General features: G+C 57.1%; 76 protein-coding genes, 1 tRNA gene and 1 other RNA gene. 44 read left to right on the top strand and 34 right to left on the bottom strand.

What is annotated here, in order from left to right; translation table 11 throughout:
- Positions 1-145: 145 nt before the first annotated feature.
- The 5 genes from SIK97_RS11080 to SIK97_RS11060 all read right to left on the bottom strand — a co-directional run bounded on the left by SIK97_RS11080 (position 146) and on the right by SIK97_RS11060 (position 4,597).
- Positions 146-277, bottom strand: a non-coding RNA gene (locus SIK97_RS11080) — RtT sRNA.
- 33 nt (positions 278-310) lie between these two features.
- Positions 311-387 (bottom strand) — tRNA-Pro (locus SIK97_RS11075).
- Positions 388-476: 89 nt separating this feature from the next.
- Positions 477-2,165, bottom strand: coding sequence for a kdo(2)-lipid A phosphoethanolamine 7''-transferase (eptB, locus tag SIK97_RS11070; protein ID WP_032751647.1), 1,689 nt, complete (start codon positions 2,163-2,165; stop codon positions 477-479).
- A gap of 241 nt (positions 2,166-2,406) precedes the next feature.
- Positions 2,407-3,609, bottom strand: coding sequence for an MFS transporter (locus SIK97_RS11065; protein ID WP_014227191.1), 1,203 nt, complete (start codon positions 3,607-3,609; stop codon positions 2,407-2,409).
- A 343-nt stretch (positions 3,610-3,952) separates the two neighbouring features.
- Positions 3,953-4,597: a lipase gene (locus tag SIK97_RS11060; protein ID WP_014227192.1), complete on the bottom strand. Its 645-nt coding sequence runs from the start codon at positions 4,595-4,597 to the stop codon at positions 3,953-3,955.
- A gap of 160 nt (positions 4,598-4,757) precedes the next feature.
- Between SIK97_RS11060 and tag the strand changes: the two genes are divergently transcribed.
- Positions 4,758-5,327: a DNA-3-methyladenine glycosylase I gene (tag, locus tag SIK97_RS11055; RefSeq protein ID WP_025106795.1), complete on the top strand. Its 570-nt coding sequence runs from the start codon at positions 4,758-4,760 to the stop codon at positions 5,325-5,327.
- On the top strand, positions 5,317-5,763 hold the full coding sequence (locus tag SIK97_RS11050; protein ID WP_057173465.1) for an N-acetyltransferase: 447 nt from the start codon (positions 5,317-5,319) through the stop codon (positions 5,761-5,763). The genes tag and SIK97_RS11050 overlap by 11 nt, the downstream gene beginning before the upstream one ends.
- Here SIK97_RS11050 and SIK97_RS11045 read toward each other — a convergent pair.
- Positions 5,726-8,056 (bottom strand): molybdopterin guanine dinucleotide-containing S/N-oxide reductase, encoded by a 2,331-nt coding sequence (locus SIK97_RS11045; RefSeq protein ID WP_057173466.1) that lies wholly within the window; start codon positions 8,054-8,056, stop codon positions 5,726-5,728. The two genes, SIK97_RS11050 and SIK97_RS11045, sit on opposite strands and share 38 nt — an antisense overlap.
- A gap of 167 nt (positions 8,057-8,223) precedes the next feature.
- Here SIK97_RS11045 and SIK97_RS11040 point away from each other — a divergent pair, with 167 nt between their 5' ends.
- The 6 genes from SIK97_RS11040 (at position 8,224) to ghrB (ending at position 14,174) form a co-directional block, all read left to right on the top strand.
- On the top strand, positions 8,224-8,886 hold the full coding sequence (locus SIK97_RS11040; RefSeq protein WP_057173467.1) for an OmpA family lipoprotein: 663 nt from the start codon (positions 8,224-8,226) through the stop codon (positions 8,884-8,886).
- A gap of 93 nt (positions 8,887-8,979) precedes the next feature.
- Positions 8,980-9,996 (top strand): LacI family DNA-binding transcriptional regulator, encoded by a 1,017-nt coding sequence (locus SIK97_RS11035; RefSeq protein ID WP_004855337.1) that lies wholly within the window; start codon positions 8,980-8,982, stop codon positions 9,994-9,996.
- 108 nt (positions 9,997-10,104) lie between these two features.
- Complete coding sequence (locus tag SIK97_RS11030) at positions 10,105-10,854, top strand: sugar phosphate isomerase/epimerase family protein (protein WP_047722829.1); 750 nt, start codon at positions 10,105-10,107, stop codon at positions 10,852-10,854.
- Positions 10,855-10,857: 3 nt separating this feature from the next.
- Positions 10,858-11,796, top strand: a complete 939-nt coding sequence (locus SIK97_RS11025) for a sugar kinase (RefSeq protein WP_004855344.1) — start codon at positions 10,858-10,860, stop codon at positions 11,794-11,796.
- A gap of 101 nt (positions 11,797-11,897) precedes the next feature.
- Positions 11,898-13,178 (top strand): MFS transporter, encoded by a 1,281-nt coding sequence (locus tag SIK97_RS11020; protein ID WP_004855346.1) that lies wholly within the window; start codon positions 11,898-11,900, stop codon positions 13,176-13,178.
- 24 nt (positions 13,179-13,202) lie between these two features.
- On the top strand, positions 13,203-14,174 hold the full coding sequence (gene ghrB / locus SIK97_RS11015; RefSeq protein ID WP_009652700.1) for a glyoxylate/hydroxypyruvate reductase GhrB: 972 nt from the start codon (positions 13,203-13,205) through the stop codon (positions 14,172-14,174).
- Positions 14,175-14,231: 57 nt separating this feature from the next.
- Here ghrB and SIK97_RS11010 read toward each other — a convergent pair whose 3' ends face one another.
- Complete coding sequence (locus SIK97_RS11010) at positions 14,232-14,942, bottom strand: DUF3053 domain-containing protein (RefSeq protein ID WP_057173468.1); 711 nt, start codon at positions 14,940-14,942, stop codon at positions 14,232-14,234.
- A gap of 441 nt (positions 14,943-15,383) precedes the next feature.
- Between SIK97_RS11010 and SIK97_RS11005 the strand changes: the two genes are divergently transcribed.
- From SIK97_RS11005 to cspA, 3 genes are all read left to right on the top strand, one after another.
- Positions 15,384-16,742, top strand: coding sequence for an MFS transporter (locus SIK97_RS11005; RefSeq protein WP_057173469.1), 1,359 nt, complete (start codon positions 15,384-15,386; stop codon positions 16,740-16,742).
- Between the two features lie 236 nt (positions 16,743-16,978).
- Complete coding sequence (locus SIK97_RS11000) at positions 16,979-17,272, top strand: HTH-type transcriptional regulator (protein ID WP_004106774.1); 294 nt, start codon at positions 16,979-16,981, stop codon at positions 17,270-17,272.
- 260 nt (positions 17,273-17,532) lie between these two features.
- Positions 17,533-17,745 (top strand): RNA chaperone/antiterminator CspA, encoded by a 213-nt coding sequence (cspA, locus tag SIK97_RS10995; RefSeq protein WP_004126446.1) that lies wholly within the window; start codon positions 17,533-17,535, stop codon positions 17,743-17,745.
- Positions 17,746-17,844: 99 nt separating this feature from the next.
- Here cspA and SIK97_RS10990 read toward each other — a convergent pair whose 3' ends face one another.
- The 5 genes from SIK97_RS10990 to SIK97_RS10970 form a co-directional block, all read right to left on the bottom strand.
- A complete protein-coding gene (locus SIK97_RS10990; protein ID WP_057173470.1) occupies positions 17,845-19,464 on the bottom strand; it encodes an ATP-binding cassette domain-containing protein in 1,620 nt (539 codons plus the stop codon).
- A gap of 302 nt (positions 19,465-19,766) precedes the next feature.
- Complete coding sequence (gene hokA / locus SIK97_RS10985) at positions 19,767-19,919, bottom strand: type I toxin-antitoxin system toxin HokA (protein ID WP_004106778.1); 153 nt, start codon at positions 19,917-19,919, stop codon at positions 19,767-19,769.
- 327 nt (positions 19,920-20,246) lie between these two features.
- A complete protein-coding gene (gene glyS / locus SIK97_RS10980; protein WP_057173471.1) occupies positions 20,247-22,316 on the bottom strand; it encodes a glycine--tRNA ligase subunit beta in 2,070 nt (689 codons plus the stop codon).
- A 9-nt stretch (positions 22,317-22,325) separates the two neighbouring features.
- Positions 22,326-23,237 carry a glycine--tRNA ligase subunit alpha gene (gene glyQ, locus SIK97_RS10975; protein ID WP_004126458.1) on the bottom strand — a complete coding sequence of 304 codons (912 nt, stop codon included), beginning with the start codon at positions 23,235-23,237 and terminating at the stop codon, positions 22,326-22,328.
- A gap of 127 nt (positions 23,238-23,364) precedes the next feature.
- Positions 23,365-23,670 (bottom strand): YsaB family lipoprotein, encoded by a 306-nt coding sequence (locus SIK97_RS10970; RefSeq protein ID WP_032751660.1) that lies wholly within the window; start codon positions 23,668-23,670, stop codon positions 23,365-23,367.
- 180 nt (positions 23,671-23,850) lie between these two features.
- On the opposite strand from SIK97_RS10970, the gene SIK97_RS10965 reads away from it, so the two are divergent.
- Positions 23,851-24,846 (top strand): acyltransferase, encoded by a 996-nt coding sequence (locus SIK97_RS10965; protein WP_025106787.1) that lies wholly within the window; start codon positions 23,851-23,853, stop codon positions 24,844-24,846.
- 35 nt (positions 24,847-24,881) lie between these two features.
- On the opposite strand, the gene yiaA is transcribed toward SIK97_RS10965, so the two are convergent.
- From yiaA to xylA, 4 genes are all read right to left on the bottom strand, one after another.
- A complete protein-coding gene (yiaA, locus tag SIK97_RS10960; RefSeq protein WP_032751661.1) occupies positions 24,882-25,322 on the bottom strand; it encodes an inner membrane protein YiaA in 441 nt (146 codons plus the stop codon).
- 34 nt (positions 25,323-25,356) lie between these two features.
- Entirely contained in the window at positions 25,357-25,731 is a 375-nt protein-coding gene (gene yiaB, locus SIK97_RS10955) for an inner membrane protein YiaB (protein ID WP_057173472.1), read from the bottom strand.
- 168 nt (positions 25,732-25,899) lie between these two features.
- Positions 25,900-27,354 carry a xylulokinase gene (gene xylB / locus SIK97_RS10950; RefSeq protein ID WP_014227203.1) on the bottom strand — a complete coding sequence of 485 codons (1,455 nt, stop codon included), beginning with the start codon at positions 27,352-27,354 and terminating at the stop codon, positions 25,900-25,902.
- A gap of 96 nt (positions 27,355-27,450) precedes the next feature.
- Positions 27,451-28,773 (bottom strand): xylose isomerase, encoded by a 1,323-nt coding sequence (gene xylA, locus SIK97_RS10945; protein ID WP_025106783.1) that lies wholly within the window; start codon positions 28,771-28,773, stop codon positions 27,451-27,453.
- Positions 28,774-29,147: 374 nt separating this feature from the next.
- Here xylA and xylF point away from each other — a divergent pair, with 374 nt between their 5' ends.
- From xylF to xylR, 4 genes are all read left to right on the top strand, one after another.
- Positions 29,148-30,140 carry a D-xylose ABC transporter substrate-binding protein gene (xylF, locus tag SIK97_RS10940; RefSeq protein WP_014227205.1) on the top strand — a complete coding sequence of 331 codons (993 nt, stop codon included), beginning with the start codon at positions 29,148-29,150 and terminating at the stop codon, positions 30,138-30,140.
- A 64-nt stretch (positions 30,141-30,204) separates the two neighbouring features.
- The gene (locus tag SIK97_RS10935; protein WP_057173473.1) at positions 30,205-31,746 is read left to right on the top strand and encodes a xylose ABC transporter ATP-binding protein; all 1,542 of its coding nucleotides are present in this window, start codon (positions 30,205-30,207) and stop codon (positions 31,744-31,746) included.
- Positions 31,724-32,905 carry a xylose ABC transporter permease XylH gene (gene xylH / locus SIK97_RS10930; protein ID WP_241183269.1) on the top strand — a complete coding sequence of 394 codons (1,182 nt, stop codon included), beginning with the start codon at positions 31,724-31,726 and terminating at the stop codon, positions 32,903-32,905. The genes SIK97_RS10935 and xylH overlap by 23 nt, the downstream gene beginning before the upstream one ends.
- Positions 32,906-33,027: 122 nt before the next feature.
- Positions 33,028-34,206 (top strand): D-xylose utilization transcriptional activator XylR, encoded by a 1,179-nt coding sequence (gene xylR, locus SIK97_RS10925; protein ID WP_004126484.1) that lies wholly within the window; start codon positions 33,028-33,030, stop codon positions 34,204-34,206.
- A gap of 60 nt (positions 34,207-34,266) precedes the next feature.
- Here xylR and SIK97_RS10920 read toward each other — a convergent pair whose 3' ends face one another.
- On the bottom strand, positions 34,267-35,094 hold the full coding sequence (locus tag SIK97_RS10920; RefSeq protein WP_071881704.1) for a protein bax: 828 nt from the start codon (positions 35,092-35,094) through the stop codon (positions 34,267-34,269).
- A 315-nt stretch (positions 35,095-35,409) separates the two neighbouring features.
- On the opposite strand from SIK97_RS10920, the gene SIK97_RS10915 reads away from it, so the two are divergent.
- Positions 35,410-37,440 (top strand): alpha-amylase, encoded by a 2,031-nt coding sequence (locus SIK97_RS10915; protein ID WP_057173475.1) that lies wholly within the window; start codon positions 35,410-35,412, stop codon positions 37,438-37,440.
- 174 nt (positions 37,441-37,614) lie between these two features.
- A complete protein-coding gene (gene avtA, locus SIK97_RS10910) occupies positions 37,615-38,871 on the top strand; it encodes a valine--pyruvate transaminase (protein WP_049079170.1) in 1,257 nt (418 codons plus the stop codon).
- Positions 38,872-39,021: 150 nt separating this feature from the next.
- Here avtA and SIK97_RS10905 read toward each other — a convergent pair whose 3' ends face one another.
- Complete coding sequence (locus SIK97_RS10905; RefSeq protein WP_057173476.1) at positions 39,022-39,510, bottom strand: 4Fe-4S dicluster domain-containing protein; 489 nt, start codon at positions 39,508-39,510, stop codon at positions 39,022-39,024.
- Positions 39,511-39,628: 118 nt separating this feature from the next.
- The gene (yiaJ, locus tag SIK97_RS10900) at positions 39,629-40,447 is read right to left on the bottom strand and encodes an IclR family transcriptional regulator YiaJ (RefSeq protein ID WP_032751671.1); all 819 of its coding nucleotides are present in this window, start codon (positions 40,445-40,447) and stop codon (positions 39,629-39,631) included.
- Positions 40,448-40,665: 218 nt separating this feature from the next.
- Here yiaJ and yiaK point away from each other — a divergent pair, with 218 nt between their 5' ends.
- From yiaK to araD, 8 genes are all read left to right on the top strand, one after another.
- Complete coding sequence (gene yiaK / locus SIK97_RS10895) at positions 40,666-41,664, top strand: 3-dehydro-L-gulonate 2-dehydrogenase (protein WP_057173477.1); 999 nt, start codon at positions 40,666-40,668, stop codon at positions 41,662-41,664.
- Between the two features lie 11 nt (positions 41,665-41,675).
- Entirely contained in the window at positions 41,676-42,140 is a 465-nt protein-coding gene (locus SIK97_RS10890) for a YhcH/YjgK/YiaL family protein (RefSeq protein ID WP_032718798.1), read from the top strand.
- 13 nt (positions 42,141-42,153) lie between these two features.
- The gene (locus SIK97_RS10885; RefSeq protein ID WP_057173478.1) at positions 42,154-43,083 is read left to right on the top strand and encodes a DUF4862 family protein; all 930 of its coding nucleotides are present in this window, start codon (positions 42,154-42,156) and stop codon (positions 43,081-43,083) included.
- A 52-nt stretch (positions 43,084-43,135) separates the two neighbouring features.
- Positions 43,136-44,455, top strand: coding sequence for an MFS transporter (locus SIK97_RS10880; protein ID WP_032692963.1), 1,320 nt, complete (start codon positions 43,136-43,138; stop codon positions 44,453-44,455).
- A 77-nt stretch (positions 44,456-44,532) separates the two neighbouring features.
- Positions 44,533-46,038, top strand: coding sequence for an FGGY-family carbohydrate kinase (locus SIK97_RS10875; protein WP_014227218.1), 1,506 nt, complete (start codon positions 44,533-44,535; stop codon positions 46,036-46,038).
- Complete coding sequence (gene ulaD / locus SIK97_RS10870; protein ID WP_025106775.1) at positions 46,035-46,697, top strand: 3-keto-L-gulonate-6-phosphate decarboxylase UlaD; 663 nt, start codon at positions 46,035-46,037, stop codon at positions 46,695-46,697. The genes SIK97_RS10875 and ulaD overlap by 4 nt, the downstream gene beginning before the upstream one ends.
- On the top strand, positions 46,690-47,550 hold the full coding sequence (locus tag SIK97_RS10865) for an L-ribulose-5-phosphate 3-epimerase (RefSeq protein WP_009653713.1): 861 nt from the start codon (positions 46,690-46,692) through the stop codon (positions 47,548-47,550). The genes ulaD and SIK97_RS10865 overlap by 8 nt, the downstream gene beginning before the upstream one ends.
- Positions 47,544-48,242 carry an L-ribulose-5-phosphate 4-epimerase gene (gene araD, locus SIK97_RS10860; protein ID WP_049069633.1) on the top strand — a complete coding sequence of 233 codons (699 nt, stop codon included), beginning with the start codon at positions 47,544-47,546 and terminating at the stop codon, positions 48,240-48,242. Before SIK97_RS10865 ends, araD begins: the two co-directional genes overlap by 7 nt.
- Positions 48,243-48,428: 186 nt before the next feature.
- Here the strand turns inward: araD and SIK97_RS10855 are convergent, their stop codons facing one another.
- A complete protein-coding gene (locus SIK97_RS10855; protein ID WP_014227222.1) occupies positions 48,429-49,244 on the bottom strand; it encodes a helix-turn-helix domain-containing protein in 816 nt (271 codons plus the stop codon).
- 252 nt (positions 49,245-49,496) lie between these two features.
- Between SIK97_RS10855 and SIK97_RS10850 the strand changes: the two genes are divergently transcribed.
- Positions 49,497-50,897, top strand: coding sequence for an MFS transporter (locus SIK97_RS10850; protein ID WP_057173479.1), 1,401 nt, complete (start codon positions 49,497-49,499; stop codon positions 50,895-50,897).
- Positions 50,898-50,907: 10 nt separating this feature from the next.
- Positions 50,908-52,869: a glycoside hydrolase family 127 protein gene (locus SIK97_RS10845; RefSeq protein WP_057173480.1), complete on the top strand. Its 1,962-nt coding sequence runs from the start codon at positions 50,908-50,910 to the stop codon at positions 52,867-52,869.
- 107 nt (positions 52,870-52,976) lie between these two features.
- Here SIK97_RS10845 and selB read toward each other — a convergent pair whose 3' ends face one another.
- The 5 genes from selB to SIK97_RS10820 all read right to left on the bottom strand — a co-directional run bounded on the left by selB (position 52,977) and on the right by SIK97_RS10820 (position 58,510).
- Positions 52,977-54,818 carry a selenocysteine-specific translation elongation factor gene (selB, locus tag SIK97_RS10840; RefSeq protein WP_057173481.1) on the bottom strand — a complete coding sequence of 614 codons (1,842 nt, stop codon included), beginning with the start codon at positions 54,816-54,818 and terminating at the stop codon, positions 52,977-52,979.
- The gene (gene selA / locus SIK97_RS10835) at positions 54,815-56,203 is read right to left on the bottom strand and encodes an L-seryl-tRNA(Sec) selenium transferase (protein WP_057173482.1); all 1,389 of its coding nucleotides are present in this window, start codon (positions 56,201-56,203) and stop codon (positions 54,815-54,817) included. The genes selB and selA overlap by 4 nt, the downstream gene beginning before the upstream one ends.
- Before the next feature lie 95 nt (positions 56,204-56,298).
- Positions 56,299-56,907 carry a glutathione S-transferase gene (locus SIK97_RS10830; protein WP_014227226.1) on the bottom strand — a complete coding sequence of 203 codons (609 nt, stop codon included), beginning with the start codon at positions 56,905-56,907 and terminating at the stop codon, positions 56,299-56,301.
- Positions 56,908-56,998: 91 nt separating this feature from the next.
- A complete protein-coding gene (locus SIK97_RS10825; RefSeq protein WP_032692969.1) occupies positions 56,999-58,135 on the bottom strand; it encodes an HlyD family secretion protein in 1,137 nt (378 codons plus the stop codon).
- 3 nt (positions 58,136-58,138) lie between these two features.
- Positions 58,139-58,510: a DUF3302 domain-containing protein gene (locus SIK97_RS10820; RefSeq protein WP_057173483.1), complete on the bottom strand. Its 372-nt coding sequence runs from the start codon at positions 58,508-58,510 to the stop codon at positions 58,139-58,141.
- A gap of 536 nt (positions 58,511-59,046) precedes the next feature.
- On the opposite strand from SIK97_RS10820, the gene mtlA reads away from it, so the two are divergent.
- From mtlA to mtlR, 3 genes are all read left to right on the top strand, one after another.
- Positions 59,047-60,957 carry a PTS mannitol transporter subunit IICBA gene (gene mtlA, locus SIK97_RS10815; protein ID WP_004855446.1) on the top strand — a complete coding sequence of 637 codons (1,911 nt, stop codon included), beginning with the start codon at positions 59,047-59,049 and terminating at the stop codon, positions 60,955-60,957.
- 127 nt (positions 60,958-61,084) lie between these two features.
- Positions 61,085-62,233, top strand: coding sequence for a mannitol-1-phosphate 5-dehydrogenase (gene mtlD, locus SIK97_RS10810; RefSeq protein WP_032751687.1), 1,149 nt, complete (start codon positions 61,085-61,087; stop codon positions 62,231-62,233).
- Positions 62,230-62,826: a mannitol operon repressor MtlR gene (gene mtlR, locus SIK97_RS10805; protein ID WP_014227228.1), complete on the top strand. Its 597-nt coding sequence runs from the start codon at positions 62,230-62,232 to the stop codon at positions 62,824-62,826. Before mtlD ends, mtlR begins: the two co-directional genes overlap by 4 nt.
- On the opposite strand, the gene SIK97_RS10800 is transcribed toward mtlR, so the two are convergent.
- On the bottom strand, positions 62,815-63,039 hold the full coding sequence (locus SIK97_RS10800; protein WP_004855451.1) for a hypothetical protein: 225 nt from the start codon (positions 63,037-63,039) through the stop codon (positions 62,815-62,817). The two genes, mtlR and SIK97_RS10800, sit on opposite strands and share 12 nt — an antisense overlap.
- A gap of 275 nt (positions 63,040-63,314) precedes the next feature.
- Between SIK97_RS10800 and SIK97_RS10795 the strand changes: the two genes are divergently transcribed.
- The 5 genes from SIK97_RS10795 (at position 63,315) to trmL (ending at position 68,522) form a co-directional block, all read left to right on the top strand.
- The gene (locus SIK97_RS10795; protein ID WP_014227229.1) at positions 63,315-63,677 is read left to right on the top strand and encodes a YibL family ribosome-associated protein; all 363 of its coding nucleotides are present in this window, start codon (positions 63,315-63,317) and stop codon (positions 63,675-63,677) included.
- 584 nt (positions 63,678-64,261) lie between these two features.
- The gene (gene lldP / locus SIK97_RS10790) at positions 64,262-65,917 is read left to right on the top strand and encodes an L-lactate permease (RefSeq protein WP_025106768.1); all 1,656 of its coding nucleotides are present in this window, start codon (positions 64,262-64,264) and stop codon (positions 65,915-65,917) included.
- On the top strand, positions 65,914-66,687 hold the full coding sequence (gene lldR / locus SIK97_RS10785) for a transcriptional regulator LldR (RefSeq protein ID WP_032751690.1): 774 nt from the start codon (positions 65,914-65,916) through the stop codon (positions 66,685-66,687). Before lldP ends, lldR begins: the two co-directional genes overlap by 4 nt.
- Positions 66,687-67,922 (top strand): FMN-dependent L-lactate dehydrogenase LldD, encoded by a 1,236-nt coding sequence (gene lldD / locus SIK97_RS10780; RefSeq protein ID WP_025106767.1) that lies wholly within the window; start codon positions 66,687-66,689, stop codon positions 67,920-67,922. The genes lldR and lldD overlap by 1 nt, the downstream gene beginning before the upstream one ends.
- 126 nt (positions 67,923-68,048) lie before the next feature.
- Positions 68,049-68,522: a tRNA (uridine(34)/cytosine(34)/5-carboxymethylaminomethyluridine(34)-2'-O)-methyltransferase TrmL gene (gene trmL / locus SIK97_RS10775; protein ID WP_014227233.1), complete on the top strand. Its 474-nt coding sequence runs from the start codon at positions 68,049-68,051 to the stop codon at positions 68,520-68,522.
- Between the two features lie 104 nt (positions 68,523-68,626).
- Here the strand turns inward: trmL and cysE are convergent, their stop codons facing one another.
- The 5 genes from cysE to SIK97_RS10750 all read right to left on the bottom strand — a co-directional run bounded on the left by cysE (position 68,627) and on the right by SIK97_RS10750 (position 71,866).
- A complete protein-coding gene (gene cysE, locus SIK97_RS10770) occupies positions 68,627-69,448 on the bottom strand; it encodes a serine O-acetyltransferase (protein WP_004106845.1) in 822 nt (273 codons plus the stop codon).
- Positions 69,449-69,528: 80 nt separating this feature from the next.
- Positions 69,529-70,545, bottom strand: coding sequence for an NAD(P)H-dependent glycerol-3-phosphate dehydrogenase (gene gpsA / locus SIK97_RS10765; protein WP_004855462.1), 1,017 nt, complete (start codon positions 70,543-70,545; stop codon positions 69,529-69,531).
- The gene (secB, locus tag SIK97_RS10760; RefSeq protein ID WP_004106849.1) at positions 70,545-71,012 is read right to left on the bottom strand and encodes a protein-export chaperone SecB; all 468 of its coding nucleotides are present in this window, start codon (positions 71,010-71,012) and stop codon (positions 70,545-70,547) included. Before secB ends, gpsA begins: the two co-directional genes overlap by 1 nt.
- A 59-nt stretch (positions 71,013-71,071) precedes the next feature.
- Positions 71,072-71,323, bottom strand: coding sequence for a glutaredoxin 3 (gene grxC / locus SIK97_RS10755; RefSeq protein WP_004106850.1), 252 nt, complete (start codon positions 71,321-71,323; stop codon positions 71,072-71,074).
- A 111-nt stretch (positions 71,324-71,434) separates the two neighbouring features.
- On the bottom strand, positions 71,435-71,866 hold the full coding sequence (locus tag SIK97_RS10750) for a rhodanese-like domain-containing protein (RefSeq protein ID WP_004126582.1): 432 nt from the start codon (positions 71,864-71,866) through the stop codon (positions 71,435-71,437).
- A 245-nt stretch (positions 71,867-72,111) separates the two neighbouring features.
- Here SIK97_RS10750 and gpmM point away from each other — a divergent pair, with 245 nt between their 5' ends.
- From gpmM to SIK97_RS10735, 3 genes are read left to right on the top strand one after another with little or no spacing between them, the layout of a single operon-like run.
- Positions 72,112-73,656, top strand: coding sequence for a 2,3-bisphosphoglycerate-independent phosphoglycerate mutase (gpmM, locus tag SIK97_RS10745; RefSeq protein WP_014227235.1), 1,545 nt, complete (start codon positions 72,112-72,114; stop codon positions 73,654-73,656).
- Positions 73,657-73,665: 9 nt separating this feature from the next.
- Positions 73,666-74,937 (top strand): murein hydrolase activator EnvC, encoded by a 1,272-nt coding sequence (envC, locus tag SIK97_RS10740; protein WP_025107808.1) that lies wholly within the window; start codon positions 73,666-73,668, stop codon positions 74,935-74,937.
- A gap of 3 nt (positions 74,938-74,940) precedes the next feature.
- Positions 74,941-75,876 (top strand): divergent polysaccharide deacetylase family protein, encoded by a 936-nt coding sequence (locus tag SIK97_RS10735; RefSeq protein WP_025107809.1) that lies wholly within the window; start codon positions 74,941-74,943, stop codon positions 75,874-75,876.
- Here SIK97_RS10735 and SIK97_RS10730 read toward each other — a convergent pair.
- The 3 genes from SIK97_RS10730 to kbl all read right to left on the bottom strand — a co-directional run bounded on the left by SIK97_RS10730 (position 75,873) and on the right by kbl (position 79,060).
- Positions 75,873-76,670 (bottom strand): glycosyltransferase family 2 protein, encoded by a 798-nt coding sequence (locus tag SIK97_RS10730; protein ID WP_032751692.1) that lies wholly within the window; start codon positions 76,668-76,670, stop codon positions 75,873-75,875. The genes SIK97_RS10735 and SIK97_RS10730 overlap by 4 nt on opposite strands.
- Before the next feature lie 161 nt (positions 76,671-76,831).
- Positions 76,832-77,857, bottom strand: a complete 1,026-nt coding sequence (gene tdh, locus SIK97_RS10725) for an L-threonine 3-dehydrogenase (RefSeq protein WP_049078758.1) — start codon at positions 77,855-77,857, stop codon at positions 76,832-76,834.
- A gap of 9 nt (positions 77,858-77,866) precedes the next feature.
- Positions 77,867-79,060 (bottom strand): glycine C-acetyltransferase, encoded by a 1,194-nt coding sequence (gene kbl / locus SIK97_RS10720; protein ID WP_057174146.1) that lies wholly within the window; start codon positions 79,058-79,060, stop codon positions 77,867-77,869.
- 214 nt (positions 79,061-79,274) lie between these two features.
- On the opposite strand from kbl, the gene rfaD reads away from it, so the two are divergent.
- The 5 genes from rfaD to SIK97_RS10695 all read left to right on the top strand — a co-directional run bounded on the left by rfaD (position 79,275) and on the right by SIK97_RS10695 (position 84,420).
- Entirely contained in the window at positions 79,275-80,219 is a 945-nt protein-coding gene (gene rfaD / locus SIK97_RS10715; RefSeq protein WP_014227239.1) for an ADP-glyceromanno-heptose 6-epimerase, read from the top strand.
- A gap of 115 nt (positions 80,220-80,334) precedes the next feature.
- Complete coding sequence (gene rfaF, locus SIK97_RS10710; protein ID WP_014227240.1) at positions 80,335-81,393, top strand: ADP-heptose--LPS heptosyltransferase RfaF; 1,059 nt, start codon at positions 80,335-80,337, stop codon at positions 81,391-81,393.
- A 3-nt stretch (positions 81,394-81,396) separates the two neighbouring features.
- Complete coding sequence (gene rfaC / locus SIK97_RS10705) at positions 81,397-82,368, top strand: lipopolysaccharide heptosyltransferase RfaC (protein ID WP_025107811.1); 972 nt, start codon at positions 81,397-81,399, stop codon at positions 82,366-82,368.
- A complete protein-coding gene (locus SIK97_RS10700) occupies positions 82,368-83,276 on the top strand; it encodes a hypothetical protein (RefSeq protein ID WP_057174147.1) in 909 nt (302 codons plus the stop codon). The genes rfaC and SIK97_RS10700 overlap by 1 nt, the downstream gene beginning before the upstream one ends.
- Entirely contained in the window at positions 83,254-84,420 is a 1,167-nt protein-coding gene (locus SIK97_RS10695) for an O-antigen ligase family protein (RefSeq protein WP_014839788.1), read from the top strand. Before SIK97_RS10700 ends, SIK97_RS10695 begins: the two co-directional genes overlap by 23 nt.
- Positions 84,421-84,497: the final 77 nt, after the last annotated feature.

Genomic DNA, 84,497 nt, shown 5'->3' with positions numbered 1-84,497 from the left:
CGCTGAACCCGTAGCCCGGGCAAGGCGCTTTGCGCCGCCCCCGGGAGCGGTGTGCGGTGCGGCTGGATTTCCCGGAAACGATGCTGCCCATCTGTAAGGACGACAGATGCAAAAAAGCCTGCTCGTTGAGCAGGCTTTTCGAATTTGGTCGGTGATAGAGGATAACTCGCCACTACGTGACTCGCCCTGCGGGCCGTTGCTGTCGCAACGTTCTCTCGCTCCGCTCGAGTCGAACCTCTACCCCCGGAGGTTCTCATCCTCACAAACCTCAGATGCAAAAAGCCTGCTCGTTGAGCAGGCTTTTCGAATTTGGTCGGTGATAGAGGATTCGAACCTCCGACCCCTTCGTCCCGAACGAAGTGCGCTACCAGGCTGCGCCAATCACCGAATGCGGGCGCATCTTACTGCTGCGATACACACCCGTCAATGCCTTATTATGAAAAAGTCGCTCAAGCGGCGAGAAACTCGCCACTCTGCTACTCCTTCTTCGCCGCAGCGTCAGGAACGTGGCACCAGTTGTTATATTGGTTAATCCCGCCGTCCGGCGAAGTATAGCCAAGGCAGCCCATAATGGTGTCATACAGCTCTACGTGACGACGCGGTACCTTCATGGCCGCCTGCTGCTTCAGGTGCGCAAAAGAAGCTGCGTGGTCGGGCGACGCCAGATACTTATCCGACATCCACACCAGCATCGGCACGCGGAACTGCTCCGGCGGCGCCATCTTGCGCGGCGTACCGTGCAGGTGTTCGCGCTCGTTGATGGACTCGCCGTGGTCGGCCGCATAGAAAACAATCGCCTTCTTGTCCCGCAGCTGATCCAGCACGCTGACGATAAAGTGATCGACGTAGGTCACGCTGTTATCGTACGAGTTAATCAGCTCAGCCTTCGAGCATTTATTATCGACGCCGACGCACTCCGGCTTCCACTGCGCAAAGCTGCGCGGATAGCGCTGGGTATAGTTAAAGTGCGATCCTTTGGTATGCAGAATAATCAGGTGCTTACCATTGGGATTCTTCGCCAGACCGCGCTTCATTTCATCCACCAGCAGCATGTCGTCAACGCTCTTGCCGCGGTTACTCGGCTCAGCGCCAATCTGCTCGCGATAGGCGATATTGTTCGCCATCGTGTTGCTGTAGAACCACATCTCGCTCTGCATGGCGTACAGGTTGCCGGTAAAGCCGAGCTGGTGCAGGACGGCAAAGACGTTCTGTTCTTTCAGCGTCCGCTGCGGGTTATCATCCGCCCCGCCCTGACGAACGAACATACAGCGCAGCGACAGCTTCGTGGCGGTATCGCAGGAGTATCCGCGGAAAGCGACCAGGTTTTTTTCCTGCGCCAGCTTAGGCGTGGTATTGCGGCTATAGCCCAGGATGCCCATATGGTCCCAGCGGGTGGTTTCGCCGATGATAAACACCACGTAAGTATCATCCAGCCCTTGCGGCTCAACGTAGGTGAATTTTTTCGCCGGATTGATCAGGGATTTATTATCGGAAGACTCGTCCACCTGCGCCCACGCGTAAAGCCCCAGCGCTGATAGCCAGTTAGACGGCAGATAGGAGTTAGCCACCACCCCGCCATAGCTTGGCAGATCGACTTCGGAACTGCGCTCAAAGTTCTTCTGACGAACCTCCAGCAAGCGAATAGGGCCCCAGACCATCAGGCCAGCCAGCAGCACGATAGTAATATTCTTCATCCGCTGGCCGGGCGTACGAATTTGACGCAGCAGGGTGAAGCGACAGCGGTTGCTCCAGATAAGCACCAGCGGCAGCGCGCTCATCAGCACCAGCCAGAGAATCAGGTGCCAGCCGATAACCTCTCTGGACAAGTCGATGTCAGTGGTCATCACCGAGGCAATAATCCCGTAGCCGATCACCACGTTCAGGAAGGTCATGTAATAGCTGGCGGCGGCGGAGAAGAGTACGACGATGGTCGCGAGAATACGCCAGACCCGGCGGCCAAACAGCGACAAAATACGCAGCAGAAAGAAGGTGACCAGAAAGGTCCCTATCAGCTCAACTGCACCTGAGAGTCCTTTCCAGATGGTAAACTCCTGAGCGTACCCCTCGAAGCGGCGGAAGAATACGGCAGCGTTCATAAACCAGCCGATGTACAGCGCCAGCCAGATACTGAGCTTCAGCTGCGTCATCGTTTTAATGTATTTCATGCAAAAAACCTGGAAAACGAAGAGATAAAACCGCCCGACTTAAGCGATATAAGTAAGCAGGTTAATAAAGTGCGTTTAGCTTGGTTATAAGAAACCTCTACAAAGCGCGATAAGTAGACCACAGCGGAAGGAAAAAGTATCAGGAGGGAATGTGATCCAACCAAACATTTACAAAACATTTGGTTGGATTGGCACTATTAGCTTAGGTAATTAATCATCGGGGCCGGGATAACACCCGGTTTCAGGCGTGAGCCTGGTGGTAAATTTCACTTTTCGGCTGACGAATCGTTGTCGAAAGCGCCAGAGAGAGAATCAGCAGCGCAAAGATGACGCAGAAGGTCACGTAGAAACCGCCGAACAGGGAAGCAATCAGCGAACCGCAGATGCTGCCGATACCAAAGCCGAGATAAATCACGCCGTAGTTTTTCGCCAGGTTATTGAGGCCAAAGAACTCGCTGACCAGCGACGGGAAGACGGTAATCGTACCGCCGAAGTTAAAGGCCACGCAGGCGATAGCGGCGAAGAACGTCATGGCGTTCAGCGGAGCGAACAGCAGCGCCGCCATACCGATAAGCGAGACAACCTGTCCGATGGTAATCACCCGGATGCGGGACATTTTATCGGACAGAATGCCCAGAACCAGGCGCCCGCTCAGGTTAGCGATAGAGATCACCGTCACCGCGTTGGCGGCCGTCGCAACATCGAGGTGCACCATCCCCTGGGCGATGTCTTTCGCCACGCCAATCACGTACAGGCCGCTCATGCAGGCGGTCAGGAACATCACCGCCAGCATCCAGTACTGAGGTTTACGCATCGATTCGGCGAGGGTGAAGTCATTTTCGACGACGCCGTTGTTGGCGGTAGCGGTGTGGTTCGGGGCGTCTGTCATCAGCGTCGCGCCAAAAACGATCATCACCAGCACGATAGCGCCCCAGATAATAAAGGTTTTTTCCAGGCCGACCGTCGCCAGCAGATGGGAGTCAATAAATTTAAAACCCAGGCTGCCAAGCCCATAAGCACCGATGGAAAAAGCCGAAATCAGTCCCTTACGTTCCGGGAACCATTTGACGCAGTTCGACAGCGTCAGCAAATAGCCAGCACCGTCGGCCAGCCCAACCAGCAGACCCGCGCTCAGCCACAGCATCATCAGGCTGTTTGAATGCGCGGTAAGGAAGAATCCGAGGCCCAGCAGGACGCCGGAAGCCATGGTGACGCGTTTAACGCCGAAACGTTCCTGTAATTTACCTGCCACGGATGAAGAGAGCGCCAGACCGAGGCTTAACAGGCCGAATGAAAACGCCACCTGGCTTACCGGTTCGTCCAGCTTGGCGGAAAGCGAACTATTGAACAAACTCCATGTATAAACCGATCCCAGCGCAAATTGCGTAATGATAGTGCCGAGCAGCGTAAGCCAGCGGGTGTATTGACGGTTTGCAGCGTTCATAGCAGTTGTCCTGAATAATTAACTGCCGCCACCATAACGAAGTCCCCTGTAAGTCTGGGGAAAAAAGGCATGAGCTGCCGCTACCGCGGAATGAAATGCATTAAAGGCGGAATGAATGACATTGCAAAACATTCACGCCTTAACGATTTATCGGAAAGTTAGTGCCCGCTACCGCTGGAAGATGCGTCATTACTGTAATGATAAAGTAAATTAAACGTATCAACTATGCTACATATTTAGCCTGAATAACTCGAGTGGCAGAATGGCGGCATGCCGCAGCCCCATCCGGGTGAGGCTCAGGGATGAGCCGAATCACAAGCGCCGCCAGCGTATCCGCAATAAATTAAAAATTGGCGCTCACGCCCATTAAATAGAGATAGTTTGCCCCGGTGGGTAAATTGTCCGCCTGGGACAGCGCCGCCCAGGCGGCAAGATGGGAGTTGAGCGACATATCTGCGCCCAGCGTCACGTCCCGCCAGGCCCCGTCCTGAGCGCGGTTCGCCCCGCCGAAATCCGTCGTCAACTCCTGGTTATAGCTCACCTGAGCCCACGGATGTACGCCCCATAGCTTCTGATAATCGACCCGCCAGCCCAGCGTATTCACATAGCCGGTTCCGGCCGCATTGCGGGTAAGCGGCGGCGACGTCAGATCGGAATGTAAACTGGCGACCGGGCCGGACGTCATCCCCTCGGTCAGAGAGAAATTCCAGCCGACGCTCATACCGCGTGCGCTATCCACCGGAGAGACCGCCTGATTAAACGCCAGTCCGGAAGGATCGTCGGACGCATTTATCCGCTCCGCGAGAATATCTTCATAGCGCGGTTGGTGATCGCTGTCCCATGTATAGCGTTCCGCAGTATTACTTTTTGTATCGATAGCGATATATTCCTGTTGCCAGGCATTCGCCCCGGCAACACACGACGCCCAGACGGATACGCACGCCGGGACCAGGAATACCCGGAGGCCATTGCATTTCTTTATTATCATTAATGCGACTCCAAAAAGAGCCGAAACGGCAAGGTTGCTGTGTTTTTTTTATGGGTGTCCTATCCCTGCTTGGGGAATAATAACCCTGTATTAACTATTATCTTTATCTTTCAGCCGTCAAGTTGAACGACTGAGTTTTTATCACAAAAGGGAGAGACAGATGCAACGTTGCGGATGGGTCAGTCAGGATCCTTTATACATTGAGTACCACGATAAGGAGTGGGGCGTTGCTGAAAAGAATCCCCGCAAGCTGTTTGAGATGATTTGTCTCGAAGGCCAGCAGGCCGGACTGTCGTGGATCACCGTGCTGAAAAAGCGTGAAAACTACCGCCGCGCTTTTCACCAGTTTGATCCGGTTCGCGTCGCGGCAATGGACGAAGAAGACATTGAACGTCTGGTTCTCGACGCCGGTATTATTCGCCATCGCGGTAAAATTCAGGCCATCATCGGCAACGCCCGCGCCTTCCTGGCGATGGAAAAAAATGGCGAACCTTTCGCAGATTTCGTCTGGTCATTCGTCGATAATCACCCCCAGGTGACGGCCGCCGCCACGCTGGCGGAGATCCCGACAACCACCCCGGCTTCTGACGCATTGTCGAAAGCGCTGAAAAAACGGGGCTTTAAGTTTGTCGGCTCCACTATCTGCTACTCCTTTATGCAGGCCTGCGGTCTGGTCAACGACCACGTCATCGACTGTTTCTGTCGCTCAGGAGGCCAGGATGATTCGTAACTGGGACGCTAACGAAACCGGCCCACTGCTCGAGCTGTGGCTTGAGAGTACGATCCACGCGCATCCGTTTATCGCCGAAAGCTACTGGCATGACAGCCTGGCGGTAGTGCGCGACGTTTACCTGCCCTCCGCGCAAACCTGGGTATGGGAGCAGGACGGCGTGCTGAAGGGTTTTATCAGCGTGATGGAGTCACGCTTCATCGGCGCGCTGTTCGTCGCGCCGGATGCCGCCAGGCAGGGTATCGGCAGCGCGCTGATCGGCGAAGTCAAAAAACACTACGGTTGGCTAACCCTTGAGGTATACCAGAAAAACGTTCAGGCGGTGAATTTCTACCATGCGCAGGGCTTCCGCATTGAAGACTGCGCATGGCAGGATGAAACCCAGCATCCGACCTGGATTATGCATTGGTCGGCGGATCAAATGCCGTCAGCGTAAGCTCGGGCCCGGTATACTTTTCCAGCCAGGCCAGCGCCATATTTCCGGCGCAGCCGTTACCCAGCCGCGATGTCGGAATATCTTTGGTCAGCACGTTCACCGCACCGTTTTTGCAGATCCCCGCCTGAGGGTCGAGATCGGGCCATGCTCCTTCGTGCAAGCAGATAACCCCGGGACGAATGCCGTCGGTCACTACCGCGCCGGCCAGCACCTGGCCGCGTGAATTCCATACCCGCACCAGATCGCCATCGGCGATATTGCGCGCCTGCGCATCGCGCGGATGAAGGGTTAACGGTTCACGACCCGCCACCGCGTACTGTTCGCGCAGCGACGTATGGTTGAGCTGGCTGTGGAGGCGGTGCGCCGGATGCGCTGACAGCACCTGGAGCTGGCCTTCCTGCGCATTGCCGTGCCATTCGTCCGGCTCCAGCCACATAGGGTGCGGCGGGCAATCCGGATAAGCAAACCCGGCGATGGTCGGCGAGTGAATTTCAATTTTACCGCTGGCGGTTTTCAGCGGATTCGCCTGCGGATCGGCCCTGAAGGCGGCAAAGCGGGCGAAGCGCGCGTTTTCAGGGTTCTCCGGCATTTCAATCAGCTGATTATCCTGCCAGAACTGGGCGAACGGCGGCAGCGTAACCTGCTGCGCCGCCCCGCGCTGGGCGGCAATCTGGTAAAACGTCTCCAGCCACTGCAGATCGTTTTTACCCTCGGTGAAGCGCTCCCGACCGCCCGCTTCCCAGCGCTCGCTGAGGTCGGCGAAGACCTCGAAATCATCGCGCGCTTCATCGCGCGGCGCGACCACCCGCTTCATCGGCACCAGATGCTGGTTGCTGTAGTCGCCGGTCATGGTCATATCGTTGCGTTCAAATGAGGTCGTCGCGGGCAGCACGATATCGGCATGGCGCGCCGCGGCGGTCCAGAAGCATTCGGAAATGACGATAAGCTCCGGTTTTTGCCAGGCGCGGATCAGCCGGTTGGTATCCTGATGGTGGGTAAAGTTGGCGCCGCCCGCCCACCAGATAAAGCGGATATCCGGGAAGCGGCGTTCCATACCGTTATGTTGATAAGACGCTCCGGGGTTTTCCAGCGCTTCAACGATACGCGCGACCGGGATTTTTTCCACTGCATCGGTCCCGCCCGCCACGCTGCCCTGCATTGAGGCCAGCACCGCCGCGCGGCGCGTAGGGTTGCCGCCGTTGGCAAAGTGATAGGAAAGGCCAAAGCCCCCGCCCCGGGTGCCTATCTGGCCGAGCATGGCGGCAAGGGTCACCAGCATCCAGTGTTTTTGTTCGCCAAACTGCTGGCGCTGCATTCCCCAGCCGGACATCAACATGGTGGTGTTTTCGTGGAATAGTTGTGCCAGTTCGCGAATTTTCTCCGCGCTAATGCCGCAGATCGCCGCCGCCCATTCCGCCGTTTTTGCCGTTCCGTCGCTCTCCCCGGTCAGATAGCGGGCGAAAACGTCATAGCCGCTGGTGCAGCGGGCCAAAAACGCGTCATCCTGCCAGCCGTTTTCCACCAGCGTATGGGCGATACCGAGCATCAGCGCCACGTCGGTGCCCATATGCGGGGCGATCCACTCCGCCGCGTCGCCAAAGAATTCCGCCGTTTCCGATCGCATGGGATCGATGCAGATCACCCGCTTCCCGCTCTGACGCAGACGATCGAACCACGGGATGCCCTGCTCATCGGAAGCGTTCCAGGCAATTTTTAGCGTATTTAATGGGTTAGCGCTCCACAGCACCACGACATCGCTATGTTCCAACACCATTGGCCAGCTGGTCTGCTGCTGATAAACCTCATTACCGCCAACCACGTATGGCATGATCGCCTGGGCCGCGCCGGTGGAATAATCGCCCAGATGCCCGGTATAGCCGCCCGCCAGGCTCATATAGCGCTGGAGCAGCGTCGCCGCTTTGTGCAGCACGCCATTTGAGCGCCAGCCGTAGGAGCCCGCAAAAATCGACGCCGGGCCGTAGCTTTCGCGAATGCGCCGGTGCTGGGCGTGAATCAGATCCAGCGCCTGCTCCCAGCTCACCCGCACAAACTCATCCTGCCCGCGCACGCCTTGTGGGCTTTCTGGCGAGGCGAGAAATCCCTTACGCACCATCGGATAACGTACGCGGGTTTTGCTATGCACCTGATCGCGCACTGCGGTTTGCAGCGAGTTGGGGAAAGGGGTATCAAGCGCCCCGCGCGAAGAGATGACGTTCTCGCCATCGGTTTCGACCAGCATTGGCCCCCAATGGGCTGCGGTCAGGATAGTTTTGGTAGCAGATGAGGTTGGCAATGCGGGCTCCTGGTCAGCGATAGCAGGTGTGGTGACGGCACGTTATTCAGCCGTTCAATGTTATTTACAAATTGAGATGCTCTCTGCGGAATTTTCTCCGGTTTCGGGCGTCATAATCAACCGTCACGGTCGCTGTGGCAAAGAATAAAAAGGATTAAGGAAATAAGATGAAAAAACGCGTACTCATGATTGCGGCTGTCGTTAGCTGCGCACTGGCCATTTCTGGCTGTACCACCAATCCCTATACCGGGGAGCGCGAAGCGGGTAAATCCGGGATCGGCGCGGGCATTGGTTCGTTAGTCGGCGCAGGCGTTGGGGCGCTCTCCTCTTCCAAACATGACCGCGGCAAAGGCGCGCTGATCGGCGCAGCGGCCGGCGCGGCGCTGGGCGGCGGTATCGGTTACTATATGGACGTGCAGGAAGCGAAGCTGCGCGAGAAAATGCAGGGAACCGGCGTAAGCGTGACGCGAAACGGCGACAATATCGTGCTGAACATGCCGAACAATGTGACCTTCGACAGCAGCAGCGCCAACCTGAAACCCGCGGGCGCCAATACCCTCACCGGCGTGGCGATGGTGCTGAAAGAGTATGAGAAAACCGCCGTTAACGTAGTGGGTTATACCGACAGCACCGGCAGCCAGGATCTGAACATGCGCCTCTCTCAGCAGCGCGCGGAGAGCGTCGCCAGCGCGCTTATTACCCAGGGCGTGGCGGCTAATCGCATCCGCACAACCGGTATGGGCCCGGCGAACCCGATCGCCAGCAACAGCACGGCGGAAGGCAAAGCGCAGAACCGCCGCGTTGAAATTACCCTCAGCCCGCTGCAGTAATGCCCTCTTTGCCCGGCGACTCGCCGGGCAAAATGCTTGATATAGCGAATTTTCGCGCTAAGGTGTGTGCAGATTTCAGCAAAGGAAGCCACCATGGCGAAAGCGGCGCGAGCAACCATTAGCGATGTGGCGAAAGCCGCAAAGACCGGTAAAACCAGCATTTCACGCTATCTGAACGGCGAGAAGCATCTGCTTTCCGACGATCTGCTGGGGCGCATTGAAAAAGCCATTGCCGAGCTCGACTATCGTCCCAGCCTGATGGCCCGCGGCCTGAAGCATGGCCGCACCCGGCTGATCGGCCTGATCATCGCCGATATCACCAACCCCTACTCCGTCAACGTGCTCAGCGGCATTGAAGCCGCCTGTCGCGAAAAAGGATTTACCCTTCTGGTATGTAATACCAACAATGAGCTGGACCAGGAGCTGCACTATCTCGACCTGCTGCGCAGCTATCAGGTGGAGGGGATCGTGGTCAACGCGGTCGGGATGCGCGAGGACGGCCTCAACCGCCTGCAGCAGTCGGCGCTGCCGATGGTGCTTATCGACCGCAAAATTCCGGAATTCGCCTGCGATGTCGTCGGCCTCGATAATACCCAGGCCGCCACCACCGCCACCGAACACCTGGTAGAAAAAGGCTTCGAAGCCCTGCTGTTCCTTAGCGAACCCCTCGGCTCGGTCAATACCCGCCGCGAGCGCCTGAGCGCGTTTCGCCAGACCCTCCTGCGCCATACCGGTATTGTCGCGGAAAACGCCGAAGTACCGTTGAACGATGGCGCGATGCTGGATAACGTCCTGCGTCACTTCCACTCCCACCATCGCGGCATGCGCAAGGCGGTGATTTCCGCCAACGGCGCGCTGACCCTGCAAGTGGCACGCTCCCTTAAACGCGTTGGCCTGATTTGGGGCAGCGATATCGGCCTGCTGGGCTTCGATGAACTGGAGTGGGCCGAACTGGCGGGCGTGGGGATCACCACGCTCAAACAGCCGACCTGGCAGATTGGCTTCGCCGCCGTCGAGCAGGTGGTGCGTCGGATTGAAGGCAGCAACGACCCGGTCTGCGAACGGGTGTTTTCCGGCGAGCTGATCGTCAGAGGCTCCACCTCCCGCTAACGATCCTTCGTGATGGCGATCATAAATTAGACATCCTGGCCTTTGCTTTGGAACCGATACCATCTAGCGTAATAAACAACGCATCAGATTATCGTCGGGAGTATTGGGATGGCCAGAAAGATTATTGTCGTTACCGCCGCGTACGGGAATGACCGTGTTAAAGCGCTGGGCGGGCAGTCCGCCGTCCTGCCATTTATCGCCGGCTCCGGCGCCGACGGCGTAGAGATCCGCCGGGAACTGTTCAGCGCGGATGAGCTGAACCACCTGCCGGAACTGGCCGCCGATATTGAGCGCCGCGGCCTGCTGGTTTGCTATTCCGCGCCGGAAGCCCTGTTTACCGCTGACGGCTCGCTCAACCCGCGCCTCGCCGACTTTTTGCAGGAAGCGCAAACCCTTAACGCGCTGTGGCTGAAGCTCTCACTGGGCCGCTTTACCCACCAAAACGATCTGGACACCCTGCGCGATATCCTGCGCGAGAGCGGCATGGCGCTGGTGGTGGAAAACGATCAAACCGACTGCGGCCAGCTGGCGCCGATGCAGCGCTTCAAGGCCGCCTGTCGGGTTAACCAGCTGCCGATCACCCTCACCTTTGATATGGGCAACTGGCTGTGGGTTGGCGACTCGCCGGAAGAGGCCGCGCGCCACCTGGCGCCTGCCGTCAGCTATATTCATGTAAAGGCGGCTGAGCCGCACCATTCGCAGTTTCGCGCCGTACCGCCGGATGAAGCGTCCGGGCGCTGGCTGGCGCTGCTCGACAATCTGCCCGCAGACGCCCCGCGCGGGATCGAATTTCCGCTGACTGGCCATGACCTGACGGCCGTGACCCGCCGCTACGTCAACCTGTTACGCGAGGATTAAGTTATGCAAAAAGCGTTAGATGTCATCACGATAGGCGAAGCCATGGCGATGTTTGTCGCCACCGAAACCGGCGAACTGGCTGAAGTAGAACATTTTATGAAGCGCGTGGCGGGCGCGGAACTGAACGTCGCGACCGGGCTGGCCCGCCTCGGCTTAAGCGTCGGCTGGGTAAGCCGCGTCGGCGCGGACAGCTTTGGCCGCTTCGTCCTCACCGCGCTGGCGAAAGAGGGGATCGACGCCCGCGGCGTGAGCACCGATGGCCGCTACGCTACCGGCTTTCAGCTGAAATCTAAAGTCGAAAATGGAACCGATCCCATCGTGGAATATTTTCGCAAAGGCTCTGCCGCCAGCCATCTGTCGCCGGATGATTTTAACGAATCATACTTCGCCAGCGCCCGTCACCTGCACTTAAGCGGCGTGGCCGCCGCGCTGTCGGAAAGCTCATACGCCCTGCTGGACCGCGCGGCGCGCACCATGAAAGCGCAGGGAAAAACGATTTCGTTCGACCCCAACCTGCGGCCCACGCTCTGGAAAAGCGAAGCCGAGATGGTCGAGAAGCTTAACCGCCTTGCGTTTCAGGCCGACTGGGTTCTGCCGGGGTTGAAAGAAGGCATGATTCTGACCGGCCAGCAAACGCCGGAAGCCATTGCGGACTTTTATCTCAGCCACGGCGTTCGCGCGGTCATCATAAAAACCGGCTCCGACGGCGCCTGGTATAAAACCGCCGATGGCGAACAGGGGGCCGTTGCGGCGATAAAAGTGGATAACGTCGTCGATACCGTTGGCGCCGGCGATGGCTTTGCCGTCGGGGTGATTAGCGCCCTGCTGGAAGGAAAACCGCTGCCGCAGGCGGTGAAACGCGGAAACAAAATCGGCTCACTGGCCATTCAGGTCCAGGGCGATAGCGAAGGCTTACCCACGCGTGAGGCGCTGGGCGAGTAAGCAGATTCAGCACAACGTCAGGCCGTTCTGTACCCTACATGCAGCGCGGCGTAACGGATCTTTTCTATGATGAGCGTCACCTCACTCACAGAGGCAAACCTATGAATAGTTCGACGAATGCAACAAAACGCTGGTGGTACATCATGCCTATCGTGTTTATCACGTATAGCCTGGCATATCTCGACCGCGCTAACTTCAGCTTCGCTTCGGCGGCCGGTATTACTGAAGATCTGGGGATCACCAAAGGTATCTCCTCCCTGCTGGGGGCGCTGTTCTTCCTCGGCTACTTCTTCTTTCAGATCCCCGGCGCGATTTACGCCGAACGCCGCAGCGTACGCAAACTCATTTTTATCTGCCTGATCCTGTGGGGCGCCTGCGCCTCGCTGACCGGGATGGTGCACAATATTCCCGCGCTGGCGGCGATTCGCTTTATTCTCGGCGTCGTCGAGGCCGCGGTCATGCCGGCGATGCTGATTTACATCAGCAACTGGTTTACTAAATCTGAACGCTCTCGCGCCAATACCTTCCTGATCCTCGGCAACCCTGTGACGGTGCTGTGGATGTCGGTGGTGTCCGGTTACCTGATTCAGGCCTTCGGCTGGCGGGAAATGTTTATTATCGAAGGCGTTCCGGCGGTGATTTGGGCCTTCTGCTGGTGGGTGCTGGTAAAAGACAAACCTTCGCAGGTCAACTGGCTGGCGGAAAGCGAAAAAGCCGCGTTGCAGGAGCAGCTGGAGCGTGAACAGCAGGGAATCAAACCGGTGCGCAACTACGGCGAAGCCTTCCGCTCGCGCAACGTTGTCCTGCTGTGCATGCAGTATTTCGCCTGGAGCATCGGGGTTTACGGTTTCGTTCTGTGGCTGCCGTCAATTATCCGCAGCGGCGGCGAGAATATGGGCATGGTCGAGGTCGGCTGGCTCTCATCCGTTCCCTATCTGGCGGCGACCATCGCGATGATCGTGGTCTCCTGGGCCTCCGATAAAATGCAGAACCGCAAGCTGTTTGTCTGGCCGCTGCTGCTGATTGCCGCCTTCGCCTTTATTGGTTCCTGGGCCGTTGGCGCCAACCATTTCTGGGTCTCTTATACCCTGCTGGTGATTGCCGGCGCGGCGATGTACGCCCCCTACGGACCGTTCTTCGCCATCATTCCTGAGATGCTGCCGCGCAACGTCGCCGGAGGCGCCATGGCCCTGATTAACAGCATGGGCGCGCTGGGTTCGTTCTTCGGCTCATGGTTTGTCGGTTACCTGAACGGTACCACCGGCAGCCCCGCAGCCTCGTACATTTTCATGGGAGTGGCGCTTTTCGTCTCGGTATGGCTTACTTTGATTGTTAAGCCTGCTAATAATCAAAAACTTCCGCTCGGCGCACGTCACGCCTGAAACCTTAACGCAACGGAGAACCGCATGAAGCCGTCAGTCATTCTCTACAAAACGCTTCCCGACGACCTGCAACAGCGTCTGGAACAACACTTTACCGTCACCCAGGTGAAAAACCTGCGTCCGGAGACCGTTTCACAGCACGCCGACGCGTTCGCTGAAGCGGTAGGTCTGCTGGGTTCCAGCGAAAAAGTCGATACCGCGTTACTGGAGAAAATGCCCAAGCTTCGTGCGACCTCGACCATCTCCGTCGGCTATGACAACTTCGACGTCGATGCGCTGAATGCGCGTAAAGTGCTGCTGATGCACACCCCGACGGTACTGACCGAGACCGTCGCCGATACCGTGATGGCGCTGGTATTGAGCACCGCGCGTCGGGTGGTTGAGGTGGCTAACCGCGTGAAGGCCGGCGAGTGGACCAAAAGCATCGGTCCGGACTGGTTTGGCAACGATGTGCACCATAAAACCCTCGGTATCGTCGGTATGGGGCGTATCGGGATGGCGCTTGCTCAGCGCGCCCACGCGGGCTTTGGTATGCCGATCCTCTACAATGCCCGCCGCCAGCACCCTCAGGCAGAAGAGCGCTTCAACGCCCGCTACTGCGATCTTGATACCCTGCTGGAGGAAGCGGATTTTGTCTGTCTGATCCTGCCGCTGACCGATGAGACTCATCATCTGTTCGGCAAAGCGCAGTTTGCCAAAATGAAGCCCTCGGCCATCTTTATTAACGCCGGGCGCGGCCCGGTGGTGGATGAGAAAGCGCTGATTGCCGCACTGCAGGAAGGTGAAATTCATGCCGCCGGCCTCGACGTTTTCGAACAAGAGCCGCTGGCGAAAGACTCCCCGCTGCTGAATATGCCAAACGTGGTCGCCGTGCCGCATATTGGCTCGGCCACGCATGAAACCCGCTATAACATGGCGGCCTGCGCGGTGGATAATCTGATTGATGCCCTGAACGGCAACGTTGAGAAGAACTGCGTGAATCCGCAGGTGAAGTGAGAAGTGAAAAAAGAAAACCCGGGCTAAGGTGAAGCCTTGCCCGGGCTGTCAGAGCCGTTAACGCGTCGCGTTAACAGTCGCGGTCCACGCCTGATTAAAGGCCTGGTGCTGAGCGGCCAGCGGCCCAATCAGCGTATTGTACTGACTGGCCTGCTGCGAAGTCGGGAACTGAATACCGTTCGCCACGAAGCTGACCTGGGTTTCTTGCTGAGCGATAAAATCACCCACCTGCACCAGCTGTTGGGTAAATACCTGCGCTGCCGGAATTAACGGCTGTAGCGCATTCGCCGGCGCCGTCACGACTTTGTTATAGACCTGGTCGAAGACCGGCTTGAGATCGTCGCCCTGTTTCAGCGCGCCGTGGGCGGCATCCGCCTGTATTTTTGCGTTCTCCAGCTGCTGGCTCAGTACGCCCAAAGCGCCGTTTGCCTGACGCAGCGGCTCGCGTTGGGTAACATAATCCTGCGGTACGCGGATCGCGTTCACGCTATCAACCACCGGACGTAAACCCGCATCCATCGCCTGGCTTACCTGCTGTGAATAGCCGTAAATCACCGCGTAATCGGAAACGAAAGGCCCGAACTGTTTTTTCTGATCGGCGGTCAGCGTCGGCAGACGTTCGCCGCTACGCATTGCCGTATTTTGCAGGAAGTCGATAAACGCTTTGCGCTGATCGCCTTCTTTATCAAAACACCCACTCAGGCTAACCACCATTAACAGGGCCGCAATAGCCGCAAACCAGCGAGAGCAGGACTTTCCTGTCGCCATTTTTTTACTCCTTTCAGCCAAAAAAAGCGCAAACAGACACACACGTGCCAGACGCTGACAAGGATAGTCCAGGTCGGCCTTGCAGGATACCTTTTCCTGACAATCTTCCTCCCTGAAAGCCGGTTTTTTAGCGTTTTAGCGACCAGTCGCGTCGGCTGTTAAGTTCATCACAATTACCGCTATCATCCGGTATTCGGCTGAAACGCTTAACAAATTGATTTTGTTATTATTAATCTATTCTCTCTTCTGCACGGGTCGCAAAGTGGACGATAATCGCACGCTTCCCTTTTCGCCTGCATTGCCTGAACCGCCGTTCGATGATTTTATTAAATGAGCGATTAACGGCTTTTTGTTCGATAATCGCACAAACAACATCAACGACCGCGAGGGAGATAACAATAATCTATCTCTGTCCCCCGCTCTGCCTGCCAGGAATGCCGCATGAAGAAAACAACCATCGATATTCAGGCTTTTATCAATGAACATCCCTTCACGAAATACCAGTGGATGATTCTGGCCTTATGTTTTATCACCGTCGCGATGGACGGATTCGATACCGCGATAATCGGCTTTATCGCCTCTGACCTGGTGCAGGAATGGGGCGTCGAAAAATCGGCGTTAGGCCCGGTCATGAGCGCCGCCTTAGTCGGGCTCGCGGTCGGTGCGCTGACCGCCGGACCGCTCGCCGACCGCGTTGGGCGGAAAAAAGTTCTGATTATGTCCATCGTGGTTTTCGGTGGCTTCAGCCTGCTGACCGCCTTTGCTACCAGCCTTAACCAGCTGACGTTGCTGCGTTTTCTTACCGGCCTTGGCCTGGGCGCCGCCATGCCGAACGCCGCGACGCTGATGAGCGAATACGCCCCAGAGCGGCGTAGGGCTCTGATGGTTAACCTGATGTTCGTCGGCTTTCCGATGGGCTCCTCGCTGGGCGGCTTCCTCTCCGCCTGGATGATCCCCCATTACGGCTGGCAAAGCGTGCTGGTGCTTGGCGGCGTGATGCCGCTGCTGCTGGCGGTAGTGCTGATCTTTCTTCTGCCGGAATCCGCGCGCTATATGGTGGTCAAACGCCAGCCTGCCCAGCGTATCGCCGCGATCCTGCGCCGCATCGCGCCTGTTCCCGAGCAGGCGGAATTTGAACTACGCGAAGCGGGCCAGGTAAAGGAGAAATCGTCCATCGGCGTGATTTTCTCACCGCGCTACGCCGTCGGCACCGTCATGCTGTGCCTGACCTACTTTATGGGCCTGCTGATCTTCTATTTGCTGACCAGCTGGCTGCCGCTGCTCATCCGCGAAACCGGCGCGACGATGAGCCAGGCCGCTATTATCACCGCGCTGTTCCCGCTGGGTGGCGGGGTTGGCGTGCTTATCCTCGGCGCGCTGATGGATAAGCTCAACCCAAACAAAGTGGTGGCCGTGGGCTGGCTGCTGACCGGCGTGTTCGTTTGTCTGGTTGGTTTCTCGACCCATAACCTGCTGCTGATGGGGATAATGGTATTTATCGCCGGCAGCATTATGAACGGCGCGCAATCATCAATGCCTGCGCTGGCCGCCGGTTTCTATCCCACCCAGGGACGCGCGACCGGCGTGGCCTGGATGTTAGGGATTGGTCGCTTTGGCGGCATTCTCGGCGCCTTTAGCGGCGCGTTCCTGATGCAGGCCCAGCTCTCTTTCGAAACGATTTTCTCCTTGCTGGCAATCCCGGCCTTCCTGTCGGCCACCGCGCTGCTGGTCAAATATAAGCTTGGCCAACGGCAACCTCCGGCGGCCCAAGGTGAAGTGGAGAAGCTCCAAAAGGCGTAACTCACCGGCCAGCGGGCGCGCGCTGGCCTTTTCCGCTTTTCTTCTTATCTGTTTACAATAATTTGCTTATCGGCTCTCTCTATTACTTTTCAGCATGTTATATCGTCCGACGCGGCGCGAAAGAACCTCGGGTGGTAAATAATTACCAGGGTAAGCATTCCTGGCCTTTTTTTCCGACTATTCTTAAGAGGCTCTACATAATTCACCCTCCGCCGTATGAAAGAGAGGAGTTCTCAATGGAATATAAAGATCCTGCATTTGAACTGCTGAGCAACCTTGAACAAATTATTTTTAAAGATCAGGCTCAGGCGGCCTCGCTGACGCGTAAGCCCGCCGCATGCATTGAATTTGACCAGCTACGCAAAGGTACCGGGCTGAAAATAGATGATTTTGCCAACGCCATGGGCGTCAGCGTAGCAATGGTACAAGAGTGGGAATCGAGACGCGTAAGGCCTTCTCCCACAGAGCTTAAGCTGATGCGCCTGATCCAGGCGAATCCGCAGCTTTCAAGACAGCTTATTGATTCATAATTTTAGCGTTTATGGGTTTCGGCTAGCGGTCCTGCCAAAGGACCGTTTTCATGCCAACGAAAAAAAAGTTTGCTATCACAACGTGAACATGCGTTAATGCTCGCAGGTTTGAAGTAAAGACCACAGAGCATTCGAATAGAGCAGTCCTTCAAAGGTTATCCGTTGATACCCCGGTAGTGAACTTTCCCTTTATCGCTTTAAATCTGTAGTCCAGACCGTAACGCCGCAAGGCTCATTTATTTTTTTAAAGGTAATTCACTATGTCCGGTAAAATGACTGGTATCGTAAAATGGTTCAACGCTGACAAAGGCTTTGGCTTCATCACTCCTGACGATGGTTCTAAAGACGTGTTCGTACACTTCTCTGCTATCCAGAACGAAGGCTACAAATCTCTGGACGAAGGTCAGAAAGTTTCCTTCACCATCGAAAGCGGCGCTAAAGGCCCGGCAGCTGGCAACGTAACCAGCCTGTAAGCTTAAAAAGCTCAAAATTATTAAGTCCCTGCCAAACGGCGGGGATTTTTTTATTTGCACCTTAAGTCACCGCCATCCATCGATGGCGGTTTTTTGCATTTATAGCCTCTCAACGCTCCAGCCCTCTTCCCGCCATGCCAGGCAATGGGTCAGCTTCAGCGCCCGTAAAAAAGCTTCATCATGTGACACCACCAGCATCGCGCCGGGAAACTGTGCCAGCGCTTTTTCAATCGCCAGAGTGGACGCCAGGTCAAGATGGTTAGTGGGCTCATCCAACAGCAGCAGCTGCGTAGCCTCCCGTCGCCAGAGCACGCAGGCCAGCGCCGCTTTTAATCTTTCGCCTCCGCTCAGAACCGATAGCGGTAGATGGACTTTGTCCGCCCCCAGCTGTAGCTGCGCCAGCTGGCTGCGCAGCACACCTTCTTCTAAGGGCGTATCACCGAGATTCAGGTGCGCCATGATGGACAATGACAGATCCAGCTGGCTCAGATGCTGATCCAGATACGCCGCGTTAACCGATAAGCGGCAGCTTCCTGAGCGCGGCGGCTGCAGGCCCAGCAGCGTTTTAAGCAACGTTGTTTTACCGCAGCCGTTAGGGCCGCGTAGCGCCACGCGCATCGGCCCATCTATACGCCAGTCCAGCGCTGCCATCGGTGAATGGGTCAGCCGCAACGCGTCCAGCTCCAGCACCTGCTTTCCCGCAGCGACCTGGCTACCGGGCAGAGTAAACATCACCGGGTTGTCTTCCTCTACCCGCTCACGCGCCTGCTCTATCGCATCGTTGAGGATGCTGCTTTGTTCACGATGCTGGCGCTTAAGGGTGCCGGGACGCTCTTTTGCCGCCCCTTTCCAGGCAACACGCTCAAATGAAGCGATATTGAGCGTGTCGATAGTGCGCAACGTCTGCGCCGAGCGGCGCCGGCAGGCATCGTGCTCTTTTTGCATCCGCGCCCGGGTTCGTCGCCTTTCAGTAACCGCATGCTCCAGCGCGGCGCGAGCCGCCTGCTGCTCCAGCTCACGCTGCTGCTGATAATCCACATAATTGCCGCCGTAGCTGCGCAAAGCCGCGGATGCCAGCTCGAGGATGCGCGGCATTTGGGTCAGTAGCTCCCGATCGTGGCTGGCGATCAACGCCCCTCCGCGCCATTGCTCAAGCTGCTGATATAGCCACGCGCGGCCTTGTCGGTCGAGATGGTTGGTGGGTTCGTCAAGCAGGAGGAAATCCGCGTCGGACAGGAACGCTCCGCACAGCTGCGCCTTCACTCTTTCCCCGCCGCTCAGCGAAGAGGCGAGCCGTCCGGGGGAAAATTCTCCTAAGCCAGCGGCCTGGAATCCTGCATTCAGGCGCTCCGGGAGATCCCAAAAGCCATCAAGACGTTCAAGATCGTCGGCTCGCCCTTCGCCCCGTTCAAGACGAGCCAGAGCAGAAAAAACGAATTCGACGCCAAGCCATTCCGCCAGCGTCGTATCAGGAAACATGACATGCTGCTGAGCAACGTAGCTCACCGAAGCCACACGTTCGATATGGCCGCTCGACGGCGAGTCCAGGCCCGCCAGCAAACGCAATAATCGGGTTTTACCGACGCCATTGCGCCCGACAAGCCCGCAGAGGGTGCCTTCCAGCGATAAATTCAGCGGACCAAAAAGCGTATCTCCCGTCGCTAACTGACAGGTGACCTGATGCAAAAGAAAAGAGGGGGACCGGGCACAATGAGCCATAAGCACTCCTGAATGAAATCAATACCTCCCCTGCTCGCAAATAGCGCGAAGCAAGGCGTGAAATTCATCAGTCGTGTTTGTTCATTTGGCGCGTGCTCTCCGGTGAGACGAGGGATTCGTCGGGCCATAGGATAGCCATACCCCGGTATACATTTCAAGCCTGTTTTTTCGACAGGCCGTGAATCCGGAAAAAAAGCCTCCTGGTTTCAGGAGGCGAAATAATGATTTCATGAAAAAAACAGGGTGCTATAAGAATGCTTAACGCCGTAAGAATGGCGGAGATCGCTCTCCGCCACCGTCTCTTACGTTTTAATCCCACAGGCTAAGAACGCCACCAGCTCAATATTCCCCTGCCTGAGCTGTAATTCACACAGCGAATCACGCACCATCCAGGTAAATAATAAAATAGTGAAGCAAATCACTATTAAGCTAAACAACAGATACTTTTGCGGCATTCCTCGCCTCCCGTGTTGATTTTCAACAGGTAAGAGGCTACTCTTATGGTGTTCATGCATAGGGGAGCCTCACTTTGATTTATCATCAGGTGGGGCTTTTCTCTGTTTGTCTCCCGCTGAACGCCTGAGACAAACAGTCTCAAGCACCCGTCAGCATTCTACCGTAAATATCTGACCAGACTACGATGGCATATTCCTAAAATAATTCCCGGCAATCAATGAAAATAGCGAAAATATCAATCAGCGAATTATTAATGGTTCACTTACTTATATTTTTAGTATAAAAAAACCTGCCCGCAGGCAGGTTTTTTATTATTACCCATTCACTTACTGCAGCAGGGAAATATCCGCTACCTGCAGGAACAGATCGCGCAGCTTGGACAGCAGCGTCAGTCGGTTTACGCGCACATCCTGGTCTTCTGCGTTCACCATCACGTTCTCGAAGAACTCATCCACCGGCTCGCGCAGGGACGCCAGCTCAATCAGCGCATCCTGGTAACGCGCTTCGGCGAAGTACGGCTGCAGCTTATCGCGCAGCACGACTAAATTGCCTGCCAGCTTGATTTCAGCCGCTTCTTTCAGTACGGAGGCGTGAACGATATCGTTCAGCGTCACGTCTGATTTCGCCAGAATGTTGGATACACGCTTGTTCGCCGCCGCCAGGGCGGAGGACTCTTCGAGGGTACGGAAGTGGGAAACCGCCTTCATACGCGCATCGAAGTCTGCCGGACGGGTTGGACGACGCGCCAGTACCGCCTGAATCGTGTCGACGGTATAGCCTTCATCCTGATACCAGGCGCGGAAGCGTCCCAGCATAAAGTCGATAACATCGTCGACCACGTTGCCATTCGTCAGCTTGTCGCCGTACAGACGCACCGCTTCTTCAGTCAGCGTTTGCAGATCCAGATTCAGGTTCTTCTCAACGATGATACGCAGCACGCCCAGCGCGGCACGACGCAGCGCAAACGGGTCTTTATCGCCTTTCGGGTGCTGGCCGATACCGAAGATACCCGCCAGGGTGTCCATCTTATCGGCAATCGCCACGGCGCAGGCCACCGGGTTAGACGGCAGGTCATCGCCGGCAAAGCGCGGCTGATACTGCTCGTTCAGGGCAACGGCAACGTCTTCCGCTTCGCCATCATGGCGCGCGTAGTGCATCCCCATCACGCCCTGCGTGTCGGTGAACTCGAAGACCATGTTGGTCATCAGATCGCACTTGGAGAGCAGGCCCGCGCGGGTAGCATGATTGACGTCCGCGCCAATCTGCTCAGCGATCCAGCCGGCCAGCGCCTGAATACGATCGGTCTTATCGCGCAGCGTACCCAGCTGCTGCTGGAACAGCACGGTTTGCAGACGCGGAAGGTTATCTTCCAGACGTTTTTTACGGTCGGTATTGAAGAAGAACTCAGCGTCCGCCAGACGCGGACGCACCACTTTTTCGTTACCGGAAATAATCTGGGTCGGATCTTTCGATTCGATGTTGGCGACGAAGATAAAATTCGGCAGCAGCTTGCCCGCGTTGTCGTAAACCGGGAAGTACTTCTGGTCCCCTTTCATGGTGTAAACCAGCGCTTCGGCAGGCACCGCAAGGAATTTTTCTTCGAACTTCGCGGTGAGGACCACCGGCCATTCAACCAGTGAAGTCACCTCTTCCAGCAGGCTTTCGCTCAGATCGGCGTTGCCGCCAATTTTACGCGCCGCTTCTTCCGCATCCGCTTTGATTGTGGCTTTACGCTGTTCGTAATCGGCGATGACTTTACCGCGCTCCAGCAGGATCTGCGGATACTGATCGGCATTATCGATAGTGAACTCCGCCTCACCCATAAAGCGGTGGCCGCGAATAACGCGATCGGACTGCACGCCCAGAATGGTGGCCGGGATTACTTTGTCGCCCAGCAGCAGGGTCACGGTATGAACCGGACGCACGAAGTGGACGTCGGACGCGCCCCAGCGCATCAGTTTCGGGATCGGCAGCTTCGCCAGCGAGGTCGCGATCATGTTCGGCAGCAGCGCTTCGGTGCTCTCGCCTTTCACGTGGGCACGATACAGCAGCCATTCGCCTTTATCGGTCGTCAGACGTTCAGCCTGATCGACGGTGATACCGCAGCCGCGCGCCCAGCCTTCGGCCGCTTTGCTCGGGTGGCCGCTGGCGTCAAACGCCTGGGCAATCGCCGGGCCGCGTTTTTCAACTTCACGGTCTGCCTGCGCAGCCGCCAGATTCGCCACCTTCAGCGCCAGACGGCGCGGTGCGGCAAACCATTCAACTTTACCGTGCGCGAGGCCAGCGTTATCCAGCTCTGCGGTCACGTTCGCAGCAAAGGATTCAGCCAGGCTGCGCAGTGCTTTTGGTGGCAGCTCTTCAGTGCCGATTTCCACCAGGAAAGTTTTCTCAGACATGGCCGCCTCTTATTTATTCTTGTTGCACATCGGGAAGCCCAGGGCTTCACGGGAAGCATAGTAAGCTTCAGCCACTGCTTTGGTCAGGGTGCGAATGCGCAGGATATAGCGCTGACGCTCGGTGACGGAGATGGCTTTACGCGCGTCCAGCAGGTTAAAGCTATGGGCGGCTTTCAGAATGCGCTCGTAGGCAGGCAGCGGCAGCGGGTTTTCCAGCGCCAGCAGCTGCTGGGCTTCTTTCTCATACTGCTCGAAGCAGGAGAACAGGAAGTCCACGTCGGCATATTCGAAGTTATAGGTGGATTGCTCCACTTCGTTCTGATGGAACACGTCGCCGTAGGTCGTTTTACCCAGCGGGCCATCGCTCCAGACCAGATCGTAAACGCTGTCGACACCCTGGATATACATCGCCAGACGTTCCAGACCGTAGGTGATCTCGCCGGTGACCGGCTTACACTCCAGACCGCCAACCTGCTGGAAGTAGGTGAACTGCGTGACTTCCATACCGTTCAGCCACACTTCCCAACCCAGACCCCAGGCGCCCAGCGTCGGGTTTTCCCAGTTGTCTTCGACGAAGCGAATGTCGTGGATGGTCGGATCCATACCCAGCTCTTTCAGAGACCCAAGGTACAGCTCCTGGATATTATCCGGAGAGGGTTTTATCACCACCTGGAACTGATAGTAGTGCTGTAAACGGTTCGGGTTTTCACCGTAGCGACCATCGGTCGGACGGCGGGAAGGCTGCACGTAGGCGGTCGCCATCGGCTCGGGACCCAATGCGCGTAAGCAGGTCATCGGGTGAGAGGTGCCTGCGCCGACTTCCATGTCCAGTGGTTGAACAATGGTGCAGCCCTGGCGAGCCCAGTAATCCTGTAAGGTCAGGATCAGGCCCTGGAAGGTCCTGGTATCAAACTTTTGCATATGATTTCGTGCTGGATACGTGTGGATTTAAAGGAAGGAGCCAGTATACCCGCTGGCTGCGAGATATACAGTATGAAACGGGATTGTTTAGGGAAAATTGCGGAAATAAGCGCCACCGTGGGCGCGTTTAGCGCATGGAAAGATGCAAAAACTGTCCGTCCGGGTCAAAAGAACAGATAAAATGTTCATTCCGCGCAGTCTTGCCCGAAAGCTCGTAGCTCCCCTGAAACTGCTCGAAATGGCTGATGTCAACCTGGCGCACGCCTGTACTATAACGAACGGCGGCATTATCCTTGCAAAGCTGCGCCATATTGAGGGTAGCCTGCGGCGTTATCCGTGCTTTCTGCGCCTTCTGCACTGGCGGAGACGGCGTCGCGCTACAGCCCGCCAGCAGGCACAGCAGTAGTCCAGAAAACACATATTTCATCACCATTTTTTCTCGACCGCCTTGTTAGTAAATTGTTATCGTGCAGGTTACGTTAAATAATCGGCACATTGTGCGAATTGGGCCACACCTCGACAAGTCTATGCCGAAAAACTCGGATTATTCCACTGCGATACCAGCGTATAAGGGCGGTCAGACCCTTTCTGAGAAGGAGAAACAGAGGCACTGATGCAGGAAAAAATTCACTGGATTACCCATTTGCGCGGCATTGCCTGCATGATGGTGGTCATGATTCATAGTACCACCTGGTATATCACGCATCCGCACACCATCAGCCTGCTGGAGTGGGATCTCGCCAATATCCTCAACTCGGCATCTCGCGTCAGCGTCCCCCTGTTTTTCATGATTTCAGGCTATCTGTTTTTCGGCGAGCGCAGCGCCCAGCCCCGCCATTTTCGGCGTATCGCACTATGCATTCTCTTTTATAGTGCGCTGTCGCTGCTCTATATCACCTTGTTTACCCACATCAACGTTGAACTGTCGCTGAGAAATTTGCTGCAGAAACCGGTGTTCTACCATCTGTGGTTCTTCTTCGCTATCGTGGTCATTTACCTGCTTTCTCCGCTGGTGCAGGTTAAGCAGGTGAGCGGCAGGATGCTGCTGGCGCTGATGCTGGTGCTGGGTATTCTGGCAAACCCCAATATGGTCCCGGTGAAAGCCGCAGGCGTTGAATGGCTGCCGCTCAATCTCTATATCAACGGCGATACGTTCTACTACGTGATGTACGGCGTATTAGGGCGGGCAATCGGCACGCTGGATACCGATAAAAAATGGCTGACTGCGCTCTGCGCTGGGCTATTCATCACGGGAGTATGGGTAATATCACGCGGCACGCTGCACGAACTGCGCTGGCGCGGCGATTTTGGTGATACCTGGTATTTATACTGCGGCCCCGCGGTTTTTGTCTGCGCGCTCGCCCTGCTGACGCTGGTAAAAAATACGCTCAATACGCGTCAGCTGCCGTTTATTGCGCTTATTGCGCGCCATTCGTTAGGCATTTACGGATTTCATGCGCTGATTATTCACGCGCTGCGCGCCAGCGGACTGGAGCTGACCCGCTGGCCAATGTTGGATATTGCCTGGATATTCAGCGCTGCGCTGCTGGGTAGCCTGGCGCTATCAATGTTGGTACAGCGCATTGACAGCCGCCGGCTGGTGAGCTGAAAAACGGCGCCTGCGGTTCAACGCCGGCGCGTCGTTTACTCAGCGGGCTCTTCCGTGACTGCGCCGACCTCGCTTAGAGAAGAACGATCCCAGACATCACGTATATTCTTCTGCACCGCCACGGCGCCGAAAAGGCTTAAAAAGAACGCCAGGCCATAAAAGCCTTTCTCACTGAGCATCAGCGTTGCGTTCCACAATCCCACCGCCAGCAGACCCACAGCAATCGCAAAGGCGATCAGGCAGGACAAGTAATACATCGTAGTGGTTGGGATCTTTTCGTATTTATCACGCACCGTCTTTTGATAAGAGGCGGCGGAAAAAAGCCCCAGAACCAGTACGGCAAAATAGTAGCCCTTTTCATTGAGCTCCATCTGCGCGTTCCACAGGCCAATCAGATACGTCAGGATGCCGCCAACCAGCGCAATCCATGAGATCAGATGAAACGCGGGTGAATATGTCGTCGCTTTCGTTTCCATTTGTAACTACCTCTCTTCGCTGTCCGCTGACAGCTTATTCCACTGAGTTATTGCGAGCTTTATCCGTGACTTTAGCGGGATAAGGCGTTGCCGACGCGCCGTACATACAGACAAACCACGCCATCACGTAAATACTTTTTTCACGCCACGGAGCCGGGACAAACCAGGCGCCGACCAGCAGCAATCCCGCCGACAGCAGCACCACCAGCCGGCACAGCGAGATAAAATCGCCGTCTCGCTGTACTTCCTGCGCCGTTCGCTGATGCGTGAGCACAGCAAACATCCCCATGACCAGAACGCCCAAAAAATAGCCTTTACCGCTAAATAATGGGCAGGTTCGCCAGATTCCCACCAGATAAACCAGTGCGCCAATAGACATCAACAGCCTTGCAATAAGATTGTTTTTCATGGTGCCTCCCTGGCATAAGACAGGCCCCATTGTGGACTGGCAGGATGCGTTTATCCGTACTTTTCGTCCCTGAAACGACAAATTCGGAATATATAAATACACTCGATAACTACATGAATTTAAAAACATTCAAGAGATGAATTCGCCCCATCGACAGGGGCGAAAGAATCAGGACATCAGCGGTAAAAGCTGCTGATAAATCTGGCGGAAGGTTTCCCGGCGAGGGGCGTAACGAGCAAAGCGCTCGGCATCAGGACGATGAGCCTGTTCCAGCGGGAGCTGAGGAAGTAGATCGGAAAACGCGATATTTTGATGCAACGCCAGCTGGGCCAGCCGCGCCGCGCCAAGCGCGGGGCCGACGTCACCGCCGGTGCGGAAGTCCAGCTGCTGGCCGCTAATATCCGCCAGCATTTGCCGCCAGTAGGCGCTGCGCGCGCCGCCGCCGATAAGCGTGACGCTCTCGGGCTTCACGCCGCAGGCGTGAACCACATCCATACCGTCCGCCAGCGCATAACCGACGCCCTCAAGCACCGCCCGCGCCAGTTCCGCCGGACCATGTTGATGAGTCAGGCCGAAAAAGACGCCTTTGGCCTGCGGATTATTGTGCGGCGTACGTTCACCGGAGAGGTAGGGCAGGAACCAGACCGGATCGGCATCGTCGTTCGCCGCTTCCGCCGCCGCAATCAGCGCCGGAACCGTGCCGAGGCCGGTTAATGTCGCCGCCCAATCGAGGCAAGAAGCCGCGCTCAGCATGACCGACATCAGATGCCAGCGCCCGGGCAGCGCGTGGCAAAAACTGTGTACGGCGCTTTCCGGCTTGCTAAGAAAGCCGTCGCTGACGGCAAAGTAGACGCCGGAGGTCCCCAGCGACAGCATCGCCTGGCCCGCATCCGCCATGCCAACACCCACCGCCCCCGCCGCGTTGTCGCCGCCGCCGGCCACCACCAGCGCTTCCGGCATATTCCACGACTGCGCGACGGCCGGGCGCAGCGAACCCGTCACTTCACATCCTTCGAACAGCGCCGGCATGTTATCGCGGCTCAGACCGCAGGCGGCGAGCATCTCATCGCTCCAGTCGCGGCGCGCCACGTCCATCCACATCGTTCCGGCGGCATCGGACATATCGCTGGCAAACTCACCGGTCATGCGCAAACGTAAATAATCTTTTGGCAGCAGGACCTTATCGACCTGTTTGAAGATCTCAGGCTCGTGACGTTGTACCCACAGCAGCTTCGGCGCGGTAAATCCCGGCATCATCAGGTTGCCGGTTATCTGCCGCGAACGGCTGACGTTCTCTTCCAGCAGCGCGCACTCTTCACCGCAGCGGCCATCATTCCATAAAATTGCCGGGCGCAGGACGCGCTGTTGCTTATCCAGCAGCGTCGCGCCGTGCATCTGGCCCGCAATACCTAACGCTTTGACTTCGCGCAGCGAGTGCTGCGCGCCCAGCGCTTTCATCGCGCGGTCCGTCGCCAGCCACCAGTGCTCAGGATCTTGTTCAGACCATAAAGGGTGCGGACGCGACACGTTGAGCTTTTCGGTATGCGAAGCCACGACCTCGCCCTGCTCGTTGAGCAGAATAGCCTTGACGCCCGAGGTGCCCAGATCAATCCCGATATACATACAGCCTCTCCTTACTGACGCGCCACGGCTAAGCGTGGCGCGAATAAAGCATCGGTTATCGCCAATGCCCGGGCTCACCGGGCATCATCGCCCTCATTAGCGATCAAAGAGGTAACGGTTAACCACGTTTTCCAGCAGTTCCTGATGGCCGCTCTGGTGCTCCGGCGCCAGGTTATGCTGAGTGGCATACTGGGCAATGTCCGCCAGGTTCATCTGGCCTTTCAGGATCTGCTGACCCAGCTCGCCGTTCCAGCCGGCATAGCGCCTGGCGACGCGTTTATCCAGCTCGCCGTCTTCAATCATACGAGCAGCGACTTTTAACGCCAGCGCCATGGTGTCCATCGCGCCAATGTGGCCGTAGAACAGGTCGTATTTGTCGGTACTCTGACGACGCACTTTAGCATCAAAGTTCAGGCCGCCGGTGGTGAAGCCGCCCGCTTTCAGGATTTCGTACATCACCAGCGCATTCTCTTCAACGCTGTTCGGGAACTGGTCGGTATCCCAGCCCAGCTGCGGGTCGCCGCGGTTAGCATCAACGGAACCAAACAGACCCAGAGCAATGGCGGTCGCAATTTCGTGGTGGAAAGTGTGGCCGGCCAGCGTCGCGTGGTTCGCTTCGATGTTCAGTTTGATCTCTTTTTCCAGGCCGAACTGTTTCAGGAAGCCATAGACGGTAGACGCGTCGTAATCGTACTGATGCTTGGTTGGCTCCTGCGGTTTAGGTTCAATCAGCAGCGTGCCCTGGAAGCCGATTTTATGTTTATGCTCCACGACCAGCTGCATAAAGCGGCCAATCTGCTCGCGCTCCTGGCGCAGGTCGGTATTGAGCAGAGTTTCATAGCCTTCGCGGCCGCCCCACAGGACGTAGTTTTCCCCGCCCAGTTTGTGGGTCGCATCCATCGCGGTCACCACCTGAGTGGCCGCCCAGCTGAACACTTCCGGATCCGGGTTGGTTGCCGCACCGGCACCGTAACGCGGGTTCGTAAAGCAGTTTGCCGTACCCCACAGCAGCTTGACGCCGCTCTGCTGCTGTTTTTCCGCCAGCACATCCACCATCTGCGCGAAGTTATTGGCATACTCTTTCAACGACGCCCCTTCCGGAGAAACGTCAACGTCGTGGAAGCAGTAGTACGGTACGTTCAGTTTGTGGAAAAACTCAAACGCGACATCGGCTTTGCGTTTCGCCATTTCCAGCGCTTCGCCCGGCTGCTGCCACGGGCGGTTAAAGGAGCCCACGCCGAACATATCAGCGCCGTTCCAGCAGAAGGTGTGCCAGTAGCAGGCCGCAAAGCGCAGGTGCTCTTCCATCCGTTTGCCCAGGACCAGCTCATCCGGATTGTAATGACGGAAAGCCAGTGGGTTAGCGGATTTCGGGCCTTCATAACGAACGCGATCGAGCTGATCAAAATAGGTCTGCATAATGAACTCCATATTCAGGGATGCGGCGAGTAATAAGTCATAAGCCAATATAGAATTCTCTTTTTAGTTTCCTCAATTACGTTATTTCACACTGTGATTGAGAGAATCCACAAACGTGCGCCAGGTCGCAAAAACAATAGAACAACGCCCTCACTTCGCTGCTTACGCCACGAGAGATCAATGAAATACGATGAGAACTAATTATTAAAGTACGATCGCGGTCATAAATTAACAAATAAACAAAATTTCATAACGGCAAAATAAGCATAGATAATTGCCAGCGCTCCTTTCCGCGTTAAAAATCTGCTACGTATCAGGCCGTTTATTTTTATCGTTCGTCTTATCCTGCACTTTACAAAAAAGGTGTTATTATTATGAAGATAAAGAACCTTTGCCTAACGCTCTGTGCTTCACTCCTCCTCACCAGCCTGTCGGGCATTGCGAAAGAAGTCAAAATTGGCATGGCGATTGACGACCTGCGCCTTGAGCGCTGGCAAAAAGATCGCGATATTTTTGTCAATAAAGCTGAATCATTAGGTGCAAAAGTATTCGTCCAGTCAGCCAATGGCAACGAAGAAACGCAAATGTCGCAAATCGAAAATATGATTAATCGCGGCGTCGACGTTCTGGTTATTATTCCCTATAACGGTCAGGTGCTGAGTAATGTGATAAAAGAGGCTAAACAGGAGGGAATTAAAGTTCTCGCCTACGATCGTCTCATCAATAATGCCGACATTGATTTCTATATTTCGTTTAATAATGAGAAAGTTGGCGAAATGCAGGCGCAAAGCCTGGTCAATAAAGTGCCTCAGGGCAACTATTTCTTAATGGGCGGCTCGCCGGTAGACAATAACGCCAAGCTTTTCCGCGCCGGCCAAATGAAAGTTCTTAAGCCCTATATTGATGAAGGAAAAATTAAGGTCGTCGGCGATCAGTGGGTCGACGGATGGCTGCCAGAAAATGCGTTGAAGATTATGGAAAACGCCCTGACCGCCAACAATAACAAAATTGATGCGGTCGTCGCCTCTAACGATGCCACCGCCGGCGGCGCCATTCAGGCGTTAAGCGCCCAGGGGCTCGCAGGCAAAGTGGCGATTTCCGGCCAGGATGCCGACCTCGCCGGCGTGAAGCGCATTATCGCTGGCACTCAGACGATGACCGTTTACAAACCGATCGCTGACCTTGCCACCACCGCAGCAGAGATCGCCGTCGAACTGGGCAACGATAAGCAACCGAAGGCCGACGCCACGCTCAACAACGGCCTCAAAGATGTGCCTTCCCGGCTGCTGACGCCCATTGAGGTCAATAAAGACAACATTGACCAGACGGTGATCAAAGACGGTTTCCACAAAAAAAGCGAGCTGTAATCTCTGACGCCCTCTCCCGGGGGCGTTGCCCCATCCAGCCGGATATCGCTTATGTGGAGTCTCTATGTCCTGGTTACTCGAAATGAAAAACATTACTAAAACCTTCGGTACGGTGAAGGCGATTGATAATGTCAGTCTGCGGCTTAACGCCGGAGAAGTGGTCTCGCTGTGCGGCGAAAACGGCTCCGGTAAATCCACGCTCATGAAGGTCCTTTGCGGAATATATCCGCACGGTAGCTACGAGGGAGAGATTATTTTTTCCGGGGAAACGTTGCGGCCGGGCCATATACGCGATACCGAGCGCAAAGGGATTGCCATCATTCATCAGGAGCTGGCGCTGGTAAAACATCTGACCGTTCTGGAGAATATTTTTCTCGGCGCGGAGATTTCCCGCCACGGTCTGCTGGATTACGAAACCATGACCTTACGCTGCGAAAAGCTGCTGGCCCAGGTCAATTTAGCCATATCACCCGATACCCGCGTCGGCGATTTGGGCCTTGGCCAGCAGCAGCTGGTCGAAATAGCAAAAGCGCTGAATAAACAGGTACGGTTGTTAATTCTCGACGAACCCACCGCCTCGTTAACGGAGCAGGAGACGGCAATTCTGCTGAATATTATTCGCGATCTGCAAAATCACGGTATTGCCTGTATTTACATTTCCCACAAGCTCAATGAAGTCAAAGCCATCTCCGACACCATCTGCGTGATCCGCGATGGGCAGCATATCGGTACCCGTAACGCTGACGGCATGAACGAAGATGACATTATCACCATGATGGTCGGCCGCGAGCTTACCGCCCTCTATCCAAGCGAAGCCCACAGCTGCGGCGAGGAAATCCTGCGGGTGGAAAACCTGACGGCCTGGCACCCGGTGAATCGCCACATTAAGCGCGTCAATGACGTCTCCTTCTCGCTACGGCGCGGCGAAATTCTGGGGATCGCCGGGCTGGTCGGCGCGGGCCGAACCGAAGCGGTGCAGTGCCTGTTCGGCGTCTGGCCGGGCCGCTGGCAAGGAAAAGTCTTTATTGATGGCCAGCAGGTGACGATTCACAGCTGCCAGCAGGCTATTGCCCAGGGCATCGCCATGGTACCGGAAGACAGAAAGAAAGACGGTATTGTGCCGGTCATGGCGGTGGGTAAAAACATCACCCTCGCCGCGTTAAACCAGTTTACCGGTCCGCTGAGCAGTCTTGACGATGCCGGAGAGCAGCACTGTATTCAGCAATCCATCCAGCGTTTGAAGATCAAAACCTCATCGCCGGAGCTGGCGATCGGTCGCCTGAGCGGCGGCAATCAGCAAAAGGCGATCCTCGCCCGCTGCCTGCTACTGAACCCGCGCATTCTGATACTCGATGAGCCTACCCGCGGCATCGACATCGGCGCCAAGTATGAAATCTACAAGCTGATTAATCAGCTGGTGCAGCAGGGGATCGCCGTCATTGTCATTTCATCCGAGCTGCCCGAAGTGCTTGGCCTAAGCGACCGGGTGCTGGTGATGCATGAGGGTAAGCTGAAGGCTAATTTGATCAACCAGGGTCTGACCCAGGAACAGGTAATGGAAGCCGCACTGAGGAGCGAACGCCATGTCGAAGAACACGTCGTCTGAAATGAAACTCACCCCGCCTACTGCCGGCGCGCTGTCAGGGCTGAAGGGGATGAACCTCCAGGTATTCGTGATGATCGCCGCCATCGTGGCCATTATGCTGTTTTTCACCTGGACTACCGAAGGCGCTTATCTGAGCGCGCGTAATATCTCCAACCTGCTGCGCCAGACCGCTATCACCGGCATTCTCGCGGTCGGCATGGTGTTTGTGATTATTTCCGCCGAGATCGACCTCTCCGTGGGCTCAATGATGGGCCTGCTCGGCGGCGCGGCGGCAATCTTTGACGTCTGGCTCGGTTGGCCGCTACCGCTGACAATTGTGGTTACCCTGGTCCTGGGTCTGCTGCTGGGGGCCTGGAACGGTTGGTGGGTTGCCTATCGTAAGGTCCCCTCGTTTATCGTGACGCTCGCCGGGATGCTGGCATTTCGCGGTATTCTGATAGGCATCACCAACGGCACCACCGTCTCTCCCACCAGCCCGGCGATGTCGCAAATCGGCCAGAGCTATCTACCTGATGGTATTGGCTTTGGCATCGGCGTGCTGGGTATGGCGGCATTTATTATCTGGCAGTGGCGCGGCCGTATGCGACGCCAGGCTCTGGGCCTCTCCACGCCCGCCTCCGCCTCAACCGTTGGCCGTCAGACAATCACCGCCGTTATCGTGCTGGGCGCCATCTGGTTGTTAAACGACTATCGCGGCGTCCCGACGCCGGTACTGATCCTCGCCGCGCTGCTGCTGGCGGGCATGTTTATGGCCACCCGTACCGCGTTTGGGCGCCGCATCTACGCCATCGGCGGCAACCTGGAGGCCGCGCGTTTATCCGGTATCAGCGTGGAGCGCACCAAGCTGGCGGTGTTCGCCATTAACGGCCTGATGGTGGCGATCGCCGGGTTGATTCTCAGCTCGCGCCTGGGCGCCGGTTCCCCTTCCGCCGGCAACATCGCCGAACTGGACGCCATCGCCGCCTGCGTAATCGGCGGTACCAGCCTCGCCGGCGGCGTCGGCAGCGTCGCGGGCGCGGTCATGGGCGCTTTTATCATGTCCGCGCTGGACAACGGCATGAGCATGATGGACGTCGCCACCTTCTGGCAGTACATCGTTAAAGGGGTCATTTTATTGCTCGCGGTATGGATGGATTCCGCCACGAAACGCCGAAGCTGAGGGCTGTGAAAAAAAATGCCCGAATTATTTGCGCTACCGCCAAACTTAGGCACAAGTAGCTTGAAAAAATCCGGGCATTGGCCGGTATTGTATGGCCTGCAAGAGAGACCAGGAACAACACTATGTTTGAAAAGCGTCACCGTATTACGCTGTTATTCAATGCCAACAAAGCCTACGATCGCCAGGTCGTTGAGGGCGTCGGCGAATATTTACAAGCATCGCAACTGGAATGGGATATCTTCATTGAGGAAGATTTTCGGGCACGAATTGAAAACATCAAAGAGTGGTTAGGCGACGGCGTTATTGCCGATTACGACGACCCGGAAATTGAAAACCTGCTGATCGACGTGAATGTTCCGATTGTCGGCGTCGGCGGCTCCTTCCACCGCCCGGAGTGCTATCCGCCGGTTCACTATATCGCCACCGACAACGCCGCGCTGGTTGAGAGCGCCTTCCTCCATCTGAAGGAAAAAGGCATTAACCGCTTCGCCTTTTACGGCCTGCCCGCTTCCAGCTGTAAAGGCTGGGCCGCCGAGCGCGAACACGCGTTTTGCCAGCTGGTCGCCAGAGAGAAATATCGCGGCGTGGTCTATCAGGGGCTCGAGACGGCGCCGGAAAACTGGCAGCACGCGCAAAACCGCCTCGCCGACTGGCTGCAAACCCTGCCGCCGCAAACCGGCATCATCGCCGTTACCGACGCCCGCGCGCGCCACGTATTACAAGCCTGCGAGCGGCTGCATATCCCCGTCCCGGAAAAGCTGTGCGTTATCGGCATAGATAACGAAGAGCTTACCCGCTACCTGTCGCGCGTGGCGCTCTCCTCCGTTGCGCAGGGCACCCGTCAGATGGGCTACCAGGCGGCAAAACTGCTGCATCGCCTGCTGGAGAATGAAGAGCTGCCGCTTCAGCGTCAGCTTATCCCGCCGATGCGCGTGGTAGAACGCCGCTCCACCGACTACCGCTCGCTCACCGATCCCTCGGTTATTCAGGCGATGCACTATATCCGTAACCACGCCTGTAAAGGAATTAAAGTTGAGCAGGTGCTGGACGCCGTGGGTATTTCCCGCTCGAATCTGGAAAAGCGCTTCAAAGAGGAAGTCGGCGAAACCATTCATACGGTGATCCACAGCGAGAAGCTGGAAAAAGCGCGCAGTCTGCTGGTATCAACCACCCTATCGATTAACGAAATCTCCCAGATGTGCGGCTATCCATCGCTGCAGTATTTCTATTCGGTGTTTAAGAAAGAGTACGACGTGACGCCGAAGGAGTACCGCGACCGGCACAGCGAAGTCATGATGTAGCGCGCAAAGAAAAATGCCCGGGCTTACGCACCGGGCATCAATGATGACATGTAAGAGCAATTACATGTGCGCGGCTATCAACCGCTGGTTATCCTGATACATCGCGAAGAGATAGTTGTTATAGCTCGACCCTTTGGTCGAATAGCCCTTCAGCTTATGAATCATTGTGCTGGCGGTCACTTCCTGATCGGCTTTACGCAGCTGCGCACGCGATTTACGGAATGACGAGTAGGCCGGATGCGTATTCAGATTTCTGACATAGGCCTGAACGGACTCTTCCACCGAATCAAACTGGGAGTAGCCCTTCATCGCACCGCGGCAGTTTCCACCGCCACACTTCATACCAAATAAATTGTTGTTCACCCGCGCCAGCTTTGACGTTCCCCAGCCGCTTTCCGCCGCAGCCATGGTAGCGACCATGCTATTCGGGATAATGTCGACGCGCTCAAGCAGCGAGTTCCAAGGAATATGGCGAGTATTGCCGGACCACTTCACTTTATAGCGAGAGGCGATCTCTTTCAGCCGCGTACGCTCGCTCGGCGACCAGCGCGCATCGTACTGCTTGGAAACAAGCCAGTTACGATCGGCGGTAATCACCTGATTCTGTTTCGTAATGTAAGGCATTACCGTCCGGAGAAACGCTTTTTTCCTTGGTGTCCCGGAAGGGTATTTTCGCAAATCAGGAAGTGAACTGCTCTTTACACTATTGCGAGAATACTCTTGTTTACTGCTTACCTTGCTTACTTTAACGGTGCTTTTCTTCTTAACTATTGGGGCTTTATGACTCGTTGTTGCTGTGTGTGTTGTTGCCAGCACACTACCTGAAAATATGCAGGTAAGTAACATGAGTATCGCGGCCCCATATCGTCGAATGGGAGTCGATATCATTAGGTCTCCTGGTCGGATGCAATCATTCCAACGCCTTGTTTTTCACAAAAAATCGATAGTTGAATCGCGAATAGTATCAAAAATACCCAGATGACGCACCCACAGAAATAGTCCAATTCCGAAAAGCTGTCATCTGAAATCGGTTTCCGCCCCATGACAACAGTACAAAAATGCGACAACCCTCGCATTTTTTGCTTGTTTTTTGAACGCGATCACTCACCCTTTTTCATCCTCCCTGGAAAAGCGCCGGTGGGATGAGTTCATTAGACAGCCAGACGCGCAAACTGAACAAAAAACCGCACACAGGACTCCGGAATGAAACTCGCTGCGCTTGCGTCGCTGCTGTTGCCTGGGATGGCCTTCGCCGCCTGGACTACCGCAGATTTCCCCGCCTTTACCGAAGAAGGCACCGGCAGATTTATCAGTCAAAACGAGGTAGCAAAGGGTACGCGCCCTCTGCGGATTAATTTTGACCAACAGTGCTGGCAGCCTGCCGGCGCGATCAAGCTCAACCAGATGCTGTCTATGGAACCTTGCCGCGATCCGGCGCCGCAGTGGCGCGTATTCCGCGATGGCCGCTATACCCTGGAAGTCGATACCCGTTCAGGTACGCCAACCATGATGGTCTCTCTGGAGGAGAAACAGACCGCCGCCGCCGCGCCGCAGATGAAGCAGTGTCCGAAATGGGATGGCAAGCCGCTCACCATTGACGTCAGCAAGTCCTTCGCCGAAGGCAGTAAAGTTCGCGATTTCTACAGCGGTAATATCGCGACCGTCAGCGGCGGTAAAGTTACCCTCCAGCCGGCGTTTAACAGCAATGGTCTGCTGCTGCTTGAACGCGCGGAAACGGAAGCCGCCGCGCCGTTCAACTGGCATAACGCCACCGTCTATTTCGTGCTGACCGATCGCTTTGTCAACGGCAACCCGGCCAACGACAATAGCTATGGCCGCCACAAAGACGGCATGCAGGAAATTGGCACCTTCCACGGCGGCGACCTGCAGGGCCTGACCAGCAAACTGGATTACATCCAGCAGCTCGGCGTTAACGCGCTCTGGATCAGTTCGCCGCTGGAACAAATCCACGGCTGGGTCGGCGGCGGTACGAAAGGCGATTTCCCGCATTACGCCTATCACGGCTATTACACCCAGGACTGGACGAAGCTGGATGCCAATATGGGAACGGAAGACGATCTGCGCCGCCTCGTCGATGAGGCCCACAAGCGCGGGATCCGCATTCTGTTCGACGTGGTGATGAACCATACCGGCTACGCGACCCTGGCCGATATGCAGGAGTTTCAGTTTGGCTCGCTGTACATCCAGGGCGATGAGCTGAAAAAGACCCTCGGAGAGCGCTGGACCGACTGGAAGCCCCGCGCGGGACAAAGCTGGCACAGTTTTAACGACTACATTAACTTCAGCGACAAAGCCGGTTGGGAAAAATGGTGGGGTAAAAAGTGGATCCGCACCGATATTGGCGATTACGACAACCCCGGATTTGATGACCTGACGATGTCGCTGGCCTTCCTGCCGGATCTGAAAACCGAATCCACGGCGCCATCCGGCCTGCCAAACTTCTATCGCCATAAGCCGGATACCGCGGCCAAAGCGATCCCCGGCTATACGCCGCGCGATTATCTGACCCACTGGCTGAGCCAATGGGTGCGCGACTACGGCATCGACGGCTTCCGCGTCGATACCGCCAAGCACGTCGAGCAGGCCGCCTGGCTGCAGTTAAAAACCCAGGCCACTGAAGCGCTGGCGGAATGGAAAAAAGCCAATCCGGAAAAAGCGCTGGATAACGCGCCGTTCTGGATGACCGGCGAGGCCTGGGGCCACGGCGTGATGCAGAGCGACTACTATCGCCACGGTTTTGACGCAATGCTGAATTTTGATTATCAGGATCAGGCGGCGAAAGCGACAAGCTGCCTGGCGAATATCGACCTGACCTGGCAACATATGGCAGAGAAGCTTCAGGATTTCAATGTGTTAAGCTATCTTTCCTCGCACGATACCAGCCTGTTCCGCGAAGGCGGCAGCACGGCGGCGGAATTGCTGCTGCTCGCGCCTGGCGCAGTGCAGATCTTCTACGGCGATGAATCCTCGCGGCCGTTCGGCCCGACCGGCTCCGATCCGCTGCAGGGGACGCGCTCAGATATGAACTGGCAGGACGTCAGCGGCAAAGCCGCGCGCAGCGTGACCCACTGGGAGAAACTGGGCCAGTTCCGCGCCCGTCATCCGGCGATTGGCATGGGTAAACAAACCACCCTATCGATGGCGAAAGGCTACGGCTTTATTCGCGAGACCGGCGATGACAAAGTGATGGTGGTATGGGCAGGTCAGCAGTAGCCTTCTGACCCAAGGCTCCCCTGACACTCGGGGGAGCCGCTTCAGAACAAAAATCCAAAATATCTTCCTTTGGCAGCATAAAAACAAAATATCTCACTGATACCTCGATTTGCACCCTGTCTGCGCTGGCGTTATGGTTACCCACTTTCCTGGAATACCGACAGACTAATCGCGATGACATTTTCACTTTTTGGCGACAAATTTACCCGTCATTCGGGCATCACCCGCTTGATGGAAGACCTCAATGACGGCCTGCGTACCCCGGGCGCCATCATGCTGGGCGGCGGCAATCCCGCGCAGATTCCGGAAATGAATGATTACTTCCATAGCCTGCTGGCCGACATGCTGAACAGCGGCAAAGCCCTTGATGCGCTTTGTAATTATGACGGTCCGCAGGGTAAAAGCGAGCTGCTGGCCCTGCTGGCGCAGATGCTGCGTGATGAACTGGGTTGGGAGATCGAACCACAGAATATTGCACTGACAAACGGCAGTCAGAGCGCGTTTTTCTACTTGTTTAACCTCTTCGCAGGCCGTCGCGCGGATGGAACCACCCGTAAAGTGCTGTTTCCGTTGACGCCCGAGTACATCGGCTACGCCGATGCCGGACTCGAAGAAGATCTGTTTGTCGCCACTCGCCCGAACATTGAACTGCTGCCGGAAGGCCAGTTTAAATACCACGTGGATTTCGAACATTTGCAGGTCACGGACGAGACGGGAATGATCTGCGTTTCCCGCCCCACCAACCCAACGGGCAACGTGATCACCGACGATGAGCTGATCAAGCTGGATGCGCTGGCCAACCAGCACGGCATCCCGTTGGTGATTGATAACGCCTACGGCGTTCCGTTCCCGGGGATTATTTTCAGCGACGCCAGGCCGCTGTGGAATCCGAATATCGTGCTGTGCATGAGCCTCTCCAAGCTGGGCCTGCCGGGTAGCCGCTGCGGGATTATCATCGCTAACGAAAAAATCATCACCGCCATCAGCAATATGAACGGCATTATCAGCCTCGCCCCCGGTGGAATGGGGCCGGCCATAATGTGCGAGATGATTAAACGCAACGATCTTCTGCGCCTGTCGGAAACGGTGATTAAGCCGTTCTACTACCAGCGCGTTCAGGAGACTATCGCCATTATTCGCCGCTATTTGCCGGAAGATCGCTGCCTGATTCATAAACCGGAAGGCGCGATTTTTCTCTGGCTATGGTTTAAGGATCTGCCGATTTCTACCGAGCTGCTGTACCAGCGCCTGAAAAAGCGCGGCGTCCTGATGGTGCCGGGCGACTATTTCTTCCCTGGCCTGGATAAGCCATGGCCGCACACGCACCAGTGCATGCGCATGAACTATGTACCGGACCCGGAGAAGATTGAAGCAGGCGTGAAGATTCTCGCCGAAGAAGTTGAACGCGCATGGGGTGAACAGGGCGCGTAAACGAGCGCCAGAATCCTGAATAATCCAGATATATTCCCGGCTCGCGCTGCGCTCAGCCGGGCTACAGGCTTCCAGCGTTCTGCGGACAGGCAGCCCGGACAAGGCGCGCCAGCGCCGCCTCCGGGAACACGCCGTAAGAAGGCATCATCGCTACATCGCCAGCGCCATCCGCTGGCGACGTTCAGCGGCTATTCTCTCCAGTTCCATCGGTTCCATGCAGCGCAGCGCCTGCGTCGGGCATGCCGCCACGCAGGCCGGGCCTTCTTCCCGATGGCTGCACAAATCGCACTTCAGCGCCTGTACGCCCTCCTCCACCCGCATCACCGTCATCGCGCCATAGGGGCACGCCACCATGCAGCTTTTGCAGCCGATGCAGCGGCGCTGCTCCACGCGCCAGACCGAATTTTCCCGGCGGATAGCGCCCTCGGGGCAGACGTTGGCGCAGGGCGCATCTTCACACTGGCGGCAAAGCGTCGCCGTCGAGAGTTCGTCATTTTTCACCACGCGGATCCGCGGCGCAAAGCGCATGGCGGAAACGCCAGAACAGTCCTGGTCCCGCTGATGGGATACCACGCAGGCGACTTCACAGGTACGGCAGCCGATGCACTTTTGCGCATCCGCGATAATAAACCGGTTCATCCTTGCTCCACTGGGGATAAAAACGCAGAGTGCCAGAAAAAACCGCTTCCGCGCCTTGATCCTGAATGGAGTCAGCGGCGTTTTCTCTCAGATGCCCGGGACAATTTGGTCATCTGCCTTACCCTTCCCGCACGGAAAAGCCCAGTTCGCGGGAAATCGCCTCTGCCGTATCGCGCAGCGGCTTGAGTAAATTCTTCTCTCCTACCTGCTTGAGGCGCGATGTTGATAAGGAGATAGAAATGGCATAAGGCACGCGTCCATGAATATCGAAAACCGGGACCGCCAGGCAGGACACGCCCAACTCGTTCTCTTCCCTGTCCATCGCCATATTACGCTCGCGGATCTGCGCCAGCTCATCATGCATCGCAGGTAAGCCGGTAATGGTATTCCGGGTCAGCGGCTGAATAATATCCTGGTGTGAATTCCAGTAGCTCTCAACGTAGTCAGGATGGCCAAACGCCATATAAATCTTGCCCATTGCCGAGCAGTACAGCGGCATATGCTGGCCAATATAGGCGCGCGTACGCAGCATGCCGGTGGTCGGCTCCAGCTTATAAATCAGGATAGCGTGGTCATCTTCACGGCTGGAGAAGTTCACCGTCTCGCCGGTGGCCAGGTTGAGCGCCTCAAGATGCGGCGCCGCGACGTGGATGATATTGAGCGACGACAAAGCCTTTTGGCCAACGGCGATAAACTTTGTCGTCAGACGATAGCTCCCCGCCGCCGGGGCTGGCGTCACGTAGCCGCAGGATTGCAGCCCCTGCAATAAGCGATGAACGGTGCTTTTGTTCAGGCCCGCCAGTTCCGACAGATGCGCCAGCGGGCATCCGTTTGGGTAATTACTCAGGATCTCAATCAGCATCAACCCACGAAAAAGGCTCTGGCTTCCGGCAGGCCTCTCTTTGTCTTGCGTTATATCGCTCTCTTTTGTGCCCATCGTTTCCGCTCCCCGTTTTTGTCGCGTTCAGATGGTAGCGCAAAGTGTGTTTCAGTTCACGATCTGAACCGAAAAAACACAACTTTATGATTTTTATGATTTTTAAAAATAACGCTGCCCGTTGATCTGATAAAAATTGATCGCTATATTTGAAATCAGATTTCGCATAGTGAAATTTAGAGATAAAAAAGCGATCAACTCTGACCAGGGAAACAGGAATGAAAGTAACGTTTGAGCAGTTAAAAGAGGCATTCAATCGAGTACTGCTGGCGCGGGGTATCGCCGCAGAAACCGCCGATGCCTGCGCAGAAATGTTTGCCCGCACCACCGAATCCGGCGTCTATTCTCACGGCGTGAACCGCTTTCCTCGCTTCATCCAGCAGCTGGACAACGGCGACATCATCCCCGAGGCTAAACCGCAGCGGGTGACCAGCCTAGGCGCTATCGAACAGTGGGATGCCCAGCGCTCCATCGGCAACCTGACGGCGAAAAAGATGATGGACCGGGCCATCGAACTGGCTTCCGATCACGGTATCGGCCTTGTGGCGTTACGTAACGCCAACCACTGGATGCGCGGCGGCAGCTATGGCTGGCAGGCGGCGGAAAAAGGCTACATCGGCATCTGCTGGACCAACTCCATCGCCGTTATGCCGCCATGGGGCGCTAAGGAGTGCCGTATCGGTACCAATCCGCTGATCGTCGCCATTCCGTCAACGCCGATCACCATGGTGGATATGTCGATGTCGATGTTCTCCTACGGCATGCTGGAAGTTAACCGCCTTGCCGGCCGCGAGCTGCCCGTGGACGGCGGATTCGACGATGAAGGTCATTTGACCAAAGAACCGGGGGTTATCGAGAAAAACCGCCGTATTTTGCCGATGGGCTACTGGAAAGGTTCCGGCCTGTCGATCGTGCTGGATATGATTGCCACCCTGCTTTCCAACGGCTCTTCCGTTGCCGAAGTGACTCAGGAAAACAGCGATGAATATGGCGTTTCGCAGATCTTCATCGCCATAGAAGTGGATAAGCTGATCGATGGCTCAACCCGCGACGCCAAGCTGCAGCGAATTATGGATTTCATCACCACCGCCGAACGCGCCGATGAAAATGTGGCGGTCCGCCTGCCCGGCCATGAATTTACCCGACTGCTGGATGAAAACCGCCGCAACGGTATTACCGTCGATGACAGCGTATGGGCCAAAATTCAGGCGCTGTAAGGAGCTCACCCATGATTTTCGGCCATATTGCTCAACCGAATCCGTGTCGTCTGCCCGCGGCCATTGAACAGGCGCTTGATTTCCTGCGCACGACGGATTTTCACGCGCTGGAACCCGGCGTCGTGGAAATCGACGGCAAGAACATCTTCGCGCAGGTTATTGACTTAACCACCCGCGATGCCGCTGACAATCGTCCGGAGGTTCACCGTCGCTATCTGGATATCCAGTTTCTGGCGTGGGGTGAAGAAAAAATCGGTATCGCCATTGATACCGGCAATAATCAAATCAGCGAATCGTTGTTAGAACAGCGCGATATTATTTTCTATCACGACAGCGAACATGAATCGTTCTTTGAAATGACGCCAGGCAACTATGCGATATTTTTCCCGCAAGATGTGCATCGTCCTGGATGTAATAAAACTGTAGCCACCCCGATCCGCAAAATAGTCGTTAAGGTCGCTATTTCAGTTTTATAATAAGGAGCACAAAATGAATTCGAATAATACCGGTTACATTATCGGTGCGTACCCCTGTGCACCCTCATTTCACCAAAAGAGTGAAGAGGAAGAGACGGAATTCTGGCGGCAGCTCTCCGACACCCCGGATATTCGCGGGCTGGAGCAACCCTGCCTTGAACATCTTCATCCGCTCGGCGACGAGTGGTTATTGCGCCATACCCCGGGACACTGGCAGATTGTCGTTACCGCCATCATGGAAACCATGCGCCGCCGCGGTGAAAACGGCGGCTTTGGGCTGGCATCCAGCAACGAAGAGCAGCGCAAAGCCTGCGTGGAGTACTATCGTCACCTGCAGCAGAAGATCGCTAAAATCAATGGTAAGACCGCCGGAAAGGTCATTGCCCTTGAGCTTCACGCCGCCCCGCTGGCGGGCAATGCCAACGTGGCTCAGGCGACCGACGCCTTTGCCCGTTCATTAAAAGAGATTACCCGCTGGGACTGGTCCTGCGAGCTGGTGCTGGAGCACTGCGACGCGATGACCGGCACCGCGCCACGCAAAGGATTTTTGCCGTTAGAAAACGTGCTGGAAGCCATTGCCGACTACGACATCAGCATCTGTATCAACTGGGCGCGCTCTGCTATTGAAGGGCGGAATACCGTTCTACCGCTCACCCATACGCAGCAGGCAAAACGGGCAGGGAAGCTCGGCGCGCTGATGTTTTCCGGCACGACGCAAACCGGCGAGTACGGCGAATGGCAGGATTTACACGCGCCGTTCGCGCCTTTCTGCCCGCAGGGCCTGATGACCACCGACCACGCCCGTGAATTATTTGCCTGCTCAGGAGCCGATCCCCTGCAATTCTCAGGTATCAAATTACTGGAAATCACTGCCAGCGCAAACGTTGACCATCGCATCGCGATATTACGCGACGGCATCTCAGCGCTAAAACAAGCACAATAATAATAACCACCTTCATCGCCAGAATATTTTTTAATATTACGAGACTATAAAGATGAATATAACCTCTAACTCTACACCCAAAGATATACCGCGCCAGCGCTGGTTAAGAATTATTCCCCCAATACTGATCACCTGTATTATTTCTTATATGGACCGGGTCAATATTGCCTTTGCCATGCCCGGCGGCATGGACGCCGACTTAGGTATTTCCGCCACCATGGCGGGGCTGGCGGGCGGTATTTTCTTTATCGGTTATCTATTTTTACAGGTTCCCGGCGGGAAAATTGCCGTTCACGGCAGCGGTAAGAAATTTATCGGCTGGTCGCTGGTCGCCTGGGCGGTTATCTCCGTACTGACGGGGTTAATTACCAATCAGTACCAGCTGCTGGCCCTGCGCTTCTTACTAGGCGTGGCGGAAGGCGGCATGCTGCCGGTTGTTCTCACCATGATCAGTAACTGGTTCCCTGATGCGGAACGCGGTCGCGCCAACGCGATTGTCATTATGTTCGTGCCGATTGCCGGGATTATCACCGCCCCGCTCTCAGGCTGGATTATCACGGTTCTCGACTGGCGCTGGCTGTTTATTATCGAAGGTTTGCTCTCGCTGGTTGTTTTGGTTCTGTGGGCCTACACCATCTATGACCGTCCGCAGGAAGCGCGCTGGATCTCTAAAGCAGAGCAGAACTATCTGGTCGAGACGCTGGCCGCAGAGCAACGGGCCATTGCCGGCACCGAGGTGAAAAACGCCTCTCTGAGCGCCGTTCTCTCCGACAAAACCATGTGGCAGCTTATCGCCCTGAACTTCTTCTACCAGACCGGCATTTACGGCTACACCCTGTGGCTGCCCACCATTCTGAAAGAATTAACCCACAGCAGCATGGGGCAGGTCGGGATGCTCGCCATTCTGCCGTACGTCGGCGCCATTGCCGGGATGTTCCTGTTCTCTTCTCTTTCAGACCGAACCGGTAAACGCAAGCTGTTCGTCTGCCTGCCGCTGATTGGCTTCGCTCTGTGCATGTTCCTGTCGGTGGCGCTGAAAAATCAAATATGGCTCTCCTATGCCGCGCTGGTCGGCTGCGGATTCTTCCTGCAATCGGCGGCTGGCGTGTTCTGGACCATCCCGGCACGTCTGTTCAGCGCTGAAATGGCGGGCGGCGCGCGCGGGGTTATCAACGCGCTTGGCAACCTCGGCGGATTTTGTGGCCCTTATGCGGTCGGGGTTCTGATCACGCTGTACAGCAAAGACGCCGGCGTTTATTGCCTGGCGATCTCCCTGGCGCTGGCCGCGCTGATGGCGCTGCTGCTGCCGGCGAAATGCGATGCCGGTGCTGCGCCGGTAAAGACGATAAACCCACATAAACGCACTGCGTAAAATCGAGCCCGGCGGCGCTGCGCCTGCCGGGCCTGCGAAATATGCCGGGTCCTCCCGGCAAGAATGAGATGCGAAAGATGAGCAAGAAACAGGCCTTCTGGCTGGGTATTGATTGTGGCGGCACGTATCTGAAAGCCGGTTTATATGATGCCGAAGGTCATGAACATGGCATTGTGCGGCAAGCGCTACAGACGATGTCGCCCCTGCCGGGTTACGCCGAACGCGACATGCATCAGCTCTGGCAACACTGCGCGGCAACCATTGCCGAACTATTACAACGGGCAGGGGTATCCGGTGAACAGATTAAAGGCGTGGGCATCTCCGCTCAGGGTAAGGGCCTCTTCCTCCTCGATAAGCAGGATCGGCCGCTGGGTAACGCCATCCTCTCCTCCGATCGTCGGGCGCTGAATATCGTTCAGCGCTGGCAGCGGGACCGTATTCCCGAACGGCTCTATCCCGTTACCCGCCAGACGCTATGGACCGGGCATCCGGCTTCTCTGCTGCGCTGGGTCAAAGAGAATGACCCCCAGCGCTACGCGCAAATTGGCTGCGTGATGATGGGGCATGACTATCTGCGCTGGTGCCTAACCGGCGTGAAAGGCTGCGAGGAGAGCAACATCTCCGAGTCCAACCTCTACAACATGTCCACGGGCCAGTACGACCCGTGTCTGACCCAATGGCTGGGGATCGGCGAAGTGGATAGCGCGCTGCCCCCCGTTGTAGGGTCAGCCGAAATATGCGGGGAGATCACCGCTCAGGCAGCCGCTTTAACCGGTCTGGCGGCGGGTACTCCCGTCGTTGGCGGCCTGTTTGACGTGGTCTCCACCGCCCTTTGCGCCGGGATTGAGGATGAGTCGACCCTCAATGCGGTGATGGGAACCTGGGCCGTCACCAGCGGTATCGCTCACGGTCTGCGCGAACATGAGGCTCACCCTTACGTCTATGGCCGCTACGTCAATGACGGCCAGTATATCGTTCACGAAGCCAGCCCGACCTCATCCGGCAACCTCGAATGGTTTACCGCCCAGTGGGGCGATCTCTCGTTTGATGAGATCAATCAGGCCGTAGCCAGTTTGCCGAAAGCCGGGAGCGAGCTGTTTTTTCTGCCGTTTCTCTACGGTAGCAACGCCGGGCTGGAGATGACCTGCGGCTTTTACGGCATGCAGGCGCTGCATACCCGCGCGCACCTGCTGCAGGCGGTTTATGAAGGCGTGGTATTCAGCCATATGACCCATCTCAACCGTATGCGCGAACGCTTTACAAGCGTTCAGGCCCTGCGCGTCACCGGCGGCCCGGCGCACTCCGACGTCTGGATGCAAATGCTGGCGGACGTCAGCGGCTTACGCGTTGAACTGCCGCAGGTGGAAGAGACCGGCTGCTTTGGCGCCGCCCTCGCGGCGCGCGTCGGCACCGGCGTATACCGCAGCTTTAGCGAAGCCCGGCGCGCCCGGCAGCACCCGGTACGCACGCTGCTGCCCGATATGACCGCCCACGCGCGCTATCAGCGCAAATACCGCCACTACCAGGATTTGATTGAAGCACTACAGGGCTATCACGCCCGTATTAAGGAGCACGCATTATGAGCCGACCATTACTGCAGCTGGCGCTGGACCACACCAGCCTTCAGGCTGCGCAGCGCGATGTCGCCCTGCTACAGGATCACGTTGATATCGTGGAGGCGGGGACCATCCTCTGTTTGACCGAGGGGCTTAACGCAGTTACAGCCCTGCGCGCCCAGTGTCCGCAGAAGATCATCGTCGCCGACTGGAAAGTCGCCGACGCCGGTGAAACCCTGGCGCAGCAGGCCTTTGGCGCTGGCGCCAACTGGATGACCATCATCTGCGCCGCGCCGCTCGCTACGGTCGAGAAAGGCCACGCCGTGGCCCAGGCCTGCGGCGGTGAAATTCAGATGGAGCTGTTCGGCAACTGGACGCTGGATGACGCCCGCGCCTGGTACCGTACCGGCGTCCATCAGGCGATTTACCATCGCGGGCGCGATGCCCAGGCCAGCGGGCAGCAGTGGGGGGAGGCGGATCTGGCGCGCATGAAAGCGCTCTCCGACATTGGCCTTGAGCTATCGATCACCGGCGGGATTACCCCGGCCGATCTGCCGCTGTTCAAAGATATCAACGTCAAAGCGTTTATTGCCGGGCGCGCGCTGGCAGGCGCTGCCCATCCGGCACGGGTTGCCGCCGAATTCCACGCGCAAATCGACGCTATCTGGGGAGAACAGCATGCGTAACCACCCGTTAGGTATTTATGAAAAAGCGCTGGCGAAGGATCTCAGCTGGCCTGAACGGCTGGTGCTGGCCAAAAGCTGCGGTTTTGATTTTGTCGAAATGTCGGTGGACGAGACCGACGAACGCCTTTCGCGCCTGGAGTGGACATCGGCCCAGCGGGCATCGCTGGTGAGCGCGATGCTGGAAACCGGCGTCGCTATTCCCTCAATGTGCCTGTCCGCCCATCGCCGTTTCCCCTTTGGCAGCCGCGACGAGGCGGTACGCGAGCGGGCGCGGGAGATTATGACCAAAGCCATCCGCCTGGCGCGCGATCTGGGGATTCGTACTATTCAGCTGGCGGGTTACGACGTCTATTACGAAGAGCACGATGAAGGCACCCGGCAGCGTTTTGCCGAAGGGCTGGCCTGGGCGGTAGAACAGGCCGCCGCCGCGCAGGTGATGCTGGCGGTGGAGATCATGGACACCGCCTTTATGAACTCCATCAGCAAATGGAAAAAGTGGGACGAGAGGCTTTCGTCACCGTGGTTTACCGTCTATCCGGACGTCGGCAACCTCAGCGCCTGGGGGAACGACGTCACCGCCGAGCTGAAACTGGGTATCGATCGTATCGCCGCCATCCACCTGAAGGACACGCTGCCCGTGACCGACGATAGCCCGGGCCAGTTCCGCGACGTGCCGTTCGGTGAAGGATGCGTTGATTTTGTCGGCATCTTTAAGACGCTGCATGAGCTGAACTACCGCGGTTCGTTTCTGATTGAGATGTGGACGGAGAAGGCCAGCGAACCAGTGCTGGAGATTATCCAGGCCCGGCGCTGGATTGAATCACGGATGCAGGAAGGAGGTTTCACATGTTAGAGCAACTGAAAGCCGAGGTACTGGCGGCAAACCTGGCGCTCCCGGCGCACCGGCTGGTCACCTTTACCTGGGGCAACGTCAGCGCGGTGGATGAAACGCGCCGTCTGATGGTCATTAAGCCCTCCGGCGTCGAATATGAGGTGATGACCGCCGACGATATGGTGGTCGTCGAGATCGCCAGCGGTAAGATCGTTGAAGGCGGTAAAAAACCCTCTTCGGATACGCCAACGCATCTGGCCCTTTATCGTCGCTATCCGCAGATCGGCGGGATCGTGCATACCCACTCCCGCCATGCGACGATCTGGTCGCAGGCCGGTCTCGATCTCCCCGCCTGGGGCACCACCCACGCCGACTATTTTTATGGCGCCATCCCCTGCACCCGGCCGATGACCGTTGAGGAGATTAACGGGGAGTATGAGTATCAGACCGGCGAAGTGATTATCAAAACCTTTGAACAGCGCGGGCTGGATCCGGCGCAAATCCCGGCGGTATTAGTCCATTCGCACGGCCCGTTTGCCTGGGGTAAAGATGCGGCCGACGCCGTACATAACGCCGTGGTACTTGAAGAGTGCGCCTATATGGGCCTGTTCTCGCGCCAGCTGGCGCCACAGCTGCCGGATATGCAGTCTGAACTGCTCGATAAACACTACCTGCGTAAACACGGCGCGAATGCCTATTACGGGCAAAACTAACACCGCGGGACTCCCGGATGGCGGCTAACGCCTTATCCGGGCTACGGGCGGTCTGCGGTCCCGTAGCCCGGGCAGGCGCTTTGCGCCGCCCCCGGGGGAAGCGTGCAGGATGTTGCAGAATTTTCCCGGAGGCGATGCTGCGCATCTGTCCGGGCTGCTCGTCCCCGGCGGGAAAACCCATCAACCCTACGCCGAATTAATATGTTCCTTGCAGTAACGACGCTTCCACGCCGCGGGCGTCAGGCTAGTATGCTTACGGAAAATCTTGCGAAAATAGCCGACATCGTTAAATCCGCATTTCATCGCCACCTCGGTGAGCGACAGGGAATCGCTGATAAGCAGCTTTTCCGCCGCCCTCACCCGCTGACGGTGCAGCGCTTCGGTTAAGGTCAGCCGGAAAACATGGCGATAAATCCGCCCCAGATAATCGGCGTTGCAGTGCAGCTCCTGCGCCAGCGTGGATGCGGAAAGGGGCAAATGAAACCGGGTACGAATGATTTGCTGCGCTCTCCACGCCAGCGCGTTGCCGGGGCTGTCGGCGGGCTGTTCGCCCGCTGCCGCCGAAACTTGCTGCAGAATCAGCAGCAGGATCAGCTCCAGCGCCACGCTACGATGAATATTTTCCTGCTCGCGTAAGAATTGGCGGAACAACGAAATAATATACTGCGGCTCGCTGACGCGCGTGTGCTGCGGAATCGACAGCAGCGCCTCAGGCAGCGAAACGTTTTCACCTGAGGTCACTTCAAAATGCAGCCAGTAGAATTTTAAATCTGCCGGAAATTGCCCGATTCCGACGTGTAAACGCCGCGGCCAGAGCAATAAACTTTCCCCGGCGTTGACGCTAAAAATCTCGTTGTTTTCGCGGATCGTTAATGTTCCTTTTTCCACAAAGATTATTTCCCAGGAGTGAAGCTGACGAGCCGGATGGCTGCCGATGCCTCGGGAAATAAACAATCCACCATTTTGCACCTTAATCGGAAGTGACATGGACAATTCAAGCATAGACATTCAATATTCCGCTTTTAATAGCACCAATAACCCCTGTTATCTTTGATTATTCACGATAAAATAGCCGCCCGCTGGATCGAAATCACATTTTTACCATCAGGTCGGAATCGTCCTCTTTTTATACTTTTTCCTTCCCTTGTTGCCCTCAACATTTAGTGCAGAATAAATAACGTAATTTGCAAATAACACAATTAAAGCCCGCGCTTCAGCGGGATATTATTCGCACATCATCTCCGGGAGTTATTTATGACTTCGGCTCCGATTACCACAACTGATTTGGCACAGCGTGCCCAGGACGACAAATTATCCCTTCGGGAAAAAATAGGCTACGGATTGGGCGACGCGGGCGGGACGGTGATTACCTGCCTGATCATGAACTTTTTAACTTTTTTCTATACCGATGTCTTCGGCCTGACGCCCGCGCTGGTCGGGACCCTGTTTCTGGCCCTGCGCGTTTTCGACGCCGTTTCCGACCCGATTATGGGCGTGCTGGCCGACCGTACCCAGAGCCGCTGGGGACGCTTTCGTCCCTGGCAGCTGTGGATTGCCGTGCCGATCGGCGTTATCGGCGTCCTGACGTTTACCGTGCCCGACGCCAGCATGGGGGTAAAAATCGCCTGGGCGTTCGGCACCTATCTGCTGCTGTCGGTGAGCTACACCGCGATAAACGTCCCCTACTGCGCGCTGATCAACACGATGACCACGCGTCATAGCGAGGTTATCTCGTGCCAGGCATGGCGCTTTGTCCTGTGCGGCGTGGCGGGATTCTTAGTCTCCGTTGGGCTGCCGTGGATGGTAAAAGCGCTCGGCCAGGGCGATACCGCACAGGGGTATCAGTACGGCGTCGGCGTACTCTGCACCATCGCGGTGGCGATGTTCCTGTGCTGCTTCTTCTGGGTTCGCGAACGCGTCTCGCTGGATGTCATGGGGAAATTTACCCTGCGCGAGCACATCGCCGGGCTGCGTAAAAACGACCAGCTGCTGCTGATGCTGGTGATGTCATTTCTGCTCATCAACGTCTTCAATATCCGCGGCGGCGGCTACATGTACTTCATCACCTACGTGCTGGGCGGCTCCACCGGCTACACCTCGCTATTCTTCACCATGGTAACCTTCGCCTCGATTGCGGGTTCCGTCATCATCAACCTGCTCTCGCGCCGCTTTGATACCGTCAAACTCTACTACTATACCAACCTGGCGCTGGCCGCGCTGGCCGTGGCGATGTGGTTTTTGCCAACCGGGCAGGCGTACCAGACCCTGTGGCTAGTCGTCATCCTCGGCAACGGCATTATTCTCGGCTTTACCCTGCCGCTGCACTTTTCGCTGATGGCCTTCTCCGACGACTACGGCGAATGGAAAACCGGCGTGCGTTCTTCCGGGATGAACTTCGCCTTTAACCTGTTCTTTATCAAGCTGGCGTGGGCCTCCAGCGCCGGCATTATCAGCCTCGTGTTTATCTACGTGGCCTATCAGCCGGGCGTAGAAAACCAAACGGCATCATCACTGGCGGGTATCGCCTCCATGGAGACCCTGCTGCCCGCCCTGTTCCATCTGCTGCTGGCCTTTTCCATTCGCGCCTGCAAGCTCAACAATCCGATGATGGCGCGCATCGCCAGCGATCTGCGTACGCGTCATGTTCAGCCTTAAGGAGTCCGCCATGTCTGTTATGGAAGTCGATCTGCACAAACTGAAAATCAACGACCCGTTCCTCGGCCAGTACCAGCAGCTGGTGCGCGATGTGGTGATCCCTTATCAGTGGGATGCGCTGAACGACCGTATCGAGGAGGCGGACCCGAGCCATGCGATAGAGAACTTCCGCATCGCCGCCGGGCGACAGGAGGGCGAATTCTACGGCATGGTCTTTCAGGACAGCGACGTGGCGAAATGGCTGGAGGCGGTGGCCTGGTCGCTGTGTCAGAAGCCGGACGCCGGGCTGGAAAAAACCGCCGATGAGGTGATTGAACTGGTCGCGGCCGCCCAGTGTGAAGATGGCTATCTGAATACATATTTCACGGTCAAAGCGCCAGAGGAGCGCTGGACCAACCTCGCCGAATGCCACGAACTGTACTGCGCCGGGCACATGATTGAAGCGGGTGTCGCCTTCTTCCAGGCCACCGGCAAACGTCGTCTGCTGGATGTCGTCTGCCGCCTCGCCGACCACATCGATAGCGTGTTTGGCCCCGGAGATAACCAGCTGCACGGCTACCCTGGCCATCCGGAAATCGAGCTGGCGTTAATGCGCCTGTATGACGTCACTCAGGAGCCGCGCTATATCGCCCTGGTGAACTACTTCGTTGAGGCGCGCGGAACGCAGCCGCATTTTTACGATATCGAATATGAGAAGCGCGGCAAAACCTCCTACTGGAACACCTACGGTCCGGCGTGGATGGTGATGGATAAACCCTACAGCCAGGCGCATCAGCCGATTTCCGAACAGCCGGTCGCCATCGGCCACGCGGTGCGTTTCGTCTATCTGATGACCGGCGTTGCCCACCTCGCCCGTTTAAGTCAGGACGAGGGCAAGCGCCGGGATTGCCTGCGCCTGTGGAAAAATATGGCCCGGCGTCAGCTGTATATCACCGGCGGAATCGGTTCGCAGAGCAGCGGGGAGGCCTTCAGCAGCGACTATGACCTGCCAAACGACACGGTCTATGCCGAAAGCTGTGCTTCCATTGGCCTGATGATGTTTGCCCGCCGGATGCTGGAGATGGAAGCCGACAGCCAATATGCCGACGTGATGGAGCGCGCGCTGTATAACACCGTGCTGGGTGGAATGGCGCTCGACGGCAAGCACTTCTTCTACGTCAATCCGCTGGAAGTGCATCCAAACTCCTTAAAATTCAACCATATTTACGATCACGTTAAGCCCGTCCGTCAGCGCTGGTTCGGCTGCGCCTGCTGCCCGCCGAATATCGCACGGGTGCTGACCTCGCTGGGGCACTATATCTACACGCCGCACGACGACGCCCTGTACATCAACCTGTATGTCGGCAACAGCGTGGAGATCCCGGTGGGCAATGCGGCGCTACGCCTGCGCATCAGCGGCAACTATCCGTGGCAGGAACAGGTGAAGATAGTCATCGATTCATCTTCACCGGTTAATCATACCCTGGCGCTGCGCCTGCCGGACTGGTGCGATAAGCCGCAGGTCACGCTCAACGGCGCGCCGGTTACGCAGGACGTGCGCAAAGGGTATCTGCACATCAGCCATCTCTGGCAGGAGGGCGACACGCTACAGTTAACCCTGCCGATGCCGGTGCGCCGCATTTACGGTAACCCGCTGGTGCGCCACCAGGCAGGCCAGGTCGCCGTCCAGCGCGGTCCGCTGGTTTACTGCCTGGAGCAGGCGGATAACGGCGAGCAATTGCATAACCTGCAGCTGCCGCGCGACGCCCGGTTTAGCGCTGTCGAAGGCAAAGGGATTTTTGCCCGCAAGATACTTCTCCAGGCGCCGGGCTATAAGCAAACGGCGGAAGATGCCGAAAACCAGGCCCTATGGCACTATGACCGCGCGCCGTCCTCCCGTCAGCCGCAAGTATTAACCTTTATTCCGTGGTTTAGCTGGGCCAACCGCGGCGAAGGCGAGATGCGTATCTGGGTGAACGAGACGGAAGCGTAAGTGTGAACATTCCCCGGTGGCGCTGCGCTTACCGGGGCTACAAGGTTTGTGCGTTATCGTAGCCCGGGTAAGGCGTTCGCGCCGCGACCCGGGACAACCTGCTGATTCTAAAGGAACAAGGCCTTATCGCGCAGAATATGATCGTTGCCGCGACGGCGGGTAAAACCGATGCGGTCGAAATATTCGAGGATCTGAATCGCCAGCTTGCGCCCGACGTTCAGCGTATCGCGGAAATCCGCCGCGCAGGTTGAGCCCCTTTCCAGATCCAGATCGCGGATCATTTTGGCAAACGCCACAATCCGATCGTTGCGATAGTAGCGATCTTTCACGATCGCGGTAATCATCCCCTGCTGCGCCGCCTGGCGTAATACCGCCCGCATTAACGACTCTTCTACGTTGGCTTCCCGCGCCAGATCGCGCACCCACCATGGCTCATCGGCAAACAGCCCGGCAACCCGCTGCCAGATGGCCTGCTGCTCGTCGGTAAAGCCCGCTTTATGCTCCGGCAGATGCAGCCAGCCGTGGTGGCTGTGAACAATGCCGCTTTCGCGCATCTGCTCAATCAACAGCAGCACCAGCGCTTCATCTTCCATCGGCAGCGCAATACGCCGCAGGCGTTCGCGGCCCGGTCCTGGCTCATCGCGATGCTGATCGTGATAGCGCGCTAGGGCATCGAGCAGCTTCCGCTGCCAGCGCGCGGCGAGCGGGGCGCTCAGCAGGCTATTTCCCGCCTGCAGATAGTCAGGGCGGTGAATCAGCGCGTTGAGGCCATCGCGGCTGAGCTGACGCGCCCAGGCGAAATCATCGAGGCGCACCGCATCGCGCTGAAGGTGAATATCCAGCGCCTGGACGTCATCGCCCTGCGCGGCGGCCAGCGCGTGCAGCCACTGTAAATACTCCGGCTTACGCTTGCCCCGGCGCGGCGGATTGAGGGTCACCACTCGCGCACCGGCCAGCGTCAGGCGCGCGGAAATATCGCGCAGCACCAGACGGTCGTTATCCGCCAGCCGCAGCGGCGTATCGAGAACCAGCTCCGCCAGCGCGCCTTCGAGCAGCGACACGCGGCCGGTAATATGGCTGGCGGCGTGGTGGATATGCAGCGGCTGCCACTGGCTAAGCGGCGTATGGCACTGCAGTTCAACGATGACCCGCTCAGAGGCTTCCGGCGGCGGTACCGCCAGCAGCCAGTCGCCGCGGTTGAGCTCCTTTTTTTGCGCATCGCCGACAATATTCAGGGCAATGCGCTGGCCGGCCCAGGCCTGCTCAACCGGCTGATTCTGCGCGTGCAAACCGCGCACGCGCATCGGTTTATCCACGCCGGTCAGCCACAGCGTATCGCCAACGTTGACCTCGCCGGATAACGCGGTCCCGGTAACCACCAGCCCCGCGCCTTTGACGGTAAATGCCCGGTCGATGGCCAGGCGAAAGCGCTGATGCTGCGGGCGCGGGCGCGCGGAGAGCTGCAGGAGATGCTCGCGCAGCTCGGCGATGCCCCGTCCTTCCGTCGCCGCGACGGCAAACAGGGTCGCGCCGGTAAAGCCGAACTCCGCCAGCACCGCGTCGATTTCCGCCTCCACCTCCTCAATCCGCGCCGCTTCTACGCGGTCCGCTTTGGTCAGCGCCACGGTTAGCGTTGGCTGCCCGGTAAGCTGGAGGATCGCCAGATGTTCGCGGGTTTGCGCCATCACGCCATCATCGCAGGCCACCACCAGCAGCGCGTGATCGATACCGCCGACGCCGGCCAGCATATTGGACAAAAACTTTTCGTGGCCGGGAACGTCGATAAAACCCAGCACCCGCCCGTCGGGCTGCGGCCAGTAGGCGTAGCCGAGGTCGATAGTCATCCCGCGCGCTTTCTCTTCCGGCAGGCGATCGGCGTTGATACCGGTAATCGCCTGCAGCAGCGTGGTTTTGCCGTGGTCAACGTGTCCGGCGGTGGCAATAATCATCTCAATAACATCTCCATAAACCGGGATTCATCCTCAAGACAGCGCAGGTCCAGCCACAGGCGGCCATCGTAGATCCTGCCAATAACCGGCACGGGCAACTGACGCCAGCGTGCCGCCAGAGCTTCCAGCCGACTGCCGCGCCCATCGCGCGGAGTCAACGTCAACGCCGCGCTGGGCAAGCGGTCCACCGGCAGCGAGCCGCTGCCGATCTGCGACAGGCATGGCTCGACCCGCAGGTCAAAATCAGCATAATGTGCAGCCAGCGCGGCCCGCATGCGCTCGCCCTGCAGGCGGATCTCGTCCGCCTGGCGAGTCAGCAGACGCAGGGTCGGCAGTTCAGCGGCCAGCTTTTCCGGATGCAGATAGAGGCGCAGCGTGGCCTCCAGCGCCGCGAGGGTCATTTTATCCGCCCGCAGGGCGCGCTTAAGCGGATGGCTCTGCAAACGCGCGATCAGCGCTTTTTTACCGACGATAATTCCCGCCTGCGGGCCGCCCAGCAGTTTATCGCCGGAGAAGCTCACCAGGCTGACGCCGGCGGCAATCATCTCCTGCGGCATCGGCTCTTTCGGCAGGCCGTACTGGCTTAAATCCACCAGCGAGCCGCTGCCGAGATCGGCCACCAGCGGGATATTGAGTTCGCGGCCAATCTCCGCCAGCGCCGCTTCATCGACCGCTTTAGTAAAGCCCTCAATACTGTAGTTGCTGGTGTGCACCTTCATCAGCAGGCCGGTATTGTCATTCACCGCCTGACGATAATCTTTCGCGTGGGTGCGGTTAGTGGTCCCGACTTCATGCAGAACGCAGCCCGCCTGGCGCATCACGTCGGGAATACGAAACGCGCCGCCGATCTCCACCAGCTCGCCGCGCGACACCACCACCTCACTGCCGCCGGCGGTTGCCGCCAGCATCAGCAGCACCGCCGCCGCGTTATTGTTGACGATACAGGCGTCTTCCGCGCCGGTGATCTGGCAAAGCAGGTCGGCCAGCGCGCGATCGCGGTGGCCGCGTCCGGCATCGTCAAGATCGTATTCCAGCGTCACCGGCGCGCGCATCGCCTGGGTCACCGCCTCTACCGCCGCTTCCGCCTGAATCGCCCGCCCAAGGTTGGTGTGCAGCACGGTACCGGTCAGATTGAACACCGGGCGCAGCGCGCTCTGCTGTCGCTGCGTCAAACGACGCGAGGTCTCCATTAGCCATGCTTCGCACCAGTCCGGCAGCGTCTGGTTCAGGCGGATGTATTCCCGCGCCTCGTCCAGCATCTGACGCAGCTGCGCCACCGTCTGGGCGTGACCGTATTGCATCAACAGCGGTGAAAATGCGGGGTCGCGGAGTAAACGGTCGATGGCCGGAAGCCGGGTATAAAGCGCACGAATTTCGCTAGTCATGAATGAACCTATTTTCCCCCCTCCCGACGGGAGAGGGAGTCAACAAATGAGCAGCAATTGTAATGCCTCCGCGCAAAAACTGTTACCTGTCTGGGTCAACTCACCGGCGGTTCAGTGCGCGCAAAGCTGGCGCGTTGAAAGAGAGAATCCACCAGGCGCACCAGCTTCGGTCGGGTGGCGCACCAGCCCGGCGCGACGCGGCGGAAATTGAGATAAGCAATGGCGCAGGCTGCGGAAATGGTTGCCAGATTAACCTCATCAGGACGTAATGTCCCGTCACTGGCATACCCTTCCAGCGCATCAAGCCCGCGCGCAATTTTTTCACGCTGGCGCAGCAGTTCGCTTTCCGACTGCTGGGCCGCCGGGCGCGTTTTCTCCCGTACCAGCGTTTGCGCAGCCTCCATCACGCCATCAGCCAGCGCTTCAATTTGACGCAATTTCAGCGCAGCCTTCGGCGCCGCAGGCAGCATATCCGGCGCGATGCCGAGCAGCTCCAGATATTGCGCAATAATGGGCGAGTCGTACCAGCATTCACCGTCGTCGGTGACCAGCGCGGGGACTTTTCCCAGCGGATTGTACTGCGCCACGCCGTTGGTCTCGTGGTAAGGGAATTCGTTGACGAACTCGAAGGGAATCGCTTTTTCCAGCAGTATGACGGAAATTTTGCGCACAAAGGGACTGGTGTAGCTGCCGATCAGTTTCATTGCCTGCTCCTTTCGCCAACAAAGTAGTAAGTATGGCGCAGGCGCAGGCAAATAGCAGAGAGAGAAATCACCTCATGCCGGACCGACCCCGCTAATGGTCCAGATAGAGATAGTGCATCCAGCTGGTCATCCGCAGCAGCACCTTGCGCATCACCGAAACGTGGGTGAAATGATCGGAGTAGACCGCCACCTGGGCGTAAATGCCGTCAGGCAGGGCGTCTACGGCGGCATCGGGCTCCAGCTCAATGGTCGCCAGCACGCCGTCGGTGCCCGGCGTCACCGTCAGCGCCTGCAGCGTGCCCTGCGCCTGGTATGTTCCCCCCGGTACGACTGGCAGGATGCTCACCAGCTTGCCGCGAAAGACCTGTCCCGGCAGCGCGTTGAACACCGCTTCAGCATCGTCGCCCTTCTCCAGCCTGAGCAGCGAATTTTGCCGGAACTGCGCCACAATCAGCCGTTTTTGCTGGGGGATAAAGACCATCACCGGACGCAGCGGCAGCGAGGCGGCATAGGTCCCAGGACGAATTAACACCTGGGTGATATACCCGTCGCTGGGCGCGCGTACGGTCGTCTGCTCGAGGTTATATTTCGCCTCCGCCAGCTGCGCGCGCAGGCTTACCACCTGCGACTGTTCGCCGTTTATCATGCTGTCGAGCTGGCTCTGAATTTGCGCCTGCTCCGCCACCGATCCTTTCACCATCGCATCCTGGGCGAGGTAGTTTTGCCGGGCATTATCGATATCGCTTTCCGAAAACGGATTGACCCGCGCCTGGCTTCCTTTCAGGTAGCGCTGATAATCCTTATACAGACGGTCGCGCTCCGCCGAAACGCGCGTGGTGTTGGCCTGAGCCTCAGAAAGCTGGGCTTTAAGGGTATTGATACTGTGCAGCGCGGTAACAAGGTCGGCCTGTAGCCGGTCCACCCGCGCCTGATAACGCACCGGATCGATGGTAAACAGCACCTCGCCCTTTTTAACCCGTTGATTTGCTTTATCCGTGACGCTGCTGACCACCCCGGTAACCTGCGGTGTAATAGGAATAGAAATAACCGCTTTTTGCGCGGTAAAGGTATACGGATGGTTGTAGTTCATTAATAAGATAAGCGCGCTAACAATAAATACGCCGCCCAGCGCCGCGGTGGGTACCGTCCATTTATTTACCGGGATCTTAAATATTTTAAATATCGACCAGGCAATCGCCACATAGGTCAAAATAATCAGCAGATCCATGAGTTATTTCTCCACCGAAGGAGGTTGAGCTGACGGTCTGAGACCGGTTATTTGCTGCTCGAGCGCGATAACCCGCTGGCGCAGTTCGCTGATGTCGTCCCCCTCTTCCGCCGCCTCAGACGGCGTCTCGTCCCGCCGATGCTGCATGCCCCAGCCGCATTCTGGCCGGTAAAGCGTGGCCCAGATCCATAAAAACGGCCAAATGACGTGCAGCGTAAAAAGGCTCACCCAGCCCGCGACGTGAATCGCATCGGCATGCGGGTGATTACGTTTCTTCGCGATCAGGTAAGGAATATCATGGAGAATGATGATTCCATAAAAAATCACCAGAAATACAAAGATCAGAACGCCGAGCGCAAAATAATTGAGAAACATAATTTCCTCGGATTTACGCTAATTATTTTCAGGATGTGTGCCGGGCCGGATGAAAAAAAGGGCCAACAAAATGAGCATAATTCACCCGTATCATTTTCGCCATTGACGACTAAAATGTTCTTTAAGCGATTGCGTTGCTGAGTGACGTATCAGCAAGCGGAACGCGGCATAACCTGCGCGAGATCACACCGGGCTAAATCCTGGTGAAAATATTTTGTGATGAACATCACAAACAAATAACAAAACGTCAAAGTAAATTTGTGATTTTCATCACATAAAAATGCATTATCCCCCCTTAAAACCCGGTCTGTTGTTTTTTTACACATCCATTTTGTGATGGAGATCACCACAAAAGACTATCATCGCCCTATATTCATGTGATCCAAATCACATAAAAATCCACCGACTGGACAGCTTAACGATTCAGTGCCAGATTTCGCACTATCACTCAGGGCCCGGCTACCTCTGCCGCCTTATTAACAACAAGCCTCGGGCTTTCAGCCTGCCGATAGCAAAAACAGAAGAAGGGGTGTTTTATGTCATCCGATATCAAGATCAAAGTGCAAAGCTTTGGTCGTTTCCTCAGCAATATGGTGATGCCAAATATCGGCGCGTTTATCGCGTGGGGTATTATCACCGCTCTATTCATTCCGACAGGATGGTTACCGAACGAAACGCTGGCGAAGCTGGTTGGTCCGATGATCACCTATCTGCTGCCGCTGCTGATCGGTTATACCGGCGGTAAGCTGGTTGGCGGCGAGCGCGGCGGCGTGGTCGGCGCGATTACCACCATGGGCGTTATCGTCGGCGCAGATATGCCGATGTTCCTCGGCTCCATGATCGCCGGTCCGCTGGGCGGCTGGGCAATTAAAAAATTCGACGTCTGGGTAGACGGTAAGATCAAATCCGGTTTTGAGATGCTGGTGAATAACTTCTCCGCGGGCATCATCGGTATGATCCTCGCCATTCTGGCGTTCCTCGGCATTGGCCCGGCGGTTGAAGTCCTGTCGAAAATTCTGGCCGCAGGCGTTAACTTCATGGTGGCGCACGAGATGCTGCCGCTGGCCTCTATCTTTGTTGAACCGGCGAAAATCCTGTTCCTCAACAACGCCATTAACCACGGCATTTTCTCGCCGCTGGGTATTCAGCAATCCCACGAGCTGGGCAAATCCATCTTCTTCCTGATTGAAGCTAACCCGGGTCCGGGGATGGGCGTCCTGCTGGCGTATATGTTCTTCGGCCGCGGCAGCGCGAAACAGTCTGCAGGCGGTGCGGCAATCATCCACTTCCTCGGCGGTATTCACGAGATTTACTTCCCGTACGTGCTGATGAACCCGCGTCTGATTCTGGCCGTTATCCTCGGCGGGATGACCGGCGTATTCACCCTGACTATCCTCAACGGCGGGCTGGTCTCTCCGGCTTCTCCGGGCTCTATCCTCGCCGTGCTGGCGATGACGCCGAAAGGCGCTTACTTTGCTAACATCGCGGCGATTATTGCGGCGATGGCCGTCTCCTTTGTGGTCGCAGCCGTGCTGCTGAAAACCAGCAAAGTTAAAGAAGAAGATGATATCGAAGCCGCGACCCGTCGCATGCAGGATATGAAAGCGCAGTCCAAAGGCGGCGCCACGCCGCTGGCCGCTGGCGATGTCGCGAACGACCTGAGCCACGTGCGTAAAATCATCGTCGCCTGCGATGCCGGTATGGGCTCCAGCGCGATGGGCGCAGGCGTGCTGCGTAAAAAAGTGCAGGATGCCGGGCTGAGCAACATCTCCGTGACTAACAGTGCGATCAACAACCTGCCGCCGGATGTTGACCTGGTCATCACCCACCGCGACCTGACCGAGCGTGCGATGCGTCAGGTGCCGCAGGCGCAGCATATTTCGCTGACCAACTTCCTCGACAGCGGCCTGTACACCAGCCTGACCGAACGTCTGGTTTCGGCGCAGCGCCACACGGATAACGAAGAGAAAGTCCGCGACAGCCTGAAAGACAGCTTCGACGCGTCTGACACCAATCTGTTCAAACTCGGCGCGGAGAACATCTTCCTCGGTCGTAAAGCGGCGACCAAAGAAGAAGCGATTCTGTTTGCCGGCGAGCAGCTGGTGAAAGGCGGCTACGTTGAGCCGGAATACGTCCAGGCGATGCTGGATCGTGAAAAGCTGACCTCCACCTATCTGGGTGAGTCCATCGCGGTCCCGCACGGCACTATCGAAGCCAAAGATCGCGTTCTGAAAACCGGCATCGTCTTCTGCCAGTACCCGGAAGGCGTACGCTTCGGCGAAGAAGAGGACGAGGTGGCTCGCCTGGTTATCGGTATTGCCGCACGTAATAACGAGCATATCCAGGTGATTACCAGCCTGACCAACGCGCTGGACGATGAATCGGTCATTGAGCGTCTGGCAAAAACCACCAGCGTTGAAGAAGTTCTGACGCTGCTGAAAGCGTAATCCGTCACCCGGCGGTGCGCCGGGCAACGCCCCCCTCTCTCCTTATGCGTGGGGAGAGAGGGTTGGGGTGAGGGAAACGCCTGACCCCAGCCCTCTCAGGTAAAAACATTAATTGAAGGTTAATACTATGAAAGCATTACATTTTGGCGCAGGTAATATCGGTCGTGGCTTTATCGGCAAACTGCTGGCGGACGCGGGGATACAGCTGACGTTTGCGGATGTAAATCAGGTCGTGCTCGATGCCCTGAATGCCCGTCATAGCTACCAGGTTCATGTGGTCGGCGAGAATGAGCAGGTCGATACCGTTTCCGGCGTTGACGCCGTCAGCAGCATCGGCGACGAAGTTGTAGAGCTGATTGCCAGCGTGGATCTGGTGACCACCGCCGTCGGCCCGGTCGTGCTGGAACGCATCGCCCCGGCGATTGCCAAAGGCCTGGCCAAACGTAAGGCGCAGGGGATTACCGCCCCGCTGAATATCATCGCCTGCGAGAACATGGTCCGCGGCACCACCCAGCTGAAGGGTCACGTTTTTAACGCCCTCGCCGAAGAAGACAAAGCCTGGGTTGAAGCCAACGTCGGCTTCGTTGATTCCGCCGTTGACCGCATCGTTCCGCCGTCGGCTTCCGCCACTCACGATCCGCTGGAAGTCACCGTGGAAACCTTCAGCGAGTGGATTGTCGATAAGACCCAGTTCAAAGGCGAACTGCCGAACATCCCAGGTATGGAATTAACCGATAACCTGATGGCATTTGTCGAACGTAAGCTATTCACCTTAAACACCGGACATGCTATAACCGCCTACCTCGGAAAACTGGCGGGTCATCAGACGATTCGCGACGCGATTCTTGATGAGCACATTCGCGCCGTGGTCAAAGGCGCCATGGAAGAGAGCGGCGCGGTGCTGATCAAACGCTATGCCTTTGATGCGCAAAAGCACGCCGCTTACATCCAGAAAATTATCGGTCGTTTTGAGAACCCGTATCTGAAGGATGACGTTGAGCGCGTTGGCCGCCAGCCGCTGCGCAAACTGAGCGCGGGCGACCGCTTAATTAAGCCGCTGCTCGGTACGCTGGAATACGGCCTGCCGCACCGCAATCTGGTGAAAGGGATCGCCGCTGCCATGCACTTCCGCAGCGAAGAAGACCCGCAGGCGCAGGAACTGGCGGCGCTGATTGCCGAGAAAGGCCCACAGGCCGCGCTGGCGCAGATTTCGGGTCTGGACGCAGCAAGCGAGGTGGTGGCGGAAGCCGTTAACGACTATAACGCCACCAAATGAGGCAAGACCTGGCGCGGTCCGAACCGCGCCCATTACTCATGTCAGATATGCAGGCAATAATGGAAGAAACACAGGCATTTGAAAACCGTGTGCTTGAACGTCTGAATGCTGGCAAAACCGTAAGAAGCTTCCTGATCGCCACCGTTGAACTGCTGACGGAAGCGGTCAATATTCTGGTGCTTCAGGTATTCCGTAAAGACGACTACGCGGTGAAATACGCAGTGGAGCCGTTGCTGGACGGCGACGGGCCGCTTGGCGACCTTTCTGTACGCCTGAAGCTGATTTACGGCCTTGGGGTGATTAGCCGCGCCGAATATGAAGACGCTGAACTGCTGATGGCCCTGCGCGAAGAGCTGAATCACGACGGTAATGAGTATAGCTTTACCGACGATGAGATCCTCGGACCGTTTGGCGAGCTGCACTGCGTCGCCGCCCTGCCGCCCACGCCGCAATTTGATGAGAGCGATGCTGAACTGCTGGCAATGCAAAAGCTGCGCTACCAGCAGGTCGTACGTTCCACAATGATGCTATCTCTGACCGAGCTGATTTCTAAAATCAGCTTAAAAAAAGCCTTTCAAAAATCAACGCTCTGATTCTGGCTCTTGCTGGTCGCACGTCGGCCGATAAAGCTGACGATAATACTCAAGACGCCGCAGAAATAGCGCTTCTTTATCTGCCGGGATATCCGGCGGTATATGCTGCAAACGCGGAGATTTTTTTAGATATTCCATAAAAGCCTGACTTGAAGCCATAAAATCTACGGCTTTATCAATAATGCGCGGTACGCTGTCGCCTATTTTCGCCATCACGCTCTCCTCTTTTGGGGGAATGATCCTATTAAGGATTAGCCAAAAACAGGGTTTCAGATGAGGAAAACGTGCTGAATGGCCGTCAGGCTTCACAGAAATGAATATTCGCCAACTCTGGATTAAAATAATTTTTATGTTCAATAAGTTATAATATGCCGCTGCGGTTGTTATGAGCAAAAAACGGCGACGTTTTGATAAATAACTACCCACAACCCAAGCGACAGCACATACTATAGTCTGATAACGCCCCTTTCTTAATAGATTAAGCCACCATGAAAGAAGTCGAAAAAAACGAAATTAAACGTCTGAGCGATCGTCTCGACGCTATCCACCACCAGCAGGCCGACCTGTCCCTGGTCGACGCCGCAGAAAAATACGCCGAGCTGGAAAAAGAGAAAGCCACCATTGAGACGGAACTCGTTCGCCTGCGTGAGGTTCAGGGCCAGAAGCTGAGCAAAGAAGCGCAAAAGCTGATGAGCATGCCGCATCGCCGCGCCATCACCAAAAAAGAGCAGGCCGATATGGGTAAGCTCAAGAAAAGCGTACGCGGTCTGGTTGTTGTCCACCCGATGACCGCGCTGGGCCGCGAAATGGGCCTCAAAGAGATGACCGGCTTCTCAAAAACCGCGTTCTGATATCTTCATCCCGTGAATCTCCCGGCTCGCGCTACGCTTAGCCGGGCTACGGGTTCACAGCCCTCTGCGAGAGGGTAGCCCGGACAGATGCGCAGCATCGCCTCCGGGAAATTCAGCTACTCTGCGCTCTGCTCCCCGGTCGCGGCTAACGCCTTACCGGGGCTACCAGTTCACCGCCGTTTGCGGACCGGTAGCCCGGACAGATGCGCAGCATCGCCTCCGGGAAATTCAGCTACTCTGCACTCTGCTCCCCGGTCGCGGCTAACGCCTTACCGGGGCTACGGGTTCACCGCCGTCTGCGGGCCGGTAGCCCGGACAGATGCGCAGCATCGCCTCCGGGACAGGCTCTGTTTCAAACGTCATTCCCCACTAATTGGCCCTACCAATGTTTTCTTAAATCGTCCAATGGTTCACATATCCATCATTTTTCGTCACAGACATATTGCTCATCAATAACATTTGATTAACCATTCGTTGTCGTTAATCCTACAATCGCAATTTGGCTGGGCCAATTTTACAAATGATGTGACCTGCTAAGAGCGCAAGACTCAGCACGGCATCATAACGGCCCGATGGAGACCTGCATGAACCTCTGGCAACAAAATTACGATCCGGCCGGCAACATCTGGCTATCGAGTCTTATCGCATCGCTACCGATTCTGTTTTTCTTTTTTGCCCTGATAAAGCTCAAGCTGAAAGGGTACGTTGCCGCGACCTGGACCGTGCTCATTGCGCTCTCCGTCGCTCTGCTGTTCTACAAAATGCCGGTTGACCACGCGCTGGCCTCCGTCATCTACGGCTTCTTCTACGGCCTGTGGCCAATCGCGTGGATTATTATCGCTGCGGTCTTCGTCTATAAAATCTCGGTGAAAACCGGGCAGTTCGACATTATCCGCTCATCGATTTTGTCGATTACCCCGGATCAGCGTCTGCAAATGCTGATTGTCGGTTTCTCCTTCGGCGCGTTCCTCGAAGGGGCCGCCGGTTTTGGCGCGCCGGTCGCCATCACCGCAGCGCTGCTGGTGGGGCTCGGCTTTAACCCGCTGTATGCGGCGGGCCTGTGTCTGATCGTTAACACCGCGCCGGTCGCGTTTGGCGCGATGGGCATTCCGATTCTGGTCGCCGGACAGGTGACGGGCCTCGACAGCTTCGAAATCGGCCAGATGGTTGGCCGTCAGCTGCCGTTCCTGACCATCATCGTCCTGTTCTGGATCATGGCGATTATGGACGGCTGGCGCGGCATTAAAGAGACCTGGCCTGCGGTCATGGTCGCCGGCGGCTCCTTTGCTATCGCTCAGTACCTCAGCTCTAACTTCCTCGGCCCGGAGCTGCCGGACATTATCTCTTCGCTGGTATCGCTGGTCTGTCTGACGCTGTTCCTCAAACGCTGGCAGCCGGTACGCATCTTCCGCTTCGGCGATATGGGCGCATCGCAGGTCGATATGAACCTGGCCCGCACGCATTACACGCCGGGACAGGTGATTCGCGCCTGGTCGCCGTTCCTGTTTCTGACCGCGACGGTGACCCTGTGGAGCGTGCCGCCGTTCAAAGCGCTCTTCGCCCCGGGCGGCGCGATGTACGATTTTGTGATTAATATTTCCGTGCCGTTCCTCGACAAAATGGTGGCCCGCATGCCGCCGGTGGTCAACGAAGCCACGCCTTACGCCGCGGTCTATAAGTTTGACTGGCTCTCCGCCACCGGCACCGCCATCCTGTTCGCCGCGCTGCTTTCAATCGTCTGGCTGCGCATGAAGCCAAAAGACGCGATCTCGACCTTTGGCAGCACGCTGAAAGAGCTGGCGCTGCCGATTTACTCCATCGGCATGGTGCTGGCGTTCGCCTTTATTTCCAACTATTCCGGTCTATCCTCAACGCTGGCGCTTGCGCTGGCGCACACCGGTCATGCATTTACCTTCTTCTCGCCGTTCCTCGGCTGGCTGGGGGTATTTCTGACCGGTTCGGATACCTCGTCTAACGCGCTCTTTGCCGCGCTGCAGGCTACGGCGGCCCAGCAGATTGGCGTCTCCGATATCCTGCTGGTCGCAGCGAACACCACCGGCGGCGTGACCGGGAAAATGATCTCTCCGCAGTCTATCGCCATCGCCTGTGCGGCGGTCGGTCTGGTAGGTAAGGAGTCCGATCTGTTCCGTTTTACCGTCAAACACAGCCTGATTTTCACCTGTATGGTCGGCGTTATCACCACGCTGCAGGCGTATGTCTTAACCTGGATGATCCCGTGATAGTGATGCCAAAACGCCTTGCCGACGACGTCGCCCGTCGCGTGCGGGCGCTGATTGAAGAACAAAAGCTGGAGGCGGGCATGCGATTGCCCGCCGAACGTCAGCTGGCGGCGCAGCTGGGCGTATCGCGCAATTCGCTGCGCGAAGCGCTGGCGATGCTGGTCAACGAAGGGGTGCTGCTCAGCCGTCGCGGCGGCGGCACCTTCGTGCGCTGGCAGCACGAAGCGTGGTCGGAGCAAAACATCGTTCAACCGCTGAAGACGCTGCTCTCCGACGACCCCGATTACAGTTTTGATATCCTCGAAGCCCGTCACGCCATCGAAGCCAGTACCGCCTGGCATGCGGCGATGCGGGCAACCGATGCCGAAAAAGAGAAAATCCGCCTCTGCTTTGAAGCCACCCAAAGCGAAGACCCTGACCTGGCCTCGCAGGCCGATGTCCGCTTCCATCTGGCGATCGCCGAAGCGTCGCATAACGTGGTGCTGCTGCAAACCATGCGCGGTTTTTTTGACCTTTTACAGTCCTCAGTCAAGGAGAGCCGCCAGCGGATGTATCTCGTCCCGCCGGTCTTCGCTCGCCTGACCGAACAGCACCAGGCGGTCATGGAGGCGATTATCGCCGGTGACCCGGAAGGTGCCAGACAGGCGATGATGGCCCATTTGGGCTTTGTTCACGCCACCATCAAACGCTTTGATGAAGACCAGGCCCGCCAGGCGCGAATTACCCGCCTGCCCGGTGACCATAACGACAATTCCAGGGAGAACTTGTGATGATTATTTCCGCCGCCAGCGACTACCGCGCCGCCGCACAGCGTATCCTGCCACCGTTCCTGTTCCACTATATCGACGGCGGCGCTTACGCCGAGCACACCCTGCGCCGCAACGTTGAGGACCTGTCCGACGTCGCGCTCCGCCAGCGCATTCTGCGCAATATGTCGGACCTGAGCCTGGAAACCACCTTATTCAACGAGAAGCTGGCGATGCCAACGGCGCTGGCGCCGGTGGGGCTGTGCGGGATGTACGCCCGCCGCGGTGAAGTGCAGGCCGCCGGCGCGGCGGATGAAAAAGGTATTCCGTTTACCCTCTCTACCGTTTCCGTCTGCCCGATTGAAGAGGTCGCCCCGACCATTAAGCGCCCGATGTGGTTCCAGCTGTACGTCCTGCGCGACCGCGGTTTTATGCGCAATGCGCTGGAGCGGGCGAAGGCGGCGGGCTGTTCAACGCTGGTCTTTACCGTCGATATGCCGACCCCCGGCGCGCGCTATCGCGATGCTCACTCCGGGATGAGCGGCCCGAACGCGGCAATGCGCCGCTACTGGCAGGCGGTGACCCATCCGCAGTGGGCATGGGACGTCGGGTTAAACGGCCGTCCGCACGATTTGGGCAACATCTCCGCCTACCTCGGCAAGCCGACCGGTCTGGAGGATTATATCGGCTGGCTGGCGAATAACTTCGATCCTTCGATTTCCTGGAAAGACCTTGAGTGGATCCGCGACTTTTGGGACGGCCCGATGGTGATCAAGGGGATCCTCGATCCGGAAGACGCCCGCGATGCGGTGCGCTTCGGCGCTGACGGGATCGTGGTTTCCAACCACGGCGGCCGCCAGCTCGACGGCGTGCTCTCTTCCGCTCGCGCTCTGCCCGCGATTGCCGACGCGGTTAAAGGCGATATTACAATTCTTGCCGACAGCGGTATTCGCAACGGCCTTGATGTGGTGCGGATGATTGCCCTCGGCGCCGATAGCGTGCTGCTGGGCCGGGCTTATCTGTATGCGCTGGCCACCCACGGCAAACAGGGCGTCGCCAATCTGCTGAACCTGATCGAGAAAGAGATGAAGGTGGCGATGACGCTGACCGGCGCGAAAACCATCGGCGAAATCAGCCGTGAATCTTTAGTCCAGAACGCCGATGCGCTGCGGACCTTTGATGCGATCAAAGCGGGAAACGCGGCGGTTATCCCTGACCCTCTCCCACAGGGAGAGGGAACCGTCCGGCAGGCGGGTTAACGTCCTCATCAGGCCATCCGGCTCACAGGCCGGCGCCGGTTTTCTCCCGCTCTCTTTCCGGGAGAGGAGTAGGGTGAGGGTTAGCCGAATATCTGCTATTCTGCCCCCCGCAATTAAGGGGGCAGCATGCTTAACATCGTCTTATTCGAACCAGAAATCCCGCCAAATACCGGGAATATCATCCGCCTGTGCGCCAACACCGGCTTCAATCTGCATATTATCGAACCCATGGGTTTTGCCTGGGACGATAAGCGTCTTCGCCGCGCAGGTCTGGATTACCACGAGTTTGCTGCCGTCCAGCGCCATGGTGATTACGCCGCCTTTATTGAAAGCGCAAAGCCGCAGCGCCTGTTCGCCCTGACGACCAAAGGCACGCCGGCGCACAGCGCGGTAAGCTATCAGGACGGCGATTTTCTGCTGTTTGGCCCGGAAACCCGCGGACTGCCGGGCAGCATTCTTGATGCTCTGCCGGCAGAACAAAAAATCCGTATTCCGATGATGCCGGACAGCCGCAGCATGAACCTGTCAAATGCGGTGTCGGTGGTGGTCTATGAAGCCTGGCGCCAGCTGGGCTATCCCGGCGCGGTGCTGCGCAGCTGAGCTCGCTTTCTCCCGGAGGCGGCGCGTAGCGCCTGTCCGGGCTACCAGACAGCGCTCGGTTTTGTAGCCCGGACAGATGCGCAGCATCGCCTCCGGGAAATCAATCAAATACCGTCGCCGTACTCGAAGGTATGGTGTATGCCGTTAAAGTGCTGATCCATATCCATCGCGGGCTTATCGCTCTCCGGCTTGCCCACGATTCGGGCGGGAACGCCTGCGGCGGTAGTATGCGGCGGCACCGGCTGTAGCACCACCGAACCCGCGCCGATTTTTGCCCCGCGCCCGACTTCGATATTGCCGAGGATTTTCGCCCCGGCGCCAATCATCACCCCTTCGCGAATTTTCGGATGACGATCGCCGCTGGTTTTACCGGTACCGCCCAGGGTCACGGATTGCAGAATCGAGACGTCGTCTTCAATCACCGCCGTTTCGCCGACGACGATGCCGGTGGCATGGTCCAGCATGATCCCGCGACCAATCTTCGCCGCCGGGTGGATGTCCACCTGGAACGATACGGAAACCTGATTTTGCAGGAAGATCGCCAGCGCCCGGCGTCCCTGATTCCACAGCCAGTGGCCGATACGATAGGCCTGCAGCGCGTGGAATCCTTTCAGATAGAGCAGCGGGGTGGAGTATTTATCCACCGCCGGGTCGCGCGTTCGCACCGCCTGAATATCGCAGGCGGCGGAGGCGATCATTTCCGGGTCGGCGGCGTAGGCCTCTTCCACCACTTCACGAATCGCGATGGCGGGCATGATCGGAGAAGCCAGTTTATTCGCCAGCATATAGCTCAGGGCACTGCCGAGATTTTCGTGCTTGAGTAGCGTGGCGTGGTAAAAACTGGCGAGCATTGGCTCACAGTCAGCTAAAGCCCGAGCTTCGGCTTTAATGTTATTCCAGACGATATCCAGTTCTTCACACGGCATTGCTGACTCCAGACGATATAATAATGACCGGCCAGTTCTTTGCTGGCCGGGTCATTCAGGTGATCCAGGTTCCATCGCAGTTAGTTGCTACGCTCGTCCTTGCGTGCACGACCTAATAAGGTCAATGCTGCCTCGCGCGCAATTTTTCCGCAATACAATACCTGATAAATTTCCTCGGTTATTGGCATTTCGACGCCTAAACGCTGCGCCAGAACGCGAACCTCTTTGGTATTGCGATAGCCTTCAACCACCTGGCCAATCTTCTCCTGCGCGCTTTGCACATCCATGCCCTGACCGAGCATCATGCCGAAGCGGCGGTTACGCGACTGGTTATCGGTGCAGGTGAGCACCAGATCGCCTAAGCCCGCCATCCCCATAAAGGTCTCCGGATCGGCGCCCAGGGCCTCTCCGAGGCGCGACATCTCAACCAGCCCGCGGGTAATCAGCGCGGTACGCGCGTTGGCGCCAAAGCCGATGCCGTCAGACATGCCGGCGCCGATAGCGATGACGTTTTTCACCGCCCCGCCGAGCTGCACGCCGATAAAGTCCGGGTTGATATAGACGCGGAAGCTCTTGCCGCAGTGCAGCAGGCTTTGCAAATCGTCAGCGAACTGCGGATCCGTCGACGCCAGCGAGATCGCCGTCGGCAGGCCTGCCGCCAGCTCTTTCGCGAAGGTCGGGCCGGAAATCACCGCCAGGGGGATAGCGTCGCCCAGCGCTTCACGGGCCACGTCCTGCAGCAGGCGTCCGGTTTCCGCTTCCAGACCTTTCGTCGCCCATACCAGGCGAGCGTCGGGGCGCATCAGCGGTTTAATCTGCCGCAGCACCTGGCCGAAAACGTGGCTCGGCACGACGACGAGGATATCGCGGCTGGCCGCCAGCGCGGTCGCCAGATCGCTTTCCAGATGCAGCGTGTCGGGGAAAGGAACGTCAGGAAGAAATGCGGCGTTGCAGCGGTCGTGCTGCAGCGTCGCAATATGTTTCGGGTCATGGCCCCACAGCACAACGTGGTGGCCATTTCTTGCCAGGGTGATGGCAAGAGCGGTGCCGTAAGAGCCGGCACCGATCACAGTCATTGCAGCGTTAAGCGCGTTCATCAGGCATCCTGATGTTGTTCAGCACCTTCGCCAGCCTGCTGCTGCAGATAGTTCATAAACAGCGCATCGAAGTTCACTGGCGCAAGGTTCAGTTGCGGGAAGGTACCGCGAGAAACCAGGCTGGTGATGCACTCACGCGCGTACGGGAACAGAATGTTCGGGCAGTATGCGCCGAGGCAGTGCGCCATCTGGGTGCCGTCGATGCCTTCGATGGAGAAAATACCGCCCTGCTGTACTTCGCACAGGAATGCGGTTTCTTCGCCCAGAGAGGCGGTTACGGTCACGCGCAGCACCACTTCATACACGCCTTCAGCCAGCTGGCTGGAAGCGGTATCCAGATCAAGTTTAACTTCCGGCTGCCAATCTTTCTGGAAAACTTGCGGCGCGTTTGGCGCTTCAAAAGAAATATCTTTGGTGTAGATGCGCTGAATCTGGAAAGTCATTTCGGTGCTGTTTTGTTCTGACATAGTAAAACCCTTTCGTGTTGTCCTTAAGTACGCCCGTCCAATGGGGATGAGCGCAAAAATTAGCGCAGGAGGGGATCGAGTCCACCACGTGAATCAAGCGCGTACAAGTCGTCACAGCCGCCAATGTGCTGCGCATCAATAAAAATCTGCGGAACCGTCGTTCGACCGCTGCGCTGAATCATCTCTTCACGCTTCGCAGCATCGCCATCGATAGGCAACTCGTTGAACGTCACGCCCTTGCTGTTCAGCAGCGCTTTTGCACGTACGCAGAACGGGCAGGTCGCTTTGGTATAGATATCAATATTGGCCATGACTTCACTCCTGTTTTTACCCCCGAGAGTTTTACGCCGCAGGCGTTGTTTTCCCGCTGACGAATAGCCGCCGCAGGGAAAACCGCGCTACGCCATAAAGACGCGGGTAAATTATTTACCGCGTACCAGCGGAAGGTTCTCGCCGCTCCAGCCAGCGATGCCTTCTTTCAGTACGAAGACCTTTTCAAAACCGGCTTTGTTCAGCGCGCTGGCGGGTTCTTGCGCCTGCATACCTGAGCCGTCTACCACTATAATGGGTTGTGCTTTGTGCTTTTCCAACTCGCCGACGTTATTTGCTTTGATATCGCTCGGCAGCAGGTTAATAGAACCCGCAATGTGGCCTTTACGGAAATCGTCACGCTGACGCAGATCGACAACCACGGCATCTTCTTTGTTGATCAGGCGCGTCGCTTCACCGCGGGTGATGACTTTAACTTTCGACATCAGCCCTTTAAAGGTGGTGAACAGCACCGCCACCAGCAGCGCGACCCACGCGATGCTCAGGACGGGGTGACGGCTGATGAATTGCATAATTTCTTGCATGGGGGGTTACAACTCCCGACTAAGTGATAAAAAAACCAGGGAAGGAGTATACCTGTGCATTGCGGCAAATACAGCCAGTGAGCGCGATGTAATGTATTTTCTGCGGCCCGTCACGAAAAAAAACCGCTCTCGCCGCGGCAATGCGCTCTGGCCGCCCTCTTTCTTTGATCTTTTACGGTGATTTGATCGATTCAGCTGTAGTAAAATTACGCAAATTTTCTGTCTTTGAGCATGAGGTTGTCGCAATGTCGGTTTCTAAAAAACCTATGGTACTGGTCATTCTGGATGGCTATGGCTACCGTGAAGACCAGCAGGATAACGCTATTTACAGCGCCAAAACCCCTGTTATGGACGCACTGTGGGCGAAACGTCCGCATACCCTGATTGATGCTTCAGGCCTGGAAGTCGGTCTGCCGGATCGTCAAATGGGCAACTCCGAAGTGGGCCACGTCAACCTCGGCGCGGGCCGTATCGTGTATCAGGATCTCACCCGCCTGGACGTTGAAATCAAAGAACGTACCTTCTTCGCCAACCCGGTACTGACCGGCGCGGTCGATAAAGCCGTTGCCGCAGGCAAAGCCGTGCATATCATGGGCCTGATGTCTCCGGGCGGCGTCCACAGCCACGAAGACCACATCATGGCGATGGTTGAGCTGGCAGCCGAACGCGGCGCGGATAAAATCTATCTGCACGCCTTCCTCGACGGCCGCGATACTCCGCCGCGCAGCGCTGAAAAGACGCTGGCGAAATTCGAAGACAAATTTGCCGCGCTGGGCAAAGGCCGCGTTGCCTCGATCGTTGGCCGCTACTACGCCATGGACCGCGACAACCGTTGGGACCGCGTTGAGCAGGCTTACGATCTGATGACCCTGGCAAAAGGCGAGTTCCAGGCCGATACCGCCGTTGCGGGCCTGCAGGCCGCTTATGCGCGCGATGAAAACGATGAGTTCGTGAAAGCGACCGTTATTCGCGCTGAAGGCCAGGCCGATGCGGCGATGGAAGACGGCGATGCGCTGATTTTCATGAACTTCCGCGCCGACCGCGCGCGCGAAATTACCCGCGCCTTCGTTAACGCCGATTTCGACGGCTTCGCCCGTAAGAAAGTGGTGAACCTCGATTTCGTCATGCTGACCGAGTACGCCGCGGACATCAAAGTCGCCTGCGCTTATCCGCCGGCATCTCTGGTGAACACCTTCGGCGAATGGATGGCGAAGAACGACAAAACCCAGCTGCGCATCTCCGAAACTGAAAAATACGCTCACGTGACCTTCTTCTTCAACGGCGGCGTTGAAGAGCCGTTCAAAGGCGAAGAGCGTATTCTGATCAATTCACCGAAGGTCGCCACCTACGATCTGCAGCCGGAAATGAGCTCCGCTGAGCTGACCGAAAAACTGGTTGCCGCCATCAAGGGCGGTCAGTTCGACACCATCATCTGTAACTACCCGAATGGCGATATGGTTGGCCACACCGGCGTAATGGAAGCCGCCGTTAAAGCGGTCGAAGCGCTGGATGACTGCATCGACCAGGTGAGCAAAGCCGTTGAATCCGTTGGCGGACAGCTGCTGATCACCGCAGACCACGGCAACGCCGAGCAGATGCGCGATCCGGCCACCGGCCAGGCGCACACCGCGCACACCAACCTGCCGGTTCCGCTGATTTACGTTGGCGATAAAAACGTCAAAGCGGTCAACGGCGGCAAACTTTCCGACATCGCGCCGACCATGCTGACGCTGATGGGAATGGAAATCCCGCAAGAGATGACTGGCAAGCCGCTGTTCATCGTGGAATAATCCTTCCCCATGAGGGGAAAGGCGACGTATTCAACTACATGGATCGCAACGGCAGTTCGATCCGTCTTTTACGCCAGCGCGCTTAGCGCTGGCGTATTGCTGTGCGCCGCATCTGCTCACGCCGACGATCGCGACCAGCTTAAATCCATTCAGGCCGATATCGCCGCTAAACAGCGGGCGATTAAGCAGCAGCAGCAGCAGCGCGCTTCCCTGGTCGCCCAGCTTAAAGCGCAGGAGGAGGCCATCTCCGCCGCCGCGCGCAAGCTGCGCGAAACCCAGGAAACGCTGAACCAGCTGAATAAGCAGATCGACGAAATGAACGCCGCGCTGGCCAAGCTGGAGCGTCAGCGCGCCTCGCAGGAGCGTAACCTTTCCGCGCAGCTCGACGCCGCGTTTCGTCAGGGGCCGCATACCGGCATCCAGATGATCCTCAGCGGCGAAGAGGGGCAGCGTAATCAGCGCCTGCAGGCCTACTTTGGCTATCTGAACCAGGCGCGCCAGGAAACCATCGCCCAGCTGAAGAAAACCCGCGAAGACGTGGCGGTGCAAAAATCGATGCTGGAAGAGAAACAGAGCCAGCAGCAAACCCTGGTGTACGAACAGCGCGCCCAGCAGAGCAAGCTGGAGCAGGCGCGCAACGAACGTAAAAAGACCCTCGCCAGCCTGGAATCCTCCATTCAGCAAGGCCAGCAGCAGCTCAGCGAGATGCGGGCTAACGAATCACGTCTGCGCGGCCGTATCGCCCAGGCGGCGGCGGCGGCCAAAGCGCGGGCGGATCGCGAAGCCCGCGAAGCGCAGGATGTGCGCGATCGCCAGCAGGAAGCCTCGCGTAAAGGCACCACCTACAAACCTACCGAAAGCGAACGCTCGCTGATGTCCCGCACCGGCGGACTTGGCTCACCGCGCGGCCAGGCATTCTGGCCGGTTCGCGGCTCAATTCTCCATCGCTATGGCGAACAGCTGCAAGGTGAACTACGTTGGAAGGGGATGGTTATCGCTGCGTCTGAAGGCACCGAGGTCAAAGCCGTTGCCGATGGTCGGGTTATTCTCGCCGACTGGCTGCAGGGCTATGGTCTGGTGGTGGTCGTTGAACACGGCAAAGGCGACATGAGTCTTTACGGCTATAACCAAAGCGCGCTGGTCAGCGTCGGCACTCAGGTCCGGGCGGGCCAGCCGATCGCTCTCGTAGGCAGCAGCGGCGGTCAGGGCCGTCCGTCGCTCTATTTCGAAATTCGCCGCCAGGGTCAGGCGGTCAATCCACAGCCGTGGTTGGGAAGATAAGTTTTGCTTCAATTTCGCAGAATTGCACTCGCGGTAACCGGTACGCTGGTTATGGCGTCGCCGGTGTTTGCCGGCAAACTCTCCATTGTTATCGACGACTTTGGCTATCGTCCACAAACGGAAAACCAGGTGCTGGCGCTGCCAGCGACGATCTCCGTTGCCGTCCTTCCTAATGCGCCCCACGCCCGAGAAATGGCGACCAAAGCGCACAATCTCGGCCACGAGGTGCTCATCCACCTGCCAATGGCGCCGCTCAGCAAGCAGCCGCTGGAAAAAGACACCCTCCGTCCGGATATGAACAGCAGCGAGATAGAGCGCATTATCCGCGAAGCCTACGGTAAGGTTCCGTACGCCGTAGGGCTGAATAACCATATGGGCAGCGCCATGACGTCGAACCTCTTCGGCATGCAGAAGGTGATGCAGGCGCTCGAGCGCTACAATCTCTACTTTCTCGATAGCGTCACCATCGGCAATACCCAGGCCATGCGCGCGGCGCAGGGCACCGGCGTAAAGGTGATTAAGCGTAAGGTTTTCCTCGACGATACCCAAAACGAAGCGGATATCCGCTATCAGTTCAACCGCGCTATCGCTTTAGCGCGGCGCAACGGTTCCGCCATTGCTATCGGCCACCCGCACCCGACGACGGTGCGCGTGCTGCAGCAGATGGTGTATAACCTGCCGCCGGATATCACTCTGGTTCGCCCGAGCAGCCTGCTCAACGAGCCGCAGGTGGATACCTCAACGCCGAACACCGCGCCGCCGTCCGTTCAGCCGCCGCGCAATCCATTCCGCGGCGTGAAACAGTGCAAATCTAAGCGTCCGCCGGAGCCGGTCAACGCCAGCCGCTTCTTTACCATTCTGAGCGAAAGCATCACTCAGAGCACGCTGGTGCAGTATTACCAGCTGAAGTGGCAGGGCTGGGATAAGCCTACCAACTAAATCGTCCGGGAGTCCGTGTGCTTATCCGCCGCGGATTCCGGCTTGTCCTGATGGGCATACCAGGCTTTAAAGTATTTAAGAAAGCTGTAAAAGGTCGCGTAAAGTCCGGTGACCACGCCAACCTTGCCCTTTCGCCACGCTCCGCTGAACAGATACCACTTAAAGAAAGCGCCAATCGCGCTGATCGCTCCGCGCGCAAGAGACGGCCTGATTTTCTGGTGTTTAACCAGCCGCGTGGTGTAGCTATTGAGCTTACTAAACACTTCATGCAGGGAGTAGAAGGTATCGTGGCGCACGAATCCCGGTAGCCGGGCAGAGTGCGTAAAGCCAACCACCTGATCGTCTACCGGCCGATCGTTGAACCTGGCGACGGAGCGGTTAAACAAGCGAACCGGGAAATCCGGCGATGATACCGGATAAATGGTGCGCACCTCTTCACCCAGCACGAACCAGTAGCGCGGCAGACGCCATGCGCAGGCGGGGTCCGGCTCATGGCCGGCCTTGAGCGCCAGAATTGCCGCCACCACCTCGTCGTCAAGGATCTCATCGCTGTCCACACACAGCACCCAGTCGTGGCGGGCCAGAGAGGTCGCATAATTCATCTGCGTACCGTGAGCGGTATAAGGATGATGGTGAACGGAGAGACCGAACTGTTGGCAAATCTGCAGCGTAGCATCCGTACTGCCTGAATCGACGACGATAAATTCATCAGCCACCCTGAGCAGCGGCGGTAACACCTCCCGTAATAAGCGGGATGAATTACAGGTCAATAAGCATACAGAAAGTTTAAGCATAATCTTTATAGGGTTAAACCATGGTTAAACTGACTGTATAAACGAATAGGCGAGAAAGCGATTTAGAAAAAGTGCGGAGTGGATTAAGTATCACAAAATTGTAGGATAACTCTCAAAAAAGCGCCCGTGGGCGCTTTTTTACCATCCTGACCGGGGCGGAATTAATCCCAGCTGAGAATGACTTTGCCAGACTGGCCGGAGCGCATCGCGTCAAAGCCCTGCTGGAAATCATCAACGCCAAAGCGGTGGGTGATGATCGGCGACAGATCGAGCCCGGACTGGATGAGCGCGGCCATCTTGTACCAGGTTTCGAACATTTCGCGACCATAAATCCCTTTGATAAACAGCCCCTTGAAGATCACCTTGGTCCAGTCGATAGACATATCCGACGGCGGAATACCCAGCATGGCAATACGCCCGCCGTGGTTCATGGTATCGAGCATGGTGCGGAACGCCGGCGGCGCGCCGGACATCTCCAGACCCACGTCGAAACCCTCGGTCATGCCCAGCTCGGCCATCACATCGTTAAGGTTCTCTTTCGCCACGTTCACCGCCCGGGTGACGCCCATTTTGCGCGCCAGCTCCAGGCGATATTCGTTAACGTCGGTAATCACGACGTTGCGCGCGCCAACGTGTTTCGCCACCGCGGCGGCCATCACGCCGATCGGGCCGGCGCCGGAAACCAGCACATCTTCACCGACGAGGTCGAATGAAAGCGCGGTATGCACGGCGTTGCCAAACGGATCGAAAATCGACGCCAGATCGTCAGAGATATTGTCGGGGATTTTAAAGGCGTTAAACGCCGGGATCACCAGATATTCGGCAAAACAGCCCGGACGGTTGACGCCGACGCCCGTCGTATTGCGGCACAGATGCGTACGCCCGGCGCGGCAGTTACGGCAGTGGCCGCAGGTGATATGCCCTTCGCCGGAAACGCGGTCGCCCAGCTTAAAGCCGCGAACTTCCTGACCGATACCCACCACTTCGCCGACGTATTCATGCCCCACCACCATCGGAACCGGAATGGTCTTCTGCGACCACTCGTCCCAGTTGTAGATGTGCACGTCGGTACCGCAAATCGCGGTCTTGCGAATTTTAATCAGCAGATCGTTGTGGCCGACTTCCGGTTCCGGTACGTCGGTCATCCAGATGCCTTCTTCCGCCTTCAGTTTGGATAACGCTTTCATCTCACACCCTCAGGCAATGACGCCCAGTTGTTTACCGATGCGGGTAAAGGCTTCCACCGCACGTTCAATTTGTTCAGGGGTATGCGCCGCAGACATCTGGGTACGGATACGCGCCTGGCCTTTTGGTACCACCGGGTAGAAGAATCCGGTGACGTAAATACCTTCTTTTTGCAGCTCGCGCGCGAACTGCTGCGCCACGGTGGCTTCACCGAGCATCACCGGGATAATGGCGTGATCGGCGCCCGCAAGGGTAAACCCTGCCGCGGTCATTTTTTCACGGAACAGGCGCGCGTTAGCCCACAGACGATCGCGCAGCTCGCTGCCCGCTTCCACCATCTCCAGCACTTTGATGGAGGCGGCGACAATCGCCGGCGCCAGCGAGTTGGAGAACAGATACGGACGCGAGCGCTGGCGCAGCCACTCGACGACTTCTTTACGCGCGGCGGTATAGCCGCCGGACGCGCCGCCCAGCGCTTTACCCAGCGTACCGGTGATAATGTCGACGCGGCCCATCACGTCGCAGTACTCATGGGAGCCGCGGCCGTTTTCACCCACAAAACCCACGGCGTGCGAATCATCGACCATCACCAGCGCGTCGTACTTATCCGCCAGATCGCAGACGCCCTTCAGGTTGGCGATCACCCCGTCCATGGAGAACACGCCGTCGGTGGCGATCAGTACATGGCGCGCGCCGGCTTCACGCACCTCTTTCAGACGGGCTTCCAGCTCCTGCATATCGTTGTTGGCATAGCGGAAGCGCTTCGCTTTACACAGGCGCACGCCGTCGATGATCGACGCGTGGTTCAGAGCATCGGAGATAATCGCGTCCTCTGCGCCGAGCAGGGTTTCAAACAGGCCGCCGTTGGCGTCGAAGCAGGAGGAGTACAGAATCGCATCTTCCATACCGAGAAAATCGGCCAGCTTCTTCTCAAGCGCTTTGTGGCTGTCCTGGGTACCGCAGATAAAGCGCACGGAGGCCATGCCGAAGCCGTGGCTGTCCATCCCGCTTTTCGCGGCGGCAATCAGTTCCGGGTGGTTCGCGAGGCCGAGATAGTTATTGGCGCAGAAGTTAATGACCTGGCTGCCGCCGACGGTGATATCCGCCTGCTGCGCCGAAGTGATAATCCGTTCTTCTTTAAACAACCCTTCCGCGCGCGCGGTATCCAGGTCATTGGTTAACTGTTTGTAGAAATCCCCACGCATTGCAACTCTCCAGATTCGGCAAAATTTGGCACATATTACCTAAAGCTATACGCTGATACGAGATGATGCATTACTGCATGAATTATTTGCAGCATAAATCACGAGTCCCTCTCTACCTTATCGGCGAATGGCTGAAGCCTTTCCGATGTAGTGATATGATAGGAGTATTCATGTCCGGATTGTCTCTGGACTACCAACTTCAAAGGTTACAGTTATGATCATCGTTACCGGCGGCGCAGGCTTTATCGGCAGCAATATCGTTAAGGCGCTGAATGACCAGGGTATTACCGACATTCTGGTCGTAGATAATCTGAAAGACGGGACCAAATTCATCAATCTGGTGGATTTGAACATTGCCGACTACATGGATAAAGAAGACTTTCTAATCCAGATTATGGCGGGCGAAGAGTTCGGCGATATCGACGCTATTTTCCATGAAGGCGCCTGCTCTTCCACCACGGAGTGGGACGGCAAGTACATGATGGATAACAACTATCAGTATTCCAAAGAGGTACTGCACTACTGTCTGGAGCGTGAAATCCCGTTCCTGTACGCCTCTTCCGCAGCGACCTACGGCGGCCGCACCAGCGACTTTATTGAATCCCGCGAATACGAGCAGCCGCTCAACGTTTACGGCTACTCCAAGTTTCTGTTTGATGAATACGTCCGTCAGATCCTGCCGGAAGCGAACTCGCAGATTGTCGGCTTCCGCTATTTCAACGTCTACGGGCCGCGCGAAGGCCATAAAGGCAGCATGGCCAGCGTCGCTTTCCATCTGAACACCCAGCTGAATAATGGCGAAAGTCCGAAACTGTTCGAAGGCAGCGACGGCTTCAAGCGCGACTTCGTCTACGTCGGCGACGTCGCGGCGGTGAACCTGTGGTTCTGGGAAAATGGCGTTTCCGGCATCTTCAACCTCGGCACCGGGCGCGCGGAGTCTTTCCAGGCCGTTGCAGACGCAACGCTGGCTTATCACCAGAAAGGCAGCATCGAGTACATTCCATTCCCGGATAAACTCAAAGGCCGCTATCAGGCGTTTACCCAGGCGGATCTGACTAACCTGCGCGCAGCGGGCTACGATAAACCGTTTAAGACCGTTGCCGAAGGCGTAACGGAATATATGGCCTGGCTCAATCGCGACAATCATGCGAATTCATAAAATCATTCGAGCGGTATCAAGGCGGCAACTCAGTGATTCTCCGGGAGCTGACTAAAGTCAGTGACCGGAGGGAACGCAGGCAGCCAACGCAGAGACAGCTTGAAGGATGGAATGAATGAAAATATTGGTGGTTGGCCCGTCATGGGTGGGCGACATGATGATGTCGCAAAGTCTTTACCGTACGCTCAGGGCGCGCTATCCCCAGGCGATAATCGACGTGATGGCGCCCGCATGGTGCCGTCCGCTGCTATCGCGCATGCCGGAAGTCAACGAAGCGATCCCGATGCCGCTCGGCCACGGCGCGCTGGAAATCGGTGAACGGCGTAAGCTTGGGCACAGCCTGCGCGAACGTCGCTACGATCGCGCTTTCGTGCTGCCCAACTCGTTTAAATCGGCCCTCGTGCCGTTCTTTGCGGGAATACCGCATCGCACAGGCTGGCTCGGCGAAATGCGCTACGGCCTGCTGAACGACGCCCGTAAGCTGGATAAAGACGCCTGGCCGCTGATGGTCGAACGCTACGTCGGTCTGGCCTACGACAAAGGCGTGATGCGCTGCGCGAAAGATCTGCCGCAGCCGCTGCTCTGGCCGCAGCTGCAGGTGCATGAAGGCGAAAAATCGCAGGCCTGCAGCGCGTTTAATCTCTCAGCCGAGCGCCCGATTATCGGCTTCTGCCCCGGCGCAGAGTTCGGCCCGGCAAAACGCTGGCCGCACTATCACTACGCCGAGCTGGCGAAACAGCTGATCGACGAAGGCTTTCAGATCGTACTGTTTGGCTCCGCGAAAGACCACGAAGCGGGCAATGAAATCCTCGCCGCGCTCACGACCGAACAGCAGGCATGGTGCCGCAATCTGGCCGGCGAAACCCAGCTTGAGCAGGCCGTTATTCTGATCGCCGCCTGTAAAGCGGTGGTCAGCAACGATTCCGGCCTGATGCACGTCGCCGCGGCGCTGGACCGTCCGCTGGTGGCGCTCTACGGGCCCAGCAGCCCGGACTTCACTCCACCGCTGTCGCACAAAGCGCGCGTGATCCGCCTGATCAGCGGCTACCACAAAGTGCGTAAAGGCGACGCCGCCGAAGGCTATCATCAGAGTTTGATCGACATTACGCCGCAGCGCGTACTGGAAGAATTAAACGACCTGCTGCTGGAAAAAACGGAACAAGAGGAAGCCTGACGGATGCGGGTACTGATCGTAAAAACCTCGTCCATGGGCGACGTGCTGCACACGCTGCCCGCGCTGAGCGACGCCGCGCTGGCCTTTCCCGGCATTCGTTTCGACTGGGTGGTTGAAGAAGGCTTCGCGCAGATCCCTTCCTGGCATGAGAGCGTCGACCGGGTCATCCCGGTGGCGATTCGCCGCTGGCGTAAGGCGTGGTTTTCCGCGCCGATCAAAGCCGAGCGCAAGGCGTTCCGCGAGGCCGTGCGCGCGGAAAAGTACGACGCTATCATCGATGCCCAGGGGCTGGTGAAGAGCGCCGCGCTGGTCACCCGACTGGCCCGCGGCGTGAAGCACGGTATGGACTGGCAGACCGCCCGCGAGCCGCTGGCGAGCCTGTTTTACAACCGTCGTCACCATATCGCTAAACAGCAGCACGCCGTTGAGCGCACCCGCGAGCTGTTCGCGAAAAGCCTCGGCTACGCGAAGCCGGAAACCCAGGGCGACTACGCGATCGCCCGCCATTTTTTGCGTCAGGCTGACCCGTCCGCTGCGCCGTATCTGGTGTTCCTCCACGCCACAACGCGCGATGATAAACACTGGCCGGAAGAGAACTGGCGGGCGCTTATCGCCCTGCTTGCCGACAGCGGCGTACGCATCAAACTGCCGTGGGGCGCCCCCCATGAAGAGGCGCGGGCCGGACGCCTGGCGGAAGGGCACGATTTTGTCGACGTCCTGCCGCGCATGAGCCTGGAGCAGGTAGCCCAGGTGCTGGCCGGCGCGCGCGGGGTCGTTTCCGTCGACACGGGGCTGAGCCATCTCACCGCCGCGCTCGATAAACCGAACTTCACGCTGTACGGCCCGACCGATCCGGGGCTGATTGGCGGCTACGGTAAAAATCAGCACGTGGTGCGCCCGGAAAGCGGCAGCAGCACGGGCGATATTCCCGCGTCCCGGGTTCGGCAACTGTTGAAATCTCAGGAACTGGCTTAATGGGTTCATTATTTAAGCAGATCTATCGCTACACGCATCGACGCGCCTTTCGCCATAACGAAAATCTCTGGCCGTTTACCCATATCACGCGCGCGGCGAGCGGCGAAATCCGCACCCTGAAATACAAAGGGAAAGCGGTTCCGCTGGTCAATCTCAGCGAACTGAAGGATAGCGCTCAGGGCGAGGTGCTGCTGACCGCCACCGGCCCCTCTACGCGCCGCATCGATTTTACGCTGCTGCCGAAAAGTATTCCGGTGATGGGGGTGAACGGCGCCTGGCATCTCTCTGATAAAATTAAATTTTCGCTCTATACCATCGTGGATATGGAGTTTTACGATAAAAAACCGGACGTGATCCGTTCGGTGATTAGCCAACCCGATCTCGTGCTCTTCACCACCATGCACGGTATCGCCAAAATCCTCGACCGCCACGGCGCAGAGCTTCGCTGTCGTTTGGCATTAATTGAAGACGCCTGTTATAAAATTTATCAGCCTAAAGTCGCCAAAAACGCGATACAGCAGGCCTGGCGCGGCGTCCCCGCGCTACGCTTTCATCCGCAAAGGCAGGATATTTGCTTTAGCACCGACATTCGTCACGGCATTTTCGATGCCGGAACCGTGGTCTACTGGGCACTGCAAATTCTGATGTGGCTGGGATTTAAAACCATTCTGATAAGCGGGCTGGATATGAGTAATTTCAACCAGCCGCGATTCTACGAAACGGAACAGGATAAACTCCCCTCCTGGCTGGCAAATAAGGTGGATGACCTGGTCATGCCGTCCTTTTCGCACGCTGCCAACGTGCTGCAACAAAACCATATTCGGGTCGTCAACTTCTCGTTAGAAAGCGCGGTTCCGGAAACGATTTTCGAAAAGGTTTCTTTTGATGAGTACTTTAAAAATAAGTAATTACGCCAGACAGGGCTACACCGTTTTCTTCACTTTGTTTCTGTTTTTTAGCGCTATTTTCTGCGTATCAACCCGGACAAATAACCTCCTTCATTTATCTATTTTGCTCTTTTTGCTTTCACTGCTTAACAAAGACAACCGTCAGGCAATAGCGGAAAGCATCCGCCAGCGGTGGCCGGTTTATAGCCTGCTGGTGGTATTCTGCGTGTACTATGCGCTGAGCAATATTTGGGGGCAGACGCCGCAGCATATCGATTCCCCTCTGACCCATGGCACCTATTTAATTTTCTATCTTCTGCTGCTGACAACGCTACTTGGCCATCCCCGGACCCGACATCTGGCGCTGCTGAGCGTCGTGGCCGGGATCACGGTGCTCTCCGTCTGGACGATGGCGATCGACTTCACGCTGGTCCTCAAGGAACGCCTGGTTTCGCCGGAGAATCCCGGCCCGACCAACGTGATCGACCTGGCGGGCTATTGCGGTATCGGCATCCTTATTTGCGCGATGCTGCTGAAGGAGAAAGGCAGCCACCTGCTGTATGTGCCGATGGCTATCATGCTGGTGATGCTGTTTCTGACCCAAAGCCGCGGCCCGATTATCGCGCTGCTGGTGGCGTTTGTTTGCACCCTGCACCTGCACGTCTTTACCCGCCGCAACCTTCTGATTGTCGCCGCGTTAGCGTTGGTTCTGGGCGCGCTTTTCTTCTTTACGCCAACGGGAGACCTGCTGCTGGCGCGCTTTGAAGAGCTGGGCACCCAAAGCGGATTGCGCTTGAGTATCTGGCACCATACGCTCCAGGAAGTGGCCAGCCAGCCGTGGCTGGGTCGGGGCTTTGACTACGAGCTGAACTTTACCAACTACAGCGGCGAGCATATCACTACCACCCACAGCGTCTATCTTGGCGCACTGTTGAAAGGCGGCATAATCGGCCTGGCGCTGCTGCTGGCGGTCATTGCCGGAGGGTTATGGCAGGCATGGCGCAAACAGCAGGATGGCCGCTACGGGCTGGCGATTTTTATCTATGCGCTGATTTTTATGGCCTCGCAGGGCATGTTTATCATCAGCAACCCTCGCGAAAGCTGGCCGCTGTTTTGGCTGCCGCTGGGCATCGCGCTGAGCGGCAGCCTGAAGGCGAAACGCTAAGAGAAGGGCCCGCAGCGGGCCCTTTTTTATCCCTGCATGAACACCACCTCCTATGGAGGTGGTCAGCAATAAGTTGG

Origin of the sequence: Klebsiella sp. JN_Kp126 (genome assembly GCF_033843325.1) — a bacterium.
Lineage (GTDB): Bacteria > Pseudomonadota > Gammaproteobacteria > Enterobacterales > Enterobacteriaceae > Klebsiella > Klebsiella michiganensis.
This window is presented reverse-complemented; position numbering and strand designations above follow the sequence as displayed.

Bases quoted from the DNA above. Each gene is read 5' to 3' on its own strand.
- selA (WP_057173482.1), bottom strand. From the start codon at position 56,203: ATGACTAGCGAAATTCGTGCGCTTTATACCCGGCTTCCGGCCATCGAC.
- ulaD (WP_025106775.1), top strand. From the start codon at position 46,035: ATGAGCCGACCATTACTGCAGCTGGCGCTGGACCACACCAGCCTTCAG.
- xylR (WP_004126484.1), top strand. From the start codon at position 33,028: ATGTTTGAAAAGCGTCACCGTATTACGCTGTTATTCAATGCCAACAAA.
- lldP (WP_025106768.1), top strand. From the start codon at position 64,262: ATGAACCTCTGGCAACAAAATTACGATCCGGCCGGCAACATCTGGCTA.
- gpsA (WP_004855462.1), bottom strand. From the start codon at position 70,545: ATGAACGCGCTTAACGCTGCAATGACTGTGATCGGTGCCGGCTCTTAC.
- SIK97_RS10830 (WP_014227226.1), bottom strand. From the start codon at position 56,907: ATGAAACTGATCGGCAGCTACACCAGTCCCTTTGTGCGCAAAATTTCC.
- SIK97_RS10845 (WP_057173480.1), top strand. From the start codon at position 50,908: ATGTCTGTTATGGAAGTCGATCTGCACAAACTGAAAATCAACGACCCG.
- SIK97_RS11035 (WP_004855337.1), top strand. From the start codon at position 8,980: ATGGCGAAAGCGGCGCGAGCAACCATTAGCGATGTGGCGAAAGCCGCA.
- yiaJ (WP_032751671.1), bottom strand. From the start codon at position 40,447: ATGGGCACAAAAGAGAGCGATATAACGCAAGACAAAGAGAGGCCTGCC.
- avtA (WP_049079170.1), top strand. From the start codon at position 37,615: ATGACATTTTCACTTTTTGGCGACAAATTTACCCGTCATTCGGGCATC.
- mtlA (WP_004855446.1), top strand. From the start codon at position 59,047: ATGTCATCCGATATCAAGATCAAAGTGCAAAGCTTTGGTCGTTTCCTC.
- SIK97_RS10875 (WP_014227218.1), top strand. From the start codon at position 44,533: ATGAGCAAGAAACAGGCCTTCTGGCTGGGTATTGATTGTGGCGGCACG.
- SIK97_RS11040 (WP_057173467.1), top strand. From the start codon at position 8,224: ATGAAAAAACGCGTACTCATGATTGCGGCTGTCGTTAGCTGCGCACTG.
- glyQ (WP_004126458.1), bottom strand. From the start codon at position 23,237: ATGCAAAAGTTTGATACCAGGACCTTCCAGGGCCTGATCCTGACCTTA.
- rfaC (WP_025107811.1), top strand. From the start codon at position 81,397: ATGCGGGTACTGATCGTAAAAACCTCGTCCATGGGCGACGTGCTGCAC.
- selB (WP_057173481.1), bottom strand. From the start codon at position 54,818: ATGATTATTGCCACCGCCGGACACGTTGACCACGGCAAAACCACGCTG.
- lldD (WP_025106767.1), top strand. From the start codon at position 66,687: ATGATTATTTCCGCCGCCAGCGACTACCGCGCCGCCGCACAGCGTATC.
- yiaK (WP_057173477.1), top strand. From the start codon at position 40,666: ATGAAAGTAACGTTTGAGCAGTTAAAAGAGGCATTCAATCGAGTACTG.
- kbl (WP_057174146.1), bottom strand. From the start codon at position 79,060: ATGCGTGGGGATTTCTACAAACAGTTAACCAATGACCTGGATACCGCG.
- SIK97_RS10750 (WP_004126582.1), bottom strand. From the start codon at position 71,866: ATGCAAGAAATTATGCAATTCATCAGCCGTCACCCCGTCCTGAGCATC.
- SIK97_RS11005 (WP_057173469.1), top strand. From the start codon at position 15,384: ATGAAGAAAACAACCATCGATATTCAGGCTTTTATCAATGAACATCCC.
- glyS (WP_057173471.1), bottom strand. From the start codon at position 22,316: ATGTCTGAGAAAACTTTCCTGGTGGAAATCGGCACTGAAGAGCTGCCA.
- SIK97_RS10920 (WP_071881704.1), bottom strand. From the start codon at position 35,094: ATGATATCGACTCCCATTCGACGATATGGGGCCGCGATACTCATGTTA.
- SIK97_RS10855 (WP_014227222.1), bottom strand. From the start codon at position 49,244: ATGCTTGAATTGTCCATGTCACTTCCGATTAAGGTGCAAAATGGTGGA.
- eptB (WP_032751647.1), bottom strand. From the start codon at position 2,165: ATGAAATACATTAAAACGATGACGCAGCTGAAGCTCAGTATCTGGCTG.
- SIK97_RS10850 (WP_057173479.1), top strand. From the start codon at position 49,497: ATGACTTCGGCTCCGATTACCACAACTGATTTGGCACAGCGTGCCCAG.
- gpmM (WP_014227235.1), top strand. From the start codon at position 72,112: ATGTCGGTTTCTAAAAAACCTATGGTACTGGTCATTCTGGATGGCTAT.
- ghrB (WP_009652700.1), top strand. From the start codon at position 13,203: ATGAAGCCGTCAGTCATTCTCTACAAAACGCTTCCCGACGACCTGCAA.
- SIK97_RS11030 (WP_047722829.1), top strand. From the start codon at position 10,105: ATGGCCAGAAAGATTATTGTCGTTACCGCCGCGTACGGGAATGACCGT.
- SIK97_RS11050 (WP_057173465.1), top strand. From the start codon at position 5,317: ATGATTCGTAACTGGGACGCTAACGAAACCGGCCCACTGCTCGAGCTG.
- SIK97_RS10695 (WP_014839788.1), top strand. From the start codon at position 83,254: ATGAGTACTTTAAAAATAAGTAATTACGCCAGACAGGGCTACACCGTT.
- SIK97_RS11000 (WP_004106774.1), top strand. From the start codon at position 16,979: ATGGAATATAAAGATCCTGCATTTGAACTGCTGAGCAACCTTGAACAA.
- tag (WP_025106795.1), top strand. From the start codon at position 4,758: ATGCAACGTTGCGGATGGGTCAGTCAGGATCCTTTATACATTGAGTAC.
- SIK97_RS11010 (WP_057173468.1), bottom strand. From the start codon at position 14,942: ATGGCGACAGGAAAGTCCTGCTCTCGCTGGTTTGCGGCTATTGCGGCC.
- xylB (WP_014227203.1), bottom strand. From the start codon at position 27,354: ATGTATATCGGGATTGATCTGGGCACCTCGGGCGTCAAGGCTATTCTG.
- cysE (WP_004106845.1), bottom strand. From the start codon at position 69,448: ATGCCGTGTGAAGAACTGGATATCGTCTGGAATAACATTAAAGCCGAA.
- SIK97_RS10885 (WP_057173478.1), top strand. From the start codon at position 42,154: ATGAATTCGAATAATACCGGTTACATTATCGGTGCGTACCCCTGTGCA.
- SIK97_RS10935 (WP_057173473.1), top strand. From the start codon at position 30,205: ATGTCCTGGTTACTCGAAATGAAAAACATTACTAAAACCTTCGGTACG.
- yiaA (WP_032751661.1), bottom strand. From the start codon at position 25,322: ATGGAAACGAAAGCGACGACATATTCACCCGCGTTTCATCTGATCTCA.
- cspA (WP_004126446.1), top strand. From the start codon at position 17,533: ATGTCCGGTAAAATGACTGGTATCGTAAAATGGTTCAACGCTGACAAA.
- yiaB (WP_057173472.1), bottom strand. From the start codon at position 25,731: ATGAAAAACAATCTTATTGCAAGGCTGTTGATGTCTATTGGCGCACTG.
- trmL (WP_014227233.1), top strand. From the start codon at position 68,049: ATGCTTAACATCGTCTTATTCGAACCAGAAATCCCGCCAAATACCGGG.
- SIK97_RS11020 (WP_004855346.1), top strand. From the start codon at position 11,898: ATGAATAGTTCGACGAATGCAACAAAACGCTGGTGGTACATCATGCCT.
- rfaF (WP_014227240.1), top strand. From the start codon at position 80,335: ATGAAAATATTGGTGGTTGGCCCGTCATGGGTGGGCGACATGATGATG.
- SIK97_RS10890 (WP_032718798.1), top strand. From the start codon at position 41,676: ATGATTTTCGGCCATATTGCTCAACCGAATCCGTGTCGTCTGCCCGCG.
- araD (WP_049069633.1), top strand. From the start codon at position 47,544: ATGTTAGAGCAACTGAAAGCCGAGGTACTGGCGGCAAACCTGGCGCTC.
- SIK97_RS10880 (WP_032692963.1), top strand. From the start codon at position 43,136: ATGAATATAACCTCTAACTCTACACCCAAAGATATACCGCGCCAGCGC.
- SIK97_RS10730 (WP_032751692.1), bottom strand. From the start codon at position 76,670: ATGCTTAAACTTTCTGTATGCTTATTGACCTGTAATTCATCCCGCTTA.
- SIK97_RS11025 (WP_004855344.1), top strand. From the start codon at position 10,858: ATGCAAAAAGCGTTAGATGTCATCACGATAGGCGAAGCCATGGCGATG.
- xylF (WP_014227205.1), top strand. From the start codon at position 29,148: ATGAAGATAAAGAACCTTTGCCTAACGCTCTGTGCTTCACTCCTCCTC.
- SIK97_RS10970 (WP_032751660.1), bottom strand. From the start codon at position 23,670: ATGGTGATGAAATATGTGTTTTCTGGACTACTGCTGTGCCTGCTGGCG.
- xylH (WP_241183269.1), top strand. From the start codon at position 31,724: ATGTCGAAGAACACGTCGTCTGAAATGAAACTCACCCCGCCTACTGCC.
- xylA (WP_025106783.1), bottom strand. From the start codon at position 28,773: ATGCAGACCTATTTTGATCAGCTCGATCGCGTTCGTTATGAAGGCCCG.
- mtlR (WP_014227228.1), top strand. From the start codon at position 62,230: ATGAGGCAAGACCTGGCGCGGTCCGAACCGCGCCCATTACTCATGTCA.
- SIK97_RS10825 (WP_032692969.1), bottom strand. From the start codon at position 58,135: ATGGATCTGCTGATTATTTTGACCTATGTGGCGATTGCCTGGTCGATA.
- SIK97_RS10795 (WP_014227229.1), top strand. From the start codon at position 63,315: ATGAAAGAAGTCGAAAAAAACGAAATTAAACGTCTGAGCGATCGTCTC.
- grxC (WP_004106850.1), bottom strand. From the start codon at position 71,323: ATGGCCAATATTGATATCTATACCAAAGCGACCTGCCCGTTCTGCGTA.
- SIK97_RS10915 (WP_057173475.1), top strand. From the start codon at position 35,410: ATGAAACTCGCTGCGCTTGCGTCGCTGCTGTTGCCTGGGATGGCCTTC.
- SIK97_RS10990 (WP_057173470.1), bottom strand. From the start codon at position 19,464: ATGGCTCATTGTGCCCGGTCCCCCTCTTTTCTTTTGCATCAGGTCACC.
- SIK97_RS10905 (WP_057173476.1), bottom strand. From the start codon at position 39,510: ATGAACCGGTTTATTATCGCGGATGCGCAAAAGTGCATCGGCTGCCGT.
- mtlD (WP_032751687.1), top strand. From the start codon at position 61,085: ATGAAAGCATTACATTTTGGCGCAGGTAATATCGGTCGTGGCTTTATC.
- SIK97_RS10700 (WP_057174147.1), top strand. From the start codon at position 82,368: ATGGGTTCATTATTTAAGCAGATCTATCGCTACACGCATCGACGCGCC.
- hokA (WP_004106778.1), bottom strand. From the start codon at position 19,919: ATGCCGCAAAAGTATCTGTTGTTTAGCTTAATAGTGATTTGCTTCACT.
- SIK97_RS10965 (WP_025106787.1), top strand. From the start codon at position 23,851: ATGCAGGAAAAAATTCACTGGATTACCCATTTGCGCGGCATTGCCTGC.
- SIK97_RS10865 (WP_009653713.1), top strand. From the start codon at position 46,690: ATGCGTAACCACCCGTTAGGTATTTATGAAAAAGCGCTGGCGAAGGAT.
- SIK97_RS10800 (WP_004855451.1), bottom strand. From the start codon at position 63,039: ATGGCGAAAATAGGCGACAGCGTACCGCGCATTATTGATAAAGCCGTA.
- envC (WP_025107808.1), top strand. From the start codon at position 73,666: ATGAGGGGAAAGGCGACGTATTCAACTACATGGATCGCAACGGCAGTT.
- rfaD (WP_014227239.1), top strand. From the start codon at position 79,275: ATGATCATCGTTACCGGCGGCGCAGGCTTTATCGGCAGCAATATCGTT.
- SIK97_RS10820 (WP_057173483.1), bottom strand. From the start codon at position 58,510: ATGTTTCTCAATTATTTTGCGCTCGGCGTTCTGATCTTTGTATTTCTG.
- tdh (WP_049078758.1), bottom strand. From the start codon at position 77,857: ATGAAAGCGTTATCCAAACTGAAGGCGGAAGAAGGCATCTGGATGACC.
- SIK97_RS11065 (WP_014227191.1), bottom strand. From the start codon at position 3,609: ATGAACGCTGCAAACCGTCAATACACCCGCTGGCTTACGCTGCTCGGC.
- SIK97_RS11060 (WP_014227192.1), bottom strand. From the start codon at position 4,597: ATGATAATAAAGAAATGCAATGGCCTCCGGGTATTCCTGGTCCCGGCG.
- secB (WP_004106849.1), bottom strand. From the start codon at position 71,012: ATGTCAGAACAAAACAGCACCGAAATGACTTTCCAGATTCAGCGCATC.